The sequence below is a fragment of the Natronoarchaeum rubrum genome (genome assembly GCF_024494695.1).
The window spans coordinates 54,650-165,059 of the sequence record NZ_JANHDP010000004.1 but is presented as its reverse complement, the minus strand read 5'-3'; the positions used below and the strand labels follow the sequence as shown (position 1 = coordinate 165,059).

The window sequence follows — 110,410 nt, the reverse complement described above, 5'->3', positions numbered from 1 at the left end:
GCGCGGCCGATCGGGGCGCCGATCTGGTCGCGTTGCCCGAGATCTTCAACGTCGGCTTCTTCGCGTTCGACCTGTACCACCGGCTGGCCGAGTCGCTGGGCGGCGAGACGCTCTCGCGGATCGCCGACGCCGCGGCCGAGCACGACGTCGCCGTCCTCGCGGGGAGCATCGTCGAGGATCTGGCGGCGACGACCGGCGTCGAGACGCCCGCCGAGGAGGGGCTCGCTAACACCTCCGTCTTCTTCGATCGCGACGGCGAGCGGCGAGCGGTGTACCGCAAGCGTCACCTGTTCGGCTACGACTCGGCGGAGGCCGACCTGCTCGTCCCCGGCGAGCGCACCGCGACCGCCGAGTTCGAGGACTTCACCGTCGGGATGACGACCTGCTACGATCTGCGCTTTCCCGAGCAGTACCGCGAGCTGGTCGACGCCGGCGCGACGCTCGTACTCGTTCCCTCGGCGTGGCCCTACCCCCGCGTCGAGCACTGGCAGACGCTCTCGCGGGCGCGAGCCATCGAGAACCAGTGTTACGTCGCCACGATCAACGGGTCGGGCGAGTTCGACGACGCGACGCTGCTGGGGCGTTCGACCGCGTACGACCCCTGGGGGACGCCGCTTTCGTCCTGCGACGACGAGCCGACGATCGTCACCGCGGAGCTCGATCCCGACCGCGTCGCTTCGGTTCGCGAGGAGTTCCCCGCGCTGCGCGACCGGCGCGTCTGATCGGCAGCGCGCCGTGCGGTGCCGGGACGACCGGGGTTCCGCAGACAGTGCATTTATACGTTCGCCTGCCCAACAACCGCTTGCCGGACACACGGCGCTTTTCACGTCGTTCCGGCACAACGCTCGTCGCGCTCGACCCGACTCCGGGATCGACCTAGGCGATCCCGGTTCGCTCCGGTCCGACGGTCCGCTGCACGCTCGAAGCGGGTTCCGGACCCGGAGCATCCCGGCGTCCCACCTCGGCCCACTCCGCCTTTCACGCTTTCCGTACAGTACGACCGGCTAGCTGTCGCGCTCAGTCGGCGATTTTTTCGATCTCGCCTTTCACCAGCGCCGCGTCGAAGTCGTGGTCCGGGCGCAGCTTCACGAAGTCGAGGAACTCGCGCGCGGCGAGTACCTCCTCGGTGGAGTAGCGGGCCGCGGCGGCGTCGATGGCGTCGCGGGCGCCGATCGTCGGCGCGAGCACGGCCAGCGCGCAGGCCAGATCGTACGAGCGGGCCGACGCCAGCCCCTCCTCGCGGACGTAGGTGGCGTCGATGAAGTACAGTTCGTCGTCGGCGATCAGCACGTTCTCGGCCCGCAGGTCGCCGTGGGCCAGCTCGTCGTCGTGCATCCGCCGGAGCGCGCCGAACAGCTCGCCGGCGCGCCGCCGCTTCTCGGCGGTCGAGAGGTCGTCGAACGTTCGGAAGTCGTCGAGATATTCCAGCACGAGGACGCCGAACTCGTCGAACTCGAACACGCCGACCGGCTCGGGGGCGTTCAGCCCGATCCGGCGCATCTCCTCGGTCGCTTCTAGCTCGTGGCGCGCCATCTCGACGGGGCCGTCGAACCGGCCGAAAAAGCCCGCCGTCCCGCTGGAGAAGACGCCCGCGTTGCGCGCGCCGGTGATGACGGCGTGGACGAACGCGTTCTGGGGCGAGATCAGCTTCACGAACCAGCGCTCGTCGACGACCAGCGGCGTCGACAGCCAGTTGTCGGCGTCGAGAAACGTGATCCGGACCTGCTCGCGGTCCGCGCGGCGCGCCAGCTCGGCGCCGATGGCTTCCAGCTGGGACCACCCGACGGTACCCCTGACGATGCCGCGCAGATCCATCACGCGGATGCAAGGTTGCGAGGGTTAAATGCCTCCCGGCGCGCGTCGTTCCCGATCGTTCGTGATCTTTATGCGGTACGTCCGCGAACCTCGATCCATGGAGTTTCGCGTCCCCGACGAGCACCGGATGATCCGCGAGAGCGTCCGGGACTTCTGCGAGGCCGAGATCGCACCGATCGCCCAGGAGATCGAGGACGAGCACCGGTTCCCCGACGAGATTTTCGACCAGCTCGCCGAGCTCGACGTGATGGGCGTTCCCATCGACGAGTCCCACGGCGGGCTCGGCGGCGACCAGTTCATGTACGCGCTCGTCACCGAGGAACTCGGGCGGGTGTCGGGCGCGATCGGGCTGTCGTACGCCGCCCACGTCAGCCTCGGCTCGAAGCCGATCGAGCTGTTCGGGAGCGACGCGCAGAAAGAGCGCTGGCTCCGCCCGCTCGCGGAGGGCGAGCACATGGGCGCGTGGGCGCTCACCGAGCCCGGGAGCGGAAGCGACGCCAGCGACATGGATACTCGGGCTCGCAAGGAGGGCGACGAGTGGGTTCTCAACGGGACCAAGCAGTTCATCACGAACGCCAACGTCGCGGGATCGATCCTCGTCAAGGCCGTCACCGATCCCGAAGCGGGCTACGACGGCATCTCGACGTTCATCGTCGATCCCGACGCCGACGACGGGTTCGAGGTGACGACCGTCTGGGACAAGCTCGGGCTGAACGCCTCGCCGACCTGCGAGATCAACTTCGACGACTGCCGGATCCCCGAGGATCGTCTGCTCGGCGAGGAAGGCGAGGGGTGGCGCCAGACCACGAAGACGTTAGACGGCGGGCGCATCTCGATCGCGGCGCTGTCGGTCGGGCTCGCGCAGGGCGCCTACGAGGCGGCCAAGTCATACGCCACCGAGCGCGAGCAGTTCGGCCAGCCGATCTCGGAGTTCGACGCGATCCGGGACAAGCTGGTGACGATGGACCGGAAGATCGAGCGCTCGCGCCTGCTCACCCACAAGGCGGCGTGGGCGTACGACGAGGGCGAGGACTGCACGCGCCTGTCCTCGCTCGCCAAGTTAGACGCCAGCGAGACCGCCCGCGAGGTCGCCGAAGAAGCGATCCAGACGCTGGGCGGCTACGGCTACACGACCGACTTCGCGCCACAGCGGTTCTACCGGGACGCCAAGCTGATGGAGATCGGCGAGGGAACCAGCGAGATCCAACATCTCGTGATCGGGCGGGAACTGGGGCTCTGAGCCCGGGCGGGAGCGGGGATCCGACCTCGGTCGGACGCCGGCGGCGACCGCAGCGGTGCCTCCACAGTTAGGCACGACCACTATGTCGGTTCGACGAACAGGTTCTCGGAGAGTGCACCGACCGACGCTTCCCACCGCAACCGCCCTGCAACCGCGGGGGCAACGCTGACGGACTCGACGCCGTCGTCCCGCGGGCAGGTCGGCATCGAGACGATGATCGTCTTCGTCGCGATGATTCTGGTCGCCGCGATCGGGGCGACGCTGCTGATCTCGACCGCCGGAATGCTCCAGAACACGGCGGAGGCGACCAGCGAGGACTCCACTGCGCAGGTCAGCGACCAGCTGCTGGTCGTCGGCGCCACGGGCACGATCGACGTCGACGGCGGGGATCGGACGGTCGACGCCGTCGACCTGACGGTGACGACCTCGCCCGGCGCCGACGAGATCGATCTCTCGCAGGCGTCGGTGGAGGTCGTCGGAGCGACCCGCCAGCGCACGCTCGGCTACGGCGAGAGCGCCGATTCCGGTTCGTTCGGGGTCGAGCCGCTGGTCGACGACGACGCCAGCGCCCCGGTGCTGAACGACCGCAGCGATCGCTTTTCGGTTCGAATAACGCTCGACGGCGACGCGCGGCTCGCCCCCGGCGAGCGAGCGACGATCCGGCTCGTCGGCGCTGACGGGAGCGTTCAGACGAAAATAGTCGGGGCGCCCCAGTCGCTCCGGTCGTACGAAGCGGGCGACGACGTGGCGCTCTGAAGCCGTCGCGGCGTCGCGGGGCGGAGGACGCGGGATCGGAGCGGACTGCGCCGCGGCGTCGTGACGCCGCTGCCGATCGAGCGCGGCGCTCAGTCCAGTACGAGCTGTTTCTCGTAGTCGGTGAGGTTCTCGCAGCCGTCCTCGGTGACGACGACGAAGTCCTCGATTCGGATGCCGCCCACGTCGGGATCGTAGAGGCCGGGCTCGACGGTGACGATCTGGCCGGGCCGCAGCTCCTCGCCGGTGGGGTTGAGCGTCGGCTGCTCGTGGACGTCCAGCCCGATGCCGTGACCCGTCCCGTGGATGAAGCCCGTTTCCGTCGAGGGGTCGGCTCGCAGCGTCGGGTAGCCGGCGTCCTCGTAGACGTCACAGACCGCATCGTGGACCGCCTTGCCCGTGACGCCCGCCTCGATGGTGTCGAGCGCGGCCTCCTGGGCGTCGAGGGTCGCGTCGTAGCGCTCGCGGACCGCCTCGGAGGAGTCGCCGCGCAGGAACGTGCGGGTCATGTCGGCGTGGTACTTCGAGTCCTTGTCCCGCGGGAAGATGTCGACGACGATCGGCTCGTCCGCGGGCAGCGGACCGCTACCGCGGTCGTGGGGGTCGGCCGCGTCGGCGCCGCCGGCGACGATCGTCTCGTCGAGCGCACAGCCGTTCCGGAGCAGTTCGATCTCGATCTCCTGGGTGACGAACTCGCTGGTCAGGGGCTCGTCGTCGCGGTGGAGCACGCCGTCTCGAATTTCGGCGTCAGCGATCAGCTCCTCGGCCCGCCGCATGGCGGCCTCGTTCGCGCGCTGGGCCGTCCGGACGTTGTCGATCTCCTCGTCGGTCTTGACCGACCGGATTTCGGTGATCACGTCCGAGCGCTCGACCGCGACGGCGACGTCGCGCTCGCGCAGTCCGTCGGCGGTGGCGGTGGGGAACGAGCCGGGGACCAGCGTCGCGCCGACGCCGTGGTCGGCGAGAAACGCGGCGATCACGTCGAGCCGCGCTTCCTTCGGGCCGTCACGAGCCGCTCGCTCCTGGTAGTTGTAGTCGCCCAGCCGAGCGACGGTGGCCGCGCGGCTCTCCGTCTCGGCGCGGCCGTACTCCAGCCCCGAGACCAGCAGGTGGACGTCGGCGCCGTCGTACAGCCCGACGAAGGGGTCGGGCGCGTCGAAGCCGCAGACGTAGTACTGATCGGAGTCGTCGTGACCGTCGAACAGGTAGCCGTCGGCACCGTGTTCCTCGACGGCGTCGGCGAGTCGCGAGAGATCCGGGTCCATACCTGATTGCTGAGCGGTGGCGAGTAAAAGACATCGGGATCCGGTCGACGGTCGAGGGCCGCGTCAGGGGCGGTCGATCCGGTCGACGTACCTGACGAACGCCGCGAACCCGTCGCCGAACTCCCGTTTCGTGACCGCTCCGCTCTCGTGGTCGTACGCGACGAGTCCGGCGTCGGCGAGGCGCGGCAGGTGGTTGTGCGCGAGCGCGATCGTCACCTCCCGGTTGTGGAGCGGCCCGGACACCGCGCCGCCAGCCCGCTCGCGCTCGACGACCTCGTCGGCGAGCCGATCGATCGAGACGCTCAGGACGTCCGTCTGAGCGAGCGCGTACAGAGTTCTGCGCCGGCGCTCGTTCGCGAGCAGTTCGAACACGTCGTCGAGCGGGCGATCGACCGACGGCCGCTCGGTGCCAGAGCGCTCGGGATACAGCGCGGAGCTCTCGCCGCGGAACTGCGGGGAGTCGGCGGCGCTCTTCGTCACGGTCCAGCCGTCGTCCGGCACGTGCTCGACGACGGCGTCGAACAGCGGCCTGATCTCGGAGAGCGTGCTGTCGTCGTGGGCGCCGGGGTCGAGGTGGTAGTGCACGACGGCGCCCGCCGATTCGAGCCGGGCGTCCAGTGCGTTGACGAACTGCACGACCTCGCCGCGGGCGAACGAGTCGAGCAGCGCCGACAGCGAGTGGATACAGGCGACCGTCCGCTCGGCGGTGTCGTCCCACTCGCCGAGATACTGACCGACGATCAGGGCGAGTTCCATGGGTCCCGCCGCGTCCGACAGCACCTCGACGGAGAGGTCGGGGATCGCCTCGACGACCGTCGCCCGCTCGGCCTCGGTCGACGGCCCGCTACCGTCGACGATGACCGCGCGATTCGGCATCGCCCCACCGCCCTCCTGACGCCAGAGCGCTAGCCGATCGGCGGGCGTCTGAGAGAGCGTCACGCTCAGGACGTTCTCGCGCTCCGGATCGTCGAACGTTAGCAGGTCCGTGCAAGCGCGATCGTCGGCCGGGTCCGACGGCGGCGCTACGAGGAGTATCGATGTCGAATCCTCCAGGTGCGTCGTCAGGGAGCCGACCGCCATTGTCGATAGTGAGCAGTCTCAGGCCCTTCAGCATTTTTTTATTGCGCAGCGATACCCTCGGTTAATCAGATTTTAACTCCCTCTGTATCTACGTCCGCAGCGCCGCGTCGGCGTCCGACGAACCGCCCGGTTCCGGTACTGTGATACGCCCCCCGCCCGACCCATCGGGCATGAACGTCGAGATCTCTCCCTCGCGGGTTCGCGGCGCGGCGGCGGCGCCGCCGTCGAAGAGTTACACCCACCGAGCGGTGTTGGCGGCCGGCTACGCCGACGGCGCGACCGTTCGGGACCCCCTGACAAGCGCCGACATCCGGGCGACGATGCGGGCCGTCGAAGCGTTCGGCGGGGCGGTCGAGGAGTCGGACGACGGGTCGCTGGACGTCGAGGGCTTCGCCGGCCGCCCCGACGTGCCGGCGGACGTGGTCGATTGTGCCAACAGCGGGACGACGATGCGGCTGGTGACCGCGGCCGCGGCGCTCGCGGACGGCGGCACCGTGCTGACCGGCGACGAGTCGCTGCGCTCGCGCCCCCAGGGGCCGCTGCTGGACGCCATCGAGCAACTCGGCGGGAGCGCCCGCTCGACGCGCGGGAACGGCCAGGCGCCGCTGGTGATCGACGGCCCCATCGCGGGCGGCACGGCGTCGATCCCGGGCGACGTGTCCTCGCAGTTCATTTCCGCGCTGCTCTTTGCTGGTGCGGTCACCGACGAGGGCGTCGAGATCGATCTGGAGACCGAGCTCAAATCGGCGCCGTACGTCGACATCACGATCGAGCTCCTGTCGGCGTTCGGCGTCGACGCCCGGCGGACCGACGCCGGCTTCGCCGTCGACGGCGGGCAGTCCTACGCCCCCTCCGGCGGGGAGTACGCCGTTCCGGGCGACTTCTCGTCGATGTCGTACCTGTTGGCGGCCGGCGCGGTGGCGGCCGAGGACGGTGCGGCGGTCAACGTGCGCGGCGCCCAGCCGAGCGCGCAGGGCGACAGCGCGATCGTCGGCGTCCTGGAGGAGATGGGCGCCGCAATCGACTGGGATCGGGACGCGGGCATCATCTCGGTCGAGCGCTCGGCCCTCTCGGGGACGACCGTCGACGTGGGCGACACGCCGGACCTCCTGCCGACGATCGCGACGCTCGGCGCGATCGCGGACGGCGACACCCGGATCGAGAACTGCGAGCACGTTCGGTTCAAGGAGACGGATCGCGTCAGCGCGATGGCCGAGGAACTGGGCAAGATGGGCGCGAGCGTGACCGAGGAACGCGACGTGCTGACGATCCACGGTGACGAAACCGACCTCTCGGGAGCGACCGTCGAGGGGCGCAAGGACCACCGGATCGTCATGTCGCTGGCCGTGGCCGGGCTCGTCGCGGAGGGGCCGACGACGATTCGGGGCGCCGAGCACGTCGACGTGTCGTTCCCGAACTTCTTCGAGACGATCGAGGAGTTGGGCGTGGACGTGGTGCGGGAGTAACGGACGTCGGAACGCGATCTACTGATTCCCTATCGATGGACACCGGCGATTCGACTCCGGAAGATTTGCTCGCCCGCGTCTCAGCCCTCCTCGACGCCGACGCCACCGACGCGACCGAACTCGACGGCGGCAACGTCGGGACGGTCTACCGAATCACGTTCGCGGATCGCGCGCCCGTCGCCGCGAAGGTCGACGACTCGCCGCTGGGCAACGAGGCCGCCATGCTCCAGTATCTCGCGCGCGAGACGCCGGTTCCCGTGCCCGCCGTGCTCGGCGTCGAGCCCGGGCTGTTGCTGCTGGAGTACGTCGAGGGCGACGGCCGATTCGACGAGCGCGCCGAGCGAGATCTCGCGCGGCAGGTCGCGGCGCTGCACGACCGCTCGGCCGACGCCTTCGGCTTTCCCTTCGACACGCTCTCGGGCCCCTTCACGCAGTCGAACCCCTGGACCGATTCGTGGATCGAGTTCTTCCGGGAGCAGCGCGTGTTGCCCTTCGCCGAGGCCGCGCGGGCCGACGGATCGTTGCCCGAGGGGCCCTACGAGCGCGTCCTCGAATTCGCCGACCGACTGGACGACCTGCTGGTCGAACCCGACGCGCCCGCGCTGCTCCACGGGGACGTGCATCCGGGTAACGTCGTCGTCCGTGAGGGCGAGGTTCGGGCCATCCTCGATCCGGCGATCTTCTTCGGTCACGCCGAGTTCGATCTGGCCTACGTCGACCGGATCGACGCCGTCGGCGATCCGTTCTTCGAGGAGTATCAGCGCCACCGGGCGATCGACGACGGGTTCGTCGAGACGCGCCGGGACGCCTACGCCGCGTTCCACGAACTGGAGAACGTCCGCTTTTTCGGCGATCGGTTGTTGGAGCGACTGGAGTCGGCGCTCGATCGTGTCGGAGTGTGACGACGAGTTCCTGATCGTGTCGCTTCTGTCGCGCCCTCTGGACCATCGGTGAGCGCCCTGAAATCCTGAAAGCCCCCGCAGCGCTTTCTGGAACTATACTGGACGACAACACCACGAAAGCCCCCGCCGCGCTCGACCGGTTGCGGCTCGCTGCGGTCCTCACTTCGTTGCGGTCCTTGCGTCGCCTCTCCGGATCGAGCGCGCGGCCCCTTTCAGTCCCACCCGACCGCAACCTCGGCCTCCCCAACCGACTCCTTCAGTCGCTCCGCTCCTTCAGTCGTCCCTCGCACGGCGCTGTCTCGTCACAGGGACTCGACAGCGCGCGCCACCGCAGCCGCACGGCCCGGCGCGCCCCTGTGGCGCGCCGACGGGGAAGGGCAGGTCTGTGCAGTTGTTGGACCTGGTGGAATGAAAGGGCGAGGCGCGGTCGCCGTCGCTGAGTCGGCGCTATCCGAACGCAGTGAGGATATCCGGTTCAGCGACGGCGAGCGGGCCGAGGGCTTTCGTGGTGTTCTTCGTCGAAGTTGCAACTGCTAAGGGCCGAGGGCGTTCGAGGCGAAGCCGTATGTGTCGATCCTCGATGCCCGCCCTTCTTGCGTAGATTGCAAAACCTAAATGTGCGGCACTCTCACTGACGCGTAATGAACGGCAATTCGTTCGGTCGCCTCTTTCAGGTGACCACGTTCGGCGAGAGCCACGGCGAGGCGATGGGCGTGACCGTGTCGGGCTGTCCGGCCGGGCTCGAACTCTCCGAGGAGGACATTCAGGGCGACCTCGACCGGCGAAAGCCGGGACAGTCGAAGATATCGACGAGCCGCGGCGAGCCAGACGACGTAGAGATCAAAAGCGGCGTTCAGGACGGCTACACCACGGGCACGCCGATCGGGATGGTCATCCAGAACAAGGACGCCCGCTCGGGCAAGTACGAGCCCTTCATCACGGCGCCTCGGCCCTCGCACGGCGACTTCACCTACTCGTCGAAGTTCGGCACGCGCAACTGGGGCGGCGGCGGGCGCTCCTCGGCTCGCGAGACGGTGAACTGGGTCGCCGCGGGCGCGATCGCCAAGAAGCTCCTGCAACAGGAGGGCATCGAGCTGAAGGCCCACGTCAACCAGATCGGCGACATCGAGGCGCCGGAGGTCTCCTTCGAGCAGATGCTCGAACACTCGGAAGAGAACGACGTGCGCTGTGCCGATCCCGACGCCGCCGCGGAGATGCAGGAACTGATCGAGGACTACCAGGAGAAGGGCGACTCCATCGGCGGGTCGATCTACTTCGAGGCCCGGGGCGTCCCGCGCGGGCTCGGCGCGCCGCGCTTCGACTCCATGGAAGCCCGCCTCGGCCAGGCGATGATGAGCGTTCCCGCGACGACCGCCTTCGAGTTCGGCCTCGGCACGGGGGCCCGCGAGGTGTCGGGCTACGACCGGAACGACCACTGGGAGTTCTCGGAGGACGGCGAGCCCGTCCCCGCCGAGAACGACCACGGCGGGCTGCAGGGCGGCATCACCTCGGGCGAGCCGATCTACGGCGAGGTGACGCTGCACGCCCCGACCTCGATCCCGAAGACCCAGCAGACCGTCGACTGGGAGACCGACGAGGTCAAAGAGGAGAAAGTCATCGGCCGTCACGACCCGGTGCTGCCGCCCCGCGGCGTCCCCGTCGTCGAGTCGATGCTCGCGCTTACGCTGGTCGACTTCATGCTCCTGTCGGGACGGCTCAACCCCGACCGCGTCGACGGACAGGTGGGTGAGTACGACACCGACTACCATCCCTCCAGCCCGCGCAACGAGTAGCCCGCAACGCGGGACGCCGACGCCCGATCTCACGCAGGACGCCGACGCCCGGGTTCTACGTCTCGAATCGGTGCTTACAGATATCTCCAGCCGCTGCTACGGGTAATGCGAGTGAGCGTGGGGAGCGGGAACCCGGTCAAGATCGCGGCGGTCGAGGACGCCCTGGCGGACGTCCCCGGTATCGCAGTCGAGAGTGTCGACGTCGACTCCGGCGTCCCGGAGCAACCCCGGGGACGCGCCGAGACGATCGAGGGCGCGGAGACGCGCGCCCGGCGTGCCCTCGACGCGGGCGCGTACGACCTCGGCGTCGGCGTCGAGGGCGGCGTCGCCGACCTGGCGTCGCGGCCGGGGCTGTACCTGATCATGTGGGCCGCCGCAACAGATGGCGAGCGGACGGCTCGCGGCGCCGGCCCGACGATTCGCCTCCCCGAATCGATGGCCGAGCCCGTCCGCGAGGGGCGCGAACTCGGCCCCGTCGTCGACGAGGTGCTGGGCACCGAGAACGCGGGCGAGGGGAGCGGCGCTGCCGGCCTCCTCACGGGCGAGGCCATCGACCGGCAGTCGTCGCTGGCCCACGCCGTCGCCGCGGCGCTGGGCCCGTTCGTCACCCCGCACTACGACCGGTAGACTGCGAGCGCGATATCGTTCGTGCGGGACGCCGCCGTGCAAGCGTCGGGACTGTCCGGTCCCGGACCGGTCCGATCGCGAGGGGATTAACCAGCCGTACCAACGGCGCCCCCTGGCCGGTTTATTTCGGGAGCGATCGATGTCAAAATCGCTGCACGGGAGCGGGTTAACCCCGCGTACCAAACTCCCTAAGGCGGTCTTACCTCTATCCAGTTGTATGAGCACGACCGCAACCGCGACCGCCGAGGCCGAGACCGCCGCCGCCGACCTGTCCGATAAACAGCGCCGCATCCTCACGTACCTCCGCGAGCGCGCGGCGACCAAGACGTACTTCAAGTCGCGGCTGATCGGCGACGCGCTCGACATGACCGCCAAGGAAGTGGGCGCGAACATGACCGCGATCCAGGAGGGCAACTTCGACGTCGACGTCGAGAAGTGGGGCTACTCGTCGAGCACGACCTGGAAGGTCAGCGCGTAGTCGGGACTCGACGCCACAGCGGGACGCAAAAACGTCGTTTCGCGGTCACTCGTTTTGCAGTCGATCGGGCGTCGCCCGAGCTACGGATCGAACCGGATCAGCTCGTCGGCCTCGCCCGCCAGCGCTTCGGCGTCTTCGTCGAAGGAGTCGGCGTACCGAACGATCAGCGTCAGCACCGTCTCGGGCTCTCGTACCGCGTAGCCGTCCGCCCGCGAGAGCAGGCCCGCCGACTCCAGTTCGCCGGCGTACTTGCTCACCGTCGGGCGCGAGACGCCGACCGCGTCGGCGATGTCGCCCCCGGTCGCCGACGGGTCTCGCAGGAGTTCGACGAGCATCCCCCGCGGCGTCTCGCGGCGGAGATAGCCCAGCGCCACTTGCTCGAACTCCGAGAATCTGTCGGCGGGGAAGTACCGACGGTAGTCGCCGTCGCGGCGGGATTCGATCCGGCCCGCGTCGAGCAGCTCGCGGAGGTGGTGCTGGGTTTCGCCGGTCCCGAGTTGCAGGTCGTCGCGGACCTTCGAGAAGTGCGCGCCCGGCGTCGTCGCGAGATAGCCCGAGATCGCGCTCCGGGCCTCGCTATCGTCGGCCTCGGCGTCCTCGCCCGCGGCCACGCCGGCGAACGGCGCCGCGGCGCCGAGGGCGGCAAAGCGCCGGAGCGTGGCGCGCTTGGACTCGTCGACGTCTCGGGGACCGGACATCTACCTCGAAGTAGGACGGGTCGAAATAAAACGGCTTCGGATGCACGAGGTTGCTTCCAATACTCACGTTCGAACAAAAGTGGCTGCGAGTTGGTTCGGTTGGTTGCGGGTCGCTTTGGCGGCCACGGAGGGTCGCCGAACCGCGGGGCTTACTCCAACTCCTCTTCGAGATCGGCCGCGCCTTCCTCCTGGTCCATCTCCTCGATCACTTCGTCGGCGCTGCGGATGTTCGCACCGGCGCTGCCCTCCTTGATCGCCTGGGCTTCCTCTTCCATCTGCTCGACGTCCATCTCGGCCTCGGCGTCGATCTGGCCGAGGATCTCCTCGATGTCATCGAGCCCGAGCATCTCGCGGGTCTCCTGATCGAAGTCGAGGCTGTTCAGCGAGCCGTCCTGCTGCTGGACGTCGCTGCCGGTGAGGTGCTTGCCGTAGCGGCCGACCATCGAGGTCAGCTCCTGGGGCATCAGGAACGTGTTGGACTCGCCCTTGCCGATCTCCTCGAGCGTCTCCATCCCCTTGTCGATGACGGCGCGTTCGCCCATCGACTCGGCGGACTTGGCGCGCAGCACGGTCGAGATGGCGTCACCCTGCGCTTCGAGAATCTGGCTCTGCTTTTCACCCTGCGCGCGGATGATGTTGGACTGCTTGTCACCTTCGGCCTGCTCGACGGCGGAGCGCCGTTCACCCTGCGCTTCGAGGATCATCGCGCGGCGGCGACGCTCGGCGCTGGTCTGTTGCTCCATGGCCTCCTGGACGTCCTTCGAGGGGTTGACCTCGCGGACCTCGACGGACTCGACGCGGATCCCCCACTCGTCGGTGGGCTCGTCAAGTTCCTTCCGGATCTTCGCGTTGATCTCCTGGCGCTTGTTGAGCGTGTCGTCGAGTTCCATGTCGCCCAGCACGGCTCGCAGCGTCGTCTGGGCGAGATTCGAGACGGCCCGCTTGTAATCGTCGACTTCGAGGAACGCCTTCTTGGCGTTCATCACTTTGATGTAGACGACGGCGTCGGCGGTCACCGGCGAGTTGTCGCGGGTGATCGCCTCCTGCCGGGGCACGTCCAGCGTCTGGGTTCGCATGTCGAACTTGTGAGTATTCGAGACGAACGGCGGGACGAAGTTGATACCCGGTTCGAGCAGTTTCCGGTACTCCCCGAACACCGTCAACGCGCGCTTTTCGGTCGCGTCGACGATCTCGATCGAACTTGCGAGTGTTACGACCGCCAGCAGGAGCAGGAGGGCCCCGAGGACCGTAATCGTCGGGACAGCCTGCAGTAGTATTTCTCCGGCCATGAGCGCAATTTATGTCGGGAGCGTAATAAGAGTTCGCTGTTCGTAACGGTCTATCATTTCCCGGGGTGCGACAGATCGGCCGCCGATCCGCCTGTTTCCTCCTCGCCTCACCCCGCTTCTTCTGTCTCGACGTCGCGCTGCTCGTCGGCCGTCTCGGCCTCGGACTCGGCGTCGTTCGAGGAAGCGTCGGCGTCCGACGATTCGGTCTCGGACTCCGACGATTCGGTCTCGGACTCCGACGATTCGGTCTCGGACTCCGACGATTCGGTCTCGGAATCCGAGGACTCAGTCTCGGCGTCCGCGGCCGTGGGGTCGGCATCCTGCGGGTCGTCGTCCTCCGCGGCGCTACTGTCGCGTTCGAGTTCGCGGTCGATCACGTCCCGGTCGTACTGCTCCATCGAGTCGACCGTCACGACGTTGCCGCCGCCCGGATCGACGACGATCACTTGGGTCCCCTCGGGAATCTCCTCGTCGAACGCGCGGGCCTGGAAGAACGGGTTGAACCCGCCGTCCTCTAACTTGACCTGGCCTTCTGTCGCGGTGACGCGCTCGGTGACTTGTCCGGTCTGGCCCTTCAGCGAGTCCGAGTCGCTCGTCCGAGCGGTCCCTTTCCCGCCGTAGAAGTCGAACTCCCGGTAGATCCACAGCGCGGCCGCGCCCACGACCAGCACCGTCGCGGCCATCGCGATCGGCGCGGCCAGCGGGGTAAAGGCCATCCCCAGCAGTCCCGCGAACAGCAGCGCGACGCCGAGCACGATCAGGTGGGCGCCGGGCGCCATCGCTTCCATCACTAAAAGGACGATTCCGGCGATCACCAACAACAGCGGCGGGTCGACGGCCTCCAACACCATACGCGGGTGTTGGGAACGTGACCGATTAATGCTTGCGCACGATTCGATACTCGCGACCCGCTCGCTCTCGATTGCGGATTCCTACCCGGTGAACACCATGGCCGTCCGCAGGATGATCAGCACGCCGACGAGCGCGCCGAGCGCGACGAACGCCGCGTTTTCGAGGTCGATCTCCTCGGGGTCGATCGAGCGGTCGATCGCCTCGTAGGGGTCCTCGCCGTCGTCCTCGTCGGGGTGCTCCCCGTCCGACGCTGCGTCCCCCGCGTCGTCGTCCTCCAGATCCGCGAGGCTGTACTCCCACTCGTGGCCCCCGTCCTCGTCGCTCGGCGCTGCCATACGTCATCGTAACCGCCCCAGCACAAAAAGCGATCCGTCCCGGTGGCGCGTCCCGCCGGGCGCTTCCGTCGCCGGTCGGCCTACTGATGCCGCTCCGGCGCCGCGCGCCCCGTCTGCTCCGCGCGTTCGCGCGCGGAGACGACGTCGCCGGCGTAGACGACGCCGCGCTGGGCGTCGATCGTCACCGTGTCGCCGACCTCGACGTCGGCGCCGAGCTCGGCGCCGCTGATCATCGGGATGTCGAGTTCCCGGGCGACCATCGCGGGGTAGCCCGTCATCCCCGGGCGGGCGTCGACGATGCCGCCGAGCTTCGCGGCGTCGCCGTCGAACTCGCCGTCGAACGACTCGTCGAGCGCGAGGATCGCACCCTCGGGAACTGTGGAGAGGTCGCCGTCGGTAGTCCTGGCGACCGGCCCCGACAGCCGTCCGTCGACGACGACGCGACCCGCCGCGACCGCGTCGGCCGCGACGTGGACCTTGAGCATGTTCGTGGTGCTGGTCCCTTCGAGTTCGGTCATCATCCCCGAGAGGACGACGACCGTGTCGCCGCTCTCGGCGGCGCCCGAATCGAGCGCCGCCTGGACGGCGTTCTCGATGACGGCGTCGGACCCCTCGTCGGTGAACGGAGCGTACACCGGTTGAACGCCCCACGACAGGGCCATCTGGCGGCGGACGCGATCGTTCGGCGTCGCCGCGACGACCGGCGCGCCCGGCCGGAACTTCGCGGTTTTCAGGGCAGTGTAGCCGGACTCGCTGGCCGCCACGACCGCGCCGGCGCCGATGTCCCGCGCGAGGTAGCGCGCCGAGCGGGCGAGCGCGTCGGTCCGCGAGTCGTCGGCCGTCGGCACGCGGCTCTCGCGCATCTCGCGGTACTCGCCGCTGCGCTCGACTTCGGCGACGATCCGATCCATCGCCTCGACCACGCGAACGGGATGCTCACCGATCGCCGTCTCCCCCGAGAGCATCACGGCGTCGGTGCCGTCGAGCACGGCGTTGGCCACGTCGGACGCCTCCGCGCGGGTCGGTCGGCGCTCGTGGACCATCGAGTCGAGCATCTCCGTCGCCGTGATGACGGGGACGCCCGCGTCGCGGCACTTGCGGATGATCCGCTTTTGAACGATCGGCACCTCCTCCATCGGGCACTCGACGCCGAGGTCGCCCCGCGCGACCATCACGCCGTACGCGGCGTCGATGATCTCGTCGAGGTTGTCGATCGCGCCCGCGCGCTCGATCTTCGCGATGATCGGAATGTCGGCGCCGGCCTCCTCGAGAACCTGATTGACCTCGTAGACGTCGTCGGCGTCCCGGACGAAGCTCGCCGCGACGAAGTCGGCGCCCTTCTCGGCGGCCAGCTCCAGATCCTTGCGGTCCTTCTCGGTGACGACGTCGAGATCCAGATCGACGCCGGGGATGTTGACGCCCTTGCGGCCGGGCAGGGGGCCGCCGTCCTCGACGTGTGCGTACACGGCGTCGCCGTCCACTCGAGTTACGGTCGTCTCGATCCGCCCGTCGTCGAGCAGGATGCGGTCGCCCTCGGCGACGCCGGAGATCGAGACCGACAGGCCGACCTCCTCGGGCGTCGCGTCCTCGCCCTCGACGAACCGGATATCGCTGCCGGCCTCGAGTTCGATCGGCTCGTCGATCGGCGCGGTGCGGATCTCCGGCCCCTTGGTGTCGAGCATCGCGGCCAGCGGTTCGTCGGCCGCCTCGTCGACCGCCTGGATGCGGTCGATCAGCTCGCCCCGCGTCTCGAGGTCGCCGTGGCTCGCGTTGAGCCGCGCAACCGACATCCCGGCGTCCGCCAGATCCCTGATCGAGCGTCGGGAATCCGACGCCGGCCCCAGGGTACAGACTATCTTCGCGTTTCTCATGCCCGGGTGTACGCCCGACCTACTCAAAAAACGCTTTGTTCCGGCCGCGCGTGGTACGTTTGCACACTGACACCGGTCGATCCGTGACGACTCGCCGCCGATCGGCCGCTGAAACGAACGTATGCGGTGGCTGGCCGAGCCGAGACCCCGCCGTCAGTCCGTTCCCGTCGCGTCGACCGGGGCTTTCTTGCCCACCGGCGTTCCATCGTCGACCATGACAGAGGATCCGAGCCTGCTCTCGTCGCTGCCGGACGCGCCGCTGACCCGCGACGCCATCGACGCGCTGAGCGACGCCGACGCCGTGCGCCACGCCTCGCCGGTGCTGATTCGCGGCCCCGGCGGCCGATCCGGGCCGAACGAGGACCACGCCGAGGACGTGCTCGTCGCGACCGACGAGCGCATCTGGTATCTCTCGCTGGAGCCCGAGGGCGGCTGGTCGGCCGAGCGCGACGCGTCCTACGACGACGGCGAGTTCGACGACGCGCTAGAGGAGATCCGCCTCGAAGCGTCGAAGCACGCCGAACGGAAGTACCAGGACGAAACCGAGTTCGAGATCGGGTGACGCGGGACGCCATCGCTATCGGGGAGAGCGATCAACTAGATTCGGCGGCGGCGGCGGTCCGGGAAGGGCCGTCGGCGGGCCGTTCGAAGAACGCGGCGATGAACTTGCGCTCGACGGCCCGGAGATGTTTGAGTAGCGTCGACGTCGAGATTCCCTGCCGGTCGGCGAGTTCCTCCGCCGTGATCTCCCGCGGCCAGTCGTAGTAGCCCGACTCGTGGGCCGCCGCCAGCACCTCCTCCTGACGAGCCGTGAGCCGGTCCTCGAGCGCGTTCCTGAATTTGCGGTGGCTGAACATCGGCGTGACGTAGGGCTGGTCGGACTTGCGTTCCAGTTCCGCGCCGGGGTGGGCGTCCAGAAACGCGTCGACGATCTCGCACGCATCCTCCGCCGGTGGGATCTCGACCGAGATGTGCCCCTCGCCCTCGTCGCTGTACACGCGGCGGGGCAACGCCCCGAGTTCGCTCAGGAAGACGGCCGGGCACTCGTCCGCGACGTGAAACTCGAAGAGGCCGCCCGAATCGTACTCGTTGAGCAGTGTCGGCTCCGCGGAGGCGTGTTCGTCCGCGAGGTCGACGATCCGGTCGGGATCAGCGCCGACCACCGCGAAAAACTCGGCGTAGGAGCCCTCTCCGCGAGGGAGAATCTCCTCGAGGTAGAGCTGGCAGTTCTCGCCGGCGGACGCACCCACGAAGGGGTACTTCGGGTTCGAGATGCCGAACTCGACCCGCGTGACACCCTCCGGAGCCGGGCGGCGCTCGTTGACTGTCATCGAACTACCCATTCGGCGGTCGTTGGGTTAAATGCTAGCCCCGGCGGCTATCCGTCGAGACGCCGTACTACTGCTATGAACGGCCCCGCTCGCGAGACTTCCGGCGGCTCCGCGCTACTCGCCTGTTCCGTCGACGACGACGAGTCCACCAGTGCCGCCGTGGTGCGAGCGGTCGCAGCGATATCGAACACGGCGGCGACCCGCTTGCCGCCGCTGTACGAGACGGTCGATCCGGACACGCTGGACGGGCTCTTTCCACCGGAGGCGACGGGCGGCGAGCTGCGATTCGACTACGCGGGGTACGCTGTGGTCGTCAGCTCGACGGGGACGATCGAACTGCACGAAACGACCGACAGTCCGCTTTCGGCTTGACGGCGCCGGTGTACGTTCGTCTTCAGCGCCGTATCTTCTCCTTCAGGCCGTATCCACACGCTCGACTCCGGCATCGATATCGCCGGAGCGGCCTTGGCAGCGACTGGGGACGCCGCTCGCCGACTTCGTGGGTCGTGAGAACGAATCGGTCGCAGTGAACCGGTCGCGGAGCGATCGTCCGATCAGAAATCGCCGAGAAGCGGCGCTTCGTCGCTCTCGGCGGTTCGAGGCGTGACCTCGCTCGTCCCGGCGTCGTAGGCGAGGTAGCCCGCGTCGTCGAGTTTCGGGAGGTGAACGTGGTGGAGCGAGAGCAGCACGTCGTCGACCGTCCCGTCCGGAACGTCTGCGGGCGCGGCGTCGTTCTCGATGGCGGCGACGCGTTCGGCGAGCGCTCGACGATCGACGACGGTCTCCTCATCCTGGAGCGCTGTGAGGACGGCCCTGCGGCGCGGGTCCACGACGCTGGTAAGCCGGGCTTCCGAGAGCGTACGGTCGTCGTTGAAGCGAGTTACTGACATCGTACTCTATCGGAGGGGCCGGTAGGGGGTAGGTTGCACGCCAAACGACGTAGGTCTCGACAGCTTACGTAAGGCCGTTGTCCCGTTTGGAAGTCCGCACCGGGCCGTTCGACGCGTCTTCCGTCGCCGGGAGGGTGAAGTAGAACGTCGCGCCCTCGCCGACTTCGGATTCGACCCAGATCCGCCCGCCGTGGCGCTCGACGATGCGCTCGCAAAGCGCGAGCCCGATGCCGCCGCGGTCGTTCCCGCTCGCGGTTTCGCTCGCGTGCATGCGCTCGAACACGTCGAAGATCCGGTCCTGGTACTCGCTCTCGATGCCGATTCCCTCGTCTACCACCGAGAACCGCCACTCGTCGCCCTCGCGGTCGGCGCCGACGCGCACTCGCGGGGGGTCGCTCCCGCTGTACGCGAGGGCGTTCGAGAGCAGCTGCCGGAACACCCGTTCGAGCTGTGTGGGATCCGCGCGCACCGTCGGGAGTTCGTCGGCGCTAACCCTCGCATCGGCGTCGTCGATTCGCGAGCCGAAGTCGTCGAGGACGGTCTCGAAGACGGCGCCGGCGTCGGTCGGTCCGAGCGGCTCGCCGCCGGTCGAAACGCGCGAGTACGCGAGCAGGCTCTCGATCATCGCCTGCATCCGATCGGCGCCGCCCACCGCGAAGTCGATGAACTCCTCGGCGTCCTCGTCGAGATCGTCGCGGTACCGACGCTCCAGCAACTGGAGGTAGCTCGACACCATCCGCATCGGCTCTTGTAGGTCGTGGGAGGCGGCGTACACGAACTCCTCGAGGCGCTCGTTCGAGGTCTGTAGCCGGTCGATCGCGTCCTCGAGGTCGGCCTTCGTCCGTTCCAGTTCCCGGTTGCGGAGTTCGAGTTCTCGCGTGCGCGTCTTCGCGCGGGCGTCGTACAGACCCGCGGCGAAGCCGGCGACGCTGGCGAGCGACGAGAGGACGAGCACGTTGGCGACCGCGTCGTTGAGGTCGACGAGCAACTCCAGAAAGAGGAGAATGCCGATCATCGCGGCGACGCCGCGGAGACACCACCCGGCGACGGTGCCGAAGAACTCGGGGCGAACGTCGGTCCGGGGGAGCCGATAACCGCCGTAGAGGAGCGCGATCCCGGCGCCGACGGTGAGAACCGCGATGCTCAGGCCCTCGCGGAGCATCAGACCCGCGGGAACCTGTGTCAGCGGCCACGCGACGCCGGCCGCGACGTACAGGGCCCCGAGAGCGAGGATCGAACGCCGTCCGCCGACGTTCGAGCGAATCAGTGACACGGCTCTAGTAGCCGGTCAACGGCACGAGCGGATAGAATTTGTGGTGATCGACGGTTCGACCGGTGTGCCGGAACGTGTGAGACGGGCGGCCGTTTACCGAATCTTCGTGCCCGGTTCGGCGTCCTCGTGAGTCGTCAGGAGGTCGGCCTGCTCGCCCGCGGCCAGCACCATGCCGTTGGACTCGACGCCGAACAGTTCGGCCGTCTCCAGATTCGCGAGCACGACGACGCTCGTCCCCGGCAGCGCGTCGACGTCGTGGAGCTGCTTGAGGCCGGCGACGATCTGGCGCGTCTCGACGCCGATGTCGACCTCCAGCCGGACGAGATCGTCTGCACCTTCGATCCCCTCGGCGCTCTCGATGCGCCCGACGCGCATGTCGACGTCCTGGAACTCCTCGAAGCCGATGCGATCCTCCGCGATCGCTTCGAGGTCTGCAGCCGCCTCGGCCGCGTCGCCGTCGGCGCTCGATCCCTCGTCGGCGTCGGCCTCGGCGTCGTCCGCATCGGCGTCCGCGTCGTCGCTCGCGGCCGCGACTCGCTCGGCGAGCTTCTCGTTGAGCTCCTCGACGCGGTCGTCCTCGATCTTCTCGAACAGTTCGGCGGGCTCGTCGAACTCGGCGGGCGGCGCCTCCAGCGCGTGTTCGAGCAGCGCGTCGCCGACCTGCCCGTCCTCGCCGAGCTGTTCCCAGACCTGCTGGGCCTTCTCGGGGGCGATCGGCTCAAGCAGCACCGCGACGGCCTTGGCGATCTGGACGCAGTCCCGGATCACCTGCTCGGCGGTCTCGGGGTCGTCGTCGACGAGGTTCCAGGGCTCGTTGCGCTGGATGTACTCGTTGCCGAACTTCGCCAGCTCGGTTGTGGCGCCGGCGACCTCGCGCAGCGAGTAGTCGTTGACGCCGGTGCGGAACTGCTCGACGGCGTCCTGGATGCGCTCGTGGACCTCCTCGGAGACGTCCGCGTCGGGCGTCCCCTCGTAGTTGCGGTAGGCAAACAGGGTGCTCCGGTAGAGGAAGTTGCCGACGTTGCCGACGAGTTCGCCGTTGACCTTCTCCTGGAACGCGTCCCACGAGAAGTCGACGTCCTGCTGGAGGCCGCCCGTCGTCGTCAGGTAGTACCGCAGCAGGTCGGGGTGGAATCCTTCCTGAAGGTACTCGTCGGCCCAGATCGCGCGGTTGCGGCTGGTCGAGAGCCCCTTGCCGTTGATCGTGATGAAGCCGGTCGCCGCGACAGCGCGGGGCGCGTTGTAGTCGGCGCCCTCCAGCATCGCCGGCCAGAAGATGGTGTGGTGCTGGATGATGTCGCGCCCGATGAAGTGGACGATCTCCCCCGAATCCTTCCAGACCTCTTCCCAGTCGTACTCGTCGGCGCCGACGCGCTCGGAGTACTGCTTGGAGCTGGCGATGTACTCGATCGGCGCGTCGACCCAGACGTACAGCACGAGATCGTCGCCTTCCTCCGACTCGTCGCCCGGATAATCGATTCCCCAGTCCATGTCCCGGGTGATACACCAGTCCTGCAGGCCGTCTTCGATCCACTGGCGGGGCTGGTTGCGCGCGTTCGATGTGCCCTCGAGCCCGTCGAGGAACTCGGTGAGATAGTCAGAAAACTCCGAGACCTCGAAGAACTTGTGGCTGCGCTCGCGGTACTCGGCGGGGTTGCCCGTGATCGAGCTGGACGGGTCCTCGACCTCGCCGGGTTCGAGGTGGCGCTGGCAGCCCTCGTCGCACTCGTCGCCCCGGGCCTTCTCCCCGCAGTAGGGGCAGGTGCCGACGACGTACCGGTCGGGCAGGTACTGGTCGGCGTCGGGGTCGTAGGCGACCTGGATCTCCTTCTCGTAGACGTACCCCGCCTCGTCGAGTGTTCTGACGATCTCTCGGGTCAGCTCGGTGTTGGTCTCGTCGTGGGTGTGGCCGTAGTTGTCGAAGTCGACGCCGAACTTCGGGAACGTCTCCTCGTACTGTTCGTGCCACTCCAGGGCGAACGCCTCGGGGTCGACGCCCTCCTGTTCTGCGTTGACCGCAACCGGCGTGCCGTGCATGTCCGACCCGCAGACGTAGGCGGTCTGCTGGCCCAGCGTCTCCAGGGAGCGGTCGAACGCGTCGGCGCCGATGTACCCCCGCAGGTGACCGATGTGCAGGTCGCCGTTGGCGTACGGCAGCCCGCAGGTCACCACGGCGGGATCGTCCGTCGGAAACTCTTCGCGGCTCATACTATTCCTCTGCGCCTCCGCGAGTAAAAGCCGCTGGTTTCGTCCGTACTCCGGCCAGCGCCGATCTGCACTCTCACCTGGCGGTCGATCCCCGCACCGATACGCGGCCCGCGATCGACAGCCGACCCCCGACGCGGTGCTTGCTCCGGCGCGCGCAAGCGTTATGCTGTCGTCGCGCCTCCGTTCGCCCTGAGTGTCGCCGCCCGCATCCCTGCGGTACCGCCGACCGACACCCACGACGCATGTACCCCCACGATCCTTCCGATCCTGCGAACAGCGAATCAGCCACAGTCGACTTCGATCGCGAACTCTCCGACCTGCTGCTCCGGGCGTTCGCTGCGGGGTCGCCCGTCGACGGCGACTGGACGATCGAAACCGAGTCGCCCAGCGTCCCCGACTGGACGGTCTCGATCAGACGACGACCGTGCGATGCTCTGGATGCTGGCGACTGAGCGTCTCGTCGCTCACCGTCAGACAACCGTCACTGCAGGGTGAATCATACGTACGCATCGCGTCAGTATCGGGATGCAAGCACGACGATCTCTCAGATAGGGCTATATTACCTCCGGCGAAAGCCGTAGTTGTCACGCCCTCCGTTCGCGTCCCAGCGTCGCCGAACGCGAGGGTGGGGGATGCTACCATGACGACTGACACTGCCGACCCGGAGCGCAACTGCATCGATCCCGGCCTGCGGGCTGACGTCATCTTCGACGTGCTGAACCACCCGCGTCGGCGCCACGCGCTGTACTACCTCGCCGAGGCGGTCGGCGCAGTCCCGCTCGCGGAACTCGCGGACGCCGTGGCCGAACAGGAGGGGACACCGACGGCCGAGCGCCGACAGCGCGTCGCAACCGGACTCTACCACACACACCTGCCGAAGTTCGACGAAACGGGCGTCGCCGAGTACGACCCGCGAACTGACATTGTAACGCTGTCCGCCCGCGCCGCGACCGCGCTCGCGCCGTACCTCGAACTGGCCGCCCGCGACGACATCAGAGCGGATCGCTGAACCGGGGTCGACGCCGCTGGCGCCGATACGCTCGCTGCCGTCGTACTCTCAGTTCGGGTCCGTGTCGCTCCGATCGGCGTTCAGTACAGCGCCTCGCCCAGCGAGACGTCTTCGCCGGGTGCGACCGGTATCGGTTTGCTATCGCAGTATATGATTTATTCATGCCGATCGCTGCGAGAGCCGGCAGTTTCAGTTGGGCATCAATCGGCCACAAAACGACCGTAAAACAGTTCTCTCAACCGAATTACCGGCTCACTCGATCGACACCGGCGCACCGCGGTCGGCGCTCTCGTAGAGCGCGTCGATCACTTGCATGTTCGCGATGGCTTCCGAGCCGCCGGTTCGCGGTTCCTCGCCGGCCTCGATCGCCTCTGCGAAGTGATCGACCTCCAGTCGGTACTGGTCGATCGCGTCGAACGTCTCGACGCCGCTGCGGCCGTCGATCCGGTACTCCAGCTCCACAGGTTCGGCGGTCGGCGCGTCGAAGGCGTCGCGGACTTCGATCCAGCCGTTCGACGCCTCGACGCGGTAGCGCTGGACGAGCTGGGTGTCGAAGCCACAGGCCACCCGCGCGGAGGCCCCCGACTCGTACTCCAGCACGCCGGCGAGTTCGGTGTCGACCCCGCTATCCCGGGAGTCGTCCGTGTGCGCGTACGCGCTGTCGGGGTCGCCGAGGAACAGTCGAGCCGCCGAGACGGCGTAGCAGCCGACGTCCATCAGACTCCCGCCGGCCAGGCCCGGGTCGAGGCGCACGTCGTCCGGCCGACCGTAGAGCGGGAACTTGAACGAGGCGTTCACCGATCGGATCTCGTCGAGTTCTTCACGCGCGAGTTCGACGGCGCGCTCGGTCCGGGGGTGGTACCGGTACATGAACGCCTCCATCAGCGTGACGCCGCGGTCCGCGCAGTGGTCGACGACCTCGCGGGCCGCCTCGGCGTCCTCGGTCAAGGGTTTCTCGCAGAGCACGTGTAGCCCGGCGTCGGCGGCCTTTTTGGTCCACTCGGCGTGAAGCCCGTTCGGCAGCGGGTTGTAGACGCCGTCGATCCCCTCGTCTTCGAACAGCGCCTCGTAAGAGCCGTAGCTCCGCGGGATGTCGTGGTCGTCCGCGACCGCCCGGGCGCGATCGGCGTCGCGCGAGGCGATGGCGGCGACGTCGTGGTCGCTACCCTCCAGAGCGGGGATGAGCGATCCGCGAGCGATGTCAGCGGTGCTGATGATGCCGATGTCCATGGTACACTGGTCGGCGCGGCGTCGGAAAAACGGTCAGGTTGCGGTAGTTCGATCGGCGGGGCGTCGGGCGGTCGCTCCCACTCGGCGGCGTCTCGCTCAGGCCGCCGGGCGGGAGACGGTCTCGGAGTCGATCTCGGAGACGTCGAGTTCCTCGCGGTCGCCCCAGGCCACTCCGATCGCGTAGTACGCGGCGACGCCGGCGTAGAAACCGACGAAGGCGCCGACGATCGCTCCGACCGCGGGGATGCCGGCGAAGACGCTCGAGACGACGCCGCCGGCGAGCACGAAGCCCGCGGCGACGAGCCAGGCGGTCGCGTACGAGCCGCTCGCCAGTACGGGCCTGAGCGTCGCGACGTCGAATCCGTCCCCGATCCGGCCGCGCTCGGCGACGTTCGCGAGCGCGGCGGGCGTGACGTACGCGGCGGCGAGCGCGAGCGCGATGAAGATCATCGCGCCGACGAACACGGCGAAGGCGCCGAGTAGCCCGCCGTCGGTCGCGAGCGCGAGTGCGCCGCCGACGAATACGAGCGCTCCCAGGGCGGTCGCGAGGCCGTAGACGATCGCGACGATCGAGCCGCGGACGCCCTCGCGGAGCAGCCCCTCCCAGTCGTCGAATGCGGGCGCGCGCTCGTCACCGTGGGCGACCGAGCGGATGACGCGCATCACGTAGCCGACGAGGAGCACCGCCGGGACGATCAGGACGCTCGTGAGTGCGAGCAGCCCGCCGATCACCAGGGTACGTACGGCGTCTTCGTTGCTGCGCGGGTAGTCGATTGCTTCTGAAATCATTGGTATCACCGGAACGTCGGCGTCGCGGCCGCGAGAGAGAAAATGGGTCCGGTCGGCGGCACCGACCCTGTTCCTACCTACCTATAGGCGCTCTGAGGACTTAACCGTACGCGCCGGATCCGAGCGCGTTCAGTGGCGATACCGCCGCTTTCGTACTAGTCGCTCGTGCTGACGGGGCGCCGGAGCGCGTCGACGTCGGCGACGAAGGATTCCAGCATCTCTCGGGTGACGTGTGGCATGCAGACGACCCGCAGTTCGCCCGCGCCCGTCCGGGAGATCCGCCATCCCTCCTCGCGCAGCCGGTCGAACAGCGTGGGCGGGATGTCGGCGGCCACGAGCGGCAGCTGGGGATCGACCACGTCGTACCCCCGTTCGCCGAGGGCGGCGGCGAGCCAGTCGGCGTTGTTCTGCGCGCGGACGTACTGCTCCCGGTACCCCTCGGGCCAGAGTTCCTCCAGCGCGGCGACGACGCTGGCGACGCCGGCGCCGCTGCGCGTGCCGGTGAGCGTCGCCTGATCCGTGGATTCGAGATACGGCGTGTCGACCGCCAGCGCGTCGAGGGCGTCCTCGGATCGGGCGAGAAAGCCGCCCGCGGGGATCGCGGCACAGCCCATCTTGTGGGGATCGATAGTCAGCGTGTCGACGTCGACGTGGTCGAAGTTCCACTGCTGGTCGGTGAATGGGAGCACGAACCCGCCCCACGCCGCGTCGACGTGGAGCAGGGCGCCGGCGTCGTCGGCGATATCGGCCAGCGCCGATAGCGGGTCGACGCGGCCGTACTCGGTCGACCCGGCGACGCCGACGACCAGCGCGGTGTCGGCGTCGGCCAGCTCGGTCATGGCGTCGACGTGCGCGCGGTAGTCGTCGTCGACCGGCGCGGTCCGCAACTCGACGCCGAGAAGCCCCGCAGCCTTCCGGAAACTGAAGTGGGCGCTCTCGGGCATCACGACGTTCGGATCGCTCGTCGCCGCGAGGTTGCGCGCGGCCCGCACGGCCTGAATGTTGGCCTCGGTCCCGCCGCTTGCCACGTAGCCGTGGGGATCGTCCAGTCCGACGATCCCGCCCAGCGCGTCGACGGCGTCGGCTTCCAGTTGGGCGACGCTCCGGTACGTGCCAGGATCGCCCGGGTTGGTCGCCAGGAAAGTTTCGGCGGCCTCGCGCGCCGCCGGGTGCGGTTCGGTACACATCGAGGAAAGCACCCGGCTGAAGTCCTGCGGCTCGGCTCGCATAGCCAGAATGTGGACGGACAGGCGTTTAGGGGTTGCGTTCTCCGAAGGGCGGCAACGAGCAGCGAGTTGTTCGAGGCGCGCAACTCGCTGCTACCGCGCCGAGACGACTCTGGCGTCCCGCGCCGACGAAGCCCTTCCCGTGGATGCTCGCACCGAGTTGCTATAGCAACTATCGGTTGATACACTGGCGATCGTAGCGATTCGTCGGTCGTCCTTCGGGCTCCGAAATCGCGAGAAGAAATGGTCCACGGCCAGGGATTGGCGTCAGACCGGCCGGCGAGGCCCGCTACGCTCGTCTCTCGGCCCGGATGGTCGCGTCGTCACCTACGGGCTCAGGCGCTGGCGATCTCGCGGGAACTTCGAAAGACGGTCCTGCTCACTCCGTTCGCAGGCTGCGACTGGCGGGCTCCCCCTCGACAGACGGCGCCGTCTCAGGGAGACAGACGCTGTCGGTCTCGCGGGAACAGCACGGCCTCCCGGATGTTCTCCAGCCCGAGCATCGTCATGACGAGTCGCTCGCCACCCAGCCCCCAGCCGGCGTGGGGCGGCATGCCGTATCTGAACATCTTGGTGTAGTAGTCGAACGCCTCGGGGTCCAGTCCCTGCTGTTCGAAGCCGGCGACGAGCTGGTCGTAGCGGTGTTCGCGCTGGCCGCCAGAGACCAGTTCCATCGACGGGTGCATCATGTCGAAGCCGGTCGAGATTTCCTCGTCGTCGTCGTGGTCCTTGATGTAGAACGGCTTGATCTCGCTGGGCCAGTCGGTGATAAAGTAGTGCTCGCCGACTTCCTGGCCGAGGACGTGCTCGGCTTCCGTCGAGAGGTCGTCGCCCCAGACCAGCTGCTCGTCGAGTTCGCCGGTGGCGTTGATCTTGTCGAGCGCCTCCTGATAGCTGAGTCGCGGGAACTCGCCCTCGGGAGCCGAGAACTCGTCTTCGAGGCCGAGCGCTTCGAGTTCCTCGGCGCAGTTCTCGGCGACGCCCTCGTAGGCCGCTTTCACGACGTGCTCGCAGGCGTCCATCGCCTCGGTGTGGTCGTAGAACGCCGACTCGAAGTCGATGCTGGTGGCCTCGTTGAGGTGGCGCGGCGTGTTGTGCTCCTCGGCGCGGAAGATCGGGCCGATCTCGAAGACCCGCTCCAGTCCGGAGCCGACCATCAGCTGCTTGAACAGCTGCGGGCTCTGGTTCATGAAGGCCTCCTGACCGAAGTAGGTGATGGGGAACAGCTCGGTGCCGCCCTCGGTGCCCGTCGCGACGATCTTCGGCGTGTTGATCTCCGTGCAGTTCAGGTCGCGGAAGGCCTCGCGAACCGCTCGGAGCACTTCGGCGCGGATCTCGAAGATGGCCTTGACCTCGTCCTTGCGGACGTCGAGCGTCCGGTTGTCGAGACGCGTCGGGAGTTCGGCGTCGACCTTCCCCGAGGGGTCCAGCGGCAGTTCGGGGTCCGCCGGCGCGACGACCTCCACGTCCGTCGGGACGATCTCGACGTCCGTCGGGGCGCGCGGCTCTTCCTCGACGTCGCCGGTCACCTTGACGACGCTCTCGCGGGAGACGTCGAGACCGGTCTCGACGAGCTCGTCGTCCATGTCGTCTTTCTCGAACTTGACCTGGATCTTCCCGGACTGGTCTCGGACGATCAGGAAAGCGATCCCGCCGAGGTCGCGGATCTCGTGGGCCCAGCCGGCGACGGTGACGGCGTCGCCCGGCTCGGCGTCCGCGGTGTAGGTGCGGTCCTGCATACTCCCGAATTCAGACGGCCGCGCCTTAAACTGCGTCGGTTCGGCGCAGGCACGCTCGACCCCACTCGAGCGGTCCGTTCCCGATCCGACGCACCCGCTCGGCGACGCCTCAATCCGGGATTTCGGACGGTGTGTCGTCGTACGACCCGATGCAAGCGGTTTCGATGCGACGCCGGTGTGGCGTCCGAACGAGCTCATAAAGCACATATTGCGATATAGAAACTAGGCGGCGGTTTCGGAGACGGACCGGTTTCCGGCAGATTCGCGTGGATCCGAGAGTTCACCAATGAAGACTCGATTTCAGAGTTCGTGGGCAGATGATCTGGCCCATCGTAATCGACGCTAGTCGACCGATCGAGGCTACGACACGATCTCCTGAACGTAGATGTGCGCGTAAGCACTCGTCCACACGATAGAAAGAAGCTCACCGACGCTCGATGAGATCGCACGCAAAGCGGGGTTCAACGGAGCCAGGTTCGTCGCCATCCCAGCGAGGGACGTCGGCAAATAGAGGCTGATCCCGCTCCCGACCGCGATCACTACGATGAGCACGAACTTTCTTCGGTAGTTCGTCGTGATTCGCCAGCTAACCCGAAGTGATTCGACGGGGCCGTACTGGCCGATGACGCAGGCTTCCGGGACGAACCAGAATTTGAACAGTAAGAGGAGAAACGGCACGGCAAAGACGATCCCGAGGACTGCCGCTACGACGGGAAAGCCGACCACTTCCACGGGATGGCCCGGAAGAACGCCGACGAGAACGAGTAGTGGGAGAGAGAGGATAGAGGGGATCATCAGAATGGGAAATACGAGTAGAAGGAAGACGCCAACTAACGCCGGTATCCGTGCAAGACTTCGATGCAGTCCCTCGCGGATCGTGACTGGGTCGCTGGTCAGTTCTCCGGCGACGATCGTTCCCACGTAGGCTCGAATCAAGAAGACGAACGCGAACGCGGTCAGGGCCTCGAACACGTCGATCACGGGCAGCGGAAGTACGTCGATACTGGCCGTCTCGAGGAGCCGGTTGGCGAGAATGACCACGCCCGCGAAGACGACGATCGACGGGGAGGATCGGAACAGGCGAACGGACCAGGCCAGCGCATCAAAGACGGTCCGATTGGTGGTAGTCGTCTCGATGTTCCGGCATTCGAGACATCCACACCCGTCGACATCTTCTCGTGTCTTGATCGTCGGTGCCATGTTACACGCAACTGTGTAGTGAATGATAGAAATACTTCGGATCGGTGCGTCGGCGTGTTCAGTTATTCAGCAGTAACAAACTGTGAGATGCTTTCACCGACTGCGATCAGGATTGCCGGTGGACCGAGCAGCGAGGCGAAGGATTTGAACGCGCGTTTGAGACTCGGCCGATCCTCTTCGGTGCCGAGAAAGAGCAGTGTCGGATCTTCCGTAACGACGTACACGCTCATCTCCCTGCCTTTTTCCGAATAGCAGGTGTCAACGACTTCGATTACCCCCGCCGATTCGAGATTCGTCAGGTGATAGTGAACGTTTTGAACGCTCTGGTCGAGCTGCTCGGCGATCCGCGCCGGTGTCGCCGGCGTTTCGTTGAGCAACCGAAAGATTTCGTAGGCGGTTTCGGAGGACAACGCTTCGATTACCTCTCGGGTCGCGTCGTCGTTGAGGCTCAGTACGGCCGGGGAATCGCTTCGTTCGACGGAGGCATCCGTTTGTGTCGGGAAGAGTCGTGTCATAGTTAGGTTCTATGAATGGGGGTCGTGAGGATCTGATCCGAACAGTGGCCGTTCGAGAGCGTGATATGTAGTTGTTGGTGGGCTATCATTCTGATTCCGAGATGGCGGGAGAAGCAGCGATCAATCGCAGGTAGTAGGCCGTATACACCGTATAGAGGTACGCGAAGCCGACCGCGTAAAGACCGATCCCGATCGGGAGGAGAACGGCTATCGGGGCTTCGAGGTCGATCGGTAATACGTCGGTCGGCCCAGCGTCCGTCAGCGTCAACTGGAGGAGGTACTCGGGGGCCAAAAAAGCGTTCAACAGGATGATCCAGACCAGCGAGAATCCGGCGACGCTTTTGAGGTTCGAGCGGACGAGAGTAATACTTCTCCGGAACGAACCAGTAACGGTCTCGTTTTCGACGACGATCGCGGTGTCATAAAACTGTACGAACATAATGACAACGAGGACAGACAACAGCCAAACGAGTATAGAGCCGACACCCGCGACGAAGGCAGCCATCTCGTTGATTACGGCGAGCGCTATCGATCCGACCCCGAGGACGAACCCGATGGATCCGAGGCCGATAGCTGCTCCAAGCACGATAAGTACGAACAATACGGTTCCAAGGAGGAGTCGGAAGTAATGTGTCCACCCTGCGGTGAAAAATCTGGTGAGCGATCCGCCAGTTCCTTCGATCGCCGCCTGAGCGGTTCCGATGAAACCGCCAAGGACGAACGGGAAGACGACTAACCACGCGAGTGAGACGCCCGCCGACAGCAACGGCGATTCGATCAGGCGGTCCGCGTACTGTAGTTGGCTTCCGACCCCGAAGAGAAGGCCGGCGACGAGCAGGATCGGATTCGCTCGGAGGGCGGTGAATCCGTCTTTGAATGCGGAAACGGTGACCATCGTATCCACGAATTGCCGTCGTCGCGTATTAGACCAATCGTAGGATTAAAACTAGATTTAAGCATTTTGAGCGGCTGATGTTGTCATTTCGAGAGCGGCATCGCGAAGAACTGCGACGAATCTCCTATTTTGCAGTTTCGGACAGTTATAGAAAAATTCGCGGCAGATCCATCCTCCGAGAATGTGGTTTCGAGAGACCTCGCTCTCGCTGCGACTGCGCCGTCGCTATCGACGACGAACGAAAACGGCAGATTGGGGTGGTAGCGACTCGCGCCGGCCAGAAGTTGCTCGACTATCACCCGGTCGTGGCTGCTCTTCTCAGACGCAACAGCGCAGTGAGTCCGACGACGACGGCGACGAGCGTGATGCCGGTACCCGCCGCATTCTTCGACAGGCCGGCGGCCATCAGTGTCCGGACGCCAACATCGGCTCCGGCCAGCGTCAGCGTCGCGATGGTTGCCAGCGCGAGCAGCGACGCGGGGATCGCGCCGGGGCGGATCGGAAGGGTACGCCGTGAACTAGACATGGACAACGCACTATGACTACGTCTATCGTATTTATTGTTTGGTGTTACCACACTACTTGAGGATCGGGAGTGGCGGGACACTCGTCGCCCGTCAGTCGCTGGCCGACGCTTCGGGCCGGTAGGATCGGCTGATCGCCATCCACCGGCCGCTCTTGAAACGGTAGTAAGTGACGACCGCGGGCACCAGCGTCTCGACGACCAGCGCGACGTACAGCGCTTCGATGCCCAGCGGCGTCACCGCGGCGATGCCGGGCAGCGGAATCGACGCCGCGCCGGCGTACGCGATCGGCAACGTGAACGCGTACAGGCCGAGCAGCTGCGCGTAGAACGGCCAGCGCGTGTCGCCGCTCGCGCGCAGCGGCCCCGTTGCGCCGCCGCTGACGCCGCGGAACACGACGCTGACGCAGGCTACGACGACGAACGTCGTGACCAGCGGCACCACCGACGGATCGTCGGCGAAGACGCTCGCGATCGGCTCGGCGAACGCGAACACGAGCCCGGCGGCGACCGCGTACACCGCCACGCCGAACAGGAGCACCTCGGAGCCGTAGGTGGCGGCGTCACGTTCGTCCCCGGTGCCGAGTTCCTGTCCCACGAGGCTGCTGGAGGCCAGCGAGAAACCCCAGCCGGGCGTGTCCATCAGGTCCCGAACGCGCCGCGCCGCGACGAAGGCTGCCAGCACGTCGGCGCCGAACAGGGCGACGATCGCCAGCATCGGGAACTGGGCGGCCCGCCGCGCGGCGTTGGTGAACACCAGCGGCGCGCCGATCGTGACGACGTCGCAAACCTCGCCGAGCGTGGCGACCGGGCCCGCGACGCTCAACGTCACGGGGAACTCCCCGATCAGCGGAAGCGACAGGCCGGCGAATCCGGCGACGAACGCGCCGAGCACGAGCACGTTGGCGACGACCGTCCCGATCGCGGCGCCGACGACACCCATTCCCAGCGAGAAGATCAGCACGGCGTTGATGGCGACGTTGACGACGGCGCCGCCGGCCCGGAGGATCATCGGCGTCCAGGCGTCGTCCGCGCCGACGAGCGTCCGGCTGCCGATCAGGTTCAGTCCGGCGAACGGCACGCCGAGCGCGACGATCTTGAGGTACTCCGCGCCGAAGGCGATCGCCGCGGGGCTGTCGTCGGCCAGCGCCTGGCCGACCAGCGTGACGAGTTCCCGGGGGTACGCCCAGAACAGCGCCGCGAGCGGCAGCGTGATCGCGAGCACGACCAGCCAGCTCGTCGTCACGGCCAGCGACAGCTCCTCGTGGGCGTCGGCGCCGTAGCGCTGGGAGACGAGGCCGATCGTCGCGCCGGCGACGCCGCCGCCGAACGCGAACGCCAGCCCCCAGAACGGCGTCGCGATGCCGACGCCGGCGATCGCCGCCGATCCGAGCGCGGCCCCGACCATCGCGACGTCGGCGGCGGACTTGGACATCCGCGCCAGCCCCGTGACGATCCGTGGCCACGCGAGGTCGGTCGTCCGCTCGGCTCTCGAACCGTCGATCAGACCCGCTCGGGCGAGCAGGCGACCGATCGACAGCAGGAGCCAGCGGACCGGGTTGGGCAGTCGGCTCGTCGCAGAAGGCACAGCGGGGCTAGTCGATTGGAGTTTTTAGGCCTTCAGGTCGCGGAACGGGTCGAGAGGCGTTGACACGCCGCGTTCCGAGGTCGCAGGGAAGCGTAGAACCGGACGATCAGGACTCCTTGGCGCCCCGCACCGTCTTCTCGACGGCGTCGACGCCTTCCGCGTGGACGAGGTCGCCAACGACGACGACGTCGGCGTGTTCGCCCATCTGATAGGCCGAGTCGTAGTCGTGGATCCCGCCGCCGTAGAACAGGGTGGCGTCGTCCACGGCCTCGCCGGCAGCCTCGACGACATCGGGATCACCGAGCGTCCCGGAGTACTCGACGTACACGATCTCCTGGCCGAACATCTCCTCGGCGACCTCGGCGTAGGCGGCGACGTCGTCGGGCCCCAGATCGCAGTCGGCCTCGGTGTAGGTCGCGACGCTCGCGTCGGGGTTCATCACGACGTACGCTTCGGTGGTGATCCGGTCCCAGGGCAGGTCGTCCTCCATGCGGGCCCACTCCTTGTGGGCGCCGACGGTCCAGAAGGGGTCACCCGCGTTCAGCACCGTCGGAATGAGATACCCGTCGAGCGCCTCGTCGTTGACCGCGACCTCGGGCGCGCTGGGTTCGAGGTACAGCGGCACGTCGTGAGTCGCGCACGCGTCGATGACTCGTTGCATCTTGTCGGTGGTCATCCCGGTCGTCCCGCCGATCTCGATGGCGTCGGTGCCGGTCTCGCAGACGTCCTCGAACGTCTCGCCCTCGACTAACGTCTTGTCGGGGTCGATCTTCACGATGTGGTCCCACTCGGCCCAGCGAGTCGTCATACCCGAGCAATCTAAAGGATCGGCTAAAACCCCTTCGGAACTGCCGCTTCGGCGGGCCCAATCTATAAGCGATCCCGCGCCCATGCCGAGACGAGAGATGACGTTCGCACAGTTCGTCGACGACGTCGAGGGCCGAGAGCTGACGCTGCGGGTGGTCAACCGTACCGAGGCGGATCCCGTCTTCGGTATGCTCGAAGATCGCTTCGCCGGCCAAGACGTCGTCGTCGAGGAGATCGACGACGCGAACGCGCCGGAAAACGAGGTGCTGCTCTGCGAGGCAGACGAGGCGCTGGCGGTCTCCTCGCTCACCGAGGTCCGCGACAGCGTCCTGACGGTGAACTCGGACCTCTACATCACCGGTTCGCGGCCGCTGGAAGCCGTCGACACGCCGGAGGTGATCGTCGGACTGGGCGAGACGACGTTCTCGGTCGGCGGACACCAGAAGTACCTCCTGATCCAACTCTCCCGCGAGATCGAGGCGATGGCGCTCCAGGCCGGCAAGGGCGTCCTGCACAGCGGATTTCAGGAGCTGTCCCGCCTCGACGACGAGCGGGGCACGCTGGCCGCCTACGAGACGCTCGGCGACGCCGATCTCGACGTGCACGTCTACGGCATCCCGGACGCCGACCCGCTCGATCACCCCGGCGTCGCGCTTCACGGAATCGACGCCGCGGAGATCCGCGACTCCTGGTTCGTCGTCTTCACGAGCGAGCGCGAGGACGTCAGGGAAGCCGCGCTGGTCGCGGTCGAGCGCGAGTCGGAGCTGTGGGACGGCTTCTGGACGTTCGAGTCGGAGTTGGTGGGGGAGGTCGAGGCGTACATCGATTCCACGTACCGAGACGAAAGCACTGATCAGATCGCCGATAGCTCGTAGGTCGAACGCGCCGAGCGGTAGCGCGACCGCGACGAGTTACGGCGGCCCGGTGACGCTGGACGGCGGCAGCACGGATCGAACTCGACAGTATTGCCGATTTCTGCGACGCGGTCGAATCGACGATAACTGCGTATCAGGCCCGTATTCCGGGTTCGCTGGTGTCGATTAGGATTCTCGTAGCGACCGCTGTGGGCGCATATCTCTCCCGTTAGAACAGAGGATTATCGCGCACGTGCCTATGGCGTCTCGACCGGCGATCGGCGCCGTTCAGTTCGCGCAATTCATGAGTTCCACAGAGCACACCGTCGACGTTCGCCAGTTCGTCAGGAACCTTCTCTCGTTCCAGTACCGCGAGGTGACGATGGCCGTCGCGTCGCTGTCGGTGATCGCCGGATCGATCGTCTTCTTCCCGGGGGCGGGGAACCTGAGTCGCGGTGTCAGGTCAGACATCTCGCTCCAGCTGCTCGGATTGTTCGTCGGCGTCGCGATCTTCGCCGGCGCCGTCAAGGGCGCGCTCGGGTTCGGCTACGCGCTGATCACGACGCCGATCTTCGCGTCGGTGATCGACCCGACGTTCGCCGTGGTCGTGCTCGCGATCCCGCCCTGGATGCTGAACGTGTTCCAGATCGGGGAGACTGACACCGGACTGGCGTTCGTCCGCGAGGAGTGGCCGTTGCTGGCGCTCGCGGCCGTCGGGACGGTCGTCGGCGTCGCCTTCCTCGCGGAGTATCGGACTGGACCGATCGTCCCCTTCGCGATCGGGGTGATCATCCTGGGCTACGTCGGATTTCAGGTGGTACAGAACTTCGTCACCGTCGAAGAGGCCCACCACCCGGTGGCACTGGGCGTCGCCGGCGTCCTCGAGGGGTTCCTGCTGGCGGTCGCGAACCTCGGTCCGCTCCTGCCGGCGTACTTCCACACCTTCGAGCGGGACGCCGAGCGGTACGTCGGCGGCCTGTCGATGGTACTGAGTCTGATTTTCACGATCAGGATCGTCCAGATGGCGCTGTTCACCGACCTGCTGACGACGTATCGACTGTGGCTCGGCTCCGTGATCGCCGTCGTCACGATCGTCGGCTTGCTCCTGGGAACCTACCTCCGGCGCATGGAGATCGACGAGCGGAAGTTCAACTGGTTCGTCGTCGCACTGCTGTTCATCATCGCGCTCAACATCTTCCGAAACACGGTCCCGGCGCTGTTCTTCTGAACGCGGGACGACGACGCCGAGCGACGACCGTTCCTTGGAACCGAATCGCGTCGCGGCTCAAACCGCGCTCGGACGCTGTGCCGTCACTCCACTAACTCGATCTCGTCGTCGCCGTTCGGCACGGCGCAGATGAACGCGCCCGCCTCGTCGCTCTCGTTGCGGTACCAGTGAACGGTCCCCGCCGGGATCAGCAGCGAATCGCCCGCGCTCACCTCGTGTTCCTCGTCCTCGATCCCCACCACGTACTCGCCTGAGAGAACGTACTGCTCGTGTTCGACCTCGTTGGTGTGTTTCGGTACCTCGGCGCCGGCGTCGAGTTCGAACCGCCGGACGGCGAAGTTCGGCGCCGACTCGTCCGCGCCGATCAGGACGCCTTTTGACAACCCCTCCGCCGCGTCGACTGTTTCGTACTCGATCTCCTCGGCGCGTCGGATCGTTGGCTCCGGATCGCTCATATCCGGACGGTGACGGCGCGGCGCCCTAAAGCTGACTCCGCAGCGGCGTCCGGCTGCAGCGGTTCGGTCGGGTACTGTGCGGTAGCGGAGTGTGCTGGTGCAGAAGCGGCTCAAGCGGTGGTACCGGCCACGAGCGAGCGCCCGACAGGGCGCGATCGAGTGGACGGCCTTTTTAGCCCAGATTTTTGCTGCGAGTGGTAGGCGAGCGAGGGCTTACGGGCCCGAGCGAACCTACCCGAGCAGGAAAAAGGTGGTCGATTAGGCTTTGGCCTGCCACTTCCGGATCCGGTCCTCGCTGACGCCGTCGACCCGCCCGGCGACGGCGTCCGGTTCGGCGTCTTCGAGGTCGTCGATGCTCTCGATGCCGGCGTCGGCGAGCTTCTCGGCGGTCTTGGCGCCGATGCCGTCCAACGCCTCCAGATCGCTGCCCGAGTCGCTCTCCCGGGCCTGGTACTCGCGGTAGTTGCAGATCGGACAGCCGAGTTCCCAGGGCTCGTCGCCGTTGTGGACGATCAGTTCGGGCAGCCCGTGTTCGTCGCAGTGCTCGTCGGTGACCTCGATCTCGCCGCGGCGGGGCAGCGGCAGCGAGTAGTCACAATCCGGATATCGAGTACAGCCGACGAGCCGCGAGCCGTTGCGCAGCTGCTTGATGGCGAGTTCGCCGTCATGCTCCTCGCGGCAGTCGGGGCACTCCCCGAGAATCGGGCCCTCGCCCGCCTCGTCGGCCTTGCACTGGGGGCAGCCGTGGACGAACGTCTGGCGCCCGGCGAGCATCTTCACGTGGCGCAGGTCGTGCTCGTCGCAGGTCTCGTCGAGGATCAGCGGTTTGCCTGTACTCGGCAGCGGGAGCGTGTACTCGCACTCGGGGTAGCCGTCGCAGCCGACGAACGCCGAGCCGCCGCGGGCGCGGCGGACCAGCAGGTCGTGGTCGGACTCGGGACAGGGTCCGAGCGTCTTGTCGGCCTTGAGCGACTTCTGGAGGTGATCACCGATCTCCTCGCGGGAGTCGACCAGCTCCTCGAACACCCGGCCCAGCATCTCGCGGGACTCCTCGGTGACGTCGTCGAGCGTCGCCTCACCGTTGGCGATGGCGGTCATGTCGGCTTCCAGCTCGCTGGTCATGTCCTCGCTGACGACGCGGTCGGCGTACTCCTCGGCGGCCTCGACGACCGCCATCGCGAGCTTGGTCGGCCGGGGCGGGTCGCTCTCAACGTACCCCCGGTCGTAGAGCTTCTCGATGGTGTTGTGGCGGGTCGACTTCGTGCCGATCCCGAGCTTCTCCATCGTTTCGATGAGCCGCGACTGGCCGTAGCGGCGGGGCGGCTGGGTCTCCTTGTCCTCTTGGCGTGCCTCGACGATCGGCAGTTGCTCGCCCTCCGCGACGTCGGGCACGTAGTTCTCGCTGGTGTTGAAATACGGGTAGACGTCGTGGTAGCCCGCCTCGACGAGGCGCTTGCCGTTGGCCTTGAGCGTCACGTCGTCGGTCTCCTCGGGGAGATCGATCGACACCGCGCCGTCGAGTTCGGCGACGACCTTGAGATGTTCCCAGACCGCCGCTTCGGCGACCGTCGCGAAGAAGCGCCGGACGACGAGCTCGTACACTTCCCACTCGTCGTCGGAGAGTTCGCTCTTCTTGGGGATCTCGCCGGTCGGGTGGATCGGCGGGTGGTCGGTCGTCTCCTCGTCGCCCTCGGTGGGGTCGATATCCTCGATCTCCAGCAGGGATTCGGCGTCGTCGCCGAACGTGTAGTGGCCGACGAACTCGTCGAGCAGCGCCTCGGGGTCCAGATCGTCCGGATAGACCGTGTTGTCTGTCCGCGGGTACGTGATGTAACCCGCGGTGTAGAGATCCTCGGCGACGCTCATTCCGCGCTGGGCGGAGTAGCCCAGCGCGCCCGCGGCACGGATGAACTGCGTGGTGCTAAAGGGCTCGGGCGGGCTGTCGGTCCGCGTCCGGCGGTTGACGCGCTCGACGGTCGTCGTCGCGTCGGTCGCAGCGAGCGCCTCGTAAACGGCGTCCGCGAGGTCCTCGTCCCAGACGCGCTCGGCCTCGTTGCCGTCCTCGTCGCGGTAGAAGTACTGGGCCTGGAAGTCGTCGTCGTCCTTTTCGAGGTCCGCGTACAGCTCCCAGTAGTCGTCGGGCTCGAACGCCTGGATCTCGCGCTCGCGGTCGACCAGCAGGCGCAGCGTCGGCGTCTGGACGCGGCCGACCGAGATGAAGTCGTCGCCGAGCTGGCGCGCCGACAGCGAGAGGAATCGGGTGAGCGCGGCGCCCCAGATCAGGTCGATCGTCTGGCGGGCCTCGCCGGCCGCCGCCAGATCGAAATCGAGTTCCTCGCGGTCGTCGAACGCGTCTTGCACCTCGCGCTCGGTGATCGAGGAGAACCGGACGCGATCGATCGGTGCATCGTCGTTGACGTCCCGGACGAGCTCGTAGGCCTCCTTGCCGATCAGTTCGCCCTCGCGGTCGTAGTCCGTCGCGATCGTCACCCGGTCGGCGTCGCGGGCCAGCGAGCGCAGCGCCGCGACGATCGATTCCTGGGTCGGCGTCTTCTCGACTTCGGCGTCGATCAGCTCGACGGGTTCGACGTCGCGCCAGTCGCTGTACTCCTCGGGGAAGTCGACGCCGACGACGTGACCGGAGAGGCCGATCACGCGCTTGCCGCCCCACCGGTAGATGTTGACGCCGTTCCGGCGGGTCGAGTTCGCGGACTCGCCGCTCAGGATGTCGGCGATTCGTCGGGCCGCGTTGTCCTTCTCGGTGATGATGAGTTCCACAGGATGGCACCTCCGACTCCGCTCTGTCGGTCGTTATCAGGCGTAGGACAACCCGGCTGGTAAACCTTTCGGGGTGCTCAACACGGCGACTGCGGCGGGAGCCACGGCGTCACCGCGGCTCGAACGACTGGTGGTGTCGGCGAGCCGAGAACGGATTCGGCGGACGTCTCGGGGCGGCAACTGCTGGATATCGAGACGGACTCGGAAGAATAGCTGTCGCGGTCGGTCAGTCGTCCGCCGGAACCAACTGGACGATCCCGCTCGCGTCCACGAGGACGGTGTAGCCGGCGTAGTCGAACGAGAGGCGGAGCGAACTGTCGGGCGTCGCGGTGCAGATGCTATCGAGCGCCTCGGGGTCGACGGCGTCGTAGAGCGGATCGAGTTCGAGCGGTGCGCAGCCGTTCTCCTGAGCGACCAGCGAGACGATCGCTTCCGTCGCCGAGCCGCCAGTCGACGGTTCGAAGATAGCCTTCGGCGCGTCGGCGTCGAGCTGAATGTCGTCGCCGTCGGCGCGATTGGCCGCGCCGCCGGAGTGGCGATGAAACAGTTCTTCGTCCATACACCGAACGGTCAGCGCGAAAAGGCTTGAATGATTGGCTGTCTCACCTGCGCTTTTATTACACGCTGCGCGTTTCTGGTCGGGTACCGCCGCTCACCGACGACTCCGGACAGCGGCGTCAATCCGCCGCGTCGTCGGTTGGGAACGCGGCGTCGATCAGCGCCGCCGTCCCGCGCCTGAGACGGCCGCCGACGGCGGTCGCGGAGACGTCGAGTTCGGTCGCCAGTTCCTCCAGTGACGTCCCCCGCGGTTCGTCGAAGAATCCTCGCTCGTACGCCGTGACGAGCGCCTCGCGCTGGGCGTCGGTCACCGGCGGCCTAACCGGACCGTCGGGGCGGGCCGAGGGCTGCGAGAGCTGTTCGACCTCGGCATCGACGTCGGCGGCCGCACAGTAGTCGTTGAACGCCGCGAGCCGGTCTCGGTCCGGAAGCTGCAGGACGTACCGCCAGCCGTCCGTCGCGCTCGCGGCCTCGACGATCGCGATGCCCATCGACGCGAGCGCGGTGCCCAGTCCGAGCGTCTCGTCGGTCAGCTCGATCCGGTAGCGCACGCGGTCGTCGAACGCGGCGGTTCGAAGCCAGTCCGCCACCGTCGGATCGTCGCCGAGCGCCGCCTCGAACGCCTCGGCGTCGTCGGCGTCGACCGAGTAGAAGCCGTACCGCTCGTCGCCTCCGCCGAGATCGTACGCTCGCTCGACGCGCAGCCCCGGCTCCCCTCGAAGCGTCGGCGACAGCGGCAGGTCGGGATGCGTGATTCGCACCGTCGCAGTGACCGTCATACCGGACTCCGGGACGCGACCGTCATTCGTATCTACTGGCCGTGATCGGTCACCGCGTCGGCGCCGTCGCGCTCGGCCATCGCGAGGTGCTGGCTGCAGTACCGCTCGCCCGACTTGGCCTCTCGCGAACACCGCCGACCCGAGGCCGTCGCGGCGACGCAGCGATCCGGCGTCTCGCTCTCGGCGGCCGCCTCGTAGAACCGCTCGAAGCTCTCCGCCCAGGACTCGGGGTCGGGCCGATCGCTCCGGTGTTCGACGGTGATGCCGGAGTACGAACAGTTCCGGCAACTCCACGTCTCGCTGTCCCCGAGGCTGTAGTGGTTCAACTGCTCGCCGCATCGCGGACAGTCCATAGCGGATAACGTTGGCGAGAACACATAGTTTTTCTTACTACCCGGATCGGTCGCGCCGCCGCTCGGTCGGTTCACGACGACGCCGCGCTCCGATCGCCTCCGAAAAACGACGGCCTGCGACTGCGCTATTCTTCCAGCTCTGCCCGCAGCAGCTGGTTCACGTCTCCGGGATCGGCCGAGCCACCGGTTTTCTGCATGACCTGACCGACGAGGAAGTTGATGGCGCCGCCCTCGCCGTTCTCGTGGTCCTCGACGGCGTCGGGGTTCTCCTCGATGGCGGCCGCGACGGCCTGCTGGAGCTCGTCGTCGTCGGTCTTGCCCAGCCCCTCGTCCTCGACGACCTCGTCGGGCGCGCGGCCCTCGTCGAGCATCTCGCGGAGCACCGTCTCGCGGGCGTTCTTCGCGGTGATCTCGTCGGTCGCGACGAGTTCCACGAGGCGAGTCACCTCGTCGAGGCGGTCCTCGACGTCGGTCACTTCCATGTCGCGGTAGTTGAGTTCGCCGAGCAGGTTGTCCGCGACCCACGTCGCCGCGAGGTCCGGATCGTACTCCTCGGCGACGTCCTCGTAGAAGTCCGCGACCTGCTTGGTCGAGGTGAGCTTGCTGGCGGCCTCCTCGCCCAGCTCGTACTCCTCGCGGAAGCGCTCGCGGCGGGCGTCGGGCAGCTCCGGGATGTCGATCTCGTCCTTCCAGTCGGCGACCTGCAGCGGCGGGAGGTCGGCCTCCCCGAAGTACCGGTAGTCCTTTTCTTCCTCCTTCGAGCGCATCGAGACGGTGATCCCCTTGCTCTCGTCCCAGTGGCGGGTCTCCTGTTCGATCGCGCGGCCGCGCTGGACGGCGTTCTTCTGCCGGGTTACCTCGTAGGCCAGCGCCTTCTCGGCGCCCTTGTGACTGGAGATGTTCTTGACCTCCGTCCGGTTGGCCTCTTCCAGCGCTTCGACCGTGATTTCGCCGGTCTCGACGTCGACGTTCTCCTCGCTGCGCTCGACCAGCGAGATGTTGGCGTCGATGCGCAGGCTGCCGTCGCGGGTGCTCTCGAACACGCCGAGGTATTCGAGGACCTCTTCGAGCTTGGCGAGGAACGCGCGCACCTCGTCGGGGCTGCGGAAGTCCGGTCGCGTGACGATCTCCAGCAGCGGGATGCCCGCGCGGTTGTAGTTGACCAGCGTGTAGTCGGCGGTGTCGATCGAGCCGCCGACGTGCTGGAGGCTGCCGGGGTCCTCTTCGAGGTGGGCGCGCTCGATGCCGATCTCGCGGCGCTCGCCCTCGACGCCGACCTCCAACAGGCCGTCCTGACAGATCGGCTCGTCGTACTGCGTGATCTGGAAGTTCTTCGGCAGGTCGGGGTAGTAGTAGTTCTTCCGGTGGAAGCGCGTCTCCTCGGGGATGTCGGCGTCGATCGCCTTGCCGACTTTCACCGCGGCCTCGACGGCGCCCTCGTTGAGCACCGGCAGCGCGCCGGGCAGCCCCAGGCAGACGGGGCAGGTGTTCGAGTTGGGCTCGGCGTCGGTCTGGTCGGTCGAGCAGCTACAGAAGATCTTCGTGTCGGTTTCGAGCTGGACGTGGACCTCCAGCCCGATCACGACGGCGAGGTCGGCGTCCTGCTGAGTCGCCTGCGCAGTCATTGCCGACGGGTTCGGGGCGGGACCGCTAAAGACTAACGCATACGCGCCCACGGCGGCGATCGTCGCGCGTCGGCATCGCCGCGCATCGACATCGTTGTGCGACGGTGGCGGCGCGCGGCGGCGTTGTGCAGCAACGCGGTAGGGCGTCAAATCGTAGTGCGTCGTCGCCGAGCACAACCTATTTGCCGGTTCGCCGGATGCAGGCCGGTATGGTGTACATTCCGTTCGGTTTGTCTCCGGCGCAGTTGCGGACGATCGGTCTCGCGTCCGTCGCGCTGGGGATCGGACTGCTGACGATCTACTGGCGCAACGGCATCGACCATCAGGGCGCGATGATCACCGTCTTTTTCGTGTTCACCGGCGGGCTGGCGATCGGCTATGGGTCGGCGCTGGAGGCCGTCGAGCGGGATACGTGGTGACCGATCGCGGTGGTAAGAATCAGATTTCTTTTGTATGTCTGACGCACGTTTATGGTCACGGAGCCGTCCCTTCATTCATATGTCGGAAAACCGGGTCGAGGAACTCGAAGCCACGGTGTCGGAGCTGGAGTCGACCGTCCGCGGGCTCACCGAGGAGCTCGTCGAGACGAAAGAGCGCGTCCGCCTGCTGGAAGCCGAACTCGAACCGAGCGAGGGCGCCACGACGGGCACGCCCGCGACGGCGCGGCGCGACGCCGCCGACGCCGACGCGGAGTCCCAGACGGCCGAGGACGGCGCGCCCGCCGACGAAGCCGCGCCCGAGGACGTTCAGGAGGCGGCAGCCGAAGCCGATAAGGGGGATGGCGATAACGACGGGGACGAGACCGACGGCTCCGGACTCGGCGACGACATCATCGTCGCGTGATCGCCGGGGCCGACCGCGGGCGTCGCCCGGGAGATGACAACGCATGCATATAAAAGAGCTCGTTCTGGAAAACTTCAAGAGCTTCGGCCGGAAGACTCGCATCCCGTTCTACGAGGATTTCACCGTCGTCACGGGTCCGAACGGTAGCGGGAAGTCCAACATCATCGACGCGGTGCTGTTCGCGCTGGGGCTGGCCCGCGCACGGGGAATCCGCGCACAGAAGCTGACCGACCTGATCTACAACCCCGGCTTCGACGACGGCGCCGAGAACGCCGGGCCGAACGAGGCCAGCGTCGAAGTGGTGCTGGACAACTCGGACAGCTCACTCGACCGGGGACAGATCGTCAACGCAGCCGGCAGCGAGGACGTCGGCGATATCGACGAAGTGACGATCCGCCGACGCGTCAAAGAGACCGAGGACAACTACTACTCCTACTACTACCTCAACGGGCGCTCGGTCAACCTCTCGGACATTCAGGACCTGCTCGCGCAGGCCGGCGTCACGCCGGAGGGGTACAACGTCGTCATGCAAGGCGACGTGACCGAGATCATCAACATGACGCCCCACGAGCGCCGGGAGATCATCGACCAGATCGCCGGCGTCGCGGAGTTCGACGCCAAGAAGGAGGACGCCTTCGAGGAACTGGAGGCCGTCGAGGACCAGATCGACGAAGCGCAGCTGAAGATCGACGAGAAACAGGAGCGCCTCGACCAGCTCAGCGACGAGCGCGAGACCGCCCTGGAGTACCAATCGCTCCGAGAGGAGAAAGAAGAGTACGAGGGCTACCTCAAAGCGGCCGAACTCGAAGACAAGCGCGACGACCTCGCGGACGTTCGCGAGTCGATCGACGAACGCGAGGACGAACTCGAGGAACTCCAGCGCGACCTCGACGAGAAGCAGGGCACCGTCGTCCGGCTGGAGGAGGATCTCGAAGACCTCAACGCCGAGATCGAGCGCAAGGGCGAGGATGAGCAGTTAGAGATCAAAAGCGAGATCGAGGGAATCAAAGGCGACATCGCGCGGCTCGAAGACAAGATCGAGTCGACCGAGGAGAAGCGCGACGCCGCCGAGAACGAGCGCCGCGAGGCGTTCGTCCAGGTCGACCGCAAGCAAGAGGAGATCGACGATCTGGAGTCCGACATCCGCGAAATCAAAGTCGAGAAGTCCTCGGTGAAAGCCGACGTGCAGTCCAAGGAGGCCGAGCTCGAAGAGATCGAACAGCGGATCGACGACATCGACACCGAGTTCGACGAACTGAAGGCCGATCTGCAGGAGCGCAAGGCCGACCGCGAAGCGGTCAAAGAGGAGCGCAACGACCTCCAGCGCGAGAAGGATCGGCTGCTCGACGAGGCGCGGCGCCGCTCCAACGAGATCGCCGACCTCGAAACCGAGATCGACGAAGCTCGCGAGCAGATTCCCGAACTGGAATCCGACGTCGAGGACCTACGGAGTGAGCTGACGAAGGCCCGCTCGAACGCCGAGAACATCGAGGAGGTCGTCGACGATCTCAAGGCCCAGAAGCGCGAGCTACAGGAGGAGATCGCCGACATCGAGGACGAGATCCAGGCCAAACAACAGGAGTACGCCGAACTCGAAGCCCGCGCAGACGAGAGCGGCGACAGCTCCTACGGCCGCTCGGTGACGACGATACTCAACGGCGGAATCGAGGGCGTCCACGGCACGGTCGGGCAGCTCGGCGGCGTCTCGCAGCAGTACGCGACGGCCTGCGAGACGGCGGCGGGCGGCCGGCTCGCCAACGTCGTCGTCGACGACGACGGCGTCGGCCAGAACTGCATCGAGTACCTGAAGTCGCGCAACGCCGGCCGGGCGACGTTCCTCCCGCTGACGGAGATGCACTCCCGGAGCCTGCCCTCGAAACCCTCGGATCCGGGCGTCGTCGATTTCGCCTACAATCTCGTCGACTTCGATTCGAGCTACTCGGGCATCTTTTCCTACGTGCTCGGCGACACGCTCGTCGTCGAGGACATGCAGACCGCGCGCGAGTACATGGGCGACTACCGGATGGTCACGCTCGACGGCGAGCTCGTCGAGAAAAGCGGCGCGATGACCGGCGGGTCGACCAGCGGCTCGCGCTACTCGTTCTCGAAGTCCGGCAAGGGCCAGCTCGAACGGGTCGCCGAGGCGATCCAGGAGCTGCAGGACGAACGCGACTCGCTGCGCGAGGACCTGCAGGGCGTCGAGGACCGACTCGACGACGCCCGCGACCGCAAGACCGACGCGAACGATCAGGTGCGCTCGATCGAGTCGGAGATCGAGAGTACCGAATCGGAGATCGAGTCGGTCCGCGAGAGCATCGGCGAGAAGGAATCCCGGCTCGACGAACTGCGCGAGGAACGCGAGTCGGTCGACGAGCGCATGAGCGAGATCGACGCCGAGCTCGAGGACGCCGACGACGAGCTGGCCGACATCGACGCCGACATCGAGGAGCTAGAGGCCGAGCTGGCCGACTCGGAGATCCCCGAACTGACCAGCCAGGCAGAGGCGGTCGAGGACCAGATCGACGATTTGGAGGACACGCTCGACGACCTCGACGCCGATCTCAACGAGTACCAGTTAGAGAAGCAGTACGCCGAGGAGTCGATCGAGGAGCTCAACGAGACGATCGAAGCGGCGCAGAATCGCAAGGCCGAATGCGAGGAACAGATCGCCGAACTCGAAGAGCAGATCGACGAGAAAGAGGCGGATCTCGAGGAGAAGCGCCAGGAAGTCCTCGAACTCGAGGACGAGCTGGCGGATCTGAAAGACGAGCGCTCCGAGCTGAAAGACGAGCTCCAGGAGGCCAAGACCGAGCGCGACCGCGCCAGGGACGACGTCGACCGCGTCGAGAGCAAGCTCGAGGACCTGCGCGACGCCGAAGATCGGCTCGAATGGGAGGTCGAGGAACTCGAAGCGGCCGTCGGCGAGTACGACCCCGAGGAGATCCCCGACCACGACGAGGTCACCGCGCGGGTCGACGAACTCGAATCGGAGATGGAGAAGCTCGAGCCGGTGAACATGCTCGCGATCGACGAGTACGACGACGTCGAGGCCGACCTCGAAGAACTCGAAGAGGGCCGCGACACGCTCGTCGAGGAGCGGGACGGCATCCGCGAGCGCATCGACTCCTACGAGGCCCAGAAGAAGGCGACGTTCATGGAGGCCTACGAGGCGATCGACGACCAGTTCGAGGAGATCTTCGAGCGCCTGTCGAACGGCACCGGGACGCTCCACCTCGAAGATCAGGACGATCCCTTCGACGGCGGCATGACGATGAAGGCCGAGCCGGGCGACAAACCGATCCAGCGCCTCGACGCGATGTCGGGCGGCGAGAAGTCCCTGACTGCGTTGGCCTTTATCTTCGCGATCCAGCGGTACAACCCGGCGCCGTTCTACGCGTTAGACGAGGTCGACGCCTTCCTCGACGCCGCCAACGCAGAGCGCGTCGGCGAGATGGTCGACGAGCTCGCGGGCGACGCGCAGTTCGTCGTCGTGTCGCACCGCTCGGCGATGCTGGACCGCTCCGAGCGCGCCATCGGCGTCACGATGCAGGGCGACAACGTCAGCGCGGTGACCGGCATCCAGCTCAACGGCTCGGGCGACGGCGAGGTGAGCGCGGATGACTGACGACGGCGTCCCGCTGAACATCGCGGGCCACGACGACCGCGAGCACCCGAGCGATGCGGATGAGGGACTTCCCGGCAACCTCGGTGAGGACGCCGACGACGCCGCAGCGCCCGACGCCACGGCTTCGCCCGACGCCGCGGCGGCGTCCGGCGATGCCGACAGCGAGGACGAGGCTGTCGAACCGGTCGAGTTGCTCGTGAATCTCGCCGAGGACGGCGAGATCGACCCGTGGGACATCGACGTCGTGACGGTGACCGACAAGTACCTCGACCGGCTCGACGAGGCCGACCTCCGGACCTCGGGACGGGCGCTGTTCTACGCGAGCGTCCTCCTGCGGATGAAAGGCGACGGGCTGCTCTCGGAGGGAAGTGAGGAGCCCGACGAGCCCGAGCCGTGGGAGCAGCCGTTCGTCGACGACCCTGAGAGCGGCGGCGACGCCCCCGCCGGGCCCGATCCCGTCGCGGGGCTGGAGGCCGAGATGGAGCGCCGGCTGGACCGAAAGAGCGTTCGGGGCAAACCCGAGACGCTCGACGAACTCGTCCGCGAGCTCCGCGAGGCCGAGCGCGACTCGCGGTGGAAGGAGTCACGCGAGTACGACACGACCGACTCGCCCCAGGGGTTCCGCCGTGGCACCCAGACGCTCGATTATCACTCGGGCGACGACCTTCGGGCGGACGACGAGCCCACCGAGGACGAGGTCACCGGCAACGCTCACGAGGAGGACATCGAGTCCGTGATCGAGGACGTCAACCGCGTGCTGCGCGAGCACTACGACGCCGGCCGCCGGGAGGTGCTGTACGCCGAGGTCGACGACGCCGGCGGCTCCCGCGTCGAGACGTACCTCGCGCTGCTCTTTCTCGCGAACCGCGGGCACGTCCAGCTCCAGCAGGACGAACTGTTCGGCGACCTCTGGATTCAGGATCCCACGGCCGTCGAAGCCGAGGAGCCGGCGGTCGCGGACTGATCGCTCCGAACTGTCCGACGACCGGCTCGACCGTACTGCGACGTAGCGACGCCCACCGAAGCAGTTATGCGCGATACTGTCGTACGTTATCACATGACTCCAACGAAAATTCGTGAACGTCTCCGCGAGTCCGACGACCGCGTCGATCCCGCGGAGTACGTCACCGCTCTGGAGTACGTCCGGGACGACGGTCGCGGTCGGCGACGCGAGTAAGCGGGCGTTAGCCGCCTGCAGTGAGCCGTCTGGTACGACACCCACGTCGGTCCGCCATCGCGACGGCGTAGCTCAAATAAGCGTTTTAGCTTAGAGAAGATATCTAGCCCGGGGGCTCGAAGCCAACGACGATGCGACGCAGAAAACTGCTCTCCACCGCGGCGTGCGCGCTCGGCGCATCCGCCACAGCCGGTTGCGCAGGGATTTTAGAGAACGACTCGGACGGCGATCCGGACCAGTCCGACCCGAACGAATCGGCGCCGAACGGTTCCGACCCCAACGAGTCGGACGATTCTGGCCCCAACGAATCAGAACCGGGAGACACAGTTCCGGACGAACTCGCAAACCAATCGTTCGAAAGCGATCTCGACGGCTGGACCGTCGGCACCGACCTCCCCGAAGAGCCGGGCGACTCGACCGAGAAGGTCGACCACGGCGTGACGGTCGTCGACAGCAAGGCATCTGATGAGAACTCTTCCGTCGAGTTTTACCTGGACGGGAGCGCCGACGACGGCACCATCTGGGTCGCCCAGAGGGTCGACCTCTCGGGAACGGAGTCGGTGCTCGTCGACGTGTACAACGACGAGAAGTCGTTCAACATCCTGACGCAGGTGGCGTTCTACGCCGGCGAGAAATCGTCGGACGAACTCGTCGAAGTCGACTTCGATCGTGACAACGACATTGAGGGCCACTCCGGCTGGAAGACGTTCAGCTACGACGTCAGCGATATAGAGGGAGCGGCGACCGTTGCGGTCGGCATGAACATCATCTGGGAGACCGGCGTTCGGCACGTCTTCGACAACGTGCGACTCGAGTAGTCCACCCGGTCAGACGCCACGGCCCGCGCGGTGTTCGGCCGGCCCGGTCGACTTACTCGGCGAGCCGCCAGCGGTCCCCGTCGGCGGCCGCGGCGTCGAGCACGCCGCGCCGTTCCATCTCGGTCAGCACCTCGTCGAGCCGGTCGGGCTGGGCTATCTCCATCTCGATGCGGTCGACGTCGTGGAACTCCGAGAGGTAGTGGCGGACGTCCTCGCGGTCGAACGCGTCCTGATCGGCCCGCTCCATGACGCCCTCGATCAGCTCGATCATGTCCTCGATGAAGTTCCACGGGTAGACGATCCAGGCCCACTCCTCCAAGCGCTCGCCGACGAACTCCGGCTCGAACTCGCTGGTCTGGAGCAGCTGGAGGGTAGCGGTGCGGACCTCTCCCGGATTCCGCTCGGTGACGTACTCGTGGGCGCGCCGGATCGATCCGCCGGTGTCGGCGATGTCGTCGATGATCAGCACGTCCTTGCCCTCGACGCTGCCTTCCGGCATCGGGTAGCGGACCTGAGGCTCGTCGGCCTTCTCGCCGGTGCCGACGTAGTGTTCCATCTTCAGGCTCGTCAGGTCGTCGAGCCCGAGGAAGTCACAGAGACAGCGCCCCGCGAACCAGCCGCCCCGGGCCAGCGCGACGACGACGTCGGGCTCGAACTCCGCGGCCTTGACCTGATCGCTAACCGTCCGACAGAGGCTGTAGATGTAGTCCCAGTCGGTGACCGTGCACTTGAACTCGTCCGGAAGCTCGCCCATGCGTACCAGAGGGCGGCGGACCGCCTAAAGTGGTGCGTCTCGACGCCGCGGGCGCGTAGCCGACGTGGGACCGGCGAATCCCGCGGTTACGTTCTGCGGAGTATAAACTAATTTAACGTCTGCCCTCGCATGTCAAGACAATGAAGCGACGAGCTTCGACCCGTCGATCGCTGCTCGCGGGACTGAGCACCGCTACCGCCGCGTCGTTCGCGGGCTGCACGGGGCTGTTTTCGGACGATTCGGAGGGCGACGACGAGCCCGGGGACGGCGACAACGAGTCGACCGGCGACGGGTCCGACGCCGATGGATCCGCGACGCCCGAGGAGGTCGTGACGGCGTTGGTCAGAGACCTCTCGGCCGGCGAGTACGAGAGCGCCGCCGAGCACTTCTCATCGGAAGTAACCAGTCAGGTCCAGCTCGTCGCCCAGCTCGAACGGCTCTGGATGGGGCTGTCGGCCGCGGGCGACGAGTACGTCGAGCTCGCGGGAACCGAGACGCCGACCGTCCAGGGGCGGGGCGCCGTCGTCGCGACGCTCGCGTTCTCGGAAGCCGACGCCGACCTGCAGGTCACCCACACCGAGGATTCCCAGCTGCTCGGGGCCGTCGTCGGCGGCCAGTACTCGCGCCCCGAATACGTCGACCCGGACGCGTTCGAAGAGCAGACGGTCGAACTCGACGTCGAGGACTGTCTGATCGAGGGGACGCTGACGCTTCCCGACGTAGACGGCGAGGTCCCCGGCGTCGTCCTCGTCCACGGAAGCGGCCCGGTGAACCGCAACGAATCCCGCCGTGGGAGCCCGAACAAGCCGTTCAAGGACCTCGCGGAGGGGCTGGCGAGCAACGGCGTCGCCGCGCTGCGCTACGACAAGCGAACGTACGCCTGCAACGTCGCGCCCGCGGACGCGACGTTCGACCGGATCGTCGTCTCGGACACGCTGGCGGCCGTCGACCGCATCCGGCAGGTCGAGTCGGTCGGGCCGGTCGCCGCGGTCGGCCACAGCCTCGGCGGCATGGCGATGCCGCGGATCGTCGAGCGATCGGACGATCTGGCCGGCGGCGCCGCGCTCGCGGCCCCGGCTCGGCCGCTGCCGGACGTGTTCGTCGACCAGTACGAGTATCTCACGTCTCTCGGCGAGCACGACCTCCCCGCCGCCCAGACCCAGCTGCAGGCCGCCCGAAACATGGCCGAGCAGATCCGCAACGGAAACTACCAGGACGGCGACCAGCTGTTTCAGGAGTCGGGCGCGTTCTGGGACAGCGTCGCTGACTACGACCAAGTCGCCACGGCCGCCGACCTGTCGGCGCCGACCCTGTTCCTGCAGGGCGACCGCGACTATCAGGTGTCGCCCGAGGACGACTTCGGCGTCTGGCAGTCCGAACTGTCGGGCGACGCCGAGGCCTCCTTCGAGTCGTACGCGCAGCTCAACCACATGTTCATGCCCGGGTACGGCACCTCCGTCCCGGCGGAGTACACCGTCCCGAACAACGTCGCCGAGTCGGTCGTGACCGATCTGGCCGAGTGGCTCGGCGGACTGTAGCTCCGAGCGCGCCGCCGCGGACGCTCGACGCCGACGCGCGGGCTGTCGTCACGGCGTCACTCCTTTGAGGGCGGTGCCCGTTGTCCCCTGCTATGAGCGAATCGAGCGAGCTCGATGTCGCCCTCGTCGACGCGTTCGCCGACGATCCCATGGCCGGAAACCCGGCCGGGGTCGTCCCGGACGCCGAGGGACTGTCCGACGATCAGATGCAGGCGATCGCCAGCGAGCTGTCGGTCAGCGAGACCGCGTTCTTGCTGCCCAGCGGACCCGCCGATCGGAAGGTGCGCTACTTTACCCCGACCGAGGAGGTCGACCTCTGTGGCCACGCCACGATCGGGAGCCACGTCTATCTCCGGGAAGCCGAGGGGCTGCCGGCTGGCGAACACACCCTCGAAACGAACGTCGGCGTCCTCGACGTCGAGATCACCGAGAACGGCGTCGTCTGGATGACTCAGAACAGCCCCGAGTTCCGAGAGGTCGACCTCGAGTACGATCGGGTCGCCGACGCGCTGGGGATCGACGGCGTCGCGCTGCGGGAACTGGAAATCGATCTGCCGCTGGCGGTCGCCTCGACGGGCCTGCCGTACCTGATCGTCCCGGCGACGTACTTCCGGCAGGTCAGCGGCGCCGACCCCGATCCGGCGGCGATCGAGGCGCTGTGCGAGGAGGTGGGCGCGACCGGGCTCTATCTCTTTACGTTCGACGCGCTCTCGCCCGACGCGACGCTGCACGGGCGGATGTTCGCGCCCGGCGCGGGCATTCCCGAGGACCCGGTCACCGGCACCGCTTCGGGCGCCGTCGGCGCCTACCTCCGGCGAACCGACGCGTTCGGCGGCGACCTCCCCGACGAGTTGCTGTTCGAGCAAGGCCACGTGCTCGACCGCCCCGGCGAGGTGCACGTCGAGGTCGGCGAGGAGATCCGCGTTGGGGGGACGGGAGTGACGAGTTTAGAAGGGACGATCGCGGTACCGGAGATCGAATCCGACGAGATCGTCGAGGCCTGATAGTGTTTACTCTCACTGGTTACCGGTTGTCGTAACGGTGCGGGCGACAACCAGTAATTGGCGAGAGCGAACACTATGCGACTACCGGCTTCCAGTCCCGCTCGACGGCGTCTCGCTCTCCGCCGATCGCGTCTCAGTTGTCCGGTCGGCGCCGTTCGATGCCGAAGTGCGATCGGCACCGTCCGACGCCGTGCCGCGGTCGGCGCCGTTCGACGCCGAAGCCCGATCGTCGTTGCTCGCCCCGGTTTCGGCGTCGACGCCGTCCTCGACCAGTTCGTCGGCGTGGCCCTCGCGGTTCAGTCGACTGACCTGACGGCGGGTCGTCTCCACGTCGGCGTGCAGGTCCGAGAGCTGTTCGTCCAGCGCCGCGAGAATCTCGCTCTTGACGGTCTGGGTGTCGAACCGGTCGGCCATTTCGGCTTCCGTCGCCTGCGTGAGCGTCTTGTAGAACGCCGCGGTCTTGCCGACCTGCCAGACGGCGAAGCCGAGCACCACCAGCGCACCGCCCGCGAGCGGGCGCGACGCCGACAGCGCGTCCGAGACGTTTCCGCTGCCGCCCGACGCCAGTTCGAGCAGCGCCACGACCACGTCGTAGAGTCCGACCCAGACGCCCGCGGCGGCCACGACCGCGCCGAAGAGAAAGGAAAGTAGCGCGAGTCCGCGATAGTACAGCGCCCACCGAAGCGATGTTGTCAGTCGCATGCTCGTTTGCGAGGCGTTCGTTCCAGATAAATGTAGGCACCGAGGCGGTGGTGAGGGAGCGGCGCGACGCCGGGATCGAACCGGTGATCGGGACTGTCCGCCCGCAGAATTTACTCGAATGTGCGTTCAAATCTATAATGATTGTTAGAAAAGTTAATAACGCCGGTCGTGGACGTCCCGAACACAGATGGGAGTTCTCTGGCTGGACGAGATCGGTGCGGACGACGTCGACGCCGTCGGCGGCAAAGGGGCGTCGCTGGGCGAACTGACGGGCGCGGACCTGCCCGTCCCCTCGGGATTCGTCGTCGGCGCGGAATCCTACCGGTCGTTCCTCGAATCGACCGGTATCGACGAGGACCTGTTCTCGGTCGTCGACGTCGACGTCGAGGACTCGGCCGCACTGTCCGAGGCGGCCGAGCGCGCGCAGGAGTTGATTCTGGACGCACCGCTACCGGCCGAGCTGCGGACCGAGATCATCGACGCCTACGGAGAACTGGGCGACGACCCGTTCGTGGCGGTGCGTTCCTCGGCGACCGCCGAGGACCTGCCCGACGCGAGCTTCGCGGGCCAGCAGGAGACGTTCCTCAACGTCACCGAAGCGGATCTGCTCGAACGCGTCCGGGAATGCTGGGCGTCGCTGTTCACCCGGCGCGCGATCTACTACCGACAGAAGCAGGGCTTTGACCACAGCATCGTCGACATCGCGGTCGTCGTCCAGCGGATGGTCGACGCCGACCGCAGCGGCGTCATGTTCACGAGCCACCCCTCGACCGGCGACCCGCGGATGGTCGTCGAGTCCGCCTGGGGGCTCGGCGAGGCGGTCGTCTCCGGGTCGGTGTCGCCGGACAACTACGTGGTCGACCGCGAGGACGGCGCCGTCGAGGAGGTCACCGTCGCCGACAAGAAGGTGATGCACGTCAAGGACGACGAAACCGGTGAGACCGTCGAGCGTCAGGTCCCCGAAGACCGGCGCGAGGAGCGCGTCCTCTCCGACGAGCACCTCGACGCCCTCGTCGACCTCGGCGAGGCCGTCGAGGAGCACTACGGGACGCCCCAGGACGTCGAGTGGGCGATGGTCGACGGCGAGATCCACATGCTCCAGTCCCGACCGATCACGACCATCGAGGGCGAGTCGGGTTCGGCGTCCGAGGGCGCGCTCGGCGACATGGACCTCGATTCCCAGGGAGCCGGCGCCGATGCGGACGCCGAGTCGGGCGACGAGCGCGCCAGCGCGACCGACGGCAGCGGGGCCGTCACCGACCAGTCCGGCGGCGATCCCACCGACGAGGTACTCGTGTCGGGGCTGGGAGCCAGTCCCGGTAAGGCGGGCGGCACCGTCACCATCGTCGACCAGCTCGACGAGCTGGACCGAGTGAGCGAGGGCGACGTGATCGTCACCGAGATGACGATGCCCGACATGGTGCCCGCGATGAAGCGCGCCGTCGGCATCGTCACCGACGAGGGCGGTATGACCAGCCACGCCGCCATCGTCTCGCGCGAGCTCGAAGTTCCCGCGGTCGTCGGCACCGGCGGCGCGACCGCGACGCTCGAAGACGGGCAAGCCGTCACGATCGACGGCGAGCGCGGGATGGTCGTCGAAGGGATCGCGGACGTCGAGGACGAGCCTGCAGCGGACGAGACGGGCGCCGCAGGCGGTGGTGGCGCACCCGTAGATACCAGTCCGGCGGAACGATCCAAACCGATGACCGCGACGGAGGTGAAGGTGAACCTTTCGATCCCCGAGGCGGCCGAGCGCGCGGCCTCGACCGGCGCCGACGGCGTCGGCCTGCTCCGGGTCGAGCACATGGTGACCTCGCTGGGCAAGACGCCCGAGCGCTACGTCGAGGACCACGGCGAGCGCGCCTACGTCGACGAGCTGGTCGACGGCATCAGCACCGTCGCCGACGAGTTCTACCCGCGGCCGGTGCGCGTGCGCACGCTCGACGCGCCGACCGACGAGTTCCGCGAGTTAGAGGGCGGCGAGGACGAACCCGAGGAGCACAACCCGATGCTTGGCTACCGGGGCATCCGGCGGAGTCTCGACCGGCCCGAATCGTTCCGCCACGAACTGGCCGCGTTCCGGCGCCTGTACGAGAAGGGGTACGACAACGTCGAGATCATGTTCCCGCTGGTCAACGACGCCGAGGACGTACTCGGCGCTCGCCGGGAGATGGAAGCGGCAGGCATCGACCCCGACAAGCGCTCGTGGGGCGCGATGATCGAGACGCCCGCCGCCGCGCTGTGCGCCGAGGGGCTGGCCGACGCCGGCGTCGACTTCGTTTCCTTCGGCACGAACGACCTGACCCAGTACACGCTCGCCGTCGACCGGAACAACAGCGCCGTCGCCGACCGCTTCGACGAACTCCATCCGGCCGTGCTCAATCTCATCGGCGAGACGATCCGCGCTTGCAGGGAACGGGGCGTCGAGACCAGCATCTGCGGCCAGGCCGGGTCGAAACCCGAGATGGTCGAGTTCCTGGTCGACGAGGGCGTCACCTCGATCAGCGCCAACGCGGACGCCGTCCGCGACGTCCAGCGGCGGGTCGAGCGCGTCGAACAGCGCCTGCTGCTGGAGTCGGTGCGCTGACGGCCGCTCCGACAGCCGCGCCGACTACAGGAACTTTCGCACGTTCCAGTACATCCCCGAGAGCACGTTCCGGAGCGCGGAAACGGGGTTTATCCCGGCGTCGGGGTCAGACGCCGGCTCGAACGCAGTGTCGAGGTCGCGCTCGCTGACCCGACTGATCTCGCCGGTGTGGGCGCGCCGCCCGTCGCCGTCCGCGACGCGCAGCAGCGTCACGGCGTCGGTCGTCCCCACGACGCGGTAGACGCCGGGGTCGTGCGTTCCGTCCGTCGGTCGGTAGTGTTCGCCGACGTCGACCATGTTCGTAGCGACTCGTTCTCACCGTGGCCCCGTCAAAGTGCCCCCACGCTTTTGTCCGCGCCCGTGGGCGACTCGCACGTGACCGACCCCGAGCCGAACGACTACGTCATCGAACAGGCCGAGCGAGAGGGCGAGTCGATGCTCGTCGGCGACCTGCTGCTGTACATCGAGCGCTACGACGGCGACGAGCGGCCGGGCGTCAGCGACGCCCAGCTCGACGCCTACGTCGAGGCGCTCGCCGAGAAGAACTTCTTCGCGCGGGGACCGAGCAACGTTCGCGAGCAGATCGAACGCCGCACCGACGACAGCGAGACGTGGGTCGAGGAGGACACGTTCTACCGGGTCGGCACCGATCGGGTGAGCAACTTCCCGAAGCGCTGGCACGAGCAACTCGGCCCCGATGACGATCTCCGGGCGTTCGTCCGGGTGATGGCCGAAGACATCGAAACGTCGCCCCACGGCACCGACCGGGGCGGCCAGGGACGCGGCGTCCCCGAGCAGTTGCTGCTCGACGCCGCGACCGTGCTGGCCGACTACGACCGCGGCGACGCCAAGACCGAACTGGAGGAACTGCGCGATCGCGACGAGCTCGTGATGGACGCCGACATGAACCGGGAAGGCCGGGTGCAGCTTCAGGAGTAGAGTGCTGAGGCAGTTTCCGAAGTAGGGCGGATGTCGTTTCTGGAGTAACGTGCCGAGGTCGTTTCCGGAGTCGGCCGACGCCGATTTCGCAGCGGCGTCTCGACGCCGCGGCGCCGACCGCTAATCTGTACGCTTATTGGGATCCGACCGGAACACCGCGTCAATGATCGGACAGCGACGGGGGCGAGGGGTGCGACGATGAGCGACGAGGCGACCGCGTTCGTTCCGGGCCACGTCACCGGCTTCTTCAGCATCTCGGAGGACGACGACCCGACCAAGGCCGGCTCTCAGGGCGCCGGACTGGCGCTGACCGACGGCGTCGAGGTGACGGTCCGGCCGGCCGACGAACGGGAGGTGTACCTCGACGGCACGAGCATCGACGTCGAGCCGGTCGATCGCGTCCTCGACGCACTGGACGCTCGCGCGGTCGTCACCGCCGAGTCCGAACTTCCCATCGGGTCGGGCTTTGGCGTCTCCGGCGCGATGGCGCTCGGAACGGCGCTCGCTGCCAACCGCGCGCTCGGGCTGGCGCTCTCGGAGAACGAACTCGTCACGATCGCCCACGGCGCGGAGGTCCAGTCGGGAACCGGGCTGGGCGACGTCGTCGCGCAGGCTCGCGGCGGCGTCCCGATCCGGCTCGAACCCGGCGGTCCGCAGCACAACCTGCTCGACGCCGTGCCCGCACGCGCGCGCGTCGAATACCTGACGTTCGGCGAACTCGACACCGAAGCGGTGCTCGGCGGCGAGACGGACCCGATCGACGAGGCCGGCGAGCGCGCGCTCTCGCGGGTCGTCGGAGAACCCACGCTGTCGAGTTTCATCTTCGCCTCCCGCCAATTCGCCCGGGAGGCCGGGCTGTTGAGCGAGCGAGTCGGCGAGGCGATCGAGGATGTCAGCGACGCCGGCGGGCAGGCGTCGATGGCGATGCTCGGCGAGACGGTGTTCGCGCTCGGAACCGGGCTGACCGACGCCGGATACGATCCCGAGGTCTGTGCTACCCATCCCGCCGGCGCGATGCTTCGCTAGTCGCCCATAAAACGCCGCATGTATTCAGTTTTAAAACGGGAAAAATTATTTCTTGTATTCACATCGTGATGTCGGCTTCTGCGGGCAATAATCGGCTGTAGACGCCGATAGCGCGGTACGTGGATGGGGGTCGGCTATTCGGGGATCCGTGCGTTCGTCGACACCTCTAGTTATCACTAGCAATAATTGTAGGAAGGTTTTATGATTGGTCAAAGAAAGGGTGTATCCAATGGCTATCGATGACGCCGACCAGTCGGGTTCTGGACGATTCGACGGTGCCGATGAGTCGGCCACTTCCGAGGACGACGGGGACCCGTCTTCGGACGCGACGCCCGCGAGTGTCGGGGGGTACACGTGGGCGGACTTCATGGAGGAGTTCGGATACGGTAACGAAATCTCGGAGCTGTACCCGGAGCGTCCGGAGGGCGAACGTCTCGGTCTGGAGGCCGGTCCCGACGACGAAGAGGACACCGAACCGGAGAAACCCTCCGGCGACGACTGGAACCGCGTGCAGTTCGATCCCGTCCCGTATCTCGGCTTTCACCCCGACGAGCTGGGATCGGTGTTCGGCGAGCACGAGGAGATCGCCGAGGACGTCGATCGGACGCTCTGGGAGTACATCGACCCCGTCCAGACGCCCTGTACCAAGGACGTCTACGAGTGGGAGCACTTCAAGCAGGAGTTCTACTACGAGGGACGGGGCACCGGCGTCGAGGCGCCGCGCGAGGATGGCGAGAAAGTCCCCTTCGAGCCCGCCGACCACCTCGGTTTCGAGCCCGAGGACGTAGAGGACAAGCTGTTCGAGGGCAACTCGAAGGCCGAGGAGTTGGCCGACCTCGTCGACGAGCGGACCGTCAACGTCGAACACGAGGCCGAAGACGAGTTCTTCTCGACGGTCGAGGGCCACACGACGGTCGTCAACCGCTACGACCTCGAGAAGGCCGTCCCGATGGAGAAAAAGACCCACTTCCGCGAGGAGAACCGATACTGGGTCAACAAACCCTACGCCTTCGTCATCCTGTTTCACTCCGAAAAGGAAAACGAGAAGAAGTACTACGCCGTCGAGCCGTACCTCAACGAGATCGAACTCGACCTGCAGGACTTTCTCACCGGAAAGCTGCGAACGGCGATCAAGTACAACGACGACGACATCGCCACCGCGGGCGACGACAGCGTCCGCAAGGACGTGATCGATCGGGAGACCAAGAAGCTGCTCCAGCGCTACGATCTCTTTACCAGCCCCGGCAGCGGCAGCGGCGACTACGTCACCGAGATCAAGAAGCTGCTCGGCCGGGACGTCGAGCCCGACGACGAGGACGACGGCGGACTCCACGGCATCGAGGCGCGCCCCGAGGTGGCCGTACTGGAAGACGATCCCGAGACGCTGACGGAGTACCAGGTCGAGAAGCTGCTGTACCTGCTAAAGCGGAACTTCATCGGCTACGAGCGGATCGACCCCATCAAGCACGACATCAACGTCGAGGACATCTCCTGCGACGGGTACAACTCGCCCGTCTTCGTCTACCACAGCGACTACGAGCAGATCATCACGAACATCTACCACGGCGAGGAGGAACTCGACGACTTCGTGGTCAAACTCGCCCAGCGTTCGGGCAAGGGGATCAGCAAGCGCCGCCCGCAGGTCGACGCCACGCTGCCTGACGGGTCGCGCTCACAGCTCACCCTGGGGCGCGAGGTGTCCGACCACGGGACCAACTACACGATCCGCCAGTTCAAGGACGTCCCGTTCACGCCGATCGACCTGATCAACTGGAAGACGTTCTCGCTCGACGAGATGGCGTTCCTCTGGCTCTGCATCGAGAACCACAAGAGCCTGATCTTCGCTGGCGGTACTGCGTCCGGGAAGACCACGAGCCTGAACGCAGTCTCGCTGTTCATCCCGAGCAACACGAAGATCGTCTCCATCGAGGACACCCGCGAGGTCGAACTGCCCCAGCGCAACTGGATCGCCAGCATCACGCGCCCGTCGTTCTCCGACGACTCGCAGGGCGACGTCGACGAGTTCGACCTGCTGGAAGCCGCGCTCCGCCAGCGTCCCGACTACATCGTCATGGGCGAGATCCGCGGCGAGGAGGGCCGGACGCTGTTCCAGGTCATGTCGACCGGCCACACCACCTACACGACGTTCCACGCCGACTCCGTCGGCGAGGTGCTCAAGCGGTTCACCACGGCGCCGATCAACGTCTCGAAGACGATGTTCACGGCGCTGGACCTGGTGTCGATCCAGACCCAGACGCGGGTTCAGGGCCACAAGGTTCGCCGGAACAAGGTGCTGACGGAGGTCAACCACTACGACGCCGAGAACGACGAGATCAACGTTCAGGACGTCTACCAGTGGCAGGCCGAGACCGACGAGTTCCTGAAGATGGGCGAGTCGAACACCTTGGAGGAGATCAAGTTCGACCGCGGGTGGGGCCAGGAGCGGCTCGACCGCGAACTCGAAAAACGCCGGGTGATTCTGGCCTACCTCATCGAGAACGGGCTCAACGAGTACGCGCAGGTCGCCGCGACGATCCAGGCATTTATCAACGATCCCGAGACGATCCTGACGCTGATCGCCAACGGCGTTCTCGAGGATAGCCTCGAAGACCTCCGCGAGATGGAGAGCGTCCTGATCGACGTCGATCCCGAGAAGGAGGAACTGGTCCCGCGGCCCGACCCCAACGAAGAGGGGCTCAACGAGGTGACCGACATCCTCGAACGCGCAGAGGAGTCGATCCTTCAGAAGTACAAGGGCAAGACACCCAGCGGACTGGCGAGTGCGCTCGACGGCGTCGACGCCGCTGCGGAGCCGGAACTGACCGGCGACGACGAGGGCGACGAGTTTGAGTTCGGCGGCTCGGCGCCGGACGACGACGCCTTCGGCATCGACAACGACGAAATCTCCTTCGGCGACGACGGCGAGGACGTCGAGGAGCCCGACTGGTTCAGCGACGAGGGAGGCTTCTTCTTCGACGACGGCACGGAGGCCGACGCGTCCGGCGAGGACGTCGCGCCCGAAGCGCGGGACGCCATCGACAATCTCGATACCGACACCGCCGGCGAGGCGGCCGACGCTGCCGGCACCGGGAGCGAGTCGACGCCCGCGATCGAGGGGCCCGACGGCGCCGATGCGGCCGCGGACGCCGGAGCCGAAAGCGAGCCGACCGACGACGCGGAGCCACAGCCCGCACTGGAGGGCGAGACGATCTCGCCGGACGCTGCTGACGCCGAGTCGACAGCATCCGAGACGGGCTTGGACGGGAGCGAAGCGGATTCGGCGTCTGAGCCTGCCGGAACGGACACGGCTGCCGGGGTATCCGACCCCGACTCGACGCCCGGATCGTCGGACGCCGAACCGGAGTCCGTCGAGACAGGCACCGAACCGGAGTCGGCTGGGGCGGGAGCGGAGCCGGAGTCTGCCGAAGCTGACGCCGCGACGGAGCTCGACGAAGCGAACGCTCCAACGGAGTCCGCCTCCGCTGAGAGCGAGGCCGGGTCCGTGTTCGGCGACGACCACGACGACGGCGGGGTGTTCGGGGACGATCCCGATCCCGCGGACGACGGGTCGCTGTTCGACGACGCCGACGACGGGTTCGGCGGCCCGACGACCGACGACTTCGAGGGCGACGCCGACGGACCGTTCGGCGACGATGCGACGGCGCCGGAACCGGAACGTCCGCACGACGACGAGTCCGGAGCCGACGAACCGGCAGTGCGGCCGGACGCCGAGTCGTCGGCTGACCGGCCGACGGATGCCGACCCGCCGGATTCGGCGCCGGTCGACGCTGAGTCGTCGGATGCGGACCCTCCGGAGACAGGGCCGCAGGACGCCGAAACGCCCAGCGTGGACGCGTCCGCCGAGCCGGCACCCGACGCGGAGACATCGAGTGCGCCGCCCGCAGAGCCGTCGGTCGAAGACGATGCGAGCGACCCCGCGGTCGACGCCGGAGAGACGCCCGACGCCGCGGACGCGTCGGCGTCGGACGAGGACACCGACCGAACGTCGGTCGATCCGTCCGCCGCCGAGTCGATGTTCGAGGCCGACGAGGGCGGCGACGTCTTCAGCGACGCCGACGCCGAGGAAACCGACGCGCCGGGATCGATCTTCGACGAAATCGACAGCGCGGACGACGACTCGATCTTTACCGATGTCGACGAGGACGACACTGGCGACGATGGCCCGGACAAACAGGTCGAGGGCTTCGAGTACGTCGACTTCGACGCCGAGGACGGTGATGACTGACGATGAGTCTGGACACGACCGGTAGCGGGCCCGGCGGAAGCGGGTTCAGCACCGGCGGCGGACTTGGCGACGCCTTTTACCCGCTGTACGAGCGGCTGTTCTCCGAGGACAGCGACTTCGTCAGAGACGTCGAGCGAAAGCTCGGCGAGGCGCGGATGCCCGTCACCGTCGAGATGTACATCTCGCGGGCGCTGGCGATCGGCGTCATGAGCGGCGTCGTGCTGTGGATGCTCGGCATCCTGATCGGGTACTCGCTGGTCTCGATCGGCGTCTTCAGCAGCACCGAACCGCTGCTCGGGATGCCGGTGCCCAACGAGGCGGTGCTCCAGTTCATCCAGACGATCAAGATTCCCGCCATCGTCTTCGTCAGCGGGCTCGTGTTCGGCGCGATCGGGTTCGGCATCGGCTTCGGGACGCTGATCGCGGTGCCGTACTCCAGATCGTCGGCGCGCAAGCGCGAGATCAATATGCTGTTGCCCGACGCGGTCTCCTTCATGTATGCGCTGTCGATCGGGGGGCTCAATCAACTGGAAATTCTGGAGGCGATGGCGAAAGCCGACGACACGTACGGCGAGGTCGCAAAGGAGTTCCAGAGCATCGTCCAGGAGACCGAGTACTTCGACACGGACTACCGCTCGGCGATCCAGAACCAGTCGATGAACACGCCGAGCGACGAGCTGAGCCAGTTTCTGACCGACATGCTGTCGATCGTCAACAGCGGCGGCGACATGCAGGACTTCCTCGACGACAAGAAAGAAAAGCACATGCGGACCGCCAAGCAGCAACAGGAGCTCACCCTCGAGACCCTGGAGCTGTTCGGCGAGATGTACATGACGCTGTCGTTGTTCCCGCTCCTGTTGATCATCATCCTCGTCATCATGCAGATGATGGGCCAGAGCAGGACGGAGATGCTGTACGGCACCGTCTACGGGATGATCCCGCTGACGGGGCTGGGCTTTCTGGTGCTGGTCTCCACAGTGAAAGAAGACGAGGTCGGCGACGGGTTCCTGAACCCGCAGGGGTCGAGCCAGTGGGTGGAGGTCGACAACGACAGCGGCCTGCTCGATCTGGGACTGATCGAGGAGTACACCGGCAGTTTCAGCGTGTTCGACCGGATCAAGAACCGCGAGGGGACGCTGGAGACGATCAACGTGCTTCGCCGCCCTCACATCTTCTTCCGGGACAATCCGCTGATGACACTGGCGTTGACCGTGCCCGCGGCCTTGGTGATCATCTCGACCGCGCTGGTCGCGGGCTCGGCGCCGACCTCGCTCAGCGCGATGAAGTCAGAACCGGTCTGGGGGACGTTCGTGTACGTCTACCTTCCGATGTACATCGTGCTGGTTCCGCTGACGGTGTTCTACGAGTGGAACGTCCGGTACCGGAAGCGGGTGCTCGGCGAGATCTCGGAGAACCTCCGGAAACTCTCGAGCGCGAACGATACCGGGCTGACGCTGCTGGAGTCGTTCAACACCGTCGCGGAGACATCCACCGGGAAACTCTCGACCGAGTTCGAGACGATGTACGCGAAAGTCAACTACGGGATGAATCTCCGGGACGCCCTGGTGGAGTTCAACAACAAGTATCACGTCCCGCGGCTCGCCCGGACGGTGAAGCTGATCAGCAAGGCCCAGGAGGCGTCGAGCCAGATCTCGGACGTGCTGTCGACGGCCGCGCAGGCCAGCGAGAACCAGGACGACATCGTCCGCGAGCGCAAGTCGCGCACGCGGATGCAGATGGTGATCATCATCATGACGTACCTGACGCTGCTGGCCGTGATGGCGATCCTCCAGACGCAGTTCCTCGACGTGATGGCCGGACTGACCGACAGCGCTGGCGGCGGCGGCGGCGGCGGTCCCGCGGCGCTGGGTGCCAACGTCGACACGGAACTGATGTCGATGCTGTTCTTCCACGCCGTGACGATGCAGGCGATCCTGTCGGGACTGATCAGCGGCTACATCAGGGACGCAGATCTGCTCAGCGGCTGCAAGTTCGTGGTCGTGCTGGTGACTATCTCGCTCGCGGTCTGGGCGGTCGTCGGATAACATGTCCGGCGATCGACTCTCCGGCGCGACGTTCGGCGGCGACGAGCGCGCCCAGACCGTTCAGGACTTCGCGGTCGGGATCAGCATCTTCCTGCTGGTCGTTGGGGCGGTGTTTCTGATGTTCCCGACGCTGTTCACTCCCTACGAGCAGGCGATCGCCGACGAGGGCCCGGATAGCCAGGCCGACCGGATCGCGATGTTGATCGCCGACAACGTGTCGGACGACGAGGCGACGAACGAGCTCACCGCCGAGGAGATCAACCACTGGTTCGGAGGAGGCGAGAACGACCTGCGCGCCGCCGCCAACGTATCTTCGACGACACGAGTCAACGTAACGATGACGACGCTGGAGACGGATCGCGAGGATCCGATCGGTCTCGAGGACGGTAACGCCGAGATCGATGCCATCGAAGCGGCTGCCGGACCGTCCCCGGAGGGCAGTGATACCGCCACGGCGGCTCGAATCGTCACAGTAGGAGACAGCGACTGGATAGACGATTCGGCCGACGCCGACCCAGCGTATCGACTCATCGTGAGGGTGTGGTAACTATGTCAGGGAGAAACAACGCTGATCCGAACCGCCCGCCCCGGCGAGACACCGGCGATTCGGTCGGTGACGACGACCGCGGGCAGGCGTACACGCTCGAAGGCATCATCGGTGCGATGATCCTGCTGACAGCGGTGTTGATGGCACTGAACTCGGCGGTGTTGCTCCCCTCGACTTCGGGCGAAATCGACAGAGGCGTCCAGTCCGACGTGAGCCAGCAGGCGACCGACGTGCTGCGGATCGCCGCCGAAGACGGCAGCCTCTCGGAGACGCTCCGGTGTTGGGATAACGAAAGCAGAGCGTTCTACGGGTCACCGGACGGCCGGTCCACGTACAACTCGACGCATCCGATGGACAATTCGCTGGGGACGATGCTCAACCAGACGTTCACGGAACGGTTCAGCGCCTACACGCTTGACGCCGAGTACCGTCCGAATGGGAGCGGCAGCACCCCGAGGCCGATCGTAGCGGAGGCCACGGCAGTTCAGAGAACCGTCACTGTGACGCACACGGTGACGCTCTACGACGATCAGACGCTCGTCGACTGTCGGTCCGGCTCTGACGAGGCCCCCGACGCGGAACTATCGGAGCTTTCGGAGGAGAGGAGCGACGACGATTACTATCCGATTCCGGACGCCGCCCCTGACAGCCACGTGTACAACGTCGTCGAGGTACGACTGACGATAATCTGGTAACCATGACAGAGACACAATCGGACCGCGGCCAGCTTATTCTTGCGGGAGCAGTGTCGTTTGCGCTGATACTCATCGCAATCGCCATCGTGTTCTCGACGACGCTGTTCACCGCCAGTATGGGTTCGGGTGGCACCGTCGAGGCGGTGTCGGATGGAACAGGCACCGAGCAGTCGGTCGAAAACACGACGGCCGAATTGATCCGGGGCGTCAACGAGGATGTCAGAGGTGGAAAGGTGGTCGCACTCCGGGAGAACGTCTCGACGTACAGCGAACTGCTCGCGGAGAGCAAAGCGGAAACGAGTCCGACGTACGTCGACGTCTCCATCGTCGGTGTCGAGTTCGACGGGAGCGGTGAGATCGATCATGCCGATATCCAAATCGTCTACGAAACGCCGTCCGTCCTGCGCAAGAGCACGATCGAGGTGAACCCATGAGACGAAAACGAACCTTCACCACGGACGACCGCGGCGTCTCGACGGCGCTGACCCACGTGCTGACGATCGGCATCACGACGATCCTGATATCCGGGCTGTTCATCGGGACGACGACGATGCTCGAGAGTCAGAAGGACCGCGCCGCCTATCAGGAGATGGAAACGATCGGCGACAGGCTGGCGACCGAAATTACAGCCGTCGATCAGGCGGCCAATCGGACGCCGACGGGGAGTGCTACCGTCTTCGTAGAACATCCTGATACGGTCGCCGGAAGCTCCTATCGCGTCAGGCTCGCCACCGGTTCGAGCGCATGCAACACGTGGGATCCCAATACGTGCCTGATCCTCTCGGCAACGCAAACATCCGAGGACATCGAGGTGCCGTTCAGAAACGTGACGGCCGTCGAACCCGTATCGATCACCGGCGGCGACGTGCGCGTTCGGTACGATGCTAGTGACGAAGAGATCACGCTGGAGGCAGCATGATCGGACCACAACCAGAGCGCTCCAGTCGTTTGGACGACCGGGCAGTCAGCGACGTGCTGGCCTTCATCTTGGTGTTCTCGATCATCATCACGTCGGTCGGACTCGTGTACGTGTTCGGGATGGGCGCGCTCGGTGACGCGCAGGTCAGCGAGCAGAACCGCAACGCGGAGCGCGCCTTCGAGACGCTGACGGTGAACTTCAACGATCTACAGGACGGCAGCGGTGAGGTGCGCGTGAGCCAGATCAACCCGCGGGGCGGCGGTATCAGCGTCGACGACGAGACGCAACTCACGGTGGAGATCGGTACCGACACACCAGTCAGTGCTCAACCTGTCGGCTCACTCAACTACCGCCACGAGGGCACCGAGATCAGTTACGAGCTCGGGGCTGCGTTCCGCGCCGACGACGGTAACAGCGTGATGGTCCGACCGCCGGAGTTCGTCTGTACGACATCCGGGAGCGGCCCGGACCGGGCCGTGCTGTCGTACGCGAACTTGCAGTCGACGCAGCCGTCGTCAGTGACCCGGTCCTCGACGCTACGAATCCGGGCAACCGGAACGGGATCGGACGTCATCCGGTCCAGCGGGACTACCGAAGTCACGATCGAAGACTCGACCCACGCCGACGCCTGGGAGCGGTACTTCGATAGCGAAGGATGGGACACCTCGAGGCCGACATCGGACAGCACTGGCGACGTGACGGCGACGTGCGAAACCAACGGCCCGTCTTCGGTTACGTTCGTCCGCGGGACGCAAGTAGAAGTGGAGCTGCTGTAACCCGCGTCTAGAGCGCCTTTTCGGCTTCCGACTGAACGAGATACGCCCGATCGTCGCTGTACTGTCCGACTTCGTCGAGCGCGTCCTCGGTCCCGATCTGGACGAGCGCCCAGGCCGCGCTCGCGCGCACCGTGTCGGAGTCGTCGCCTTCGAGTACGTCCGCGAGCGGGTCGATCGCGCGCGTGTCGCCGATCATCCCCAGCGAGCGGGCGGCCCGCGAACGGATCGACTCGTTGTCGGAGACGAGCTTGTCGGCGACGTCCTGGGTCACCTCGTCGCTGCCGATCTCGCCCAGCGCCTTGAGGACGACCTTCTGGAGCCCGGGGTTACCGTCACCCTCGATGTACTCGACGAGCGTATCGACGGGCTCGTCGCTGCCGATCTTGCCCAGAATCTCGATGGCGTCCTGGTCGCGCTTCTGAGCGCGTTCCAGCATCGGCTCGACGGCTTCCTCGGGACCCATCCGGCGGAGCGCTTCGAGACAGTGCTCCTCCATGAAGTCCGAGTCGAGCAGGTCGAGCGCGATGAGGATCTTGTCGACCTCGCCGCGCTTCTCGAACACCTTCAGCGCGTGCCACTCCGGCGGGAAGTCCTTCCGGTGGTCGAGCACGTCGTAGAACCCGTGGTGGTCGAGTTTCTCGCGCACCGAGAGATCGCTCCAGGTTTCGGCGTCTTCGACGTCGGCGACGAGCGCTTCGGCGTCGTCGAGCAGCGCCGCGATCGTCTCGGCGTCCTCGTCGGCGTCGAGACCGGCGTCCTCGATGCCGTCGATCGCCGCTTCGAGCGCGCCGGTCAGATCGTCGGTCTCCTCGCCGGTCCGCTCGAAGGACTGGTCGAGTTCGTCGCCGGCGGCGTCGAGGAAGTCGTCGACGGCCGTCGCGAGCTCCGCGGCGCCCGCCTCGGTCCACTCGCTGGACTCGATTTCGTCGATCGCCGATTCGATCTCGGCGACGACGTCCTCGGCGTAGGGGCCGCGGGCCTCCTCGAGCTGGTCTTCGAGGTCGTCTTTCTCCGCTTCAATCTCCTCTTCGGGCGGATCCTCGTCTTCGTCGTCCGGTTCGGGGAGATCGGCCGCTTCGAGGTCCGCCTCGAGACCCTCGATCTCGGCTTCGATCTCGTCGAGGTCGCTCTCGGTTTCGGCGTCGTCGAGCTGGGCCTCGATCGCTTCGAGGCGCTCGCGGAGCGACTCGACCGTGATCTCCTCGTCGGCCGCATCCTCGGCGGCGTCGCCGTTCGCCTCGGCGTCGCCGCTTTCCTCGTCGCTCATGCGGACACCTCCGGGAGCGCGCCGACGGCTCCCGACCGGGACCGATCGCCGCGCGGACTCGTGACCGAACTCATATACACGAACCTGTGTGCGTACGTCCCCTAAGCGTTTCCTTTCGACCCCAGCAGCGGCGGCTCTGGCAGTCCGTCGCGCCAGTAGAACCGCGGCCCCAGCGTCAGGTACGCCAGCGCGAGGATCAGCAGCGCGACCGGGAAGGAGTTGTTCGCCCACGTGGGGAGCAAGATCGCGAGCGTGTGGGTTACGCCCATAATAAAGGCGTCGCGGGCCAGAAGGTCGGGGTACTCGATCGGCGCGACCATCAGGTAACAGAACAGGGCGGTCGCCGCGATCAGCAGGTTGGGATCGGTCACGCCCGCGAGGACGGCCGCGCTGAGGATTGTCGCGGCCAGCGTCGTCGGGACGCCCTCGGTGTACTCGTCTTTGGTGTCGTAAGCGGTGTACATCCCCAATCGGAGCACGGCCATCGCGACGAACAGCGCGGGGACGCCGGCGGTCAGGGCTGCCTCGGGCGTCGCCGCCGGTGCGGCCACGCCCCAGCCGTCCCGGACGGCGACGAACACGAGCACCGCCGGCGCCACCGCAAAGGAAGCGACGTCGGCCAGCGAGTCGAGATACGGTCCGGCGGCCGAGCTTCCGACGTGGCGCGCGACGACGCCGTCGAGTCCGTCGGCGACGGCCGCGAGCAGCAGCAACCGGGCGCCGATCTCGACGTCCTCGACGGTGACCACGACCGCGAGGAAGCCCAGCGCGGCGTTGGCCACCGTCACCGCGTCGGCGAGACTCACCCGGCCGACGAACCGTGGCTGCATGTGGTTCGGAAATGCCCACGCGGGACTTACGTCTTTACATTCCTCACGCTAGCAGCACAGAGGGGTATCGGTGCGCCAATCGACGTCGTTGACGCCTCGAAAGCACCCCGGTCAGCCGACACGGGCGGACTGAAAGGGGCGGGCCGCGCTCGAACGAATCGGCGCTCATAAATTCTCCCGGTCCCGAGAAGGAGGCATGAAGCGTCGCGCGTACCTGGCCGCGGTCGGGAGCGCAACCGCAGCGGGACTGTCTGGCTGTACCGTCCTCGGGTTCGGGAGCGACGGCGGCGGGGACTACGACATCGGCATGAGCGCGAACGCGTTCCGGCCGGACACGTACGAGGTGTCGGTCGGCGACACCGTCGTCTGGCGGAACACCAGTTCGCGCGGTCACTCGATCACGGCCTACGAGGATAACATCCCCGAGGACGCGGAGTACTTCGCGACCGGGGGCCACGAGAGCCAGTCCGAGGCCGAGAACGCCTGGACGGACAGCCGGAGCGGCAACATCCAGCGCGGAGAGACGTTCGAGCACACGTTCGAGGTGCCCGGCGAGTACGGCTACTACTGCATCCCCCACGTCCCCCAGGGGATGGACGGGACGATCGTCGTCACCGAATAGGTCCGTCACTATCTCTTCTGACGCCGAGCGGCGTCGCCACTCGTCAGCCGAGCGCGCGAAAAAGGATCAGTTCTGAATCGCCGATCAGACCTCGACGTCGTCTTCGTCGACGTCGACCGCGGTCTCTTCCTCGGCGGCGACTTCCTCGGGGCGGGCTTCCAGCGTCGTCTTCTGGATCTCGACGCGGCGCAGCGGGTAGATCTCCTTGCCCTCGCCGTAGATCGCGCTGGAGAGGCGGCCGTCGACGATGCTATCGAGCAGCTGCTCGAAGGAGTGTTCCTCGGCGGACTCCTCGACCAGGTCGATCATCGTGCGGCGGATCGCCTGCTCCTGGCTGGCGTCGGCCTTCTTGGTCGTGAAGGCGACGGGCTGGACCTGGACGCGGTAGTCGTCGGTCGTCAGCACCGTGATGTACGCCTCGACCTTCGACGCGCCTCGGCGGACGAGGCTGCGGAGGTAGTCGCGGGTGAGCTCGTGCTTGACGAACTCGGTGTAGGCCGCGTCGCTCCCGACGTCGTTGATCTTGAACTTCAGCTTCGTGTTGTTCTCGCTGGACTCGTTGCGGAGATCGCCCAGCGTGGTCTCGATCGTGCGACCGAGGACCTTGTCCGGTTCGTCTGCGGGGGTCTCGCCCAGCTCCTCGCGGTCGAACTGCTCGGGAGCGTGGATAGTGTACCACCGCTTTTCCTGTGCCTGCTTCGATACGGATCGTTCGCTCATGATTGTGTGTTGGTGTGTCGGTGTGCGTGCTGTGCGACTCGCGTCGCGACGTCCACGTTGACCACGTAGTCGTCGACGTTCGTCCTGAGTCCGCCGGTCGTCTCGCGCTCGATCTCGGTGACGACGGTTGTCGGGGTGCCGTCCTCGTCCGTCTCGACGCGCGTGTCCATCTCGTCGGTGTTGTCCGGCCGGATGGCTCGTGCGATAACACTCGCATCGTCGAGTTCGGAGCGGATCGTCGCCCGTCTCATAGTGCCTCCCTGAACGCTGCGATGAACGCCTTGGTGTCGCCGTCGTACCGTGCGTACCCGCGCTCGGGGGCGCCCACCGACGCGCCGCCGACTTCCTCGACGGCGGCGGCGAGCGCGGCGTCCACGCCGGACGCCTCTGCGGCCGCGACGGCGGCCTCGTCGTTCGAGACGGCCATCGCGACCGGCTCAGGGGACTGAAAGTCCCGCAGGAGCCGGGCGGTCGTCCGAACGGGAGTGACGTCGACGCGCGCGACGAACAGGCCGTCGTACCGGCCGGTCGTCGCCTCGTCGAGCCCGCGGTGGGCAGCGGCGGCGTGCTGGCGCCAGGTCTCGATCGCGTCCGCGCGGGCGTCGTGGCCCAGCGCGAGCGCGACGCCGGTGCCCGGCGCGTCGGTCGCCACCGCCGAGAGCACGTCGGCGTACCCTTCGACGGTCTCGAACGGCGCGTCGGCGGGCGCGGCGTGCGGTCGGAGCGCGCGCTCGGTCGCGTCGACGGCGCGTTCGGGCGCCGCGTCAGTCTCGGTCGACTCCAGCGCGAACAGCGACGCGACGCGCCGGTGCGCGTCGGCGTCGAGTTCGGTCGGCAGTCCGAGTTCGGCGAGCGTCGCCTGCGCCGCTCCGGGGTCGCCCGAGAACGGCGCGCGGGCGAGCGTGGTGTGGGCCAGCCCGTCCGCGAGATCGGCCGTCGGCGTCCCGACGCCGGGGCGCCGTTCGACGCCGATCTCGCGCGCGGCGTCGAGAACCGGGCCGGTCTCGCCGGCACCGGGCGTTGCGCCCGCGGCGAGCACGCCGGCGAGCGCGAGGACGGGATCGGGCGTCGCGCCCAGTTCCCGCGCGCTCTCGAAGGCGGTGAGGCTGGCCGGTCGGTCGGTCGCCGGGATCGAGAGCGCGTCGGCGCTCTCGCTGTCGGCGTCGACGCCGATCGTCACGGCCAGCGCCTCGGAATCGCCGGCTGCGATCCGGTCGGCGCTCTCGGCGGCCGTCTCGACGACGCCGACCTGGAACGGCCGGCGCAGATCGTCGAGCGCTCGCGCGAGGACGCCCGCGGCTGCCAGCGCGTCGCCGTCAGCGTTCGCGAACAGCCGAACGAACGGCGCGTCGCGAACGGCGGCGGCGACGTCACTGGCAGCGAGGGCGTCGGGTTCGGTGCGACCGGCGGCGGACATCGGAATCTACAGGAGCTCCTTGGCTCGCTCGTAGGTGTACTTGAAGTCCTGGTCGATCTCGTCGCCGCGGTAGTAGTTGGCCAGGCGGCGAACCTTCGACTCGGTGTTCTGAAGCGCGCGCTTGTTCTGGTGGTCCTGGGGGTTCTCCTCGACGTGCTCGTAGAGGCGGACCGATCGCTCCAGCAGGTTCCGGAGGTCCTCGGGGAGGTCGCTCTCGGCGTCGTTCTCCTCGAGAATCTCGTTGACCTTCTTGCCGGTCGCCAGCTTGACGTCCGGCACGGGCGTGCCCTTCACGCCCTCGTCGCGCAGCTTCTGGCCGATCTGGCTCGGCTCGTTGCCCTGCTCGGCCAGTTCGACGACGCGCTCTTCGATCTCGTCGGCGTCGACGTCGCTCCACTCCGGCGGTTCGTCTGCCGTGGGGTGGTCCGAACCGGACGACCCACGACGGTCAGTGTGCATTCGTGCCATGATTTGAGGATAGGAACCGCACAACCGCAGACGTAGTCCGGCCTCTGTGGGCCGGGCGCACTTCCGCAATCCCGAGCCGCGAGAAACGCGGCGAGTCAGATTTGCGGCCGTGCTGTTCCCGACGGGAGCTTGCGCGGACGCCGACTAAAGGATTTCGTAACGCGCTGCGTCTCGACGCCAATGCTCGACAGCGCCGCGGCGTCAAGACACCGACGAGCGACCGGCTAAAGCGGACGTATCGGAGCTGATACGGACTCGTCGGGACTGAGCGAACCGAAGGTTCGCGAAGGTCGACGAGTCCATCGACTGAACGAAGCGTAGCGAAGTGAAGGAAATGGACTCGTCGGGATTTGAACCCGAGGCCTTCCCCGTGCCAGGGGGATGATCTACCGCTGATCTACGAGCCCTCGAACGCATCAGTCGATACCTGCCGCTCCGGTATAAACCTCTCGAAATAGACGACGGGACGGGATCGAATGGCACACCGGATCGCGTCGCGGCGATGGCGCGCTCAGAGCTTGCCGCCGAGCACCTTCGCCGCCGTCAGCACGGGGTCCCAGGTGGTGTTGAACGGCGGCGCGTAGGCCAGATCGTAGTCGGACAGTTCGTCGACGGTGACGCCCTCGGTCACGGCGCCGACGAGGGCGTGACTGCGGTGGACGGCGCCCTCGCCATACTCCGAGACGAGACAGCCGCCCAGAACGCGCCCCGACTCGCGGTCGGTGGTGAGCGTCACGGTCACCGTCCCGCCCTCGGGGTAGTAGCCGGCGCGGGACTTCGCGTCGATCGTCTCGGTGATCGGGTCGAACCCGGCCGCGCGGGCCTCCTCGTGGTTGAGGATCCCCGTTCGTGCGGCCTCGACCTCGAACGCCTTGACGGCGGCCGTCCCCGCGATTCCGCCGCCCTCCGACGGCGTCCCGGCGACGGTCTGGCCGACCGCGCGCCCGTGGCGATTCGCGGTCAGCGCCAGCGGGACGTACGCCGGTTCGCCGGTGACGACGTGTTCGGCCTCCGCGCAGTCACCCGCCGCGTAGACGTCCGGACGGTTCGTCTCCCGGTAGGTGTCGGTCGCGATCGCGCCCGTCTCGCCGAGTTCGATGCCGGCGTCCTCCGCTAACTCGGTCCGCGGTCGGACGCCGGTGCCGACCAGCGCCATGTCGATCGGGACGCGGTCGTCGGTCGTCTCGATCGCCTCGACGCGATCCGCGCCGACCAGCGCTTCGACCTCGGCTTCCAGGTACACCGCGACGTCCTGGTCGCGGAGGTGATCGAGGATGCGCTCGCTCGTCGCCTCGCTGAACTGCTTGAGGATGCGACCGCCGCGCTGGAACAGGTGGACCTCGAAGCCGTTGGCCGCCAGCGCCTCGGCCATCTCGACGCCGATGTACCCGCCGCCGACGACCCCGACCGGCCCGCTGCAGGTTTCGAGGAACTGGCAGGCTGGACCACGATCGGGTTGCTGGAGGTCCTCCTCGGACCGGGCGCGCCCGACGTACTCGCGGAGGTCGTTGCCGTCTGACATCGAGCCGAGTGTGAAGACGCCCTCGCGGTCGAGCCCCTCGATCCGCGGCTCGACGGCGGCCGCGCCGGTCGACAGCAGCAGGTGATCGTATTCCACCGTCACCTCGCCGTCGTCGCTGCGGGCGGTGACGGTGCGGTCGTCGGGATCGACGTCGATCACGTCGTGGCCCGTCCGGAGGTCGATGTCGCGCTCCTCGCGGAACTCCTCGGGCGTCACGGAAACCAGGTCCTGCAGCGACTGGATCTCGCCCTTGACGTAGTAGGGCAGCCCGCAGGCGCCGTAGGACACCCACTCGCCCCGCTCGAACACGACGACGTCGAGGTCGGGATCCTCTCGCTTGGCCTTGCTCGCGGCCGACATGCCGGCGGCGTCGCCGCCGACTACGACGAACGTAGTCACGCGTCAACAGTTATCGTCGCTCGGCATAAACCCGCCCCGGACGTGCGATACCCTCGCATTTGTGACGGGCGGCCGCTCGCACTGGATCCGGGCGGATCGGGTCGGGGAGCGGCGTCGATCGGGAGTCGTCTCGAACCGCGACCGGTGTGCTTTTCGCCGGGGCGTCCGACCGTCCCGGCATGGACGAGTCCGAGGAGCTGGAGATCCTCCTGACAAACGACGACGGGATCGGGAGCGTCGGGATCCGGGCGCTCCACGACGCGCTGGCCGATATCGGCAACGTGACCGTGGTCGCGCCGGCCGACGACCAGAGCGCGGTCGGCCGCGCGATGTCGACCGAGGTCGGAATCGAGGAGCACGAACTGGGCTACGCCATCGCCGGGACGCCGTCGGACTGCGTGGTCGCCGGGCTGGAGGCGATCGGCCCCTACCCCGATCTGGTGGTGTCGGGCTGCAACCGCGGCGCGAACCTCGGCGAGTACGTGCTCGGGCGCTCGGGGACGGTCAGCGCGGCGGTCGAGGCGGCGTTCTTCGGTATCCCCGCGATCGCCGTCTCGCTGTACGTGCCCACCGGCGACATGGAGTTCCACGAGGTCGAGACGGCTCGCGAGGACTACGCCGAAGCCGCCCGAGCGACCGAGTACCTCGTCGAGAACGCCGCGGGGAACGGCGTGTTCGAGCAGGCCGACTATCTCAACGTCAACGCGCCGCTGCCCGACGGCGACCCGGCGCCGATGACCGTCACGCGCCCCTCTCACGTCTACGACATGGACGCGACGCACAACGGCGACACGATCACGCTCCACGACCGGATCTGGGATCGGATGGCCGAGGGCGACATCGAGGACGCCGAGGGAACGGACCGCCGCGCCGTCGTCGACGGCAAAGTGAGTGTCTCGCCGCTCACGGCGCCCCACACCACCGAGCACCACGAGGCGCTGGACGCCGTGGTCGAGTCGTACCCGCTCGAAAACTGACCGATCGGCGCGCGCTCAGGAGTCCGCCGGCGGCTCGTCGTCGTCCGTCTCCGCTTCGGCGTCTTCCCGCTCTATTTCGGCGTCGCCTGATTCCACTTCGGCGTCATCCCGCTCCGCTTCGATGTCGCTTGATTCCGCTTCGGCATCCTCACGCTCCGCGGTCTCTCGATCGGTTTCGCTCTCCTCGTCCGGTTTCCCGCCCGCGTCGACGTCGAGTTCTCGCGGCCGTTCCGACCTGCGCGGGCGCTCCGACACCGATGATCGATCCGGCTCGCCCGGCCGCTCGGAGTCACGCGGGCGGCCCGACGCCGCCGTCTCGTCGTCGCGCCACGAGTCGGACTCTCTCGGGCGCTTCGACCGGTCGGGGCGCTCCGACGGCGGCGACCGCCCGGGATCGGACATCCGCGACGCGCCGGGACGCTTCGAGGGCGGGGACGAACCCGCCTCGCCGTGCGTGCCGGACTCACCGCGCGGGACGAACTTTCCCCGGCGGGTCGCGGCGCGCTGCTCGCCGACCGTCTCGGCGCGCGTCGCGGCGTCCCACTCCTCGAAGAAGCCGTAATCCCGCATCGTCGCCATCCCGGCGATCGCCGCCCGGAGGTTGATCCCGATTAGCGGAACGTCCGCGACGGTGACGAGCACGTCGGCCTGGAGCATCGCGCCGTCCCGCAGGAGCACGTCGAGCAGGTCGACCACGGCGTCCTCGTCGCGGCTGGGCTCCACGCCGGCTCACCTCCCTCCGCCCGGTTCGATCTCCTCGTCCAGCGACTCGGCTGCGAACTCCGGCGCGAACGTGTAGGGCGGCCACGGTCCGGTGAACTCGATCTCGACGCCGGGGTTGGCCGCGACCTCGTCGAGCGCCGCGCCGAGCGCGTCGACCTCGTCTTCGTGGGCCAGCGTCGCGACGCGCTGAGCGGGCTCGGAACCGGCGTCGACGCCCTCGATCGTCGCGCGGCGGCGGCCGAGCACCTCCGCGCGCTCGACGTGGGGCGCGATATGCTGGCGAAGCTCTTCGAGCAGTTCCTGACGGTGCTGGCTCACGAGTTTGCTCAGTTGCTGGTCGTACTGCTTTTCGAGCAGGAACGACTTGCCCTCGCTCGCCGACTCGGTGCGCGCGCGGAGCGATCGCAGCTCCTCGTCCTCGGCGGCGAGCCTGTCCTCCAGTTGCTCTTCGTCGAGATTGAGGGAGATGCGGTACTCCCAGTGCCCCGAGAGCTCGTCGAGGTGCGCGCCGGCCTCGGTTCGGATGTCGTCGAGCCACTCCCGGACGGTGTCGTCGTCACCCGGCAGGATCGTGTGAAAGCGGAACGGAATCGGCGTGCCAAAGGCCTCGCCGGCCTCGTCGACGACGCGCTGGTGGGCCAGCAGCCAGCGCTGGACCTGACGGGGGTCCTCCGAGTCGTAGATCGACTCGCAGCCGTGGACGACCGCGCCGACGCCGCCGGACCGCACGAGGTACGCGCGCTCCTCGGCGAGCCCTTCGGCCTCGAAGTCGGCGGTAGCGGCGTCGTCGTTGTCTTCGGGCGCATCCACGAGGCAGTACAGGTATCGTCCCCGATCGAACTCGGGCGAGCCGTCTGCCCGGGGATCGTCGAATCTGGTCCCGTCGGCGCGGCGCTCGTCGTCGGTCGAGTCCTGCATCGATGGTCACTCCGGTCGGTCGGGCGCAGTCGGTTCGCGTCCTCTCTCCGGATCGGCGTCCTCGGCGACGGCGTCGCGCTCGTCCCCGACGTCCGCCATCGTCTCCTGCTCGACGTCGAGGCCGCGGATGGCGTCGCCGACGATCCCGTCGAGGTCGCCCCGGAGGCTGTCGACCTCCTCTTCGATCCCCTCGTCGCGCTTGATTTCGGCGATTTCTTCCTCCAGCCGGGCGAGTTGCTCGCCGAGGCGCTCGATCTCCTCGTCGGCGAGCCGACCGCTCTCCATCCGGCGCACGGCCTCGCGCTCCATGGCGTCGAGCAGGAGTTCGACGACCGTGACCAGCAGCGCCATCAGTCCCGAGCGGGCCTGGTCGCCGTCGACGTTGATCTCGGTCACCCGGTCACCTCCCGCGTCGCGCCGGCGCTCGCACGGCGGTCACTCCTCGCTCGCATCGTCGTCCTCCTCGACGTTCGCCACCGGCGCGGCTTCGAGGTCCACGCCGTCGTCCGCCGTCCGTTGCTCGTCGCCCCCATCCTCTCCCGTTTCGTCGTCCTCGCCTTCGGTGACGCTCGCGGGCGGGACGGGCCCGACGTTGACGTCCGCCGGGCCGTCGTCGAACACCAGCTCCGAGAGGCGCATCTGGTCGTCGGCGACCTCGTCGTCGGACGTCACCGCGGGGACGCCGGTCTGCTCCTCGACGCGCTTGCGGTCGGTGCCGCTGGGGAACTCCAGGCCGTACTTCGCGGCCGTCTCGAACGACGCGATCGCCGCCCGGATCTTCACGCCGAGGAGTTCGGTGTCGCCGACGGTCACCGCGATGTCGGCGTTGATGACGACGCCCTTGTCGAGCAGCATCTCGACGACGTCCGCGAGGTCGCTCTTCCCCCGGGAGGGCTGGGGCCCTTTGGTTCCGCGCGGGCTCACGTCTGGTCACCTCCCGGTGCGGTCTTCATTATCGGTTTTGGTCGTGTCATTGGCTTGTCTCCGTCGCTCGAACCGGTTGCCGTAGATGCGCGTTCTCGTCGGCGCGGTCGAGTACTTGGTTCCCGTCGGGATCGTCGAGTGTTGCGTCGCGCTCCCGCCGACGTCGCCGCGGTCGGTCACGACGGTCGAGTGGGCCGTCGGGTTCCGCGAGTTCGTTCCCTGCTCGTTGTGCTGGCGGCGCATCTGCTCGCGGTTCTTCTCGTGGAGCGCCCGGAGCTTGTCGTGGGCCGCCAGCACGCCCGCGCGGAACTCGTCGACGGCTTCCATCGCCTTCTGCTGGATGGCGACCTGGTAGGCCTCGTCGGGGAGGTTCCCCACGTTGCCCATCCCGCCGCCGAGGCCCTCCTCGCCGCCGAGCCCGCTGTCGTCCCCGATGGCGGCGTCGAACCCGTCGACGATGCCGTCGTCCTCGTCGTCGGCCGCTTCGTCGTCGCTCCCGACCACTCCGGCGTCGTCCTCGGTCGCATCGTCGACGGCGTCGCTCAGGTCTTTGCCCTCCGAGACGAGCTCGGTGATGTCGGCCGTCGACGCGAGGTTGCCGAAGTCGATCGCCTTCAGCAGCGCCTTGTAGTCGACCGCCCGCCCGAGATCGCCCTCCTCGATCGCGGCCTCTAGTTCCCCGGCCTCGACGGCGGCGATCACCGCTTCGCCGTCGACGGTGTCGGGGAGCTCCGAGACGTCGATCGTTTCGAGCAGGTCGGCGGCCTCCTGCGTGATCGTGTAGAGGTGCTGCAGGTCCTCTCGCTCGGCTTCGGGGTCGTCCTCTTCGCGGAGTCGGTCGAGGGATAGCTGGGCCTCCTCGACCAGATCGGCGATCTCCGCGAGGGCGCCCTCGGACTCGCTCATCGGCTCACCACCGACTCGGGGTCGCCGGCGACGACGGCGTCGTCGACTCGGACCTCGAGGATGAAGTTGTTGAACGTCGCGCTGACGGCCGACTCGTCCCAGTCCTCGACGGGGATCCGAGCCAGCTCCTCGCGGTCGGCGGCGACGACGAGCGTCCGGCCGTCGTCGGTGACGCCGACGGTCAGATCCGACGCCTCGATGCCCGGCAGGTCGGCGGTTACGACGACGGCGTCGCCGTCGTACCTGACGGTCGTGAGGTGTTCGCCGGCGTCGTCGGCGACCCGCTTTCGGCGTCGACGGCCCCGCGACCGGCCGCTCCGGTCGCCGCTCCGATCATCGCCGCCGAGCGAGCCGATCGAGACGTCGAAGTCGATCGCGAAGCGATCCGACGAACTCGGCTTGCCCTTCGGCGTCCGGCCGAGTCGCCCGCGGTCGCTTCCGGACGGCGGTCGGCGTCCGGGCCGGTCGGACTCCTCGCCGATGTTGTCGAGGAACTTCAGCAGTCGCCCGACGTGCCCGCCGACGCCGATGCCGAACCCGCCGGTGCGCTCGTCGTCGCGAGGCCGGTCGGCGTCCGGTCTCGGTTCGTCGTCCGGTTCGCCGCCGGCACGACGCCGATCGTCCGCTTCGGATCGCCGATCCTCGGCGTCGATCGGCCGGTCCTCACCACGGTCCGTCGGTTGCTCCTCTCCTTCGCGGTCCGGCGACCGGTCGTCACTCTCGCGGTCGTCCTCGTCGTCGGGCCTGTCGTGTGCCATCAGTTTTTCACCTCTATTTTCCCGCTCGTCAGGTCCTCGCGCACCTGCTCGGCCAGTTCGAGCTGTTCCTCCAGATCCGTCCGTCGGCGCCGGTACTCTTCCTCGTCGAGTTCGCCGATCTCGTAGAGCAGTTGCGTTTCCTTGAGATCGTCGCGGATGCGATCGACGTCGTACAGCTCCTCTAAGGCCATCGTCTGGAGGATGTCGAGCAGCGAGACGAACGGCCGGACGAGCAGGTCGTCGATCACGAGCATGGTTACTGTTCGGCGCCGATGCGGATGTCCACGAAGTTGTACGGTGCGAACGGGCCGGTGTACTGCACGACGACGCCGTCGAGGTCCTGTTCGAGCGCGCCGACAGCCTCGTCGAACGCCACGCGATCGTCCCTGTCGACGAGGTAGGAGTCGTTGACCAGCAGGCGGTCGCTGAACAGGTCGTTGCCGACGACGTCGACGGCGATCGGTTCGAGCCGGTCGCGGGCCTCCTCCCGGGCCGGGTCGCGCCGGAGATCAGCGTCGGCGTCGCCCACGAGCTTCACGCCGAGTTCGACGGTCCCCTCGACCTCGTCGAGGGCTTTTCTGAACGCGCGCTTGCCGCCGCCGAGCACGTTCCGGAGCGTCCGTTCGTCCTTGAACGCCATGCCGAAACTCATCGGCACGACGGTCCTGTCTTCGAGGATCGCCTTCAGGACGCGGTCGTGGGCCTCCATCGCCTCGGTCGTGCGCTCGGGATCGGTCGTGTCGATGTCGGAGACGACGGCCGAGAGGCCACCGGTCGTAACCGTGTAGATGCGCTCGGCGCCGCCGACGCCCTCGACGTCCAGCTCTAGCTCTTCGTCCTCGACGATGCCGTAGACGTACAGATGATCGCCTGTCATAGATCCCCCATTCGGCGGTCTGTGCCCCGGTTGCGATGTCGGCCGGTTCACCGCTCCCCGCGTTTCGTGCCGGTCGACGCAACCGTTTTCCCCGGGTTCGAGTTGGGTCCGCGAGGCAATAAACAGCCGCGTATATCGGTCGTATTATTTGAATCCCTTATTTAAACGAACCTCCGACAATCCTCTTTACCGGCGGCGTGGTAGCTCACCGTGCATGGTACGAAAAGAGCCGCAGGGGTCGAGTCTGGCGGAGGTTCTCGATCGGATTCTGGACAAGGGCGTCGTCATCGACGTCTGGGCCCGGATCTCGGTCGTGGGGATCGAGCTGCTGACGGTCGAGGCGCGCGTCGTCGTCGCGTCGGTCGACACGTTCCTCCACTACGCCGAGGAGATCGCGAAGATCGAGGAGGCCTCCGCGGAGGGTGAGATGCAGGATCTCCAGGAGCTGGAGGTCGACACGCCACAGCACGCGCCCGAGCAAACCACGGAGGACTGACCGCGGCTCCACGAGCGGAGAGTTCGGTACAGACCGCGAACGCTCGCATCGCTCGAACCACCATGGCCGAGACCGAACCGGAAACCAATGAGACACGCTGTCGCGCCCTGACTGCGTCGGGAGCCCGCTGCTCGCGCACGGCCGGCGCCGACGGCTTTTGCTACCAACACGACGATTCCCATCGGACGGTTAACGACGCCGCATCGGGCGATGGCGGCCCGGCTGACGAACGAACGGAGGGAGACGACACAATGAGCACCAAAGAGGCCGAGGCCGACGACGAGGAAGAATCGACGACGGAGACCGAAACGGAATCGAACGAGGGGGGCGAGTCGAACGCCGACACGTCCGAGCAGCCGGTCGCAGACGTCGAGGATACGGCGGACGCCGACGCGGCATCGGTCGCGGACGAGTCCGAGGCGGACACCGGCGCCGACCTCTGGGACGCCCGCGAGACGGCCGAGCGGGTCGCGAACGAACTCATCGACGACCCGTTCGACGGCATCATCGAAATCACGCGCGCCGAGGAGGGCGGCGGCTGGACCGGCGTCGTCGAGGTGATCGAGCGCAGCGCGATCCCCGACACCCAGGACATCCTCGGTCGCTACGAGGTGTCGATCGGACCGAACGGCGACCTCGAAGGTTACCGGCTGACTGGACGCTATCGGCGCGGCGACGTCTCCGACGAGCAAGCGCCGGGGCAGTGATCTTTTCTCCTCGGATCGAAGCTTCGTTCATCGGCAGAGATCGGAGTATTTTTGTACAGTAGTTAGCAGTATTTTAACGAACAGCCACAGATGATTTCGGAGGGTCGAGGCCGAACCGACGACCGCGCGCAGGTCGGCGTCGAGACGCTGGTGGTGTTCATCGCGGCGGTCCTCGTCGCGGCGATCGCGGCGTCGCTCCTCCTGAACACGGCGATGGCGCTGCAGTCTCAGGCCGTCGACACCGGCGAGGAGAGCCTCGACCAGATCACCGAACGGGTGCAGGTCGTCTCCGCGTTCGGCGAGGTCGGCGACGACGGGACCGTCGAGACCGTCTCGCTGCGGGTCCGGACCGCGCCCGGCGCCGACTCGGTCGACCTGTCCGCCCTGTCGGTGCAGACGGTCGGCGACGGCGTCGACCCGGCCCCATCGGTCGAGGTCGTCGGAAGCGACGAGCAAGTGCTGACCGAAGGGAGCGACCTCGGCTACGTCCGCGTCTACGGTGACTCGGGGATCGACGGCCTGTCGCCCAGCGACGAGGTGACGGTCCGGCTGACGACCGGCGCCGGCGCGACCACGACGTACGTCCTGACCGTTCCCGACACGCTGGTCGGCAAGAGCGTCGTCGAACTCTGAGCGGCCCTGCAGCGGTTTTTACCCGGGCCGTCGTAGCGTGGCGTATGACCGATCCGGACGTCGAACTCCCGTGGATGGACGAGCCGATACCCCTCTCCGAGGCGATCGAGATCGTCGCCCGGGCGTCGATGGAGGACTCCCGAGAGTTGGCGGCGCTCCGGGAGCGCGTCGAGGACGACGGCGCGTCGGTGGAACTCGACGACGAGAGAGCGGAGAGCGAACGCGACGACGCCCGGGAGGCGGTCGACGAACTCCGGGACGAGGTGAAGCGGTTGCGCACGCGCGTGGACTACCTCGAATCGTCGGCCGACGTCGAGTGTCCGAACTGCGGCGCCGACGGCGTGATGAAGGCCGGCGTCGCGGCGGCGGTGTTCGCCGAGGAGGGTCGGCTCTCGGAGGCGAACGTGGCCGCGCTCGACGAGGCGCCGCTGGTCTGTACGGAGTGTATGACCGCGTTCGCGCCGAGATAACCGATCGAAACTGTTTTTGCCGCCGGCCGAGGTTTGTGATGGACGAACACGATGGACGCACGACTGCAGATGCTGGCGACGCTCTACCGGGCGGCGCCGACTCGCACGACGCTGTTTACGTTCCTGCCGGTCCTGCTGGCGGCCGGGCTGGTGGTCAACGGCGTCGCGTTCGGCGCCTCGCTGACGGTCGCGCTCCCCGCGGCCGCCGCGCTGGTCGCGTACGCTGCGATGACGACGCGGTATCACCTCGCGTCGCTCCGGCGGCGGCGCATCACCGCGTTCGCCATCGCGGCCGAAGCCGACGACCGACGCGAGTAGCCCGACCCCGTTTTTCGAGCAGGGCGACGGCGTCGAGCTGCCGGCGCCGGGCAACCAAGGCGAACCACCGTCCGGCGAACCGCACCTATCCTGTAACCAGTGGTCACCATCGCTTTTGGCCCGCTTCGTCGGGGAATACCCCATGAGCGACGACACGGCGACCGAGACGACGAGCGGGCTCACGGACGCGATCGACGTCGACGAGGTGCTCTCGGACACCGACATCGGCGAGGAGATCGACGACAGTTCGATGGGGGAAGCCCTCGGCGCGCGAATCGGCGAGCAGCTCGGCCGTCGCCTCGGCGAGGCGGCCGGGCGCAGGCTCGGCGTGCTCGTCGCCGAGGAGTTGCTGGGATCGGACGCCGAGCAGGACGACACCGACGAGGTACCGGAGGGAAGCGGCGAGAGCGAGCAACCGGTCGGCGAAGACGATGAGCAGTCCGAGGAGAGCGCTGACGAGGACGAGCGGGACGACGCCGACGACCAGCGAGCAGACGACGGCGACGGGGAGGCAATCGAGGAGACGGACGCCGAGGACGAGAGCGCCGCCGAGGACGAGGAGGCGTCCTGATGAGCGAGACGGACGCGGAGCAAGCCGTCGACTCGGCCGCCCCGGACGACGCCGAGAGCTCCCGCGACGAGGTGGATCTGGCGAAGCTGCTCGACGACGAGGCGTTCGTCGCGGCGCTGGGCCGCGAGTTCGGCGCCGCCGTGGGACGGGAGTTTGGCGCCGTCGTCGGGCGTGCGGTCGAAGACCGGCTCCGAGAGCGAATCCAGCAATCCGACGGCATCCAGCAGTCGCTCACAGGGTCCGACGAGAGCGAGGGGGGAGACGGCGAGTCGAGCGGTCGCCTCGCCCGGCTCGCACAGTGGCTCGCCGCGCAGGTGTCCGAGATCCTCGACGAGCAAGCCGAGAGCGAGGAGGCGGAGGCGGACGAAGCGTCGCAAGAACCCGACGTCGGCGACGAGTCCGAGGGAACGGAGGAAATCGAGGACCCGGACGAGTCAGAGAGGGACGTATCCGCGATGTCGGAGCCTGACGACGGTACCGACCAGCCCGAGGTGGGAGACGACGACGCCGAACCGGAAGCCGGTGAGGACGTCGAAGAGCCGGAAACGAGCGAGGACGCCGAGCCACCCGAGGCGGGAGGAGACGAAGCGAGCGAACGGGAAGCCGAAAGCGAGGGGGACGGGCAGGACCCGGCTGAGGTGTTCGAACAGTTGGATGTCGACGAGACGCCCGAATCCGCCAACGAGCTACGGGACCTCTCCTACCGCCAGCTCCAGTCAGTTGCCAAGAAAGTCGGCGTGAAGGCCAACTTGAGTCGCGACGAACTCACGACGAAAGTCGCCGACGAACTCGGGTTCGACGCCGAAGCGTAGTCAGCATCGGCTCAACGCAGGGGAGCGGCGTCCGCGCTTTTTTTGGCCGTTCGCCGGGAACGGTCGAGCATGAGCACGGTCGAAATCGAGTACTGCGTTCCCTGCGGCCACCTCGATCGAGCGATGGACCTCCAGCGCGCGATCCTCCAGGCGCTCGAACGCGACATCGAGGCCGTGACGCTCCGGACGGGAGAGGGCGGCGTGTTCAGGGTCGACGTGGACGGCGAACCGGTCTTCGACATCGCCGACGACGAGTTCGACGTCGACGCGATCGTCCGGACGGTCAGGCAACGCATCTGACGGGTCGTCTGTCGAACCGGTCGATCCGGCTGGTACCGTGGTACCAACTGACGGCTGACGGCGGCGTCGTGACGGCGCGGCCCTCGATACATAATTAACAATCGTTTAGAATATTGCGGTGTACGTAGACCTTCACAATAGTTCCTTGCCAATGGATAGCAAAGGCTTTAGTTCGGGTCAGTCAAAAGATTCAGATACTGCTGGCCCGTTACGGGCCGGGACTCCAAATATGACTGACGACGAACTCATCTGGCGAATCGCGGGCGGTTCCGGAGACGGAATCGACTCGACGAGCCAGAACTTCGCGAAGGCCCTGATGCGATCGGGGCTCAACGTGTTCACGCATCGTCACTACCCGTCGCGAATCCGCGGGGGCCACACGTACGTGGAGATTCGCGCCGCCGACCACGACGTCCAGTCGCGCGGTGACGGGTACAACTTCCTGCTGGCGCTCGGCGACTCGTTCGCCCGGAACCCGCAGGACGAGGCTTACTACGGCGACGAGGAGGTCAAGCCGCTCTCGGAGAACCTCGACGATCTCCGAGAGGGCGGGATCATCGTCTACGACTCCGGCCTGCTCGACTCCGAGGACGTACCGGAACTCGAGGAGCGCGCCGAGGAGAACGACTGGCACGTCTTCGACATCGATCTCCGCTCGATCGCCAAGGAGCACGGCCGCGAGGTCATGCGCAACACGGCCGGCGTCGGCGTCACCGCCGCGCTGCTGGACATCGAACTCGAGCCGTTCGAGAACCTGATGGACGAGGCGATGGGCGGCGACATCCTCGAACAGAACATCGAGGTGCTTCACGACGCCTACGAACTGGTCTCCGAGGAGTACGAGTTCGAGCACGACCTGCGCGTCCCTGAGGGTACCAACGAGGAAGAACAGGTGCTCGTCTCGGGCTCCAACGGCGTCGCCTACGGTGCGCTCGACGCCGGCTGTCGTTTCATCGCCGGCTACCCGATGACACCGTGGACCGACGTGTTCACGATCATGTCCCAGAACCTGCCCGAGTTCGGCGGAATCTCCGAGCAGGTCGAGGACGAGATCGCCGCGGCGGCGCTGGCGGTCGGCGCCAGCCACGCCGGCGTGAAGTCGATGTCCGGTTCTTCGGGCGGCGGCTTCGCGCTGATGAGCGAGCCGCTCGGCCTCGCCGAGATGACCGAGACGCCGATCGTGCTGATCGAGGCGATGCGGGCCGGCCCCTCGACGGGGATGCCCACCAAGCCCGAGCAGTCCGACCTCGAGCACATCCTGTACACGAGTCAGGGTGACTCGAACCGCGTCGTGTTCGCGCCCGGCAACCCCGCCGAGGCCTACGAGCAGACGCGGATGGCGTTCAAGATCGCCTACGACTACCAGATCCCGGCGATCGTCATCATCGACCAGAAGCTTTCGGGCGAGAACCGCAGCGTTCCCAAGGGCTTCTTCGATCGCCAGCCCGATCCGGACCCGGGCAGCGTCCTCACCGAGGACGAGATCGCCGAGGCGGCCCACGACGAGTCGGGCAAGTTCCAGCGCTTCCTCCACGACACGGAGGACGGCGTCAGCCCGCGCTCGCTGCCCGGCCAGAAGGGCGGCCGCTATCTCGCGACCGGTAACGAGCACAACCTCGCCGGCCACATCAGCGAGGATCCCGAGAACCGCGTCGCCCAGATGGACCGACGCCTGCAGAAGTTCAACTCCATCCGCACGGAACTCGACGAGGAACACGAGTCCCAGCAGTCCTACCACGGTCCCGAGGACGCCGACTACGGACTCGTCGTGTGGGGCTCCCAGCAGGGTGCCGTCGAGGAGTCGGTCGACCGACTCAACGATCAGGGCTACTCGGTCAAGTCCATCGGCGTCAGCGACCTGATGCCGTACCCCGAGCAGGAGATGACCGAGTTCTTAGAGAGCGTCGACGAGGCGATCGTCGTCGAGATGAACGCCACCGCCCAGTTCCGCGGTCTGACCCAGAAGGAACTCGGCCAGTTCGGCGACAAGCTGTCGAGCCTGCTCAAGTACAACGGCAACCCCTTCGAGCCCTGGGAGATCGTCGAAGGCTTCGAAGCGCAGATCGACGGCGAGGGCCAGACGCCGGGCACCAACACCCGCATCGAGCCCGCCGCCGGAGACTAACCACGAGGTGATTCACGTATGAGCGCATTCAACGCAATCGGTGAAGAACGCGAGATCGACCGCGACGAGTACACGCCCGGCATCGAGCCCCAGCCGACCTGGTGTCCTGGCTGTGGCGACTTCGGCGTCCTCAAGGCGCTGAAACAGGCCCTGCCGGAAGTCGGCCGCTCGCCCGAGGAGACGCTGCTGTGTACGGGCATCGGCTGTTCGGGTAAGCTCAACAGCTACCTCGACAGCTACGGGTTCCACACGATCCACGGCCGCTCGCTGCCGGTCGCCCGCGCCGCCAACCTCGCCAACCCCGGCCTCGAAGTGATCGCCGCGGGCGGCGACGGCGACGGCTACGGCATCGGCGGGAACCACTTCATCCACACGGCTCGTGAGAACCACGACATGACATACATCGTGTTCAACAACGAGATCTTCGGGCTCACGAAGGGCCAGACCTCGCCCACGAGTCCGAAGGGTCACAAGTCCAAGACCCAGCCTTCTGGATCGGCCAAGTCGCCGATCCGACCCCTGAGCCTGTCGCTGACCGCCGGGTCGTCCTACGTCGCGCGGACGGCCGCGGTCAACCCGAACCAGGCCAAGGAGATCCTCGTCGAGGCGATGGAGCACGACGGGTTCGCCCACGTCGACTTCCTCACCCAGTGTCCGACCTGGAACAAGGACGCCAAGCAGTACGTCCCCTACATCGACATCCAGGAGTCCGACGACTACGACCACGACATCCACGACCGCGGTGCGGCCGCGGACATGGCCCAGGAAGCCGAAGAGTCCCTTGCTGACGGCAAGGTGCTAACCGGTCGGTTCTACGTCGACGACGATCGCCCCTCCTACACCCAGGAGAAACAGGAGATCGGCGAGATGCCCGACGAGCCGCTCGCAGAGCGGTACTTCGACGACGACTACGACTGGGAGACCGAACGCTCCTACGATCTGCTCGACCGGCACGCCTAAGTCGGTTGGCAGCTCGCGGGACCGGCGATTCTCTCGGCCACACGAAGGTTAACCGATTCAAAAGATATTTTCCGTTCGGCGCAAAATATACGGGTATGAGTACCGAGTCTACGGAAGATCGTATCCTCTCTGTTCTCGAGGAGGACGCGAAGGCGTCCTACGCCGACATCGCGAACCGGGCGAACGTCTCGAAACCCACGGTTCGGAAGTACATCGAAAAGCTCGAAGACGAGGGCGTTATCGTCGGGTACTCCGCCGACGTGGACCCGAAGAAGCTGTCGAGCCAGTCGATCGCGCTGGTCGGTATCGACGTCGAGAGCGAGCGCTACGTCGAGGCGACGCGGGCGCTGAAGAACTTGGTGGAGATCGAGTCGCTGTACACCTCCAGCGGCGACCACATGCTGATGGCCGAGGTGCGGGCGAGCGACGGCGACGAGTTGGCTGACGTGATCGCCGACAGCATCATCGAGATCGACGGCGTCACCGCGGCCCACCCCTCGTTCCTGCAGGAGCGTCTGAAGTAACGACGCCGATTGTCGGAGTCCGGACCGTTTTGGTCGTCCCGCCCCTACAGTGGCTATGGCCGAGTACCAGCGCGAGACGCGAGTCCGCGCGCCGCTGGAAGACGTCTGGGCGTTTCACTCGACCGTCGACGGGCTGGTCGCCCTGACGCCCGACTGGATGCGCATGCGCGTCGAGTCGATCGTCGGGCCGGACGGCGAGCGCGATCCGGAGGTTCTCGACACCGGCGCCGAGATCCGGGCGTCGGTCCGCCCCTTCGGCGTCGGGCCGCGTCAGCGCTGGACGTCCCGGATCGTCGAGCGCGAGTCCGGCGAGGGCGTCGCCCGGTTCCGCGACGAGATGATCGGCGGGCCGTTCGCGCACTGGGTCCACACCCACTCGTTTTTCGCGGCCGACGACGGCACGACGCTGGCGCGGGACCACATCGAGTACGAACTGCCGGGCGGCGCCGCCGGCCGGGCGGTCAGTCCCCTCGCGGTCGTCGGGTTCGAGCCGATGTTCCGGTATCGGCACCGCCGGACGCGCAAACTGCTCGAAGAGTGAGTCGGGACTGCCCGAGAGTGAGCCGAAAACGCAAAGCCCGAGCGGCGACGCCGTCGTGACGTGTCCGTCGACATCAGCGCGTGGGCCGACGAGCGCGTGCCGCCGATGGCGGCGCTGGGGGTCGCGGTCGCGGCGGTCAGCACCGCGGCGATCCTCGTGCGCTGGAGCGCGGCGGCGGCCAGCGTCGTGGCGTTCTACCGGGTGCTCTTTACGCTCGCGCTGGTCGCCCCGTTCGCACTCGGGTCGCGCCGCGGCGAGTTCCGGCGTCTGTCCCGGCGTGACGCCGCCGCGGCGATCGTCGCGGGCGTCGCGCTTGCGGTACACTTCGCGGCGTGGTTCGAGAGCCTGGCGTGGACTTCCGTCGCGGCGTCGACGACGCTCGTTCAGACACAGCCGATCTTCGTGGCGCTGGGTGCCTACCTACTGCTCGGCGAGGTGATCGACCGTCGAATCGTCGTCGGGATCGGCGCGACGGTGGCCGGCGCCGTCGCGATGGCGCTCGCGGATCCCTCGGCGTCGGTCGCCGTCGGCGGCGACGCCAGCGTCGGGAACGCGCTGGCTGTCCTCGGTGCTGCGACGGGGGCAGTCTACTTCCTTGCGGGCCGATCGATCCGCCAGCGCGTGTCGCTCTTTCCCTACGTCACCGTGGTGTACGCGACCTGCGCGGCGACGCTGCTGGGCGTCGTGCTCGTTCGGGGCCACCCGCTGCTCGGGTACCCGCCGCGGGAGTGGCTGCTATTTTTGGGGCTGGCCGTCGGCCCGGGCGTGCTCGGCCACACCGTCGTCAACTGGGCGCTCGAACACGTCCGCTCGACCGTCGTCAGCGTGACGCTGCTGGGCGAGCCCGTCGGCGCGACGCTGCTGGCGGCGGCGCTGCTCGGCGAGGTGCCGGCGCCGCTGACGCTGGTCGGCGGTGCGATCGTGCTCGCTGGAATCTACGTGACCAGTACCGCTCGACGTGACGACGCCGCGGCGTCCTCGGCGTCGGGCGCGGCCGGTGAGTGAGCGGCGCGCGGAAATGCCATTAGCGGTCAGTCCGCGTACTCCGGGCGTTCCTCGTACTCGATCGGGTCGCGGACGCCGAGGTTCTGGAACGCTTCCAGCCGGTAGGCGCAGGCGTCGCAGGTGCCACAGGCCGGCGCCTCCTCCCGGTAGCAGCTCCAGGTGATCTCGTAGGGCACGTCCAGTTCGATCCCGCGCTCGGCGATGTCGGTCTTGGAGAACTCGACGAACGGCGCCGCGACCTCGATCTCGGTGTCGGGCTTGGTTCCGACGTCGACCACGGTCTGGAACGCCTCGAAGAACTCGGGGCGACAGTCGGGGTAGCCCGAGAAGTCCTCGCTGTGGGCGCCGAGAAAGATCGCCTCGCAGTCGTTGGCCTCGGCGTAGGCGACCGCCATCGACAGCAGGTTGGCGTTCCGGAACGGGACGTACGTGTCCGGAATCTCCTCGTCGTCGGTCTCGTCGGCGTCCTCGGGAGCGCCAGCGACCGAGGGCTCGGCAGACGATAGTTTGCCGGTGTTCTCGACGTCCATCTCGTCGTCGGTGAGGCTGGACCCGCCGATGCGTGCGAGGTGGCTCGTCTCGACCCGCAGGAAGTCCGCGGCGTCGATCTCCTCGGCGAGCGCACGAGCGCACTCGTACTCCTTGCCCTCGGTGCGCTGGCCGTAGGAGGCGTGGAGCAGGTGCGGGTCGTAACCGCGCTCGATCGCCACGTAGGCGGCGGTCGCGCTGTCCATCCCGCCCGAGGCCAGCACGACGGCGCCGGGCGGCTGTTCGTCGGTCGTCTCGTCGGAGTCGGGCGTGGTCGTATCGGTCATGGTCGTGATCAGGTCTCGGGGGCGTCGTTCCAGAGGTCGACGTGCAGGCGGGGCGTGTATCGGAAGTCGTGTTCGAGCGCCAGGTCGGCGACGCGCTCGCGCGTCTCGGCGAGACGTTCGCGGGTCGCGCCTTCGGGCATCAGCAGGACGTCCTCGTCGGAGATCGGCACGGCGGCGTCCCGGAGCCGGTCGAGTAGATCGAGGATCTCGGGGAGGTCGTCCTCATCCGCGACAACGAACTTCAGTTGCGTGTCGTAGTCCTCGACGAGCCCGGTCAGTGCATCCATATCGATCCGGCGGTCGTCGTGGCGCTCGGCCCACTCGCCGTCGCCCGCGGGATCGCGCTCGGCGGTCGGCGTGCTGTTCGACAGTTTCGGGCTGACGCTGGCGAGATCGATCGGGGCGTCCCGGTGGATCGTCCCGTTGGTCTCGACGGTGACGTGGTAGCCCGCGGCGTCGAGGCGCTCGATCAGATCGACCGCGGCGTCGTGGACGAGCGGTTCGCCGCCCGTCAGTACGACGTGATCCGCCTCCTCGTAGTCCTCGACCGCGGCGACGATATCGTCGAGCGACTCCCAGGCGTGGGTCGGCTCCCAGGAGGTGTGATAGGAGTCGCAGAACCAGCACCGGAGGTTACAGCCGGAGGTGCGGACGAACACCGAGGGCGTTCCCGCGAGTCGCCCCTCGCCCTGCAGCGAGTAGAACAGCTCGTTGATCGGCAGGCCGTCGTCGGGGCGCGCGTCGGCGTCCGGCGCGTCGTCTTCGGCATCCCGATCGGTATCGGCGTCCCGATCGGCCTCGACGTCGGAGCTGACGGGCACGGTCAGATCGGGCTCCCGCCGCAGAGTTCGGCCGTTTCGCTCACCTGGACCGCGACGTCGCTGACGGTGTCGGGTAAGGCGTCGGCGAGTCGCTCTTCGAGGACTGCGGCCATCACTTCCGCGGTCGGCGGGCGCTCCAGTTCGACGACGGCGTCGCCGTCGCCCGACGACTCGAACGCCTCGACGAGCGGATCCTCGGTCTCCAGGAGGAACATGTGGTCCCAGTCGGATATTACTGAGGTAATATCGCCTTTGTCGACGACCCACCCCTCCTCGGTGAGCTCGCCGGTCACGCGCACCGCGATCTCGTAGTTGTGCCCGTGCGGGCGACTGCACTTGCCGTCGTGGTGCATGAGGCGGTGTCCGGCGCTGATACGGATCGGTCGGTCACGTCCGACGTACAGCACGCGCTCGTCCGTGGCGGCCGTTTCGGCGTCCGCGGCGGCGTCGTCTCGGCCGACTGTTCCTGCCTTGGTCATACTGCAGTACTATGGAGAGAACATCTTAAACCGTTCGACGCGTCGGCCGCCGACGCACCTGCCGGGATGGACGAGCCGACCGGGACGAGTCACTCGTCGAGTTGGTCCTGAAGGTGGTTCTTGGCTTCCGAGCGCTCCTCGCGGTCGATGGTCGGAGCGTCGCCGGTGAAATCCAGCGTCAGGCGATCGAGCGTGCGACGGTAGACGCTCGTCCGTCGCCCCTCCTCGGAGAGTTGGCGGCCCTCACAGCGGAGCAGTCCGGCCTCGGTCAGGTCCTCGATCCGTCGGTAGCAGGTCGCGATCGGAATTTCGAGGTGGTCGCTCAGCGCCTGTGCCGACGTCGGGGTGCGAGTCGCGGCGAGGATCTCGGCGCTGTACTTCCCGCCCAGCGCCGCGAGGAGCTGTTCGGGCGAATCGGCGTCGTCTATCGGTTGCTCGGAGCGTTCCTGGGACATCTCGTCCGCACAACTACCTATCTATCAGATTTGAATCTTACGGCAAGTAACTGCAGCCGACCGGGAGACGTTCGAACGAGAGTGGTCAACGTTTTTGGTGCTCCGGCGCGGTGAATAGAAAAACGATGTCGACGGAACTACCGGAGAAACTCCTGGAACTCGGCGACGAGGAGTCGGGCGATCGGGACCCGGAGTCACAGGAGGAAGAGGAAGAGACCGAGGAGCGCGAGCGGTTCGTCGTGTTTCGGATCGGCGCCGATCGCTACGCCGTCGACGTCGAGTGGGTCCGGAGCGTCGTCGAAGTCGGGGAGTACACGCGAGTCCCCCGCTCCGCGGAGGCCATCGACGGCGTGATCGACCTCCGCGGTGACATCACTGCGGTCATCGACCCGCGCGTCTATCTGCCCGCCGACGAGTCCGCGGCGGTCGACCCCGAGGACCAGCGCGTTCTGGTCTTCGACAGACCTTCGGATCGCCAGGGCGCCGGCATCCGTGTCGATCAGGTATCGGGCGTCGAGTCGATCGCGGTGAGCAGCATCCACCGCCAGCCCGCGCCCGAGGCGGGCGTCGACGCCGCCGCGCTGGCCCACAGGCTCGTACGAGCCGTGATCAGTCCGTCGCCGGACGACGCCGATCGCATCTCGGTGCTCGACGTCGAGGGGCTGGTCGCCGTCGCGGGCGACGCCTGAGAAGCGATTTTTCACTGCGCGGTCGAAGCTGACGACGGCACCGCTCCATCAGTTCGGGTAGCGCGCGCGAATTTTCCGACGGTAGCGCCGGCGAATCGACGCGATCTTTCGGTTATCGTATGTGATAATGTAGAGACAGCATTTATGGTCCCGTTTCGCCAAGCGGTGGTTGGTGTATCAACTGAATGTCGACAGGGGTGCTCATCGTGGACGACTCTCATTTTATGCGGAATCTCCTACGGCAGATTCTGGAAGAAGACTACGACATCGTAGGGGAGGCGTCCAACGGGGCGGAAGCGGTCAAGTTGTACAAAGAGCAGCAACCGGACATCGTCATGATGGACATCGTGATGCCGAAATGTAACGGCATCAAGGCGACGGCTGCGATCAAGAAACTCGACCCGGACTCGCGGGTCATCATGTGCACGAGCGTCGGCCAGCGCGAGAAGATGAAACTCGCCGTCAAGGCCGGCGCCGACGGGTACGTGACGAAGCCGTTCGAGGAGCCGAGCGTCCGCAAGGCGCTCAAGGACGTCGTCCCGGCATGACGAGCGTACTCGTTGTCGATGACTCGCAGTTCATGCGGACGGTCATCGGCAACGTCCTGGCCGAGCACGGCTACGACGTGCATCGCGCGAGCGACGGCCGGCGGGCGGTCGAGGCCGTCCGGAAGCACGACCCCGACGTCGTCACGATGGACGTCCAGATGCCCGAGATGGACGGCATCGAAGCCGTCAGCGAGATCATGGCGACGCACCCGACGCGCATCGTCATGTTGAGCGCGCACACGCGCGAGGGCGCAGAAGAGACGCTGGAAGCGCTCGCGCGCGGCGCGGTCGACTTCCTCGCCAAACCCAGCGGCGAAGTATCGACCGACATCGCCGGGCTGAAAGACCGCCTGCTCGAGACCGTCGAGGCCGTCGCGGACGCCGACGTGGCGACGCTGGCGCCCTCGCGGGCCGCCGCGGCCGCTCACCGCGCTTCGGCCGGCGCCGCGGACCGATCGGCGGACGGGACGACCGATCCCCGGTCCTCCGGCGGCGCCGCGACGACGGCGTCCGACGACCCCGCAGCGGGAATCGACCCCGCCGAGGGTTCGTTCAACGAGCACCCCACGATCGTCGTCGGGGCCTCCACCGGCGGGCCGAAAATCGTCGAGGGGATTCTGTACGATCTCCCGATCGAACTCGACGCGCGCGTGCTGGTCGTCCAGCACATGCCCGCGGAGTTCACCGACAGGCTGGCCGCGCGACTCGACGAGCTGTGCGAGTACGACGTTCGCGAAGCCAGCGACGGCGACCGGATCTCGGGCGGCGAAGTGCTGATCGCACGGGGCGACCGTCACATGGAGGTCGCCCACGCGTCGGGCGATCGCCTGCGCGTGCGCCTCACCGAGGACGAGCGCGTCCACGGCGTCCGCCCGGCGATCGACGTGACGATGCGGTCCGCGGCCGAGCGGGTCGACCCGCCGCTGGTCGGCGTCGCGCTGACCGGCATGGGCAAGGACGGCGCGGCCGGCATCAGCGCGATCAAGGCCGCCGGCGGGACGACGATCGCTCAGGACGAGGCGTCGAGCCCCGTCTTCGGCATCCCGCGACAGGCGATCGAGACGGGCGACGTCGACCGCGTGCTGCCGGCCGGCGAGATCGCCGCCGGCATCACCGACGCGCTCTCGACGGAGGTGGAAACGCATGGATGAGTACGTCAGGGAGTTCGTTCAGGAGAGCGAGGAGAACATCACGGAGCTGAACAACGCGCTGCTCGCGCTGGAACGGGCCCCCGACGACGACGAGGCGATGGAGCAGATCTTCCGCACGGCCCACACGCTGAAGGGCAACTGCGGGGCGATGGGCTTTACCGACGCGAGCGATCTCGCTCACGCCCTCGAGGATCTGCTCGACGCCGTCCGCTCCGGGCAGCTGGAAGTTTCGCCGGAGCTGATGGACCGGATCTTCGAGGGCGTCGACGAGCTCGAGGCGATGATCGACGAGGTGCCCGAGAACGGCGAGCCCCGCACCGATCCGACCGAGACGATCGATCGGCTCCGGGCGGAACTGGCCGCGACGGAGGGACTGATCGAGCCCAGCGACCGCGAAATCGACGAGCTCGTCGAAACCGCGGGCGCGCCGGCGGACGGCTCGCACAACCTGTTCCACGTCCGGCTCGGCGTCTCCGAGGAACTGGAGTCCCAGGGGATGCTCGTCGTCGAGGCGCTCGAAGACGCGTTCGACCTCTTGGGAACCGCTCCGGAGGCCGAGGAGATCGCCGACGGCGACTACGGCGGCAGCTTCGACGCCGTGTTCGCCAGCGCCGTCCAGGAGAACTCGATCTCCGCGGCGCTCGACCCGGTTGACGCGGTCGAGGACGCGATCATCGCCGAGGTGACCGACCGGCTCGACCGCGAGGACGCCACGGCCGACGAGCCCGCCGACGCCGCTGTCGAAGAGCCCGCCGCGGACGTCGATCCCGACGATATGGAGGTCGACGACCTGCTCGACGAGTTCAGCGAGTACGACGATCTCGACGAGATGGTCGAGCAGGTCGACGACGTCGAAGGGTTCGACGATCTGGGCGACGCGGGGACGTTCGACGACGTCGAGGTCGGCGACGTCGACGTCGACGCGCCGTCGCCCGACGAGGTCGACGCCGGTGACGCCGACGACGCGGAGGCGTCCGCGGACGATGCGGACGCCGAGCCCGCCGACGCGGACGCCGGCGACGGCGACGCGTCGGACACGTTCCAGGAGCTCAAACAGGAGGTCGATCCGGTCGGCTTCGACGAGCTTCAGGACGAACTCGCCGAACTGGAGTTCGAGGAACTCGACGACGACGAGGTCGGCTTCGACGAACTGCTCGACGAGGACGAGCTCGGCGGCGACGATCCCTTCGCAACCGGTGAGGTGTCGGAGGATCCGTTCGGCGCCGGCGACGCGGACGAGCCGTCGGTCGGCGAACTGATCGGCGAGGACGAACCGGCTGACGAGGGCGACCCGACCGACGAGCCGTCGGTCGACGAGTTGGTCGAGGGCGTCGACGATGCCGGTTCGGATGCTGGCGTCGAGGACGACCCGGCCGACGAGCCGGTCGCCGCGGAGCCGTCCGCGGACGTCGACGACGATCCGACCGCGGACGACGCGTCCGCGGCGACGGCTGACGAACAAGCTGCAGACGATGCGTCCGCGGCGACGGCTGACGAACCGGTTTCCGGCGACGAGCCGGTGTCTGTCGACGAACCGGCGTCCGCGGAAGCGGACGACGCGACGGCGTCCGACGCCGACGAGACCGACATCGGCGACGCGCTCGACGGCGCGCTCGACGACTCCCCGGCCGAGGAGGACGCGACCGAGACGTCCGACGAGGGCGCCACCGACGACGACCTCGACGACATCTCGTTCGGCGAGTCCGCGACGGTCGACGACGCCGACGAGGGGCCGGAACTCGAACTCGACGACCCGTTCGACGGGAACGCCGGTTCGAGCGCCGAGGAAAGTGACGGCGACGGCAGCGAAGGCGTCGGTGCCGACGCCGACGGTGCGGCCGAGAGCGGCGACGCGGACGACGAGGGCGTCGAGCTCAGCAGCGCGGGGCAGTTCGAGGACATCGACTTCAGCGACCCCGACGGTCCCGACGAGGACGAGGAGTTCGGAACGGCCGACGAACTCGACCTCTCGATGGGGCTGGACGACACGGAAGACGAGGCCGACGACGGCGGAGCCGACGATACCTCGGTCGAGACCACGACGTTCGGCGCCGACGCGGCGACGCCCGACGACGGCGCGGACGCCGACGAGGCGGACGCGGCCGACGACGCGGCGGTCGACGCGGAATCGGCCGGCGCCGTGGACGCGGGCGCCGAAGACGGCGACCTCGCAGACGCGGGGGTCAGCGACGCGGAACCGGCGGACGCCGAAACCGATGCTGCCGACGCCGTCGCGTCGACCGACACCGAGGCGGACACAGCCGACGCGACCGACGCGACCGGCGGGTCCGCGGCGTCGAGTCCGACGACCGACGAGGCGGACACCGAGTCCGCACCGTCGGCCGCCGCCGGCACCGGCGTCAGCGCCGACGAGATCCAGTCGATCCGGGTCGACGTGGATCAGGTCGACGACCTGATGAATCTCGTCGAGGAGCTGGTCACGACCCGCGCTCGCCTCCGGCGGGCCGTCGAGGCCGACGAGCCCCGGACCGTGATCGAGGGCGAGGTCGACGAACTCGAGACGATCACTTCGGAGATGCAGGACACGGTGATGGACGTGCGACTCGTCCCGCTCAAGACCGTGGCCAACAAGCTCCCCCGGCTCGTCCGGGACCTCTCGCGCGACCAGGACAAGCAGGTCGCCCTGGAGATGGACGGCGAGGACGTCGAGCTCGACCGCTCGATCCTCAACGATATCGGCGACCCGCTGATGCATCTGGTCCGGAACGCGATCGACCACGGGATCGAGCCGCCCGCGGAGCGCGAAGCGGCCGGCAAAGACCCCGAGGGAACGATCGAGCTCCGGGCCCGGCGCGAGCGCGACGAGGTCGTCATCGAGATCGAAGACGACGGACGCGGGCTCGACGTCGACGCGATCCGCGACGAGGCCGCCGAGGAAGGCATCGCCGAGTACGAGGAGCTGCTGGAGATGGACGACGAAGAAGTGTACGACCTCGTGTTCCACTCGGGCTTCTCGACCAGCGAGGAGGTCACCGACGTCAGCGGCCGCGGCGTCGGAATGGACGTCGTCGCTCGCACGGTCGAGGACCTCGACGGCTCGGTGTCGGTCGACAGCGACGTCGGCGAGGGGACGACGGTCAGCCTCCGAGTACCGATCTCGGTGGCGATCGCCGACGTCCTGTTCGTCGAATCCGGCGGCGAGGAGTACGGCATCCCGATCAAGGTCGTCGAGGACATCGGTCCCTCTGGCACGGTTTCGACGGAAGACGGGCGCGAAGTGATCGCCCGGGGTGAGGAGAGCTACCCGTTAATCCGGCTGGCCGACGCCCTGGAGACGCCCGAGACCGGCCGCAACGGCGACGGCATGACGGTGAAAGTTCGCGACGACGTCCGCCCGGTCGCGCTCCACTGCGACCAGATTCGCGGACAGCAGGAAGTCGTGGTCAAACCGTTCGAGGGGTTCCTCGGGGACATCCCGGGCCTCAGCGGGGCGACCGTGCTGGGCGAGGGTGACGTCGTGAACATCCTGGACGTGGAAACACTATGATGGTGATACAATGAGTCTGATGGTCGACATACGGAAGTTGAGCTTCATCAACGAGATGGCGAAGGTCGGCACGAACGGCGTCGCCGACAACATGAGCAAGCTGACGGGCGAAGACGCGAAGATGGAGGTGACGAAGACGAACTTCATCGACGTCGAGGATCTGACCTCGCAGCTCGACGACGGCAAGCGCGTCGGCGTCCGGGTCCGGCTCATGGAGCCGCCCCACGGGCACATCCTCATCCTGTTCCCCGAGCAGAGCGCCAAGAAGATCACGGCGCTGATGCTCAACGACATGGTCGACGATATGTCCTCCGTGTCCGGCGAGATGGCCAGAAGCGCCGTCGAGGAGCTGGGCAACATGATGGCCAGCGGCTTCATCGACGGCTGGGCGGACGTGCTCGGCACGACGATCGACATCGCGACGCCACAGCTCGTGTACGCGCCGGCCGCGGAGATCGTCGGCCGGACGGCCGGGCTCGGCGAGGAGGATCTGGCGCTGTTTTTCGACTCCAGCCTGAACGTGCCCAGCTACGAGATCGAGGCCGAGATCTACGCGTTCCCGGACCTCCAGGAGTTCGTCGAGATGGTCAACAGCATCGAGACCTCCTACGCCTAGGTGATGTATGAAACTAGATGTTAACGCACTCGGAACGTTCTATCAGATGGCCCAGGAAGGCGCCGGGCTCGCCGCGGGGCGGCTCACGCGCCTGACCGGCGTCGACACCCGCGTCGGCGTGACGAAGCTCAACTTCATGCGCGGGTCGGACATCCGTGCAGAGCTCGCCGACGAGTCGAAGAAAGTCGGCGTCCGTGTCGAGCTATCCGGCGCGCTCGGCGGCCACGCCGTCATCGTCTTCGATCGGGCGAGCGCGATCCGGCTCGTCGAAACGCTGCAGCCGACGATCGACGACGCGCCGTCGCTCCCCGAAGGCCCGGACGACGCGTTCGACGAAATGAACCGGAGCACGATCACCGAGGTCGGCCAGATCATGAACAGCGGGTTCATCGACGGCTGGGCGGACGTGCTCGGCACCGCGATCGACGTCGCGACGCCGGAGTTCGTCGAAGGCGACACGGCCGAGGCGTTCCTCGCCGACGTCGACACGACGCCCGGCGCCGACGACCTAGCGCTGCTGTTCCAGAGCCAGATCGAGGCGATCGACACGGAGATCGAGTTCCGCTACTACCTGTTCCCCGAACACGATGCGATGGCCGAGGTGCTCGAACGGCAAGGCGCCGACGGCGAATCCGGCATCGAGTACGACAAGCTCGCCGGGTTCGATCGGCTCGCACAGCGGGGTGCCGACGAGGTGGCCAGCAACGTCACGATGCTGACCGGCATCGACACCAGCGTCGAGATCCGCCGGCTCAACTTCGTCCCGCTGGAAGCCATGCCCGAGGAGATCGACGACGAGCAGCTCGTCGGCGTTGCCTTCGAGTTCGACGGGACTCCGAGCGGCTATCTACTGTTCCTGTTCGACGAGTCCTCGGCTCGAGAGATCGTGCGCGCGATGGTGCCCAACGAGCCCGACGACGAGTTCGGCCAGATGGGCCAGAGCGCGATCAAGGAGCTGGGCAACATCATGGCCAGCGGCTTCTTGGACGGCTGGGCGAACGTGCTCGACACGACGATCGACCACTCGCCGCCCGAGTACATCCACGACATGGGCGCGGCCGTGATCGACCCCGTCGTGATCCAGCTCGGCGAGAACCAGGAGTTCGCGTTCGTGTTCGACACAGTCGTGCAGGCCGCCGACCGGGAGTTCGACTGCAACATCTACGCGATCCCCGACGAGGCCGATCTCGAGCGCGCGATCAACGACCTGCCGATGAACCGCATCGAGGACGCACCCACGAAAGCCGCTATCGAGGAGATCGAGACGGACCCATGAAAACGTACGGGAGCGAACCGGGCGCACCGGATCCGGATCCGATCCGCGTCGGCATCTCGGAGTTCGTCGTCAGCGACAGCGGCCAGACGCTCAAGTCCTACGGGCTCGGCTCGTGTCTCGCCGTCGGACTGTACGACGAGGACTCGGAGATCGGCGGGCTAGCACACATCATGCTGCCGGACGGCGACGCGAACGACGCCAGCGAGGACAAGCCGGGCAAGTTCGCCGACACGGCCGTCCGCGCGATGCTGCGCCAGATGGTCGAGAAGGGCGCGAGCTACACCGACGTCGAGGCGAAGGTGGCGGGCGGCAGCGACATGTTCGACTTCGAGAGCTTCGGCGACGGCGTCGGGCAGCGAAACATCGTCGCCGCGCGCGAGGAACTCGACAAGCTCGGCGTCCCCATCGTCGCCGAGGAGGTCGGTGGCCAGCGCGGCCGAACCGTGGTGTTCGAGACCGACACCGGCGCCTTCTCGATCAAGACCGCAGACGGCGATCAGGAAGTCAGGGAACTGTGAGCGACGACGAGGCGTTCGATCGGTTGACGACGTACATCGAGGAAAACCTCGGGTTCGCCACGAGCCACTACAACGATAGCTACTTACAGCGGCGCTTCTCCTCGCGGATGCGACGAACGGGCGCGGGCGACTACGCCGAGTACCTCGACATTCTCCGGGACGATCCCGACGAGGGCCAAGAGCTGCTCGACACGCTCTCGATCAACGTCACCGGCTTTTTCCGGAATCCAGACGTCTGGGAGGGAATCCGGTCGGTGCTGCGGAGCCTCTCCGAGGACTGCGAGCGCATCCACGCCTGGAGCGCCGCCTGCGCGGACGGCCGCGAACCGTACTCGCTGGCGATGCTCGGGCTCGACGACCCCCGCACTGCGGGCGATCGTCTCTCGATTCTGGCGACCGACATCAACCAGGCGGCTCTGGACGACGCGAACGAGGGCGTCTACGAAAGCACCCGCACCATCGACGTCGGCGAGCAGCTCACCTTCCTCTCGAACTACCACCGGTACGTCGACCAGAGCGGGGAGCGCTTCGAGATCCGCGATCCCGTCAAGGAGATGGTCGCGTTCGAGCGCCACGACCTGATCAACGGCGAACCGAAGTCCGGCTTCGATCTCGTGATCTGCCGGAACCTCTTTATCTACATCGACAACGAGTACAAGCAGTCGATCCTGCGGACCATCTCTGAATCGCTGCGCCCCGGGGGGTATCTCGTCATCGGCAAGGCCGAGACGATCCCGCCGGGCCTCAAGTCCGAGTTCACTATTCTCGACGGCCGACTCCGGATCTACCGACGAGAGTAAAGAGTCCGGCCGAGCTACGTGTCGTCCGAGTCGGGTGCCGCCGACCCGAAGGTAAAGGCCTCCTCGGATTGATCGTCGTCCGAACTGTCTGCATCGTCCGAGCTGTCCGCGTCGTCCGAACTACCGCCCTCCGGACCGCCAGATCCGGCGTCCGTCGATGACTCGCCACCGGATTCCTGGGACTGCTCGTTTCGCGGCAGCCCGTCCTGAGTTCCTTCGTCTCGCATCGCTCCGTCCCGGTTCATCTCGTCTCGCGTCGCTTCGGCCGTCAGCGCGTCGAGTTCCTCGTCCGGACTCGTGCTGTCGGATCGGCCGTCCGTGGGTAGCGCGCTACGGGTAGCGCCCGCGTCGGCTTCGGCGTCGGTATCGAACCGGTCGAGCGCTTCGGAGAGCTGTGCGGCCTGCTGTGAGAGCGACGCCGCGGAGCCGGACACCTCCGTCATCGCGGTGGTCTGTTCCCCGGCGGCGGCGGCGACGTTCTCGGCCTCGGCGGTCGTCTCCTCGCTGATCGTGGCGGCCTCGTCGACCATCGCGACGACCTCCTGAGTCGAGGCGGCCTGTTGCTGGGTGGCCGCGCTGATCTCCTGGACGCCGGTGTTGGTCTCCTGAGCGTAGCCGGCGATCTCTTCGAGCGCGTCGGCGGCCTCGCGCACCGAGTCGGTGTGCTCGGTGATCTCGCTGGACGTCCGGCGCACTTCCTCGGCGGTGGTGTCGGTCTGGGCCTTGATCCGATCGAGCCGGTCTTCGATGTCTTCGGCGGCGTCTTTGGTGTCGGCGGCCAGTTCCTTGACCTCCTCGGCGACGACGGCGAACCCGTCGCCCGACTCCCCGCTGCCCGAGCGGGAGGCCTCGATGTTGGCGTTGAGCGCGAGCATGTTCGTCTGCTCGGCGACCTCGGTGATGAACTCCAGCAGGTCGTCGATCTGGGCGACCTCCTCTTGGAGTTGCTCGATCTCGGCGACCGCGTCCTCGCTCTCTGCCTCGATCGAGTTCATCCCCTCGATCGCCTGCTGGGCCGCTTCGCGACCCTCCTGCCCCGTCTGGGCGGTCTGGGCCGCGAGATCGGCGACCTCGTTCGAGGAGGCGGCGATCTGTTCGGTGGTCGTCGAGAGGCCGTCCATTTCGTCGGAGACGGCCTGGAGCGACTCGTTCTGGCGTTCGGCGCCGTCCGAAATCTCCTGGATCGACTCGGTCACCTGCTCGCTGGCCGAGCGCACCTCCTCGCTGGAGGCGGTCACCTGCTCGGACGCCGTCGCGACCTCGCCGGCGAACGCTTTCAGCCGGGCAGTCGTCGTCTCAAGCTCACCGAGCATCTCGTTGAACGTGCGGCCGATCTGTGCCATCGATTCGTTTTCGCTCTCGGGATCCATTCTGGCCGTGAGATCGCCGTCCCCTGCCGACTCCATGACCTGCTGGTACTCCTCGGCCTTGGCTTCGAGGTGGTCGTTCATGCGCTCGGTCTCGGCGCGGGCGGTTTCGGCCTCCTGACGAGCGCTCTGGGCTTCGCGAATCTGCTCGCGCAGGGCGTCGCGCATGTTCGCGAACCCGTCGTACAGCCGACCGATGCTGTCGACGCGCTTCGTTTCGAACTCGACGTCGAGATTGCCGTCCTCCATCTCCTCGGTCTTCGAAGTGAGTCGATCGATCGCCACCGCGGTGTTCCGGCCCAGCACCGCACCGACGAGCCCGATCAGCAGGACGACCGCTCCCGTGATCCAGACGCCGTAGGTCGAAACCGCGTTGACGAAGCCGTAGGCGGCGCTGACCGGTTCGTGGACGAGGACGACCCAGTCGGTCCCCTCGACCTGCGCGGCGCCGACGACGTAGGACTCGGCGGGGAAGCCGTAGATGTCGTTCGCGAGCGCTCCCTGAGGGTTCTCGTCGATCCGCTGGGCCTGCGGGTTCGCCGGGCCGGCCTCCCGCGCGGCGGCGGCGAGATCGCCGTTGCCGTCGTAGGCCTGGAGGAAGAGCTCGTTTTCGCCGCCGAAGTAGAGGTCGTCGAGGGCGATCCGGTTCGAGCCGTCGACCACCATCGTGGTCGTGGTCTGGCCGTTGCTCTGGAAGTTCGCGGAGTAGGAGGTGAGATCGACCGTGTAGACGATCGCGCGGTCCGAATCACCCGCGATCCCGCGAATGTGGGAGACGACCGGCGTGCCGGCGGCGTCTTCGCTTCCGATCTTGTACGGCTCCGTCGTGTAGGTCTCCTCGATCGGGGGATCCCCAGTGAGCACCTCCTGGTCAGCTTCCGGGATCTGGAGCGCCGAGACCGACTCGCCGGCAGAGCCGCCCGTGCTTGCCAGTATCTGACCGTCGCCGGTATCGACGTAGTGGATCGCGTGCGCGTAGTTCCCCTGCGCCCCCTCGCTCCGCCCGTTGAGTTCGCTCTGCCAGCGGTTCAGGTACGGGCCGATCTGCTCAATCTCGCCGCTCCGGACGATCGCGGACTCGCTCATCATGCCCGCGACCAGGCGTTGCTTGTCGTTCCACGATTCCAGTGCGCTCGCCTCCTGAGCCGCCATCGTAGCGTAGTCCTCGTTAGTGTCCTCCGCAACGCCGGATTCGATCGCCTGCGTCGCGGTGATCCCGATGCCGCCGACCAGGATCCCAAGTATCAACAATGCGATCCCGAACTTCGCGGCGTAACTCCGCCTGACGACCCCCGGTACGAGATGACGAGTCTTCCCCAGCATACCCTGTGAGACAGAATTATAATATAAAGTAACTCGGGTATCGACATGATCGGTGTATTATTATAGTTAGTTGATAAACGAAGAACTCGTTCTTCGAACGTTCGAGCGATTAACGCCCTCGACTCGCGAGCGCGAGTTGGCAATTCTTAAGCGCAGGTGAAAGAAACGTCTCGCCAAGATGGCGACACCACTCTCCACACCCGGCCCGACGCTCGGCGTCGTCGGCGGCGGACAGCTCGGACGGATGCTCGCGGAGGCGGCCGGCCCGCTCGGCGTCGAACTGGTCGTGCTCGATCCCACGCCGGACTGTCCGGCCGCGCCGGTCTGTCGCGACCAGATCGTCGGCGAGTTCGACGACGCCGACGCCGTGCTCGAACTGGCCGAACGCTCGGACTTCATCACGTTCGAGATCGAGCTGGCCGACCCGGAGCTGCTGGACCGGGTGCAATCGGAAACCGGCGTTCCGGTCCATCCCTCGCCGGACACGCTGCGCACGATCCAGGACAAGCTCGTCCAGAAGGACGCGCTGGTCGACGCGGGCATCCCGGTCCCGGAGTACCGCGCGGTCGACGACGCCGACGAGCTGCGCGACGCCCTCGACGAGCTTGGGACGCCCGCGATGGTGAAAGCCCGCGAAGGGGGCTACGACGGCCGGGGGAACGCCCCGATCGAGTCGCCCGAGGACGCCGAAACGGTGCTCGACGAAATCGGCGGCGACGCGATGGTCGAGGCGTTCGTCGACTACGAGCGCGAGTTATCCGTCATCGGCGTCACGGGCGACGACGAAGTCGCAACCTTTCCCGTCGGCGAGAACGTCCACCGCGAGGAGATCCTCCGAGAGACGGTCGTTCCCGCGCGCGCAAGCGAAGACGTTCGGGAGCGAGCACACGATGTCGCGACGGACGTTCTCGAACTGATGGACGGCCGGGGCGTCTACGGCATCGAGCTGTTCCAGAGCTCCGACGACGAGATTCTCGTCAACGAGATTGCACCGCGCCCGCACAACTCGGGCCACTGGACGATCGAAGGCGCCGTCACGTCGCAGTTCGAACAGCACGTCCGAGCGGTGACCGGGCGACCGCTGGGATCGGCCGCGCTGCGCTCGCCGACGGTGACGACGAACCTGCTGGGCGACGTCGACGAGACTCGGGCCGCCGAGTTGCGCGGCGTCGACGAGGTGCTGGCGACGCCGCGGGCCGCACTGCACTGGTACGGCAAGCGCGACGTCCGCCCGCTCCGGAAGATGGGCCACGTGACGCTGACCGGCGACGACGAGGCGTCCGTCGACGGTCTCCTGAACCGCGCTCGCGAGCTCCGCGACTCCACGACGTTCTCCGATCGGGACTGATCGACGATCGGCCGGAGATCGTCCGCTGGACTGCTCCGACGAACCCCGAGCGTTCGTTTGCGGGACGCCGCTTCGCGGCAATTTTTCGAACGGGCGCGGCGCCGGGCCTAGACTGATAGCCTCGATCGAGCGCCGGGGGTGTAGATGTAGGTGCAACGCCCTTGCCCGACGACGGTGTACGACTGTTCGTGACACTCAACGCTTCCACCGACGTCGATCGCGACACCCACGCAGCCGGCCTCACCGAACGGATCGTCGAGGCGACCACTGACGTCACCGGAACCGCCGCGGTCGATCTCCCGCCGCTGTACGATGTCGTCGACCCCGATGCGCTCGAAGCGCTCTGTGATCGCGACGCCGAGGGGCCCCGCGTGGAGTTCGCGTACGCGGGCTGTGGCGTGACGGTCCGCGGCGACGGCAGCGTCAGGGTCACCCCGGAGCCGATCGACGCACGCGAGTCGACGGTCGTCGACGGCACGTCACTGTCACCGGACTGTTGAGCGACGAAATGGCGGACCGCGGCGCCGAGCCCGCTGATCGATCGAACCCAAAACGTACATTGACCGGTTGTCCGTTCTCTCCCGTATGACCGGATCCGAGGAAGTCGAGGCGCTGATCGACGAGCTCGAAGCTCAGGCCGAACAGGAGCGCGATCCCGAGACGACGCCGGACGTCGGGATCATCATGGGCAGCGACTCCGACCTCGACGTGATGGCCGGTAGTGAGGAGGGCCGACCCGGCGCGTACGACGCGTTCGTCGACGAACTCGGCTTCGAGGAGCAGACCGACTACGACGACCCGCCGGAAAGCCGCTTTACGTTCGAGACGTTCGTCGTGTCGGCCCACCGGACGCCGGAACTGATGTACGCGTACGGCGAGACCGCCGCCGACCGGGGGATCGACGTGATCATCGCCGGCGCGGGCGGGAAGTCCGCCGACCTGCCGAACATGACCGCCTCAATCGCGTACCCCCTGCCGGTGATCGGCGTCCCCGTTCAGGAGAAGTCGGTCGACTCGGTGATCGGGATGCCCCAGGGCGCGCCGCTGACGGCTGTCGACGCCGGGAAGTCGTTCAACGCGGCGCTGTCGGCCGCCCAGATCCTCGCGCGCGAACACGAGGAGGTTCGGGAGCGGCTCGTCGAGTACCACGAGGGGCTGCAGGACGACGTCGGCGTCGTCTCGCGGGAGCTCCACGAGCTCGGGACGCCGGCGTTCCGCGAGCGCCGGGAGTAACTGGACTCGTCGGCGGCAGTCCACAGGTGAGCGGACCGACGTTTCGGCGTCGCCCGCCGCAGAACCGGCCGACGCCGCGCTGGCGGGCGGAAACGGAAGAATCAACCCTTATATGGGTGCGTTCCTAAGCTCCGGACGTCACGGAGAACATCGTATGTCATGGATAGCAGTCGGCGCGCTGGCGCTGGTGGCCGTGCTGGTACCGCTCAGTATGTTGGCGGTATCGTGGCTGCTGCGCCCGAGTGTGCCCGAAGATAGTAAACGCGCCACCTACGAGAGCGGCGAGATTCCGACAGGGGGGACGCGAATCCGATTTAACATCCAGTACTACATGGTCGCGCTCCTGTTTGTCGTCTTCGACGTCGAGACCGTGCTCATCCTCCCCTGGACGGTCGTCTACCAGTCCGCAATCGAGGAGGTCGGACTCGCGCGCGCCCTCGTCCCGATGCTGGTGTTCGTCGGTATCCTCGTCATCGGCCTCGTCTGGGCCTGGCGCAACGGCGCAGTCAAGTGGGCCCGCAGCACGCGGGTCGCAGACCGGTCACGGAAGATTGAACAATGAGTAGCGACACACCACGGGAAGCGATCACCGGGAGTACAGACCCGCTAACAGAGACCCGCGAGGCGCGGATGGGGTCGGAGGCCGACGATCGGTTCAACTCGAAGCTCCGCGAAGCGATGGGAGCGTCCCCCTTTATCCTCACCAAGTTCGACTCGTTCATGAACTGGGTGCGGGGCTCCTCGATGTTCATGCTGCAGTTCGGGATCGCCTGTTGCAGCATCGAGATGATGCACACGTACGCGGTCAAACACGACCTCGACCGCTTCGGCTCGGGCGTCCCGCGAGCGTCGCCCCGACAGGCTGACGTGATCATCGTCCCGGGCACCATCGTCTCGAAGTTCGCCCCGCGCATGAAGCGCGTCTACGACCAGATGCCCGAGCCCAAGTTCGTCGTCGGCATGGGCTCGTGTACGATCTCGGGCGGCCCGTTCCAGGAGGGGTACAACGTCGTCAAGGGCGCCGAGGAGGTCATCCCGGTCGACATCCAGATCCCGGGCTGTCCGCCCCGCCCCGAGGCGCTGGTCTACGGCGTCGTCAAGCTGCAAGAGCGCGTCGCCAACGGCGAATCTGCGCCGGTCACCGTCAAGCCCTACGAGCTCGAACAGTTCGGCGACCTGCCGCGCGACGAGATCGTCGACGAGCTGGCCGACCAGATCGACGAAGAAGAGCTCGTGATGCGGTACAACTGGGCTGATTCGCCATGAGCCGGTCCGAACTCCCCGACACGACCGAGGTCGGCGTCGACGAGGGCGAGGTCGACTACGACGCTCTCGAAGCGCTGCTCGGCGAAAAGGTCCTCGAGCGCGAGGACCACATCAACGCCGGCGGGTTCGTGATCCGTCCGGACGACGTCCAGGACGTGCTCTCGACGCTGCGCCACGAGGCCGGCTTCGATCACCTCTCGAACGTCACGGCCCAGCAGTACGAGGACCGCTACGAGTCGATCTACCACCTCAAAAAGTACGACGACCCGACCCAGGAGGTCAACGTCATCGTCCCGACGCCGACGGACGAGCCGGTCAGCGAGAGCGCCGAGCCTGTGTTCCGCACGGCGGAGTGGCACGAGCGCGAAGCCTACGACCTCGTCGGCATCGAGTACGAGGACAATCCGGACCTTCGCCGGATCCTCCTGCCCGAAACCTGGACGGGCCACCCGCTGGGCGGCGACTACGACCAGACCAAACCGCAGGTCGTCTCGCTGACCGAGCACGCCAACCCGCTGCAGGACGATCACAAGGTCGAGAACGACAACGACGGGACCGACACGATGTTCCTCAACATCGGTCCCCACCACCCCGCGACCCACGGTGTTCTCCACCTGAAGACGGTGCTCGACGGGGAGCAGGTGCTCGACGTCGACCCCGACATCGGCTATCTCCACCGCTGCGAGGAGCAGATGTGCCAGCAGGGCACCTACCGCCACCAGATCATGCCCTACCCCGACCGCTGGGACTACATCTCGGCGGGGCTGCTCAACGAGTGGGCCTACGCGCGCACGGCCGAGGACCTCGCGGATCTCGACGTGCCCGAGTACGCCCAGATCATTCGGACGATGGGCGCCGAACTCTGCCGGATCGCCTCGCACCTGCTCGCGCTCGCGACGTTCGCGCTCGACATCAACGGCGACTTCACCGCGACGTTCATGTACGCGATCCGAGAGCGCGAGAAGGCCCAGAACATCCTCGAGGATCTGACGGGCCAGCGCCTGATGTTCAACTACTTCCGGCTCGGCGGCGTGGCGTGGGATCTGCCCGAACCCCGCGAGGAGTTCTTCGAGAAGACTCGGGACTTCACGAACGGGCTGCCCGAAGCGTCCGAGGAGTTCCACAACCTGCTGACCAACAACGAGATTCTGCAGGCTCGGACGATCGACACCGGCGTTCTGGAGCCCGAGGAAGCAAAGCAGTACGGCGCCACCGGCCCGGTCGCACGGGGCTCGGGCGTCGACTACGACCTCCGACGCGACGACCCCTACGGCTACTACGACGAACTCGACTGGGACGTCGTCGTCGAGGACGGCTGTGACAACTTCTCGCGCCTGCTCGTCCGCATGCGCGAGGTCGAGGAGTCCGCGAAGATCATCGACCAGTGCGTGGATCTGCTCGAGGACTGGCCCGAGGACGAGCGCAACATCCAGAGCAACGTCCCGCGGACGATCAAACCCGATCCCGACACCGAGATCTACCGCGCGGTCGAGGGTGCGAAGGGCGAACTCGGCATCTACATCCGATCGGACGGCACCGACAAGCCCGGCCGGTTCAAGATCCGCAGCCCCTGCTTCTCGAACCTGCAGACGCTGCCGGAGATGTCCGAGGGCGAGTACATCGCCGACCTGATCGCGTCGCTGGGTAGCCTCGACATCGTGCTCGGGGAGGTGGACCGATGACGGCGCCGCTCCAGTCGGCGATGATGCCAGAACAGCTCGCCAACTGGCTCGGCCTCGACGCCTACGGCGGCGCCGGGATGTTCGTCGCCGGCATCATCGCCTCGGCGCTGGTCGCGACGCTGATGCTTACGAACGCCGCGCTCGCCGGGCCGTGGGCCAAACGGAAGATCACCGCCGCGTTCACCGACCGCATCGCCGTGAACCGCCACGGTCCGTTCGGCCTGCTGATCATCGTGGCCGACGCGGTCCGACTGATGTCCAAGGAACTGATCGTCCCCGAGGGCGCCGATCGGCCGGCCTACGACATCGGACCGATTCTCATCGCGTTCTCGGCGCTCTTTGCCTTCGCGGTGATTCCCTTCGGCACGCTGGGCGGTATCAACTTCCAGATCGCCGACCCCGAGATCGGGCTGGTGTTCGCGTTCGCGATCGCCTCGATCGCGAGCGTCGGTCTGGTGATGTGCGGCTACGCGTCGAACAACAAGTACTCGCTGCTGGGCGGGCTGCGCGCGGTCGCGCAGAACATCGCCTACGAGATTCCGCTGATCGTCACCGCGGCGTCGGTGGTCATCTTCTCGGAGTCGCTCCAGATGAGCACGATCGTCGCGGCCCAGACCGAGACGCTCGTCACGATCGCGGGCATCTCGATCCCGTCGTGGTACGCGTTCGTCAACCCGTTCGCGTTCGTGCTGTTCCTGACGGCGAACCTCGCGGAAGTCGGGCGGAACCCGTTCGACACGCCCGAGGCGCCGACGGAGATCGTCGCAGGCTACCAGACGGAGTACTCCTCGATCTACTTCGTCCTGATCTACCTCGGCGAGTTCGTTCACATCTTCCTCGGCGGCGCCATCCTCGCGGTCGTCTTCCTCGGCGGCCCCGCGGGACCGGTGCTGCCCGGACTGGTGTGGATGCTGATCAAGATGTGGGCCGTGTTCCTGTTCACCCAGTGGGCGCGGTCGGCGATCCCGCGGGTCCGCATCGATCAGCTCATCGAGATCGGCTGGAAGGGCCTGCTGGTCCTTTCCTTTGCTAACCTGGTGCTCACGGCCGTAATCGTGGGGGTGCTAACGCTATGATCGGACTCCTGAAGTCGATGGCGACGACGATGAAGCACGCGCTCGACGGCAACACGTTCACCGTCGAGTACCCCGAAGAAGCGCCCGAAGT

General features: G+C 67.1%; 113 protein-coding genes, 1 tRNA gene and 1 pseudogene (2 of these 115 cut by a window edge). 63 read left to right on the top strand and 52 right to left on the bottom strand.

From position 1 onward, the window contains the following. On the top strand, positions 1-722 hold the 3' portion of the coding sequence (locus NO931_RS11515; RefSeq protein ID WP_375142061.1) for a carbon-nitrogen family hydrolase. Its footprint begins 94 nt before the window's first position; 722 of the gene's 816 nt are visible here — the last part of the coding sequence; its start codon lies beyond the left edge, outside the window; the stop codon is at positions 720-722. A 295-nt stretch (positions 723-1,017) separates the two neighbouring features. Here NO931_RS11515 and NO931_RS11510 read toward each other — a convergent pair whose 3' ends face one another. Beyond that, a complete protein-coding gene (locus NO931_RS11510; protein WP_256392476.1) occupies positions 1,018-1,815 on the bottom strand; it encodes an RIO1 family regulatory kinase/ATPase domain-containing protein in 798 nt (265 codons plus the stop codon). Between the two features lie 97 nt (positions 1,816-1,912). Between NO931_RS11510 and NO931_RS11505 the strand changes: the two genes are divergently transcribed. Beyond that, a complete protein-coding gene (locus tag NO931_RS11505) occupies positions 1,913-3,055 on the top strand; it encodes an acyl-CoA dehydrogenase family protein (protein WP_256392475.1) in 1,143 nt (380 codons plus the stop codon). A gap of 18 nt (positions 3,056-3,073) precedes the next feature. Beyond that, positions 3,074-3,811: a flagellin gene (locus NO931_RS11500; RefSeq protein WP_310737324.1), complete on the top strand. Its 738-nt coding sequence runs from the start codon at positions 3,074-3,076 to the stop codon at positions 3,809-3,811. 89 nt (positions 3,812-3,900) lie between these two features. Here NO931_RS11500 and NO931_RS11495 read toward each other — a convergent pair whose 3' ends face one another. Both NO931_RS11495 and NO931_RS11490 read right to left on the bottom strand, forming a co-directional pair. Continuing rightward, on the bottom strand, positions 3,901-5,073 hold the full coding sequence (locus tag NO931_RS11495) for a M24 family metallopeptidase (protein WP_256392474.1): 1,173 nt from the start codon (positions 5,071-5,073) through the stop codon (positions 3,901-3,903). 63 nt (positions 5,074-5,136) lie between these two features. After that, positions 5,137-6,153: a DUF7504 family protein gene (locus NO931_RS11490; RefSeq protein ID WP_256392473.1), complete on the bottom strand. Its 1,017-nt coding sequence runs from the start codon at positions 6,151-6,153 to the stop codon at positions 5,137-5,139. 170 nt (positions 6,154-6,323) lie between these two features. Here NO931_RS11490 and aroA point away from each other — a divergent pair, with 170 nt between their 5' ends. From aroA to NO931_RS11465, 5 genes are all read left to right on the top strand, one after another. Further along, positions 6,324-7,619: a 3-phosphoshikimate 1-carboxyvinyltransferase gene (gene aroA, locus NO931_RS11485; protein ID WP_256392472.1), complete on the top strand. Its 1,296-nt coding sequence runs from the start codon at positions 6,324-6,326 to the stop codon at positions 7,617-7,619. A 35-nt stretch (positions 7,620-7,654) separates the two neighbouring features. Beyond that, positions 7,655-8,521 (top strand): fructosamine kinase family protein, encoded by an 867-nt coding sequence (locus NO931_RS11480; RefSeq protein ID WP_256392471.1) that lies wholly within the window; start codon positions 7,655-7,657, stop codon positions 8,519-8,521. A 641-nt stretch (positions 8,522-9,162) separates the two neighbouring features. Then, the gene (gene aroC, locus NO931_RS11475; protein WP_256392470.1) at positions 9,163-10,314 is read left to right on the top strand and encodes a chorismate synthase; all 1,152 of its coding nucleotides are present in this window, start codon (positions 9,163-9,165) and stop codon (positions 10,312-10,314) included. 105 nt (positions 10,315-10,419) lie between these two features. Beyond that, a complete protein-coding gene (gene yjjX, locus NO931_RS11470) occupies positions 10,420-10,941 on the top strand; it encodes an inosine/xanthosine triphosphatase (protein ID WP_256392469.1) in 522 nt (173 codons plus the stop codon). A gap of 217 nt (positions 10,942-11,158) precedes the next feature. Continuing rightward, entirely contained in the window at positions 11,159-11,419 is a 261-nt protein-coding gene (locus NO931_RS11465; protein WP_256392468.1) for a DUF7123 family protein, read from the top strand. Between the two features lie 80 nt (positions 11,420-11,499). On the opposite strand, the gene NO931_RS11460 is transcribed toward NO931_RS11465, so the two are convergent. From NO931_RS11460 to pyk, 5 genes are all read right to left on the bottom strand, one after another. Beyond that, positions 11,500-12,117 carry a winged helix-turn-helix transcriptional regulator gene (locus NO931_RS11460; protein WP_256392467.1) on the bottom strand — a complete coding sequence of 206 codons (618 nt, stop codon included), beginning with the start codon at positions 12,115-12,117 and terminating at the stop codon, positions 11,500-11,502. A gap of 149 nt (positions 12,118-12,266) precedes the next feature. Next, entirely contained in the window at positions 12,267-13,406 is a 1,140-nt protein-coding gene (locus NO931_RS11455; protein ID WP_256392466.1) for an SPFH domain-containing protein, read from the bottom strand. A 107-nt stretch (positions 13,407-13,513) separates the two neighbouring features. Continuing rightward, positions 13,514-14,257, bottom strand: a complete 744-nt coding sequence (locus tag NO931_RS11450; RefSeq protein WP_256392464.1) for an NfeD family protein — start codon at positions 14,255-14,257, stop codon at positions 13,514-13,516. An 81-nt stretch (positions 14,258-14,338) separates the two neighbouring features. Next, positions 14,339-14,593 carry a DUF7312 domain-containing protein gene (locus NO931_RS11445; RefSeq protein ID WP_256392463.1) on the bottom strand — a complete coding sequence of 85 codons (255 nt, stop codon included), beginning with the start codon at positions 14,591-14,593 and terminating at the stop codon, positions 14,339-14,341. Positions 14,594-14,673: 80 nt separating this feature from the next. Continuing rightward, positions 14,674-16,464, bottom strand: a complete 1,791-nt coding sequence (gene pyk, locus NO931_RS11440; protein ID WP_256392462.1) for a pyruvate kinase — start codon at positions 16,462-16,464, stop codon at positions 14,674-14,676. A 214-nt stretch (positions 16,465-16,678) separates the two neighbouring features. Between pyk and NO931_RS11435 the strand changes: the two genes are divergently transcribed. Beyond that, a complete protein-coding gene (locus NO931_RS11435) occupies positions 16,679-17,026 on the top strand; it encodes a DUF7964 domain-containing protein (protein ID WP_256392461.1) in 348 nt (115 codons plus the stop codon). A 31-nt stretch (positions 17,027-17,057) separates the two neighbouring features. On the opposite strand, the gene NO931_RS11430 is transcribed toward NO931_RS11435, so the two are convergent. Further along, positions 17,058-17,795: a helix-turn-helix domain-containing protein gene (locus tag NO931_RS11430; protein ID WP_256392460.1), complete on the bottom strand. Its 738-nt coding sequence runs from the start codon at positions 17,793-17,795 to the stop codon at positions 17,058-17,060. Positions 17,796-17,870: 75 nt separating this feature from the next. On the opposite strand from NO931_RS11430, the gene ddfA (NO931_RS11425) reads away from it, so the two are divergent. Next, a complete protein-coding gene (gene ddfA / locus NO931_RS11425) occupies positions 17,871-18,167 on the top strand; it encodes a DdfA family disk-determining factor (RefSeq protein ID WP_256392459.1) in 297 nt (98 codons plus the stop codon). A 182-nt stretch (positions 18,168-18,349) separates the two neighbouring features. Here ddfA (NO931_RS11425) and NO931_RS11420 read toward each other — a convergent pair whose 3' ends face one another. The 3 genes from NO931_RS11420 to metG all read right to left on the bottom strand — a co-directional run bounded on the left by NO931_RS11420 (position 18,350) and on the right by metG (position 22,166). After that, on the bottom strand, positions 18,350-18,685 hold the full coding sequence (locus NO931_RS11420; protein WP_256392458.1) for a DUF7344 domain-containing protein: 336 nt from the start codon (positions 18,683-18,685) through the stop codon (positions 18,350-18,352). A 64-nt stretch (positions 18,686-18,749) separates the two neighbouring features. Then, positions 18,750-19,958 carry a sensor histidine kinase gene (locus tag NO931_RS11415; RefSeq protein WP_256392457.1) on the bottom strand — a complete coding sequence of 403 codons (1,209 nt, stop codon included), beginning with the start codon at positions 19,956-19,958 and terminating at the stop codon, positions 18,750-18,752. A 93-nt stretch (positions 19,959-20,051) separates the two neighbouring features. Then, a complete protein-coding gene (gene metG / locus NO931_RS11410) occupies positions 20,052-22,166 on the bottom strand; it encodes a methionine--tRNA ligase (RefSeq protein ID WP_256392456.1) in 2,115 nt (704 codons plus the stop codon). Between the two features lie 242 nt (positions 22,167-22,408). Here metG and NO931_RS11405 point away from each other — a divergent pair, with 242 nt between their 5' ends. Together NO931_RS11405 and NO931_RS11400 are read left to right on the top strand one after the other, a co-directional pair. After that, a complete protein-coding gene (locus NO931_RS11405; RefSeq protein ID WP_256392455.1) occupies positions 22,409-22,618 on the top strand; it encodes a hypothetical protein in 210 nt (69 codons plus the stop codon). A 188-nt stretch (positions 22,619-22,806) separates the two neighbouring features. Then, entirely contained in the window at positions 22,807-23,175 is a 369-nt protein-coding gene (locus NO931_RS11400; RefSeq protein ID WP_256392454.1) for a DUF7344 domain-containing protein, read from the top strand. 252 nt (positions 23,176-23,427) lie between these two features. On the opposite strand, the gene NO931_RS11395 is transcribed toward NO931_RS11400, so the two are convergent. From NO931_RS11395 to NO931_RS11350, 10 genes are all read right to left on the bottom strand, one after another. Next, on the bottom strand, positions 23,428-24,405 hold the full coding sequence (locus NO931_RS11395; protein ID WP_256392453.1) for a Gfo/Idh/MocA family protein: 978 nt from the start codon (positions 24,403-24,405) through the stop codon (positions 23,428-23,430). Positions 24,406-24,501: 96 nt separating this feature from the next. Further along, entirely contained in the window at positions 24,502-25,194 is a 693-nt protein-coding gene (locus NO931_RS11390) for a DUF4013 domain-containing protein (RefSeq protein WP_256392452.1), read from the bottom strand. Positions 25,195-25,349: 155 nt separating this feature from the next. Next, positions 25,350-26,423, bottom strand: coding sequence for a tyrosine decarboxylase MfnA (gene mfnA, locus NO931_RS11385; protein ID WP_375142050.1), 1,074 nt, complete (start codon positions 26,421-26,423; stop codon positions 25,350-25,352). A gap of 431 nt (positions 26,424-26,854) precedes the next feature. Further along, positions 26,855-28,159, bottom strand: coding sequence for an aspartate--tRNA(Asn) ligase (gene aspS, locus NO931_RS11380; protein WP_256392451.1), 1,305 nt, complete (start codon positions 28,157-28,159; stop codon positions 26,855-26,857). 360 nt (positions 28,160-28,519) lie between these two features. After that, positions 28,520-29,359 carry a DUF7847 domain-containing protein gene (locus tag NO931_RS11375; RefSeq protein ID WP_256392450.1) on the bottom strand — a complete coding sequence of 280 codons (840 nt, stop codon included), beginning with the start codon at positions 29,357-29,359 and terminating at the stop codon, positions 28,520-28,522. Between the two features lie 62 nt (positions 29,360-29,421). Beyond that, entirely contained in the window at positions 29,422-29,874 is a 453-nt protein-coding gene (locus NO931_RS11370; protein WP_256392449.1) for an ArsR/SmtB family transcription factor, read from the bottom strand. Between the two features lie 85 nt (positions 29,875-29,959). Next, a complete protein-coding gene (locus NO931_RS11365; protein WP_256392880.1) occupies positions 29,960-30,769 on the bottom strand; it encodes a DUF7847 domain-containing protein in 810 nt (269 codons plus the stop codon). Positions 30,770-31,064: 295 nt separating this feature from the next. Beyond that, a complete protein-coding gene (locus NO931_RS11360; RefSeq protein WP_256392448.1) occupies positions 31,065-31,295 on the bottom strand; it encodes a hypothetical protein in 231 nt (76 codons plus the stop codon). 91 nt (positions 31,296-31,386) lie between these two features. After that, positions 31,387-32,880, bottom strand: coding sequence for an MATE family efflux transporter (locus tag NO931_RS11355; RefSeq protein WP_256392447.1), 1,494 nt, complete (start codon positions 32,878-32,880; stop codon positions 31,387-31,389). A 106-nt stretch (positions 32,881-32,986) separates the two neighbouring features. Beyond that, a complete protein-coding gene (locus NO931_RS11350) occupies positions 32,987-33,688 on the bottom strand; it encodes a phosphoglycerol geranylgeranyltransferase (RefSeq protein WP_256392446.1) in 702 nt (233 codons plus the stop codon). 97 nt (positions 33,689-33,785) lie between these two features. Between NO931_RS11350 and NO931_RS11345 the strand changes: the two genes are divergently transcribed. Beyond that, on the top strand, positions 33,786-34,562 hold the full coding sequence (locus tag NO931_RS11345) for a DICT sensory domain-containing protein (RefSeq protein ID WP_256392445.1): 777 nt from the start codon (positions 33,786-33,788) through the stop codon (positions 34,560-34,562). A 283-nt stretch (positions 34,563-34,845) separates the two neighbouring features. Next, positions 34,846-35,769, top strand: coding sequence for a sulfite exporter TauE/SafE family protein (locus tag NO931_RS11340; RefSeq protein WP_256392444.1), 924 nt, complete (start codon positions 34,846-34,848; stop codon positions 35,767-35,769). Positions 35,770-35,852: 83 nt separating this feature from the next. Here the strand turns inward: NO931_RS11340 and NO931_RS11335 are convergent, their stop codons facing one another. From NO931_RS11335 to gatB, 6 genes are all read right to left on the bottom strand, one after another. Then, entirely contained in the window at positions 35,853-36,224 is a 372-nt protein-coding gene (locus NO931_RS11335) for a cupin domain-containing protein (RefSeq protein WP_256392443.1), read from the bottom strand. A gap of 258 nt (positions 36,225-36,482) precedes the next feature. Then, positions 36,483-39,002, bottom strand: a complete 2,520-nt coding sequence (locus NO931_RS11330) for a DNA topoisomerase I (RefSeq protein ID WP_256392442.1) — start codon at positions 39,000-39,002, stop codon at positions 36,483-36,485. A 226-nt stretch (positions 39,003-39,228) separates the two neighbouring features. Next, positions 39,229-39,561 carry a HalOD1 output domain-containing protein gene (locus NO931_RS11325; RefSeq protein ID WP_256392441.1) on the bottom strand — a complete coding sequence of 111 codons (333 nt, stop codon included), beginning with the start codon at positions 39,559-39,561 and terminating at the stop codon, positions 39,229-39,231. Positions 39,562-39,679: 118 nt separating this feature from the next. Next, complete coding sequence (locus tag NO931_RS11320; protein WP_256392440.1) at positions 39,680-40,339, bottom strand: helix-turn-helix domain-containing protein; 660 nt, start codon at positions 40,337-40,339, stop codon at positions 39,680-39,682. A 32-nt stretch (positions 40,340-40,371) separates the two neighbouring features. Then, a complete protein-coding gene (locus NO931_RS11315) occupies positions 40,372-40,692 on the bottom strand; it encodes a hypothetical protein (RefSeq protein WP_256392439.1) in 321 nt (106 codons plus the stop codon). Between the two features lie 125 nt (positions 40,693-40,817). Beyond that, positions 40,818-42,317: an Asp-tRNA(Asn)/Glu-tRNA(Gln) amidotransferase subunit GatB gene (gene gatB / locus NO931_RS11310; RefSeq protein WP_256392438.1), complete on the bottom strand. Its 1,500-nt coding sequence runs from the start codon at positions 42,315-42,317 to the stop codon at positions 40,818-40,820. 209 nt (positions 42,318-42,526) lie between these two features. Here gatB and NO931_RS11305 point away from each other — a divergent pair, with 209 nt between their 5' ends. From NO931_RS11305 to NO931_RS11285, 5 genes are all read left to right on the top strand, one after another. Next, positions 42,527-42,736, top strand: coding sequence for a hypothetical protein (locus NO931_RS11305; RefSeq protein ID WP_256392437.1), 210 nt, complete (start codon positions 42,527-42,529; stop codon positions 42,734-42,736). Positions 42,737-42,815: 79 nt separating this feature from the next. Further along, positions 42,816-43,160: a DUF7518 family protein gene (locus NO931_RS11300; RefSeq protein WP_256392436.1), complete on the top strand. Its 345-nt coding sequence runs from the start codon at positions 42,816-42,818 to the stop codon at positions 43,158-43,160. A gap of 43 nt (positions 43,161-43,203) precedes the next feature. Then, positions 43,204-46,785, top strand: a complete 3,582-nt coding sequence (gene smc, locus NO931_RS11295) for a chromosome segregation protein SMC (RefSeq protein WP_256392435.1) — start codon at positions 43,204-43,206, stop codon at positions 46,783-46,785. After that, positions 46,778-47,749, top strand: a complete 972-nt coding sequence (locus NO931_RS11290) for a segregation and condensation protein A (protein ID WP_256392434.1) — start codon at positions 46,778-46,780, stop codon at positions 47,747-47,749. The genes smc and NO931_RS11290 overlap by 8 nt, the downstream gene beginning before the upstream one ends. 344 nt (positions 47,750-48,093) lie before the next feature. After that, positions 48,094-48,780 (top strand): hypothetical protein, encoded by a 687-nt coding sequence (locus tag NO931_RS11285; protein WP_256392433.1) that lies wholly within the window; start codon positions 48,094-48,096, stop codon positions 48,778-48,780. Between the two features lie 52 nt (positions 48,781-48,832). Here NO931_RS11285 and NO931_RS11280 read toward each other — a convergent pair whose 3' ends face one another. Continuing rightward, entirely contained in the window at positions 48,833-49,534 is a 702-nt protein-coding gene (locus tag NO931_RS11280; protein WP_256392432.1) for a phosphoribosyltransferase, read from the bottom strand. Positions 49,535-49,674: 140 nt separating this feature from the next. Between NO931_RS11280 and NO931_RS11275 the strand changes: the two genes are divergently transcribed. Continuing rightward, positions 49,675-51,072, top strand: coding sequence for an alpha/beta hydrolase (locus tag NO931_RS11275; protein WP_256392431.1), 1,398 nt, complete (start codon positions 49,675-49,677; stop codon positions 51,070-51,072). A 92-nt stretch (positions 51,073-51,164) separates the two neighbouring features. Then, positions 51,165-52,076, top strand: a complete 912-nt coding sequence (locus NO931_RS11270) for a PhzF family protein (RefSeq protein WP_256392430.1) — start codon at positions 51,165-51,167, stop codon at positions 52,074-52,076. A gap of 81 nt (positions 52,077-52,157) precedes the next feature. Here the strand turns inward: NO931_RS11270 and NO931_RS11265 are convergent, their stop codons facing one another. Next, a complete protein-coding gene (locus NO931_RS11265; protein WP_256392429.1) occupies positions 52,158-52,778 on the bottom strand; it encodes a hypothetical protein in 621 nt (206 codons plus the stop codon). Between the two features lie 187 nt (positions 52,779-52,965). On the opposite strand from NO931_RS11265, the gene ppsA reads away from it, so the two are divergent. Beyond that, positions 52,966-55,365, top strand: a complete 2,400-nt coding sequence (gene ppsA / locus NO931_RS11260) for a phosphoenolpyruvate synthase (RefSeq protein ID WP_256392428.1) — start codon at positions 52,966-52,968, stop codon at positions 55,363-55,365. Positions 55,366-55,389: 24 nt separating this feature from the next. On the opposite strand, the gene NO931_RS11255 is transcribed toward ppsA, so the two are convergent. Continuing rightward, complete coding sequence (locus tag NO931_RS11255; RefSeq protein ID WP_256392427.1) at positions 55,390-55,662, bottom strand: hypothetical protein; 273 nt, start codon at positions 55,660-55,662, stop codon at positions 55,390-55,392. 78 nt (positions 55,663-55,740) lie between these two features. Here NO931_RS11255 and NO931_RS11250 point away from each other — a divergent pair, with 78 nt between their 5' ends. The 9 genes from NO931_RS11250 to NO931_RS11210 all read left to right on the top strand — a co-directional run bounded on the left by NO931_RS11250 (position 55,741) and on the right by NO931_RS11210 (position 66,558). Next, positions 55,741-56,304, top strand: coding sequence for a hypothetical protein (locus tag NO931_RS11250; protein WP_256392426.1), 564 nt, complete (start codon positions 55,741-55,743; stop codon positions 56,302-56,304). Positions 56,305-56,502: 198 nt separating this feature from the next. Next, complete coding sequence (locus NO931_RS11245; protein ID WP_256392425.1) at positions 56,503-57,330, top strand: pantoate kinase; 828 nt, start codon at positions 56,503-56,505, stop codon at positions 57,328-57,330. A gap of 229 nt (positions 57,331-57,559) precedes the next feature. Further along, positions 57,560-61,576, top strand: coding sequence for an ATPase, T2SS/T4P/T4SS family (locus NO931_RS20855; protein ID WP_375142049.1), 4,017 nt, complete (start codon positions 57,560-57,562; stop codon positions 61,574-61,576). 2 nt (positions 61,577-61,578) lie between these two features. Next, a complete protein-coding gene (locus NO931_RS11235) occupies positions 61,579-63,621 on the top strand; it encodes a type II secretion system F family protein (protein ID WP_256392424.1) in 2,043 nt (680 codons plus the stop codon). 1 nt (position 63,622) lies between these two features. Next, positions 63,623-64,168 (top strand): DUF7287 family protein, encoded by a 546-nt coding sequence (locus NO931_RS11230; protein ID WP_256392423.1) that lies wholly within the window; start codon positions 63,623-63,625, stop codon positions 64,166-64,168. Positions 64,169-64,170: 2 nt separating this feature from the next. Further along, positions 64,171-64,863 (top strand): DUF7288 family protein, encoded by a 693-nt coding sequence (locus NO931_RS11225; protein WP_256392422.1) that lies wholly within the window; start codon positions 64,171-64,173, stop codon positions 64,861-64,863. A 2-nt stretch (positions 64,864-64,865) separates the two neighbouring features. Beyond that, positions 64,866-65,297 carry a DUF7261 family protein gene (locus tag NO931_RS11220; RefSeq protein ID WP_256392421.1) on the top strand — a complete coding sequence of 144 codons (432 nt, stop codon included), beginning with the start codon at positions 64,866-64,868 and terminating at the stop codon, positions 65,295-65,297. Further along, positions 65,294-65,782: a DUF7266 family protein gene (locus NO931_RS11215; protein ID WP_256392420.1), complete on the top strand. Its 489-nt coding sequence runs from the start codon at positions 65,294-65,296 to the stop codon at positions 65,780-65,782. The genes NO931_RS11220 and NO931_RS11215 overlap by 4 nt, the downstream gene beginning before the upstream one ends. Beyond that, complete coding sequence (locus NO931_RS11210; protein ID WP_256392419.1) at positions 65,779-66,558, top strand: DUF7289 family protein; 780 nt, start codon at positions 65,779-65,781, stop codon at positions 66,556-66,558. Before NO931_RS11215 ends, NO931_RS11210 begins: the two co-directional genes overlap by 4 nt. A 7-nt stretch (positions 66,559-66,565) precedes the next feature. Here NO931_RS11210 and NO931_RS11205 read toward each other — a convergent pair whose 3' ends face one another. Both NO931_RS11205 and NO931_RS11200 read right to left on the bottom strand, forming a co-directional pair. Beyond that, on the bottom strand, positions 66,566-67,825 hold the full coding sequence (locus tag NO931_RS11205) for a HEAT repeat domain-containing protein (RefSeq protein WP_256392418.1): 1,260 nt from the start codon (positions 67,823-67,825) through the stop codon (positions 66,566-66,568). A gap of 101 nt (positions 67,826-67,926) precedes the next feature. Next, entirely contained in the window at positions 67,927-68,655 is a 729-nt protein-coding gene (locus tag NO931_RS11200) for a protein sorting system archaetidylserine synthase (RefSeq protein ID WP_256392417.1), read from the bottom strand. A 196-nt stretch (positions 68,656-68,851) separates the two neighbouring features. Here NO931_RS11200 and NO931_RS11195 point away from each other — a divergent pair, with 196 nt between their 5' ends. Continuing rightward, positions 68,852-69,277 carry a cupredoxin domain-containing protein gene (locus NO931_RS11195; RefSeq protein WP_256392416.1) on the top strand — a complete coding sequence of 142 codons (426 nt, stop codon included), beginning with the start codon at positions 68,852-68,854 and terminating at the stop codon, positions 69,275-69,277. An 84-nt stretch (positions 69,278-69,361) separates the two neighbouring features. On the opposite strand, the gene NO931_RS11190 is transcribed toward NO931_RS11195, so the two are convergent. From NO931_RS11190 to NO931_RS11165, 6 genes are all read right to left on the bottom strand, one after another. Continuing rightward, positions 69,362-69,997: a 30S ribosomal protein S3ae gene (locus NO931_RS11190; protein ID WP_256392415.1), complete on the bottom strand. Its 636-nt coding sequence runs from the start codon at positions 69,995-69,997 to the stop codon at positions 69,362-69,364. Then, entirely contained in the window at positions 69,994-70,248 is a 255-nt protein-coding gene (locus NO931_RS11185) for a KEOPS complex subunit Pcc1 (protein WP_256392414.1), read from the bottom strand. The genes NO931_RS11190 and NO931_RS11185 overlap by 4 nt, the downstream gene beginning before the upstream one ends. After that, on the bottom strand, positions 70,245-71,414 hold the full coding sequence (locus tag NO931_RS11180) for an exonuclease RecJ (RefSeq protein ID WP_256392413.1): 1,170 nt from the start codon (positions 71,412-71,414) through the stop codon (positions 70,245-70,247). Before NO931_RS11180 ends, NO931_RS11185 begins: the two co-directional genes overlap by 4 nt. A 6-nt stretch (positions 71,415-71,420) precedes the next feature. Further along, positions 71,421-71,882, bottom strand: coding sequence for a 30S ribosomal protein S15 (locus NO931_RS11175; protein ID WP_256392412.1), 462 nt, complete (start codon positions 71,880-71,882; stop codon positions 71,421-71,423). A gap of 335 nt (positions 71,883-72,217) precedes the next feature. Further along, positions 72,218-72,289: transfer RNA gene (locus NO931_RS11170), tRNA-Ala, on the bottom strand. Positions 72,290-72,393: 104 nt separating this feature from the next. Further along, the gene (locus tag NO931_RS11165; protein ID WP_256392411.1) at positions 72,394-73,803 is read right to left on the bottom strand and encodes an FAD-dependent oxidoreductase; all 1,410 of its coding nucleotides are present in this window, start codon (positions 73,801-73,803) and stop codon (positions 72,394-72,396) included. Positions 73,804-73,982: 179 nt separating this feature from the next. On the opposite strand from NO931_RS11165, the gene surE reads away from it, so the two are divergent. After that, complete coding sequence (surE, locus tag NO931_RS11160; RefSeq protein ID WP_256392410.1) at positions 73,983-74,780, top strand: 5'/3'-nucleotidase SurE; 798 nt, start codon at positions 73,983-73,985, stop codon at positions 74,778-74,780. A 15-nt stretch (positions 74,781-74,795) separates the two neighbouring features. Here the strand turns inward: surE and gvpM are convergent, their stop codons facing one another. The 8 genes from gvpM to NO931_RS11120 are packed head-to-tail and all read right to left on the bottom strand — an operon-like array spanning position 74,796 to position 79,886. Next, positions 74,796-75,503, bottom strand: coding sequence for a gas vesicle protein GvpM (gvpM, locus tag NO931_RS20740; protein ID WP_310737321.1), 708 nt, complete (start codon positions 75,501-75,503; stop codon positions 74,796-74,798). A gap of 6 nt (positions 75,504-75,509) precedes the next feature. Continuing rightward, positions 75,510-76,421: a gas vesicle protein GvpL gene (gene gvpL / locus NO931_RS11150; RefSeq protein WP_256392409.1), complete on the bottom strand. Its 912-nt coding sequence runs from the start codon at positions 76,419-76,421 to the stop codon at positions 75,510-75,512. Between the two features lie 6 nt (positions 76,422-76,427). Continuing rightward, a complete protein-coding gene (gene gvpK / locus NO931_RS11145) occupies positions 76,428-76,817 on the bottom strand; it encodes a gas vesicle protein GvpK (RefSeq protein ID WP_256392408.1) in 390 nt (129 codons plus the stop codon). A gap of 39 nt (positions 76,818-76,856) precedes the next feature. Then, positions 76,857-77,345 (bottom strand): gas vesicle protein GvpJ, encoded by a 489-nt coding sequence (gene gvpJ / locus NO931_RS20735; RefSeq protein WP_256392407.1) that lies wholly within the window; start codon positions 77,343-77,345, stop codon positions 76,857-76,859. A 6-nt stretch (positions 77,346-77,351) separates the two neighbouring features. Further along, complete coding sequence (locus tag NO931_RS11135; protein WP_256392406.1) at positions 77,352-78,251, bottom strand: hypothetical protein; 900 nt, start codon at positions 78,249-78,251, stop codon at positions 77,352-77,354. Beyond that, positions 78,248-79,009 carry an Hsp20/alpha crystallin family protein gene (locus NO931_RS11130; protein ID WP_256392405.1) on the bottom strand — a complete coding sequence of 254 codons (762 nt, stop codon included), beginning with the start codon at positions 79,007-79,009 and terminating at the stop codon, positions 78,248-78,250. Before NO931_RS11130 ends, NO931_RS11135 begins: the two co-directional genes overlap by 4 nt. After that, complete coding sequence (gene gvpG / locus NO931_RS11125; RefSeq protein WP_256392404.1) at positions 79,009-79,263, bottom strand: gas vesicle protein GvpG; 255 nt, start codon at positions 79,261-79,263, stop codon at positions 79,009-79,011. Before gvpG ends, NO931_RS11130 begins: the two co-directional genes overlap by 1 nt. A gap of 2 nt (positions 79,264-79,265) precedes the next feature. Further along, on the bottom strand, positions 79,266-79,886 hold the full coding sequence (locus tag NO931_RS11120; RefSeq protein WP_256392403.1) for a GvpL/GvpF family gas vesicle protein: 621 nt from the start codon (positions 79,884-79,886) through the stop codon (positions 79,266-79,268). 214 nt (positions 79,887-80,100) lie between these two features. On the opposite strand from NO931_RS11120, the gene gvpA reads away from it, so the two are divergent. The 14 genes and pseudogenes from gvpA to NO931_RS11050 all read left to right on the top strand — a co-directional run bounded on the left by gvpA (position 80,101) and on the right by NO931_RS11050 (position 89,348). Continuing rightward, on the top strand, positions 80,101-80,382 hold the full coding sequence (gene gvpA / locus NO931_RS11115) for a gas vesicle protein GvpA (RefSeq protein ID WP_256392402.1): 282 nt from the start codon (positions 80,101-80,103) through the stop codon (positions 80,380-80,382). A gap of 62 nt (positions 80,383-80,444) precedes the next feature. Then, positions 80,445-80,567: pseudogene (gene gvpO, locus NO931_RS11110) on the top strand (gas vesicle protein GvpO, halophile-type); the annotation flags it as partial. A gap of 66 nt (positions 80,568-80,633) precedes the next feature. Next, the gene (gene gvpO, locus NO931_RS11105; protein WP_256392879.1) at positions 80,634-81,089 is read left to right on the top strand and encodes a gas vesicle protein GvpO; all 456 of its coding nucleotides are present in this window, start codon (positions 80,634-80,636) and stop codon (positions 81,087-81,089) included. A gap of 90 nt (positions 81,090-81,179) precedes the next feature. After that, the gene (locus tag NO931_RS11100) at positions 81,180-81,722 is read left to right on the top strand and encodes an archaellin family protein (protein ID WP_256392401.1); all 543 of its coding nucleotides are present in this window, start codon (positions 81,180-81,182) and stop codon (positions 81,720-81,722) included. Positions 81,723-81,766: 44 nt separating this feature from the next. Next, positions 81,767-82,192 carry a hypothetical protein gene (locus tag NO931_RS11095; RefSeq protein WP_256392400.1) on the top strand — a complete coding sequence of 142 codons (426 nt, stop codon included), beginning with the start codon at positions 81,767-81,769 and terminating at the stop codon, positions 82,190-82,192. A gap of 51 nt (positions 82,193-82,243) precedes the next feature. After that, positions 82,244-82,510, top strand: coding sequence for a hypothetical protein (locus tag NO931_RS11090; RefSeq protein ID WP_256392399.1), 267 nt, complete (start codon positions 82,244-82,246; stop codon positions 82,508-82,510). 142 nt (positions 82,511-82,652) lie between these two features. Continuing rightward, on the top strand, positions 82,653-83,081 hold the full coding sequence (locus NO931_RS11085; RefSeq protein ID WP_256392398.1) for a hypothetical protein: 429 nt from the start codon (positions 82,653-82,655) through the stop codon (positions 83,079-83,081). Then, positions 83,081-83,893, top strand: coding sequence for an ICP22 family protein (locus NO931_RS11080; RefSeq protein ID WP_256392397.1), 813 nt, complete (start codon positions 83,081-83,083; stop codon positions 83,891-83,893). Before NO931_RS11085 ends, NO931_RS11080 begins: the two co-directional genes overlap by 1 nt. 69 nt (positions 83,894-83,962) lie before the next feature. Then, entirely contained in the window at positions 83,963-84,193 is a 231-nt protein-coding gene (locus NO931_RS11075; RefSeq protein WP_256392396.1) for a SelT/SelW/SelH family protein, read from the top strand. Between the two features lie 229 nt (positions 84,194-84,422). Further along, positions 84,423-86,318: a 2-oxoacid:acceptor oxidoreductase subunit alpha gene (locus tag NO931_RS11070; RefSeq protein WP_256392395.1), complete on the top strand. Its 1,896-nt coding sequence runs from the start codon at positions 84,423-84,425 to the stop codon at positions 86,316-86,318. 18 nt (positions 86,319-86,336) lie between these two features. Next, positions 86,337-87,278 carry a thiamine pyrophosphate-dependent enzyme gene (locus tag NO931_RS11065; RefSeq protein WP_256392394.1) on the top strand — a complete coding sequence of 314 codons (942 nt, stop codon included), beginning with the start codon at positions 86,337-86,339 and terminating at the stop codon, positions 87,276-87,278. Positions 87,279-87,373: 95 nt separating this feature from the next. Further along, positions 87,374-87,802, top strand: coding sequence for an HTH-type transcriptional regulator LrpA1 (gene lrpA1, locus NO931_RS11060; protein WP_256392393.1), 429 nt, complete (start codon positions 87,374-87,376; stop codon positions 87,800-87,802). 55 nt (positions 87,803-87,857) lie between these two features. Beyond that, positions 87,858-88,343 carry an SRPBCC family protein gene (locus tag NO931_RS11055; RefSeq protein ID WP_256392392.1) on the top strand — a complete coding sequence of 162 codons (486 nt, stop codon included), beginning with the start codon at positions 87,858-87,860 and terminating at the stop codon, positions 88,341-88,343. Positions 88,344-88,448: 105 nt separating this feature from the next. Beyond that, positions 88,449-89,348 (top strand): DMT family transporter, encoded by a 900-nt coding sequence (locus NO931_RS11050; protein ID WP_256392878.1) that lies wholly within the window; start codon positions 88,449-88,451, stop codon positions 89,346-89,348. A gap of 26 nt (positions 89,349-89,374) precedes the next feature. Here NO931_RS11050 and queC read toward each other — a convergent pair whose 3' ends face one another. The 4 genes from queC to NO931_RS11030 all read right to left on the bottom strand — a co-directional run bounded on the left by queC (position 89,375) and on the right by NO931_RS11030 (position 91,918). Then, complete coding sequence (queC, locus tag NO931_RS11045) at positions 89,375-90,163, bottom strand: 7-cyano-7-deazaguanine synthase QueC (RefSeq protein WP_256392391.1); 789 nt, start codon at positions 90,161-90,163, stop codon at positions 89,375-89,377. An 8-nt stretch (positions 90,164-90,171) separates the two neighbouring features. Then, complete coding sequence (locus NO931_RS11040; protein ID WP_375142048.1) at positions 90,172-90,984, bottom strand: 7-carboxy-7-deazaguanine synthase QueE; 813 nt, start codon at positions 90,982-90,984, stop codon at positions 90,172-90,174. 2 nt (positions 90,985-90,986) lie between these two features. Next, complete coding sequence (locus NO931_RS11035; RefSeq protein ID WP_256392390.1) at positions 90,987-91,463, bottom strand: 6-pyruvoyl trahydropterin synthase family protein; 477 nt, start codon at positions 91,461-91,463, stop codon at positions 90,987-90,989. 89 nt (positions 91,464-91,552) lie between these two features. Then, the gene (locus NO931_RS11030; protein WP_256392389.1) at positions 91,553-91,918 is read right to left on the bottom strand and encodes an ArsR/SmtB family transcription factor; all 366 of its coding nucleotides are present in this window, start codon (positions 91,916-91,918) and stop codon (positions 91,553-91,555) included. 125 nt (positions 91,919-92,043) lie between these two features. On the opposite strand from NO931_RS11030, the gene NO931_RS11025 reads away from it, so the two are divergent. The 8 genes from NO931_RS11025 to NO931_RS10990 all read left to right on the top strand — a co-directional run bounded on the left by NO931_RS11025 (position 92,044) and on the right by NO931_RS10990 (position 101,024). Further along, positions 92,044-92,607 (top strand): chemotaxis protein CheW, encoded by a 564-nt coding sequence (locus NO931_RS11025; RefSeq protein ID WP_256392388.1) that lies wholly within the window; start codon positions 92,044-92,046, stop codon positions 92,605-92,607. Positions 92,608-92,792: 185 nt separating this feature from the next. Continuing rightward, positions 92,793-93,155, top strand: coding sequence for a chemotaxis protein CheY (gene cheY / locus NO931_RS11020; RefSeq protein WP_097009074.1), 363 nt, complete (start codon positions 92,793-92,795; stop codon positions 93,153-93,155). Further along, positions 93,152-94,306: a chemotaxis-specific protein-glutamate methyltransferase CheB gene (cheB, locus tag NO931_RS11015; protein WP_256392387.1), complete on the top strand. Its 1,155-nt coding sequence runs from the start codon at positions 93,152-93,154 to the stop codon at positions 94,304-94,306. The genes cheY and cheB overlap by 4 nt, the downstream gene beginning before the upstream one ends. Beyond that, positions 94,299-97,814, top strand: coding sequence for an Hpt domain-containing protein (locus tag NO931_RS11010; RefSeq protein ID WP_256392386.1), 3,516 nt, complete (start codon positions 94,299-94,301; stop codon positions 97,812-97,814). Before cheB ends, NO931_RS11010 begins: the two co-directional genes overlap by 8 nt. Positions 97,815-97,824: 10 nt before the next feature. Beyond that, positions 97,825-98,430 carry a chemotaxis protein CheC gene (locus NO931_RS11005; RefSeq protein ID WP_256392385.1) on the top strand — a complete coding sequence of 202 codons (606 nt, stop codon included), beginning with the start codon at positions 97,825-97,827 and terminating at the stop codon, positions 98,428-98,430. Between the two features lie 7 nt (positions 98,431-98,437). After that, the gene (locus NO931_RS11000; RefSeq protein WP_256392384.1) at positions 98,438-99,706 is read left to right on the top strand and encodes a chemotaxis protein CheC; all 1,269 of its coding nucleotides are present in this window, start codon (positions 98,438-98,440) and stop codon (positions 99,704-99,706) included. Continuing rightward, on the top strand, positions 99,703-100,224 hold the full coding sequence (locus NO931_RS10995) for a chemotaxis protein CheD (RefSeq protein WP_256392383.1): 522 nt from the start codon (positions 99,703-99,705) through the stop codon (positions 100,222-100,224). Before NO931_RS11000 ends, NO931_RS10995 begins: the two co-directional genes overlap by 4 nt. Continuing rightward, complete coding sequence (locus tag NO931_RS10990) at positions 100,221-101,024, top strand: CheR family methyltransferase (protein WP_256392382.1); 804 nt, start codon at positions 100,221-100,223, stop codon at positions 101,022-101,024. The genes NO931_RS10995 and NO931_RS10990 overlap by 4 nt, the downstream gene beginning before the upstream one ends. 14 nt (positions 101,025-101,038) lie before the next feature. Here NO931_RS10990 and NO931_RS10985 read toward each other — a convergent pair whose 3' ends face one another. After that, positions 101,039-103,714 (bottom strand): methyl-accepting chemotaxis protein, encoded by a 2,676-nt coding sequence (locus NO931_RS10985; RefSeq protein WP_256392381.1) that lies wholly within the window; start codon positions 103,712-103,714, stop codon positions 101,039-101,041. A 178-nt stretch (positions 103,715-103,892) separates the two neighbouring features. Here NO931_RS10985 and NO931_RS10980 point away from each other — a divergent pair, with 178 nt between their 5' ends. The 8 genes from NO931_RS10980 to NO931_RS10945 form a co-directional block, all read left to right on the top strand. After that, positions 103,893-105,062 carry a 5-(carboxyamino)imidazole ribonucleotide synthase gene (locus NO931_RS10980; protein ID WP_256392380.1) on the top strand — a complete coding sequence of 390 codons (1,170 nt, stop codon included), beginning with the start codon at positions 103,893-103,895 and terminating at the stop codon, positions 105,060-105,062. Between the two features lie 188 nt (positions 105,063-105,250). Continuing rightward, a complete protein-coding gene (gene ddfA, locus NO931_RS10975) occupies positions 105,251-105,562 on the top strand; it encodes a DdfA family disk-determining factor (RefSeq protein WP_256392379.1) in 312 nt (103 codons plus the stop codon). 85 nt (positions 105,563-105,647) lie between these two features. Then, on the top strand, positions 105,648-106,295 hold the full coding sequence (locus NO931_RS10970) for an AIR carboxylase family protein (RefSeq protein ID WP_256392378.1): 648 nt from the start codon (positions 105,648-105,650) through the stop codon (positions 106,293-106,295). Between the two features lie 154 nt (positions 106,296-106,449). Further along, on the top strand, positions 106,450-106,857 hold the full coding sequence (locus tag NO931_RS10965) for an NADH-quinone oxidoreductase subunit A (RefSeq protein ID WP_256392377.1): 408 nt from the start codon (positions 106,450-106,452) through the stop codon (positions 106,855-106,857). After that, positions 106,854-107,561, top strand: a complete 708-nt coding sequence (locus tag NO931_RS10960; protein ID WP_256392376.1) for an NADH-quinone oxidoreductase subunit B — start codon at positions 106,854-106,856, stop codon at positions 107,559-107,561. The genes NO931_RS10965 and NO931_RS10960 overlap by 4 nt, the downstream gene beginning before the upstream one ends. Beyond that, positions 107,558-109,243 (top strand): NADH-quinone oxidoreductase subunit D, encoded by a 1,686-nt coding sequence (locus NO931_RS10955; protein WP_256392375.1) that lies wholly within the window; start codon positions 107,558-107,560, stop codon positions 109,241-109,243. The genes NO931_RS10960 and NO931_RS10955 overlap by 4 nt, the downstream gene beginning before the upstream one ends. Continuing rightward, positions 109,240-110,319 (top strand): complex I subunit 1/NuoH family protein, encoded by a 1,080-nt coding sequence (locus NO931_RS10950; RefSeq protein ID WP_256392374.1) that lies wholly within the window; start codon positions 109,240-109,242, stop codon positions 110,317-110,319. The genes NO931_RS10955 and NO931_RS10950 overlap by 4 nt, the downstream gene beginning before the upstream one ends. Continuing rightward, a protein-coding gene (locus tag NO931_RS10945) for a NuoI/complex I 23 kDa subunit family protein (protein WP_256392373.1) crosses the window boundary here: on the top strand, positions 110,316-110,410 show its 5' end (the start). It continues 367 nt past the right edge of the window; 95 of the gene's 462 nt are visible here — the first part of the coding sequence; the start codon lies at positions 110,316-110,318; the stop codon falls past the right edge of the window. Before NO931_RS10950 ends, NO931_RS10945 begins: the two co-directional genes overlap by 4 nt.

What these genes read in the sequence shown, in the direction of transcription:
- NO931_RS11510 (WP_256392476.1), bottom strand. Translation starts at nt 1,815, where the DNA reads ATGGATCTGCGCGGCATCGTCAGGGGTACCGTCGGGTGGTCCCAGCTG.
- NO931_RS11505 (WP_256392475.1), top strand. Translation starts at nt 1,913, where the DNA reads ATGGAGTTTCGCGTCCCCGACGAGCACCGGATGATCCGCGAGAGCGTC.
- NO931_RS11495 (WP_256392474.1), bottom strand. Translation starts at nt 5,073, where the DNA reads ATGGACCCGGATCTCTCGCGACTCGCCGACGCCGTCGAGGAACACGGT.
- NO931_RS11490 (WP_256392473.1), bottom strand. Translation starts at nt 6,153, where the DNA reads ATGGCGGTCGGCTCCCTGACGACGCACCTGGAGGATTCGACATCGATA.
- aroA (WP_256392472.1), top strand. Translation starts at nt 6,324, where the DNA reads ATGAACGTCGAGATCTCTCCCTCGCGGGTTCGCGGCGCGGCGGCGGCG.
- NO931_RS11480 (WP_256392471.1), top strand. Translation starts at nt 7,655, where the DNA reads ATGGACACCGGCGATTCGACTCCGGAAGATTTGCTCGCCCGCGTCTCA.
- aroC (WP_256392470.1), top strand. Translation starts at nt 9,163, where the DNA reads ATGAACGGCAATTCGTTCGGTCGCCTCTTTCAGGTGACCACGTTCGGC.
- yjjX (WP_256392469.1), top strand. Translation starts at nt 10,420, where the DNA reads ATGCGAGTGAGCGTGGGGAGCGGGAACCCGGTCAAGATCGCGGCGGTC.
- NO931_RS11465 (WP_256392468.1), top strand. Translation starts at nt 11,159, where the DNA reads ATGAGCACGACCGCAACCGCGACCGCCGAGGCCGAGACCGCCGCCGCC.
- NO931_RS11460 (WP_256392467.1), bottom strand. Translation starts at nt 12,117, where the DNA reads ATGTCCGGTCCCCGAGACGTCGACGAGTCCAAGCGCGCCACGCTCCGG.
- NO931_RS11455 (WP_256392466.1), bottom strand. Translation starts at nt 13,406, where the DNA reads ATGGCCGGAGAAATACTACTGCAGGCTGTCCCGACGATTACGGTCCTC.
- NO931_RS11450 (WP_256392464.1), bottom strand. Translation starts at nt 14,257, where the DNA reads ATGGTGTTGGAGGCCGTCGACCCGCCGCTGTTGTTGGTGATCGCCGGA.
- NO931_RS11445 (WP_256392463.1), bottom strand. Translation starts at nt 14,593, where the DNA reads ATGGCAGCGCCGAGCGACGAGGACGGGGGCCACGAGTGGGAGTACAGC.
- pyk (WP_256392462.1), bottom strand. Translation starts at nt 16,464, where the DNA reads ATGAGAAACGCGAAGATAGTCTGTACCCTGGGGCCGGCGTCGGATTCC.
- NO931_RS11435 (WP_256392461.1), top strand. Translation starts at nt 16,679, where the DNA reads ATGACAGAGGATCCGAGCCTGCTCTCGTCGCTGCCGGACGCGCCGCTG.
- NO931_RS11430 (WP_256392460.1), bottom strand. Translation starts at nt 17,795, where the DNA reads ATGACAGTCAACGAGCGCCGCCCGGCTCCGGAGGGTGTCACGCGGGTC.
- ddfA (WP_256392459.1), top strand. Translation starts at nt 17,871, where the DNA reads ATGAACGGCCCCGCTCGCGAGACTTCCGGCGGCTCCGCGCTACTCGCC.
- NO931_RS11420 (WP_256392458.1), bottom strand. Translation starts at nt 18,685, where the DNA reads ATGTCAGTAACTCGCTTCAACGACGACCGTACGCTCTCGGAAGCCCGG.
- metG (WP_256392456.1), bottom strand. Translation starts at nt 22,166, where the DNA reads ATGAGCCGCGAAGAGTTTCCGACGGACGATCCCGCCGTGGTGACCTGC.
- NO931_RS11405 (WP_256392455.1), top strand. Translation starts at nt 22,409, where the DNA reads ATGTACCCCCACGATCCTTCCGATCCTGCGAACAGCGAATCAGCCACA.
- NO931_RS11400 (WP_256392454.1), top strand. Translation starts at nt 22,807, where the DNA reads ATGACGACTGACACTGCCGACCCGGAGCGCAACTGCATCGATCCCGGC.
- NO931_RS11395 (WP_256392453.1), bottom strand. Translation starts at nt 24,405, where the DNA reads ATGGACATCGGCATCATCAGCACCGCTGACATCGCTCGCGGATCGCTC.
- NO931_RS11390 (WP_256392452.1), bottom strand. Translation starts at nt 25,194, where the DNA reads ATGATTTCAGAAGCAATCGACTACCCGCGCAGCAACGAAGACGCCGTA.
- mfnA (WP_375142050.1), bottom strand. Translation starts at nt 26,423, where the DNA reads ATGCGAGCCGAGCCGCAGGACTTCAGCCGGGTGCTTTCCTCGATGTGT.
- aspS (WP_256392451.1), bottom strand. Translation starts at nt 28,159, where the DNA reads ATGCAGGACCGCACCTACACCGCGGACGCCGAGCCGGGCGACGCCGTC.
- NO931_RS11375 (WP_256392450.1), bottom strand. Translation starts at nt 29,359, where the DNA reads ATGGCACCGACGATCAAGACACGAGAAGATGTCGACGGGTGTGGATGT.
- NO931_RS11370 (WP_256392449.1), bottom strand. Translation starts at nt 29,874, where the DNA reads ATGACACGACTCTTCCCGACACAAACGGATGCCTCCGTCGAACGAAGC.
- NO931_RS11365 (WP_256392880.1), bottom strand. Translation starts at nt 30,769, where the DNA reads ATGGTCACCGTTTCCGCATTCAAAGACGGATTCACCGCCCTCCGAGCG.
- NO931_RS11360 (WP_256392448.1), bottom strand. Translation starts at nt 31,295, where the DNA reads ATGTCTAGTTCACGGCGTACCCTTCCGATCCGCCCCGGCGCGATCCCC.
- NO931_RS11350 (WP_256392446.1), bottom strand. Translation starts at nt 33,688, where the DNA reads ATGACGACTCGCTGGGCCGAGTGGGACCACATCGTGAAGATCGACCCC.
- NO931_RS11345 (WP_256392445.1), top strand. Translation starts at nt 33,786, where the DNA reads ATGACGTTCGCACAGTTCGTCGACGACGTCGAGGGCCGAGAGCTGACG.
- NO931_RS11340 (WP_256392444.1), top strand. Translation starts at nt 34,846, where the DNA reads ATGAGTTCCACAGAGCACACCGTCGACGTTCGCCAGTTCGTCAGGAAC.
- NO931_RS11335 (WP_256392443.1), bottom strand. Translation starts at nt 36,224, where the DNA reads ATGAGCGATCCGGAGCCAACGATCCGACGCGCCGAGGAGATCGAGTAC.
- NO931_RS11325 (WP_256392441.1), bottom strand. Translation starts at nt 39,561, where the DNA reads ATGGACGAAGAACTGTTTCATCGCCACTCCGGCGGCGCGGCCAATCGC.
- NO931_RS11320 (WP_256392440.1), bottom strand. Translation starts at nt 40,339, where the DNA reads ATGACGGTCACTGCGACGGTGCGAATCACGCATCCCGACCTGCCGCTG.
- NO931_RS11315 (WP_256392439.1), bottom strand. Translation starts at nt 40,692, where the DNA reads ATGGACTGTCCGCGATGCGGCGAGCAGTTGAACCACTACAGCCTCGGG.
- gatB (WP_256392438.1), bottom strand. Translation starts at nt 42,317, where the DNA reads ATGACTGCGCAGGCGACTCAGCAGGACGCCGACCTCGCCGTCGTGATC.
- NO931_RS11305 (WP_256392437.1), top strand. Translation starts at nt 42,527, where the DNA reads ATGGTGTACATTCCGTTCGGTTTGTCTCCGGCGCAGTTGCGGACGATC.
- NO931_RS11300 (WP_256392436.1), top strand. Translation starts at nt 42,816, where the DNA reads ATGTCGGAAAACCGGGTCGAGGAACTCGAAGCCACGGTGTCGGAGCTG.
- smc (WP_256392435.1), top strand. Translation starts at nt 43,204, where the DNA reads ATGCATATAAAAGAGCTCGTTCTGGAAAACTTCAAGAGCTTCGGCCGG.
- NO931_RS11290 (WP_256392434.1), top strand. Translation starts at nt 46,778, where the DNA reads ATGACTGACGACGGCGTCCCGCTGAACATCGCGGGCCACGACGACCGC.
- NO931_RS11285 (WP_256392433.1), top strand. Translation starts at nt 48,094, where the DNA reads ATGCGACGCAGAAAACTGCTCTCCACCGCGGCGTGCGCGCTCGGCGCA.
- NO931_RS11280 (WP_256392432.1), bottom strand. Translation starts at nt 49,534, where the DNA reads ATGGGCGAGCTTCCGGACGAGTTCAAGTGCACGGTCACCGACTGGGAC.
- NO931_RS11275 (WP_256392431.1), top strand. Translation starts at nt 49,675, where the DNA reads ATGAAGCGACGAGCTTCGACCCGTCGATCGCTGCTCGCGGGACTGAGC.
- NO931_RS11270 (WP_256392430.1), top strand. Translation starts at nt 51,165, where the DNA reads ATGAGCGAATCGAGCGAGCTCGATGTCGCCCTCGTCGACGCGTTCGCC.
- NO931_RS11265 (WP_256392429.1), bottom strand. Translation starts at nt 52,778, where the DNA reads ATGCGACTGACAACATCGCTTCGGTGGGCGCTGTACTATCGCGGACTC.
- ppsA (WP_256392428.1), top strand. Translation starts at nt 52,966, where the DNA reads ATGGGAGTTCTCTGGCTGGACGAGATCGGTGCGGACGACGTCGACGCC.
- NO931_RS11255 (WP_256392427.1), bottom strand. Translation starts at nt 55,662, where the DNA reads ATGGTCGACGTCGGCGAACACTACCGACCGACGGACGGAACGCACGAC.
- NO931_RS11245 (WP_256392425.1), top strand. Translation starts at nt 56,503, where the DNA reads ATGAGCGACGAGGCGACCGCGTTCGTTCCGGGCCACGTCACCGGCTTC.
- NO931_RS20855 (WP_375142049.1), top strand. Translation starts at nt 57,560, where the DNA reads ATGGCTATCGATGACGCCGACCAGTCGGGTTCTGGACGATTCGACGGT.
- NO931_RS11235 (WP_256392424.1), top strand. Translation starts at nt 61,579, where the DNA reads ATGAGTCTGGACACGACCGGTAGCGGGCCCGGCGGAAGCGGGTTCAGC.
- NO931_RS11230 (WP_256392423.1), top strand. Translation starts at nt 63,623, where the DNA reads ATGTCCGGCGATCGACTCTCCGGCGCGACGTTCGGCGGCGACGAGCGC.
- NO931_RS11225 (WP_256392422.1), top strand. Translation starts at nt 64,171, where the DNA reads ATGTCAGGGAGAAACAACGCTGATCCGAACCGCCCGCCCCGGCGAGAC.
- NO931_RS11220 (WP_256392421.1), top strand. Translation starts at nt 64,866, where the DNA reads ATGACAGAGACACAATCGGACCGCGGCCAGCTTATTCTTGCGGGAGCA.
- NO931_RS11215 (WP_256392420.1), top strand. Translation starts at nt 65,294, where the DNA reads ATGAGACGAAAACGAACCTTCACCACGGACGACCGCGGCGTCTCGACG.
- NO931_RS11210 (WP_256392419.1), top strand. Translation starts at nt 65,779, where the DNA reads ATGATCGGACCACAACCAGAGCGCTCCAGTCGTTTGGACGACCGGGCA.
- NO931_RS11205 (WP_256392418.1), bottom strand. Translation starts at nt 67,825, where the DNA reads ATGAGCGACGAGGAAAGCGGCGACGCCGAGGCGAACGGCGACGCCGCC.
- NO931_RS11200 (WP_256392417.1), bottom strand. Translation starts at nt 68,655, where the DNA reads ATGCAGCCACGGTTCGTCGGCCGGGTGAGTCTCGCCGACGCGGTGACG.
- NO931_RS11195 (WP_256392416.1), top strand. Translation starts at nt 68,852, where the DNA reads ATGAAGCGTCGCGCGTACCTGGCCGCGGTCGGGAGCGCAACCGCAGCG.
- NO931_RS11190 (WP_256392415.1), bottom strand. Translation starts at nt 69,997, where the DNA reads ATGAGCGAACGATCCGTATCGAAGCAGGCACAGGAAAAGCGGTGGTAC.
- NO931_RS11185 (WP_256392414.1), bottom strand. Translation starts at nt 70,248, where the DNA reads ATGAGACGGGCGACGATCCGCTCCGAACTCGACGATGCGAGTGTTATC.
- NO931_RS11180 (WP_256392413.1), bottom strand. Translation starts at nt 71,414, where the DNA reads ATGTCCGCCGCCGGTCGCACCGAACCCGACGCCCTCGCTGCCAGTGAC.
- NO931_RS11175 (WP_256392412.1), bottom strand. Translation starts at nt 71,882, where the DNA reads ATGGCACGAATGCACACTGACCGTCGTGGGTCGTCCGGTTCGGACCAC.
- surE (WP_256392410.1), top strand. Translation starts at nt 73,983, where the DNA reads ATGGACGAGTCCGAGGAGCTGGAGATCCTCCTGACAAACGACGACGGG.
- gvpL (WP_256392409.1), bottom strand. Translation starts at nt 76,421, where the DNA reads ATGCAGGACTCGACCGACGACGAGCGCCGCGCCGACGGGACCAGATTC.
- NO931_RS11135 (WP_256392406.1), bottom strand. Translation starts at nt 78,251, where the DNA reads ATGAGCGAGTCCGAGGGCGCCCTCGCGGAGATCGCCGATCTGGTCGAG.
- NO931_RS11130 (WP_256392405.1), bottom strand. Translation starts at nt 79,009, where the DNA reads ATGGCACACGACAGGCCCGACGACGAGGACGACCGCGAGAGTGACGAC.
- gvpG (WP_256392404.1), bottom strand. Translation starts at nt 79,263, where the DNA reads ATGCTCGTGATCGACGACCTGCTCGTCCGGCCGTTCGTCTCGCTGCTC.
- NO931_RS11120 (WP_256392403.1), bottom strand. Translation starts at nt 79,886, where the DNA reads ATGACAGGCGATCATCTGTACGTCTACGGCATCGTCGAGGACGAAGAG.
- gvpA (WP_256392402.1), top strand. Translation starts at nt 80,101, where the DNA reads ATGGTACGAAAAGAGCCGCAGGGGTCGAGTCTGGCGGAGGTTCTCGAT.
- gvpO (WP_256392879.1), top strand. Translation starts at nt 80,634, where the DNA reads ATGAGCACCAAAGAGGCCGAGGCCGACGACGAGGAAGAATCGACGACG.
- NO931_RS11100 (WP_256392401.1), top strand. Translation starts at nt 81,180, where the DNA reads ATGATTTCGGAGGGTCGAGGCCGAACCGACGACCGCGCGCAGGTCGGC.
- NO931_RS11095 (WP_256392400.1), top strand. Translation starts at nt 81,767, where the DNA reads ATGACCGATCCGGACGTCGAACTCCCGTGGATGGACGAGCCGATACCC.
- NO931_RS11090 (WP_256392399.1), top strand. Translation starts at nt 82,244, where the DNA reads ATGGACGCACGACTGCAGATGCTGGCGACGCTCTACCGGGCGGCGCCG.
- NO931_RS11085 (WP_256392398.1), top strand. Translation starts at nt 82,653, where the DNA reads ATGAGCGACGACACGGCGACCGAGACGACGAGCGGGCTCACGGACGCG.
- NO931_RS11080 (WP_256392397.1), top strand. Translation starts at nt 83,081, where the DNA reads ATGAGCGAGACGGACGCGGAGCAAGCCGTCGACTCGGCCGCCCCGGAC.
- NO931_RS11075 (WP_256392396.1), top strand. Translation starts at nt 83,963, where the DNA reads ATGAGCACGGTCGAAATCGAGTACTGCGTTCCCTGCGGCCACCTCGAT.
- NO931_RS11070 (WP_256392395.1), top strand. Translation starts at nt 84,423, where the DNA reads ATGACTGACGACGAACTCATCTGGCGAATCGCGGGCGGTTCCGGAGAC.
- NO931_RS11065 (WP_256392394.1), top strand. Translation starts at nt 86,337, where the DNA reads ATGAGCGCATTCAACGCAATCGGTGAAGAACGCGAGATCGACCGCGAC.
- lrpA1 (WP_256392393.1), top strand. Translation starts at nt 87,374, where the DNA reads ATGAGTACCGAGTCTACGGAAGATCGTATCCTCTCTGTTCTCGAGGAG.
- NO931_RS11055 (WP_256392392.1), top strand. Translation starts at nt 87,858, where the DNA reads ATGGCCGAGTACCAGCGCGAGACGCGAGTCCGCGCGCCGCTGGAAGAC.
- NO931_RS11050 (WP_256392878.1), top strand. Translation starts at nt 88,449, where the DNA reads ATGGCGGCGCTGGGGGTCGCGGTCGCGGCGGTCAGCACCGCGGCGATC.
- queC (WP_256392391.1), bottom strand. Translation starts at nt 90,163, where the DNA reads ATGACCGATACGACCACGCCCGACTCCGACGAGACGACCGACGAACAG.
- NO931_RS11035 (WP_256392390.1), bottom strand. Translation starts at nt 91,463, where the DNA reads ATGACCAAGGCAGGAACAGTCGGCCGAGACGACGCCGCCGCGGACGCC.
- NO931_RS11030 (WP_256392389.1), bottom strand. Translation starts at nt 91,918, where the DNA reads ATGTCCCAGGAACGCTCCGAGCAACCGATAGACGACGCCGATTCGCCC.
- NO931_RS11025 (WP_256392388.1), top strand. Translation starts at nt 92,044, where the DNA reads ATGTCGACGGAACTACCGGAGAAACTCCTGGAACTCGGCGACGAGGAG.
- cheY (WP_097009074.1), top strand. Translation starts at nt 92,793, where the DNA reads ATGTCGACAGGGGTGCTCATCGTGGACGACTCTCATTTTATGCGGAAT.
- cheB (WP_256392387.1), top strand. Translation starts at nt 93,152, where the DNA reads ATGACGAGCGTACTCGTTGTCGATGACTCGCAGTTCATGCGGACGGTC.
- NO931_RS11010 (WP_256392386.1), top strand. Translation starts at nt 94,299, where the DNA reads ATGGATGAGTACGTCAGGGAGTTCGTTCAGGAGAGCGAGGAGAACATC.
- NO931_RS11005 (WP_256392385.1), top strand. Translation starts at nt 97,825, where the DNA reads ATGAGTCTGATGGTCGACATACGGAAGTTGAGCTTCATCAACGAGATG.
- NO931_RS11000 (WP_256392384.1), top strand. Translation starts at nt 98,438, where the DNA reads ATGAAACTAGATGTTAACGCACTCGGAACGTTCTATCAGATGGCCCAG.
- NO931_RS10995 (WP_256392383.1), top strand. Translation starts at nt 99,703, where the DNA reads ATGAAAACGTACGGGAGCGAACCGGGCGCACCGGATCCGGATCCGATC.
- NO931_RS10985 (WP_256392381.1), bottom strand. Translation starts at nt 103,714, where the DNA reads ATGCTGGGGAAGACTCGTCATCTCGTACCGGGGGTCGTCAGGCGGAGT.
- NO931_RS10980 (WP_256392380.1), top strand. Translation starts at nt 103,893, where the DNA reads ATGGCGACACCACTCTCCACACCCGGCCCGACGCTCGGCGTCGTCGGC.
- NO931_RS10970 (WP_256392378.1), top strand. Translation starts at nt 105,648, where the DNA reads ATGACCGGATCCGAGGAAGTCGAGGCGCTGATCGACGAGCTCGAAGCT.
- NO931_RS10965 (WP_256392377.1), top strand. Translation starts at nt 106,450, where the DNA reads ATGTCATGGATAGCAGTCGGCGCGCTGGCGCTGGTGGCCGTGCTGGTA.
- NO931_RS10960 (WP_256392376.1), top strand. Translation starts at nt 106,854, where the DNA reads ATGAGTAGCGACACACCACGGGAAGCGATCACCGGGAGTACAGACCCG.
- NO931_RS10955 (WP_256392375.1), top strand. Translation starts at nt 107,558, where the DNA reads ATGAGCCGGTCCGAACTCCCCGACACGACCGAGGTCGGCGTCGACGAG.
- NO931_RS10950 (WP_256392374.1), top strand. Translation starts at nt 109,240, where the DNA reads ATGACGGCGCCGCTCCAGTCGGCGATGATGCCAGAACAGCTCGCCAAC.